General features: G+C 58.7%; 78 protein-coding genes and 1 pseudogene. 29 read left to right on the forward strand and 50 right to left on the reverse strand.

Annotation, left to right across the window (positions count from 1 at the left end; genetic code table 11):
- Nucleotides 1-430 precede the first annotated feature (430 nt).
- Nucleotides 431-820 carry a DUF6124 family protein gene (locus tag ACIPIN_RS14640; protein WP_401119771.1) on the forward strand — a complete coding sequence of 130 codons (390 nt, stop codon included), beginning with the start codon at nt 431-433 and terminating at the stop codon, nt 818-820.
- Between the two features lie 133 nt (nt 821-953).
- On the opposite strand, the gene ACIPIN_RS14645 is transcribed toward ACIPIN_RS14640, so the two are convergent.
- The 26 genes and pseudogenes from ACIPIN_RS14645 to tssA all read right to left on the reverse strand — a co-directional run bounded on the left by ACIPIN_RS14645 (nt 954) and on the right by tssA (nt 32501).
- Nucleotides 954-1499 (reverse strand): hypothetical protein, encoded by a 546-nt coding sequence (locus ACIPIN_RS14645; RefSeq protein ID WP_401119773.1) that lies wholly within the window; start codon nt 1497-1499, stop codon nt 954-956.
- 216 nt (nt 1500-1715) lie between these two features.
- Nucleotides 1716-2321 (reverse strand): hypothetical protein, encoded by a 606-nt coding sequence (locus ACIPIN_RS14650; protein WP_401119774.1) that lies wholly within the window; start codon nt 2319-2321, stop codon nt 1716-1718.
- A 180-nt stretch (nt 2322-2501) separates the two neighbouring features.
- Nucleotides 2502-2924, reverse strand: coding sequence for a hypothetical protein (locus ACIPIN_RS14655; protein ID WP_401119776.1), 423 nt, complete (start codon nt 2922-2924; stop codon nt 2502-2504).
- Nucleotides 2925-3073: 149 nt separating this feature from the next.
- A complete protein-coding gene (locus ACIPIN_RS14660) occupies nt 3074-3850 on the reverse strand; it encodes a hypothetical protein (RefSeq protein ID WP_401119778.1) in 777 nt (258 codons plus the stop codon).
- Between the two features lie 191 nt (nt 3851-4041).
- Complete coding sequence (locus ACIPIN_RS14665) at nt 4042-4815, reverse strand: hypothetical protein (RefSeq protein ID WP_401119779.1); 774 nt, start codon at nt 4813-4815, stop codon at nt 4042-4044.
- Nucleotides 4812-7529, reverse strand: coding sequence for a glycoside hydrolase family 19 protein (locus tag ACIPIN_RS14670; RefSeq protein ID WP_401119781.1), 2718 nt, complete (start codon nt 7527-7529; stop codon nt 4812-4814). The genes ACIPIN_RS14665 and ACIPIN_RS14670 overlap by 4 nt, the downstream gene beginning before the upstream one ends.
- Nucleotides 7530-7582: 53 nt before the next feature.
- Nucleotides 7583-9625, reverse strand: coding sequence for a type VI secretion system tip protein VgrG (locus tag ACIPIN_RS14675; RefSeq protein ID WP_401119782.1), 2043 nt, complete (start codon nt 9623-9625; stop codon nt 7583-7585).
- Nucleotides 9626-9646: 21 nt separating this feature from the next.
- A complete protein-coding gene (locus ACIPIN_RS14680; RefSeq protein WP_401119784.1) occupies nt 9647-10654 on the reverse strand; it encodes a serine/threonine-protein kinase in 1008 nt (335 codons plus the stop codon).
- The gene (locus ACIPIN_RS14685) at nt 10651-11379 is read right to left on the reverse strand and encodes a PP2C family protein-serine/threonine phosphatase (RefSeq protein WP_401119786.1); all 729 of its coding nucleotides are present in this window, start codon (nt 11377-11379) and stop codon (nt 10651-10653) included. The genes ACIPIN_RS14680 and ACIPIN_RS14685 overlap by 4 nt, the downstream gene beginning before the upstream one ends.
- On the reverse strand, nt 11379-14912 hold the full coding sequence (gene tssM, locus ACIPIN_RS14690) for a type VI secretion system membrane subunit TssM (RefSeq protein WP_401119787.1): 3534 nt from the start codon (nt 14910-14912) through the stop codon (nt 11379-11381). The genes ACIPIN_RS14685 and tssM overlap by 1 nt, the downstream gene beginning before the upstream one ends.
- A gap of 14 nt (nt 14913-14926) precedes the next feature.
- Nucleotides 14927-15802, reverse strand: coding sequence for a type IVB secretion system protein IcmH/DotU (gene icmH, locus ACIPIN_RS14695; RefSeq protein WP_401119789.1), 876 nt, complete (start codon nt 15800-15802; stop codon nt 14927-14929).
- 5 nt (nt 15803-15807) lie between these two features.
- Nucleotides 15808-17139 (reverse strand): type VI secretion system baseplate subunit TssK, encoded by a 1332-nt coding sequence (tssK, locus tag ACIPIN_RS14700; protein ID WP_071552761.1) that lies wholly within the window; start codon nt 17137-17139, stop codon nt 15808-15810.
- Between the two features lie 2 nt (nt 17140-17141).
- Nucleotides 17142-17642, reverse strand: coding sequence for a type VI secretion system lipoprotein TssJ (tssJ, locus tag ACIPIN_RS14705; protein WP_401119791.1), 501 nt, complete (start codon nt 17640-17642; stop codon nt 17142-17144).
- Nucleotides 17643-17647: 5 nt separating this feature from the next.
- On the reverse strand, nt 17648-18847 hold the full coding sequence (gene tagH / locus ACIPIN_RS14710) for a type VI secretion system-associated FHA domain protein TagH (protein WP_401119793.1): 1200 nt from the start codon (nt 18845-18847) through the stop codon (nt 17648-17650).
- A gap of 17 nt (nt 18848-18864) precedes the next feature.
- The gene (locus ACIPIN_RS14715; protein WP_008030659.1) at nt 18865-19005 is read right to left on the reverse strand and encodes a hypothetical protein; all 141 of its coding nucleotides are present in this window, start codon (nt 19003-19005) and stop codon (nt 18865-18867) included.
- 252 nt (nt 19006-19257) lie between these two features.
- Nucleotides 19258-20775 (reverse strand): sigma-54 interaction domain-containing protein, encoded by a 1518-nt coding sequence (locus tag ACIPIN_RS14720; protein ID WP_401119795.1) that lies wholly within the window; start codon nt 20773-20775, stop codon nt 19258-19260.
- A 10-nt stretch (nt 20776-20785) separates the two neighbouring features.
- Nucleotides 20786-23440: a type VI secretion system ATPase TssH gene (gene tssH, locus ACIPIN_RS14725; protein ID WP_401119797.1), complete on the reverse strand. Its 2655-nt coding sequence runs from the start codon at nt 23438-23440 to the stop codon at nt 20786-20788.
- Between the two features lie 13 nt (nt 23441-23453).
- Nucleotides 23454-24461: a type VI secretion system baseplate subunit TssG gene (gene tssG, locus ACIPIN_RS14730; RefSeq protein ID WP_401119798.1), complete on the reverse strand. Its 1008-nt coding sequence runs from the start codon at nt 24459-24461 to the stop codon at nt 23454-23456.
- On the reverse strand, nt 24425-26212 hold the full coding sequence (tssF, locus tag ACIPIN_RS14735; protein ID WP_401119799.1) for a type VI secretion system baseplate subunit TssF: 1788 nt from the start codon (nt 26210-26212) through the stop codon (nt 24425-24427). The genes tssG and tssF overlap by 37 nt, the downstream gene beginning before the upstream one ends.
- Before the next feature lie 65 nt (nt 26213-26277).
- Nucleotides 26278-26670 (reverse strand): hypothetical protein, encoded by a 393-nt coding sequence (locus ACIPIN_RS14740; RefSeq protein WP_401119801.1) that lies wholly within the window; start codon nt 26668-26670, stop codon nt 26278-26280.
- Between the two features lie 11 nt (nt 26671-26681).
- A complete protein-coding gene (locus tag ACIPIN_RS14745) occupies nt 26682-27065 on the reverse strand; it encodes a hypothetical protein (RefSeq protein ID WP_401119803.1) in 384 nt (127 codons plus the stop codon).
- 1018 nt (nt 27066-28083) lie between these two features.
- Nucleotides 28084-28473 (reverse strand): annotated as a pseudogene (locus ACIPIN_RS14750) (PAAR domain-containing protein); the annotation flags it as partial.
- A gap of 10 nt (nt 28474-28483) precedes the next feature.
- Complete coding sequence (tssE, locus tag ACIPIN_RS14755; protein ID WP_054594682.1) at nt 28484-28891, reverse strand: type VI secretion system baseplate subunit TssE; 408 nt, start codon at nt 28889-28891, stop codon at nt 28484-28486.
- Between the two features lie 13 nt (nt 28892-28904).
- Complete coding sequence (gene tssC / locus ACIPIN_RS14760; RefSeq protein ID WP_401119805.1) at nt 28905-30380, reverse strand: type VI secretion system contractile sheath large subunit; 1476 nt, start codon at nt 30378-30380, stop codon at nt 28905-28907.
- Nucleotides 30381-30408: 28 nt separating this feature from the next.
- Entirely contained in the window at nt 30409-30912 is a 504-nt protein-coding gene (gene tssB, locus ACIPIN_RS14765; RefSeq protein WP_071552749.1) for a type VI secretion system contractile sheath small subunit, read from the reverse strand.
- Between the two features lie 32 nt (nt 30913-30944).
- Nucleotides 30945-32501 (reverse strand): type VI secretion system protein TssA, encoded by a 1557-nt coding sequence (tssA, locus tag ACIPIN_RS14770; RefSeq protein WP_401119808.1) that lies wholly within the window; start codon nt 32499-32501, stop codon nt 30945-30947.
- A 719-nt stretch (nt 32502-33220) separates the two neighbouring features.
- Here tssA and tssI point away from each other — a divergent pair.
- The 4 genes from tssI to ACIPIN_RS14790 all read left to right on the forward strand — a co-directional run bounded on the left by tssI (nt 33221) and on the right by ACIPIN_RS14790 (nt 38510).
- On the forward strand, nt 33221-36640 hold the full coding sequence (tssI, locus tag ACIPIN_RS14775; protein ID WP_401119810.1) for a type VI secretion system tip protein TssI/VgrG: 3420 nt from the start codon (nt 33221-33223) through the stop codon (nt 36638-36640).
- Nucleotides 36633-37322, forward strand: a complete 690-nt coding sequence (locus ACIPIN_RS14780) for a DUF2931 family protein (RefSeq protein WP_401119812.1) — start codon at nt 36633-36635, stop codon at nt 37320-37322. Before tssI ends, ACIPIN_RS14780 begins: the two co-directional genes overlap by 8 nt.
- A gap of 287 nt (nt 37323-37609) precedes the next feature.
- The gene (locus ACIPIN_RS14785) at nt 37610-37861 is read left to right on the forward strand and encodes a DUF2388 domain-containing protein (protein ID WP_401119813.1); all 252 of its coding nucleotides are present in this window, start codon (nt 37610-37612) and stop codon (nt 37859-37861) included.
- A gap of 133 nt (nt 37862-37994) precedes the next feature.
- On the forward strand, nt 37995-38510 hold the full coding sequence (locus tag ACIPIN_RS14790; RefSeq protein ID WP_401119815.1) for an Hcp family type VI secretion system effector: 516 nt from the start codon (nt 37995-37997) through the stop codon (nt 38508-38510).
- Nucleotides 38511-38741: 231 nt separating this feature from the next.
- Here ACIPIN_RS14790 and ACIPIN_RS14795 read toward each other — a convergent pair whose 3' ends face one another.
- From ACIPIN_RS14795 to ACIPIN_RS14805, 3 genes are all read right to left on the reverse strand, one after another.
- On the reverse strand, nt 38742-39017 hold the full coding sequence (locus ACIPIN_RS14795; RefSeq protein ID WP_003213368.1) for an HU family DNA-binding protein: 276 nt from the start codon (nt 39015-39017) through the stop codon (nt 38742-38744).
- A 188-nt stretch (nt 39018-39205) separates the two neighbouring features.
- Nucleotides 39206-40354, reverse strand: coding sequence for an NAD(P)/FAD-dependent oxidoreductase (locus ACIPIN_RS14800; protein WP_401119817.1), 1149 nt, complete (start codon nt 40352-40354; stop codon nt 39206-39208).
- Nucleotides 40355-40388: 34 nt separating this feature from the next.
- Nucleotides 40389-40559: a rubredoxin gene (locus tag ACIPIN_RS14805; RefSeq protein WP_019694300.1), complete on the reverse strand. Its 171-nt coding sequence runs from the start codon at nt 40557-40559 to the stop codon at nt 40389-40391.
- Between the two features lie 200 nt (nt 40560-40759).
- Here ACIPIN_RS14805 and ACIPIN_RS14810 point away from each other — a divergent pair, with 200 nt between their 5' ends.
- Both ACIPIN_RS14810 and ubiA read left to right on the forward strand, forming a co-directional pair.
- Nucleotides 40760-41323, forward strand: a complete 564-nt coding sequence (locus ACIPIN_RS14810; protein WP_401119819.1) for a chorismate--pyruvate lyase family protein — start codon at nt 40760-40762, stop codon at nt 41321-41323.
- Nucleotides 41323-42213, forward strand: coding sequence for a 4-hydroxybenzoate octaprenyltransferase (gene ubiA / locus ACIPIN_RS14815; RefSeq protein WP_401119821.1), 891 nt, complete (start codon nt 41323-41325; stop codon nt 42211-42213). The genes ACIPIN_RS14810 and ubiA overlap by 1 nt, the downstream gene beginning before the upstream one ends.
- A gap of 82 nt (nt 42214-42295) precedes the next feature.
- On the opposite strand, the gene ACIPIN_RS14820 is transcribed toward ubiA, so the two are convergent.
- Nucleotides 42296-42679 (reverse strand): hypothetical protein, encoded by a 384-nt coding sequence (locus tag ACIPIN_RS14820; protein WP_401119823.1) that lies wholly within the window; start codon nt 42677-42679, stop codon nt 42296-42298.
- A 151-nt stretch (nt 42680-42830) separates the two neighbouring features.
- On the opposite strand from ACIPIN_RS14820, the gene phoB reads away from it, so the two are divergent.
- From phoB to ACIPIN_RS14835, 3 genes are all read left to right on the forward strand, one after another.
- The gene (gene phoB, locus ACIPIN_RS14825) at nt 42831-43520 is read left to right on the forward strand and encodes a phosphate regulon transcriptional regulator PhoB (RefSeq protein ID WP_007896474.1); all 690 of its coding nucleotides are present in this window, start codon (nt 42831-42833) and stop codon (nt 43518-43520) included.
- Nucleotides 43521-43661: 141 nt separating this feature from the next.
- Nucleotides 43662-44948, forward strand: a complete 1287-nt coding sequence (phoR, locus tag ACIPIN_RS14830; protein WP_401119871.1) for a phosphate regulon sensor histidine kinase PhoR — start codon at nt 43662-43664, stop codon at nt 44946-44948.
- A 126-nt stretch (nt 44949-45074) separates the two neighbouring features.
- Complete coding sequence (locus tag ACIPIN_RS14835) at nt 45075-46415, forward strand: hemolysin family protein (protein WP_262113133.1); 1341 nt, start codon at nt 45075-45077, stop codon at nt 46413-46415.
- Nucleotides 46416-46556: 141 nt separating this feature from the next.
- On the opposite strand, the gene ACIPIN_RS14840 is transcribed toward ACIPIN_RS14835, so the two are convergent.
- The 8 genes from ACIPIN_RS14840 to ACIPIN_RS14875 form a co-directional block, all read right to left on the reverse strand.
- A complete protein-coding gene (locus ACIPIN_RS14840; RefSeq protein WP_401119824.1) occupies nt 46557-47453 on the reverse strand; it encodes a peptidoglycan DD-metalloendopeptidase family protein in 897 nt (298 codons plus the stop codon).
- 302 nt (nt 47454-47755) lie between these two features.
- A complete protein-coding gene (locus tag ACIPIN_RS14845) occupies nt 47756-48697 on the reverse strand; it encodes a response regulator (protein WP_401119825.1) in 942 nt (313 codons plus the stop codon).
- 163 nt (nt 48698-48860) lie between these two features.
- On the reverse strand, nt 48861-49622 hold the full coding sequence (phoU, locus tag ACIPIN_RS14850) for a phosphate signaling complex protein PhoU (protein WP_401119827.1): 762 nt from the start codon (nt 49620-49622) through the stop codon (nt 48861-48863).
- Nucleotides 49623-49733: 111 nt separating this feature from the next.
- Nucleotides 49734-50567 carry a phosphate ABC transporter ATP-binding protein PstB gene (pstB, locus tag ACIPIN_RS14855; RefSeq protein ID WP_401119829.1) on the reverse strand — a complete coding sequence of 278 codons (834 nt, stop codon included), beginning with the start codon at nt 50565-50567 and terminating at the stop codon, nt 49734-49736.
- Nucleotides 50568-50738: 171 nt separating this feature from the next.
- The gene (gene pstA, locus ACIPIN_RS14860) at nt 50739-52409 is read right to left on the reverse strand and encodes a phosphate ABC transporter permease PstA (RefSeq protein ID WP_401119831.1); all 1671 of its coding nucleotides are present in this window, start codon (nt 52407-52409) and stop codon (nt 50739-50741) included.
- Between the two features lie 15 nt (nt 52410-52424).
- The gene (locus ACIPIN_RS14865) at nt 52425-54707 is read right to left on the reverse strand and encodes an ABC transporter permease subunit (protein WP_401119832.1); all 2283 of its coding nucleotides are present in this window, start codon (nt 54705-54707) and stop codon (nt 52425-52427) included.
- 225 nt (nt 54708-54932) lie between these two features.
- Entirely contained in the window at nt 54933-55934 is a 1002-nt protein-coding gene (locus ACIPIN_RS14870) for a phosphate ABC transporter substrate-binding protein PstS (RefSeq protein WP_401119833.1), read from the reverse strand.
- A 167-nt stretch (nt 55935-56101) separates the two neighbouring features.
- Complete coding sequence (locus ACIPIN_RS14875) at nt 56102-57400, reverse strand: MFS transporter (protein ID WP_401119835.1); 1299 nt, start codon at nt 57398-57400, stop codon at nt 56102-56104.
- Between the two features lie 505 nt (nt 57401-57905).
- Between ACIPIN_RS14875 and ACIPIN_RS14880 the strand changes: the two genes are divergently transcribed.
- Together ACIPIN_RS14880 and ACIPIN_RS14885 are read left to right on the forward strand one after the other, a co-directional pair.
- Nucleotides 57906-58310 (forward strand): acyl-CoA thioesterase, encoded by a 405-nt coding sequence (locus tag ACIPIN_RS14880; protein WP_003177184.1) that lies wholly within the window; start codon nt 57906-57908, stop codon nt 58308-58310.
- Nucleotides 58311-58366: 56 nt separating this feature from the next.
- On the forward strand, nt 58367-59266 hold the full coding sequence (locus ACIPIN_RS14885) for a D-hexose-6-phosphate mutarotase (RefSeq protein ID WP_401119837.1): 900 nt from the start codon (nt 58367-58369) through the stop codon (nt 59264-59266).
- Nucleotides 59267-59401: 135 nt separating this feature from the next.
- On the opposite strand, the gene ACIPIN_RS14890 is transcribed toward ACIPIN_RS14885, so the two are convergent.
- From ACIPIN_RS14890 to ACIPIN_RS14910, 5 genes are all read right to left on the reverse strand, one after another.
- Nucleotides 59402-59938, reverse strand: a complete 537-nt coding sequence (locus ACIPIN_RS14890) for a DUF3299 domain-containing protein (protein WP_123427514.1) — start codon at nt 59936-59938, stop codon at nt 59402-59404.
- An 88-nt stretch (nt 59939-60026) separates the two neighbouring features.
- Entirely contained in the window at nt 60027-60275 is a 249-nt protein-coding gene (locus ACIPIN_RS14895) for a GlsB/YeaQ/YmgE family stress response membrane protein (protein ID WP_401119839.1), read from the reverse strand.
- Between the two features lie 108 nt (nt 60276-60383).
- Entirely contained in the window at nt 60384-61466 is a 1083-nt protein-coding gene (locus ACIPIN_RS14900) for a 5-(carboxyamino)imidazole ribonucleotide synthase (RefSeq protein WP_401119841.1), read from the reverse strand.
- Nucleotides 61467-61477: 11 nt separating this feature from the next.
- A complete protein-coding gene (gene purE / locus ACIPIN_RS14905; RefSeq protein ID WP_019694319.1) occupies nt 61478-61969 on the reverse strand; it encodes a 5-(carboxyamino)imidazole ribonucleotide mutase in 492 nt (163 codons plus the stop codon).
- 331 nt (nt 61970-62300) lie between these two features.
- Nucleotides 62301-63209, reverse strand: coding sequence for a LysR substrate-binding domain-containing protein (locus tag ACIPIN_RS14910; protein WP_401119843.1), 909 nt, complete (start codon nt 63207-63209; stop codon nt 62301-62303).
- Between the two features lie 180 nt (nt 63210-63389).
- On the opposite strand from ACIPIN_RS14910, the gene ACIPIN_RS14915 reads away from it, so the two are divergent.
- The 7 genes from ACIPIN_RS14915 to ACIPIN_RS14945 all read left to right on the forward strand — a co-directional run bounded on the left by ACIPIN_RS14915 (nt 63390) and on the right by ACIPIN_RS14945 (nt 76144).
- Nucleotides 63390-64814 carry an aspartate ammonia-lyase gene (locus ACIPIN_RS14915; protein WP_401119844.1) on the forward strand — a complete coding sequence of 475 codons (1425 nt, stop codon included), beginning with the start codon at nt 63390-63392 and terminating at the stop codon, nt 64812-64814.
- Nucleotides 64815-65305: 491 nt separating this feature from the next.
- A complete protein-coding gene (locus ACIPIN_RS14920) occupies nt 65306-66757 on the forward strand; it encodes an alanine/glycine:cation symporter family protein (protein ID WP_401119845.1) in 1452 nt (483 codons plus the stop codon).
- Between the two features lie 100 nt (nt 66758-66857).
- Complete coding sequence (locus tag ACIPIN_RS14925) at nt 66858-67862, forward strand: asparaginase (protein WP_401119846.1); 1005 nt, start codon at nt 66858-66860, stop codon at nt 67860-67862.
- A gap of 159 nt (nt 67863-68021) precedes the next feature.
- The gene (locus ACIPIN_RS14930; RefSeq protein ID WP_401119848.1) at nt 68022-69020 is read left to right on the forward strand and encodes an AraC family transcriptional regulator; all 999 of its coding nucleotides are present in this window, start codon (nt 68022-68024) and stop codon (nt 69018-69020) included.
- Between the two features lie 245 nt (nt 69021-69265).
- Nucleotides 69266-70297, forward strand: a complete 1032-nt coding sequence (locus tag ACIPIN_RS14935) for a histone deacetylase family protein (protein WP_401119849.1) — start codon at nt 69266-69268, stop codon at nt 70295-70297.
- Between the two features lie 12 nt (nt 70298-70309).
- Complete coding sequence (locus tag ACIPIN_RS14940; protein WP_401119850.1) at nt 70310-71425, forward strand: polyamine ABC transporter substrate-binding protein; 1116 nt, start codon at nt 70310-70312, stop codon at nt 71423-71425.
- A 138-nt stretch (nt 71426-71563) separates the two neighbouring features.
- Nucleotides 71564-76144 (forward strand): dermonecrotic toxin domain-containing protein, encoded by a 4581-nt coding sequence (locus ACIPIN_RS14945; RefSeq protein ID WP_401119852.1) that lies wholly within the window; start codon nt 71564-71566, stop codon nt 76142-76144.
- Between the two features lie 33 nt (nt 76145-76177).
- Here the strand turns inward: ACIPIN_RS14945 and ACIPIN_RS14950 are convergent, their stop codons facing one another.
- On the reverse strand, nt 76178-77728 hold the full coding sequence (locus ACIPIN_RS14950; protein WP_401119854.1) for a PLP-dependent aminotransferase family protein: 1551 nt from the start codon (nt 77726-77728) through the stop codon (nt 76178-76180).
- Nucleotides 77729-77832: 104 nt separating this feature from the next.
- On the opposite strand from ACIPIN_RS14950, the gene ACIPIN_RS14955 reads away from it, so the two are divergent.
- The 4 genes from ACIPIN_RS14955 (at nt 77833) to ACIPIN_RS14970 (ending at nt 81445) form a co-directional block, all read left to right on the forward strand.
- Nucleotides 77833-78462 carry an FMN-binding negative transcriptional regulator gene (locus ACIPIN_RS14955; protein WP_401119855.1) on the forward strand — a complete coding sequence of 210 codons (630 nt, stop codon included), beginning with the start codon at nt 77833-77835 and terminating at the stop codon, nt 78460-78462.
- Nucleotides 78463-78464: 2 nt separating this feature from the next.
- Nucleotides 78465-78911 (forward strand): GNAT family N-acetyltransferase, encoded by a 447-nt coding sequence (locus ACIPIN_RS14960; RefSeq protein ID WP_401119857.1) that lies wholly within the window; start codon nt 78465-78467, stop codon nt 78909-78911.
- A 17-nt stretch (nt 78912-78928) separates the two neighbouring features.
- Entirely contained in the window at nt 78929-79600 is a 672-nt protein-coding gene (locus ACIPIN_RS14965) for a GNAT family N-acetyltransferase (protein ID WP_401119859.1), read from the forward strand.
- A gap of 342 nt (nt 79601-79942) precedes the next feature.
- Nucleotides 79943-81445 (forward strand): autotransporter domain-containing protein, encoded by a 1503-nt coding sequence (locus tag ACIPIN_RS14970; protein WP_401119860.1) that lies wholly within the window; start codon nt 79943-79945, stop codon nt 81443-81445.
- A 79-nt stretch (nt 81446-81524) separates the two neighbouring features.
- Here ACIPIN_RS14970 and oadA read toward each other — a convergent pair whose 3' ends face one another.
- Nucleotides 81525-83333: a sodium-extruding oxaloacetate decarboxylase subunit alpha gene (gene oadA, locus ACIPIN_RS14975; RefSeq protein ID WP_401119862.1), complete on the reverse strand. Its 1809-nt coding sequence runs from the start codon at nt 83331-83333 to the stop codon at nt 81525-81527.
- 11 nt (nt 83334-83344) lie between these two features.
- Nucleotides 83345-84760 (reverse strand): acetyl-CoA carboxylase biotin carboxylase subunit, encoded by a 1416-nt coding sequence (locus tag ACIPIN_RS14980; RefSeq protein ID WP_020294870.1) that lies wholly within the window; start codon nt 84758-84760, stop codon nt 83345-83347.
- Nucleotides 84761-84949: 189 nt separating this feature from the next.
- Between ACIPIN_RS14980 and ACIPIN_RS14985 the strand changes: the two genes are divergently transcribed.
- Complete coding sequence (locus ACIPIN_RS14985; protein WP_262111324.1) at nt 84950-85912, forward strand: LysR family transcriptional regulator; 963 nt, start codon at nt 84950-84952, stop codon at nt 85910-85912.
- Here the strand turns inward: ACIPIN_RS14985 and ACIPIN_RS14990 are convergent.
- From ACIPIN_RS14990 to ACIPIN_RS15000, 3 genes are all read right to left on the reverse strand, one after another.
- Nucleotides 85854-86063, reverse strand: coding sequence for a PA3496 family putative envelope integrity protein (locus ACIPIN_RS14990; protein ID WP_081013719.1), 210 nt, complete (start codon nt 86061-86063; stop codon nt 85854-85856). The genes ACIPIN_RS14985 and ACIPIN_RS14990 overlap by 59 nt on opposite strands.
- Nucleotides 86064-86245: 182 nt before the next feature.
- On the reverse strand, nt 86246-87112 hold the full coding sequence (gene hexR, locus ACIPIN_RS14995) for a transcriptional regulator HexR (protein WP_123427501.1): 867 nt from the start codon (nt 87110-87112) through the stop codon (nt 86246-86248).
- A 166-nt stretch (nt 87113-87278) separates the two neighbouring features.
- Nucleotides 87279-90149: an EAL domain-containing protein gene (locus tag ACIPIN_RS15000; protein ID WP_401119864.1), complete on the reverse strand. Its 2871-nt coding sequence runs from the start codon at nt 90147-90149 to the stop codon at nt 87279-87281.
- A gap of 259 nt (nt 90150-90408) precedes the next feature.
- Between ACIPIN_RS15000 and uvrD the strand changes: the two genes are divergently transcribed.
- The 4 genes from uvrD (at nt 90409) to ACIPIN_RS15020 (ending at nt 94764) form a co-directional block, all read left to right on the forward strand.
- Nucleotides 90409-92592 carry a DNA helicase II gene (uvrD, locus tag ACIPIN_RS15005; RefSeq protein WP_401119866.1) on the forward strand — a complete coding sequence of 728 codons (2184 nt, stop codon included), beginning with the start codon at nt 90409-90411 and terminating at the stop codon, nt 92590-92592.
- A 137-nt stretch (nt 92593-92729) separates the two neighbouring features.
- Entirely contained in the window at nt 92730-93170 is a 441-nt protein-coding gene (locus ACIPIN_RS15010; protein ID WP_401119867.1) for an EamA family transporter, read from the forward strand.
- A 178-nt stretch (nt 93171-93348) separates the two neighbouring features.
- Nucleotides 93349-94221, forward strand: a complete 873-nt coding sequence (locus ACIPIN_RS15015; protein ID WP_401119869.1) for a Tim44 domain-containing protein — start codon at nt 93349-93351, stop codon at nt 94219-94221.
- 135 nt (nt 94222-94356) lie between these two features.
- Entirely contained in the window at nt 94357-94764 is a 408-nt protein-coding gene (locus ACIPIN_RS15020; RefSeq protein ID WP_019694340.1) for an SMI1/KNR4 family protein, read from the forward strand.
- A gap of 21 nt (nt 94765-94785) precedes the next feature.
- Here the strand turns inward: ACIPIN_RS15020 and ACIPIN_RS15025 are convergent, their stop codons facing one another.
- Nucleotides 94786-96549 carry a cation:proton antiporter gene (locus ACIPIN_RS15025; protein ID WP_401119870.1) on the reverse strand — a complete coding sequence of 588 codons (1764 nt, stop codon included), beginning with the start codon at nt 96547-96549 and terminating at the stop codon, nt 94786-94788.
- Between the two features lie 254 nt (nt 96550-96803).
- Between ACIPIN_RS15025 and ACIPIN_RS15030 the strand changes: the two genes are divergently transcribed.
- Nucleotides 96804-97286, forward strand: coding sequence for an acyl-CoA thioesterase (locus tag ACIPIN_RS15030; RefSeq protein ID WP_071552703.1), 483 nt, complete (start codon nt 96804-96806; stop codon nt 97284-97286).
- Nucleotides 97287-97431 lie beyond the last annotated feature (145 nt).

A 97431-nucleotide genomic window follows, 5' to 3' on the forward strand; every position in this document is an offset into this window, starting at 1 on the left:
GCTTCCAGGTCCCTCCCTCGATGATCAGTCGAGAACTATCGCTCCTGACGGAGCGATAGTCGAGATACAAGGAGCTGCCGAAGGCTGCGATCTTTTGATCTTAAGCCTCCCAATCGCAACCCCCGTCCTCGGACATTTCCTTCAAGTTGTAGCGGTGTTCGGTAACTATCCCGGCCTGCGAGTCAGGGCTAGTCTCACCCTGTCACCAAAAAACGGTGACACGGACGTGCAAGTCCGGTGTGGAGCACAATCGTTTATGGCTATTCATCGAGCGTTTTCTTATGCTCGCGAATCGTTATGGCGGCTGTGTGTCGGAGACCTTCGGGTCTGCCGGATTGCTCCTACCGGTCTTGCACACCTACGCACAGCTGCCACCTCTTTCGACGTGCAAGCGAACGGGTGACAGCTCCTTAAATTGGGAGCAGCACCAATGTTCAAGGCCACACCTAATCCACCAGAAGACCCAGCAACTTCCCCCTACGAATCTCTCGATTCGAAAAAACTCCACGAAGCCGCCGAACGCGCCCTCGACCACCACCTGATCCCACCACGCCACAAAATCCACCTGGCCGACGCCCGCAAAGGCCAACTCTTCATCGTCGCCCCAGACGTCGACACCGACAGCCTCCTGGCCAACGCCTCCGAAGACATCGCCTCCATCAAAGCCATCGCCGGCGACCTCGCCTTCGAAATCGAAGGCTCCCGCCGCAACGTCGCCCTCGCCATCTACCGCATGGCCGAAGGCGCACAACTGCTGATCGACCGCGCACTCGACAACCTCGACACGCCGAATCCAGTGGAGTATCGGGTTAAGGTGTAGCGCCACTTCAGCACGCCTTGCCACTGATGATCGTTCCCACGCTCCGCGTGGGAATTCAGCCCGTGACGCTCTGCGTCACAACTTGAAGCCTGAACACATCATCGCTGCTCACAAAGAATGGAAAGGGGCGAGTTTATTTATCCACAGCCAAATCAGATCCAACCGTACATTGGCCATCTTGAAGGTTCGGGCTCAGGTTTCTATTGCCTGACTGATACCAGTCAGCAAGGGAACGGCTTTCACAAAAACCGTCTTTTTCAGCGTCGTAATAAAGCGCCACCAGATGATCCACCATGGCGTCCCGATTAGGCCAAAAAACCGAAAGCTCATACACAACATCCGGCACCAAAACACCCCTATCGCGCATCAGTTTCGGAGGACCTTTGAACTCACACGGAGCATCAGCAAATACGGGATTCAACAAACCGCGCTCGAAAGTATAAATCGCACAGTTTTTGATCGTATCTTCAAACACTACTGCACCGATGAATCCACCCTTCCAACTCAGAGAACCATCCGGCAACGCATGAATATCGACCGGAAGCATTTGGTTTTCACTGGCAATTAAAGCGACCATATTGGTTGGCGGGCTTTCTTCTACATGCAAAGAGATCGGCTCTGCACAAGCGGTCCCTATATTCAAAGCAAAAAACCATAACGCGAAAAAAATAACTTTCATATTAGCGCCATAAGAAAGATAAGACTTTATCTCATGAAAAATTTGAGGACATCCGAGACAAACCACGATTCTTCTTCAACCAATATCGCGATCTATCCCTAATGCTTTAAAATCCAGTCGGCGATATCTGAAAAAACCGCAGCCCCCTTTACCACGTTTATTTTAGGGTCGCACTAGACCAAACCTATCAATAAAACCACTCTAAAGGTAATATTATTATTTTTGCATCGGCGCACCAGTGCTTGGCTCAATAAACTCGATAGTTTCTAGCATTTTGACTACTTGTTTTAGTGAAGAGCTTTTTAGGTCATTTAAATAGGCAACGTCGCCACCACCACAAAGTGCAGCACCGTCGTGAGGAATGCAAAAGCCAAATCTACGCGTCCGGTTTTCTTCATCACCATTTGTGACATCTTGTGATATCCCTGTCCCCTCCCACCCCTTGCCCTTCAATAGGTAAAACGTATTGTGCATCCCCGAATCGTTGGCTACGTCAGGATCTAAATCCATAACCCAGCCTTTATCCGTCAACTTGCTACCCGAAAACTTAAAAAAGTCTTCGGGCGTTGCTGGATTTACGCACCTAAACGTAATGTTAACGCTTAGCGCTTTCTTAGCTTTCGGGTTAATTAACTTTGAGTAGAAAAATAAATGCGGATCCCCCTCCTTAACAATCTCGTAGGTTCCGCCATAAAAATCAGTCATCGTGAACCCACAAGAATCCAAGGCTGCGCGAACTAGGGATGGAGGTGTATTACTGCCATCAGCCCATGAGATAATCGGAGCCAACATCAGCACTAAAGGCGCCAAACATAATTTCATCACTCTCTCCTCGACTTAAATACTTAAAATATCAAAAGGGATATATTTATTTATGACAGGGTACTATTTAAATAAATCTTTCACCTTTTACACTAAAGCAGTAGAAGCCAAGAATTAGAGCACGATCTTCCTCAACCAAAATTATGACCTACCCTTAGCATTCCAATACTCTCTACATGTTCACCACTTACAACCATTTTCTAAAGAGGAGTTAACATTCGGATTATCCTCAAAAGCATATTGTTTTCCGTTTGCTTTTTTAGTGTACGTCATTGACAAAATACTCCCCCCCTGACTCATCATTTCGTACTGACCTGTTATTTCCCCCTCCGACACCTCTAACCAAGTGCGGGTCGTCTGCTCTGGCGTTTGCGCGTCTAACTCCTCTGAGTTGGCCACCTTAAGAACCAGTGAGATTGGACTTTTCGATTTCGAATATTTAACAAATGCCCCTGACCATTTAGTCAATGGATCGAAGTATGTTCTTAGCTCAAAATTTACCGAGCCTTTATCCGCCAAACTAAAACAAAAAGACTCTGCAACTACTTCGCAGTGACCGGACAGAGGAATCAAGCACATCACTGCCAATAAGAATTTTTTCATTTTGAGCTCTGCCTTATAGCTTCTGGCATTCGAGAGATGCGTTAATAGTATGGAAAAATGGGATTGTTCTATTTATCAATGCAAACCGACACGCCTTTCAAATAAATCCGTCCTCTTTAGCAACTTAACATCACATGCAATATCTAGTATCAGCACCTATCCACATTTTCGCAGAGGACCCAACCACGTATTTCTTTTTTCTTCGCTGTTGTGTAAACAATAGAGACCCATCCGGCTGAGACAGCCTCCTGTTTTACCTTGTCACCCTTTATCAAATACATATCTGTATCACTTGCCATGGACTTCAACGAATATATTGACGTCTTTTTATTAACATTTAGATCAGGTAGGTTACCGCTCGCCCAGCCACGGTAATTTTTAGACGCCAGTTGAGAAACAACAGCATCGCGGGCTTTGAAAGGATAGGTGTAAATCGGCTTATCGTCATTGTCGTCTGGAGAGAGGACGTCAGCACCACTTCCGAAGTAATCCGTTAATTTTTTATCGGAGGTGAATCCCCCCTCGACTTTGTGAAATACCATAACGCTGAAATAGTCGCTTCCGTAACTTATCCCGGTAAAGGCACGAATAGGTGCGCTATGAATGACAAATAGCTCCTTATCACCATTCACTACATTTTCTGTAAAAACGTCTCGCACTTCGCCAGGACCTGCAACATAAGGCAACCGTGAAATGAATTTTGCGATACCGGTAGAGCAATCAAGAAAGCTGACACCAAGCCCCATTTCCGGGTTTGGCTTGCCCTCATCCTCAAGCACTGCGATTGAGCTAAAAACAATCATCCCCCCTTCTACCGCTAACGGTGGATAAGGTGCTTCATTAGGTGCCTCACATGCGAAAGCATAGGAAGCCCCACAAAAAATCACAAAAGCCAAGAAACGCGCAAGGCGCTGAAAAAGAATCACCCCGCCCCCAAAAATCACTATCTATTAACGCGGCAATCGCCTTGATAAACGCATTCCTATTAGCAAGCTAATCCAACCCTGCGATAGCCCCTAGAGACAAGCCACAACTTCTCTTCAATCACAATCGTGGCCTGCCCTTGATGTACTTTCTCCTCAAATAAAAACAGAGAATAATTCCGCCAGATTATCTGCTAACATCCGTCCGTATTGACACATTGGACCCATCCCCGAATCTCTTTCCCTTTTGATGTTTTAAACATAATTTCGATCCACCCCGCCTCCACCGACTCCTGCAAGACAGAATCTCCCTTTATCAAATACATTTTTGTCGTATCAAATAAATTTGCAGAGCTATAAATCGATGTCTTCTTACTAATAGTGAGCTTGACCACTTCCTTATCAGCCCATTTCTTATATGCTACAGAGTTGATTCTCGTAATGATTTCATCAGCGGTCTTATATGGATACCTGTATGCCAATACTGACTCATCGGCATCGGATGCGATATCCCCCCCCACCCCGAAATAATTTGATAGCCGCTCATCCCTTACATAGCCAGATGGCGTATTAGAATAGACGTGAACAGTGTAATAATCACCTAGATATTTTACACCCGTATCTGCTCTAATCTCGACACTATGAATGACAAACAGCTTAGGTTTAGCATCGACTTTATCATCTGCCAAGAAGGCGGCCTTAACATTTCCTGTCGCCGCTAAAAATGGAAGCCCTCCTATACGTTTTTTTACACCATCAGCACAGTTTACAAAGTCAACCTCGATAGCAATATCGTCGGAGTCTTGACCATCTTCACCCGCCAAAGGCGCATTATTAAAAACTACAAACCCTCCGTCTGTTTTAACAGCTGGAAACGCATCACTTTTTGGTGACTCACAAGCCAGAGAATTTATTGCATAAAAGACAAACAGAAACACAAAAAACTTAAACAGCTTAATAGTTTTCATGCCGAACAGGCTCCGTACAGCTCTTCAAAAATATTAGCAATATCTTTCGTAAACTCAACCCTTTCAACGAGCCCCTTTAGGCCAGGGTTAATCACTCTAGTTACCGCCCTGATTTTTTGATCCATTGACAAACCGCTGTCATCTGCAATAGGACCGATGCTATTCGACTTCCAGAACCAAAGTCCGGTCTCAATAATAACTTTCGTATCGCTTTCAACCAACTCTGGGCTTGCATCAATCGCCACACCAATAGCTTGAGCACAAGAGTGGTAATTAGCATAGTGAGTCAGGTGAAGTAGACCCCGTCCTCGGTAATCATTTTGAGGGTATTGAGTACTACCAAAGCTGTGCCTACCATAACCCGGATCATTATCGATCAAATGATCATCAACGTACTGAATTTTCTCTGCTTGAGTTAAGTTCAACCCCAGCCTTGTAAACCCTGAATTGATAGCTGTTGGCGCCATATTATATAGAGAAGTTGGAGTATAACTCTGTCGACTATACCGCAGACTCTCTCGGAACTTCTTAAACCTCCCAGTCTCGTGCTTACCCTGCCCCAATAGATGGATTATCTGAGAGCATGAATTTACCTCGTACTTCGAAAAAATCAGGTTCGCCGCACTGATAAAATCATCTACGAATCCATCAGTAACTGACGGAGCAGAAATCCTTTTCATAAACTCATGTGACAAAGCGATATTTTTCCCGCACTTCTTACACTTGCTAGACCCCAACCTCAGAAAATTGGAAATTAGTCCAACAGGGTGAATATGTTGCACATTAATATCGCCTGATACCCCATTCTGCCCAGCCAATTTATCCCACCAACCCAAACGTTCAATCCGTGCCTTCTCTTCAACCCATCCCTTATGCGGATCCGAGTCGCTATGCCCCATCAGTTCATCCAAGGCATCCCATTTTTCTGACTTGTATTGCCACTCGCTTTCGTAGCGTGAGACCATTTGAGAAATAGGTTGAGAGAACCAAGGCTTACCGAGAGCCTCTGTTATTTCTTCAGGTTTGAGTTTGCTATCACCATTCTTATCGAGGATTTTATACAGCTGTTTCTTCGTAAGACTATCGTCAGCATTTCCGACGTTCGGCAGGTAAGTAGCACGCTCCTCATCATTCAGACTTTCCTGCGCATGAAGAAACGCAGCCAAGTGGTCCACATTGCTGATAGTTTCTTCGATAAAAGTGAAGCCTTCCCACTCAAAGGGCGAATGCCGCGACAGCGTGGTGTCCGGCTCCGCGAACCAGCCGTTGATTTCGTTGCCATCCGCGTCGCCCAGCAGTCCATCTAGACGCCACCAAAACGTGTAGGTGGTTGTTCCGCCCATGACGACAGGCACCTTAATTTTCTTCTCGGCAGGTAACGCTTCCAGCACACTGACAGGAACCAAAAAATCATAGCCGACCTTTTTGTGGGCGTCGGTCACTTTGGGTGGGTTAGTAGCGTTCATGCCTTGCACGTGAGTGATCAACAGGCTGTCTTTGGGAATCTTGAGCAGTGTCTTCTCGGTGGCCGGTAAACTGGAGGCCTTGGACTTGCTCAGCTCAGTAAACGCCTTGACGTCTTCGCAACTGAATACTTCCAAATGCAGCAAATTCTTCGGTGCGGGGTCCGAGTGATTCTGATATTTCCCTACATGACCAATCAGGCTGCCAGCTTTTATAGGAAATGGTCGTTCCAGCAGATGAACCGTATTCTTCTCAGCTGGTTCACTCTTCGTTTCCAGCAAACTTTTCCGAATGTAACCAAGTATCCCGTTGCTAGCGGTCAGAGCGGGAATAGAGCTACCGCTGACGATTTCTATCAGTTTCTGGTATTCAGCGTTTGCCCCGTCATTCCCGATTTTTACTTGGGTCCCAATAGGCAATATGGCCGTTGTGGCGCTTGTCTGGTTAGCACCCGCATGAACGGCAAGGCCTTTTTGAGGTGGGGTCATCTCGTCTTTCGCTGCAACACCTATGACGTAGCTGTTAGGTGTTGGACCATCCGTCATTTCTCCTTTGTAGACCCACCCGGTTCCCGGGGGGAGACTGGCATCCGCAGGAGTGACATTCACCACCTTGAGCCAACCGTGATCCTCTTCACCCGTCTCTACGAGTGTGCCGCGAGGCAACACGGTTAAGACAGTGCCGTAACCAGGATTATTCTTCGGCCCCTGTCGAACCCTCAGTCCTAGAATTTTGTCATTAGCTGATGCCTTGACCTGAGATATGCCACCACTCCAGAACGCGGGCCGATCTAATGCGGGGGTTAAACGATAACCCTCCCAATCCAGCAAATGCATATACAGACTGAAAAAGGTCAAGCTTGGCCCAGGCGTCGCTGCCGCAGCTGGCGCACCAAGGGCGGGTGCTGGCGCAGGAGGCACGGGAACTTCCAAGCGGTGTTTAACCAACACAAAACCTGTTGAAAAGACTGAGTGCGTCGAGCCGAAATCTGATTTGGGATAAACCTCATCAATGCGGTAGGCAACTACCTCACCATCCGCAATACAGCGTACCTCGGCCTTATCTCCTACCAGCCCCGTGGCTTCGTCGAAGTGAACGCCGCCATGCCAAAGGCCGTTGGAGCCCAATGGGTAGTAACCATCCTTGGCCTGCGCCAATGCTTTGTAATACTGCTGCGGATCCTTCGCTTCTGCACCCCCCACTTTGAAGGGGTACGACCATTTCTCTACTTTGCTGGTTGTTTCAGTCATTACCAATTACCTGAATCCTGATCCCTGGTGGCTTGGAGTGCCGTCGGTGTCTGTTAGCCGGAAAAATTGAGCATTCGTTTCGGTTTGCGTTTGATCTGTTCCTCAGGCGCATTCCCCACCGCCTGATCCATCAAACTCCCCGCCTTATCCTTATCCGCAGCCCCCGGCAGCACCGGTGGCTTAATACCAATCCCCGTCCCACTCCCCGCCGAACCACCCGCATTAACCTTCACCACCGGCCCAACCACCGTCACCCCACCCGCATCCAGCTTGATAAAACTCCCACCCCCCTTGATCGTCAGTTCCGAGCCCGCCTCGATGACCATTTTGTCGCCAGCCTTGAGGTGGATTTCTCTTCCGACGCTGGTGAGCTGCGCGGTGCCGAGTTTGATGTGTTGGTTCTGGCCGATGGTCAGGTGGTCGTCCATCCGCGTTTCAACTTTGCGGTCGGCGATGGTGGTGCGGTGTTCTTCGGCTTTGAGTTCGGTGTAGGTGTTTTTTTCCACGGTGTCGTGGCGTTCGTTGCCGACGCGGATTTTCTGGTCGTGTTCGATGTTTTCATCCCAGTCGCGCTGGGCGTGGATGAAGATTTGTTCGGCGCCTTTTTTGTCTTCGATGCGCAGTTCGTTGTAGCCGCCGCCACCGGGGGAGCTGAGGGTTTTGAAGACGGTGCGGGTTTTGTTCGCCGGCAAGGCGTACGGCACCTGGTTTTCCTTGTGGTACAGGCAGCCGGTCACCAGCGGTTGGTCGGGGTCGCCTTCGAGGAAGGTGACGAGCACTTCCATGCCGATGCGCGGGATGGCGATGGCGCCGTAGCGGTCGCCGGCCCAGCTGCTTGATACGCGCAGCCAGCAGCTGGTTTTGTCGTCGGCCAGGCCTTCGCGGTCCCAGTGGAATTGCACCTTCACGCGGCCGTACTGGTCGCAGTGGATTTCTTCGCCTTTGGGGCCGGTGACTTGCGCGGTCTGGCTGCCGAGTACGCGGGGTTTGGTGTGCTTGAGCGCCGGGCGGTAGAACACGTCCCACGGGGTGGCGAGGAAACGGTTGCGGTAGCCCTGGTGGAAGTCGTCCTTGTTGGCGGTGGTGTCGCTGGTCACCGACTCTTCGAGGACTTGCGGTTGTTTGCCTTCGTGGATGACTTCGGTCAGCAGCCAGAGGTCGTTCCACTCGGTGCGCGGGTGGTCGGAGATTTCCAGGAAGTGGCCGCTGACCAGCGTGGTCTGGTCACCATGACCTTCGGCTTGCTGGTAGTCGGCGCGGTGGCGTTCCAGCGCCCGCTGGCTGAGGAACTTGCCGCGTGCGCGCTCGGTGAAGCGGCCTGGGTATTCGTAGTCTTCCAGGTCCGGCTCGTCGCTTTTGCCATCGGGTTTGTAGGCCGACTCCAGTTGCAGACGCGGCTTCTCGAAATCGTAGTCGCGGCGCGTGGTGCGGTTGGTGCGGGTTTCCAGGCGCAGCGTGAAGCCTTTGATCACCGGCTCGTCGGCGACCATGCCGCTGCCCTGCACGTAGGCCGTCGGCTGGCCGAGTTTCGGGAACACGGTCTGGTCATCGCCGAACACCAGTTTGTGGCCCTTGGCATCGTGCTGGAAGTGGTAGTGAATGCCCTCTTCCTCGCACAGCCGCTGGACGAAATGCAGGTCGGTTTCGTCGTACTGCACGCAGTAGTCGCGATCCGGGCACGGCTGGCTCAGCTGGAAGCTGTAGGCGTTACCCTTGATGCCGTGTTCTTCAAGGATCAGCGCGATGATTTTCGGTGCCGACATCTGCTGATAGATTCGCTGGTTGGTGCGGTGGCGCAGGTATTCGAGTTGCGGCACCAAGGACACTTTGTAACGGGTCAGGCGCTTGCCGGCATCGCCTTGGGCGACGCGATAGATCTGCCCGTGAATGCCGCTGCCTTTGGGGTCGAACGCGAGGAATGCCTGCTTGTGCAGCAGCGTCTCGAGGTCCAGATCCGGGTTTTCGCTGACCAGTTCCAGATCAAAACGGAAGGTCTGGCTGATGCCTTCGGTGCCGGTGAACGACAGCACTTGCAGGTCACCCTGAAAGTCCGCAACGGTCAGGCTGAAATGGGTTTCGTTAGAAGGGTTGAACATTGCTTGCTCCCTGTTCGGTAGTCATCCGTTGCGCCGATGCAGCCAGCGTTGCAGCCAGGAGGAAGTGGCGCCTAGGGCGTCACGCAGTTGTGCGGCGGTGATGGTGCGTTGCGCCGCATCGAAAGCCAGCGCCGTTCGTAGCACCGGCCAGCAGTGTTTCGGAAGGTGCTTGGGCGCTTGCAGTTCACGGTCCACGCGTTCGTCACGGGCCTGGGTCGACGGCAAGCGGCGGAACGGGTGTTTACCGCCCGCCAGCTCAAAGATCACGCAGGCCACCGCGAAGAGGTCGGCGCTGGCGGTCAGCGGTGCGCCTTCCAGCAGTTCCGGCGCGGCGTAGCCTGGGGTCCATGCGTTGAAACGGCTGCGGCTCAAGTGTGGCAGGCCGGGCAATACGCCCTCCTCGGCCTGACCGAGGCCGAAGTCGAACAAGCGCACGCCTTCCTCGCTGAGCATCACGTTGCTCGGTTTCAAATCACCGTGCAGCACGCCGCGACCGTGGGCATAGGCCAACGCATCGAGCAGCGGCAGCGCGACGTCACGCAATTCTTGCCACGGCAGGCCCAAGGGCCGTTCGCAGAGCAGTTTGTCCAGGGTCAGCCCGCGCATCAGTTCCATGGTGATGAAGGCGCGCTGGCACTCGGTGTCCACTTCAAAGGTGTGCAAACGCAGCACGTTCAAGTGGCGCAGGCGCCGGGTCAGGGCGAACTCGCTGTAGAGCAAGGCACTGGCGTCCGGCGATTCGGCAAATTCTTCGCTGAGGATTTTCAGCGCTACATAAGGGTCGGGGTCACCGAACTGTTCGTGCAGCAGGTCCCGTGCGCGATACACCGCGCCCATGCCACCGGCACCGAGCAAACGCTCGATGCGGTAACGCCCCGCCAGCACCTCCGGCAACTCGCCAACGCTGGCCCGGGTCGGCGCCACGGCACGCGGCGCTGCATGGGATTTGGCGAAGGCAAAGTAGGTCAGGTTGGCGGCCTCTTCGTCGCTAACCAACAGCTCGTCGAGCACCGGTTTGAGTTCACTCATTGGCGGATCACCACGGCGGTCAGGTTGTCCCGCGCCGAACCGCGCAACGCGCCGTCGAACAACCGCTCCAGCGCCACGTGCGGCGCGGTCAGGCTCAAGGCGTTGCCCAGCGCGTCGCTGCTCAAGCCTTGGTACAAACCGTCGCTGCACAGCAGGAACGCGTCACCGGGATAGACCTCGAGTTCGAGCACGTCCAAGGTCAATTGCTCGCTGGCCCCGACCGCACGGGTCAAGGCACTGGCGGCCGGATGAGCCTTGGCCTGCTCGACGCTCATCTGTTGTTCGTCGATCAGTTGCTGCATCAGCGAATGGTCCTTGGACAGCTGATACAAGCGCTGCCCACGCCACAGGTAACAACGACTATCGCCGGCCCAGATGCAGGCCGCGCGATTGCCCTCCACCAACAACGCCACCACCGTGCTGCCCATGATGCTGTCATGGCGCCCGGCGGTGACGGTCAATTCCTGGCCCAAGCGGCGGTTGAGCCAGTGCAGGCACTGGCGCACGCCTTTGAGCCGCTCGTCGAAGCTGTCTTCGACGGGCAATTCCGCCAGGTTGGCGACGATCAACTGGCTGGCGATGTCGCCACCCTGATGACCGCCCATGCCGTCCGCGACCACCCACAGGCCATGCTCTGGGCTGTCGAGGAAAGCATCTTCGTTGCGCGCCCGAACCTTGCCCGGATCGGTACGCGCCGCGCTGCGCCAGGGGCTGGCAACCAGCATCAGAGCTGCACCGGCATACGGAAGGTGCGCAACACGCCCATGTCGAACGGATTCGGCGTGCGCTGACTCATCAGCAGGTAGTTGGCGCGCAAGCCACCGACGTCAGCCTTGAGCACCAGCACGTCGCGACCGGTCAGGTATTCGGTCTGCATCAAATCGAACAGACGGAACAGCGACCACGGACCGTTGTTTTTCTCGATGCCGATCGGGCGGCCGGCCATTTTTTCGAGGACCAGGCTGGTTCGACCGTCTTCCGCGTCGGTCGGCCATTTGAAGGACACCGGCACGATCGGGCCGTGACGGTATTCCATGGTCTTATCGCCAAAGCGGAACTCGGATCGGCTGACGGCCGGGTCCAAGGTGTACGGCTCCAGTTTGAACTGCACCTGCGGCTCGGCCGGGTTTTCGGCAAAGAAGCTTTGGCGGATCACTTGTGCCGCGGCCATCTGGTCGAGGTAGACCTTGGAGATCGGCAGGCTGTGACCATCGACACTGCGCAGGCGATAGTTGCCCGGATCGCCGCTGACGAAAGGCCGCAGGTAAGTGTCGAAGAAGCGATCCGCGATGCCCTGCGCCTTGAAGAACTCGCGGAAGTCGCTGATGGCGACATCGCTGGTGCTGTGGGCGTTGAACGGGTAACGCTTGTTGATGGCCTTGCCATAGAAGCTGTACAGCTCGCTCTGGTAGCGCTGGTTGAGGTACTGGTAGGAATCGTTGAGCACCAGACGCCAGGTGTCTTCGGCCAGTACGTTGAACCACACGCTGACCGGACGCGGCAAGCGGCCAGAGGCGTTGCGCAAGTTGCTCAGTGCATCGCGCTGGCCGCTCATGCGGGTCTTGGCCATTTCAAACGCGGCCTGGTCCGGGGCACTGGCGCGCGCCAGGCTGGCCAGTTGCAGTTGCAGGTCGTTCAGCGCTTGCAGCGCTGGGGTCAGGTCGGCGGCCGGGCCGTTGTTGTCATCGAGCAAGCGGTGCAGCGGTTCGAAGCGCCGTTGCAGGGATTTCTTCGCAGTGTCCGGCAGGTTCTTGGTGGCCAATGCATCGCCCGCCTTGCCTGCCACGGCTGCGGCGACCTTACCCAACGCGCCGCCCTTCTTGGCGGCCAGTTTTTCAGCCGCATCTGTCACATCTTCGGTGTTGTCGACGGCGGCCGGGAAGCGCGTGTTCTCACGCACTTCCACCAACATCTGCAGGACCGGTGAGTTGGCGGACGTCAGCCCGGCCAGTTGTTCAGCGCCTTCACCGGCGTCGTTGATCGGATGCAACGCCACCTGACCGACCGCTTCGCTCCAAAAGTTGGCGTAGTCGCGGAAATACAGTTGCTCCAGTTCGACCATCAAGCGGCGCAAGTCCATGCCGCTCATGCCCGAGCCTTCGCCCAGCACCCAGTTGTCACGCAGGATGTCGGTGACCAGCGCACTGCCCTGGACCGAGAAATACTGCTGATAACCCTGTTGGGTGTAGAACCCCGGAATCGCGTAGTCGGTGCCGACGAACAGCGCGCCCTGCGGACCGAGGTGTTGGCTGAAGCGGTATTCCGGCAGGTTGCGGGCCTGCTCGCGCAGCATCCGATAGACCACGGTAGCCAGCGATTCGCTGCGCAGGACCTGACGCGCCTGGGCGACCAATGCGTCATTGAGCGGGTAGATAAACGGCTGCTTGAGCAGGCGTTCGAAGTGCCCGTTCAGACCGTTCTGCACTGCCGTGTTGCCGGCGTAACGCACGGACCAGTCCTGCGCCACCCAATCTTGCAACCACGCCGGATCGCGACGGTCCTTCATGTTCAGCATCAGGTAGGCGCGCAGGCTGTTGAGCAGGCGATCGCGGTCCTTCATGTTGTTGCGGATCTGCCCTTCGAGCAGTTGCGCTACGCGTGGCAGCAGCTGGGCTTCAAGTTCACGCTGATACGCGTCCTTGACCACCGGGTTGCTCTCTTGCCCCTGATACAGACCGCCGCGCTCGAACATCGACACGTCGCCTTTCGGCGGGAAAACCTTGGTCGCTTCGTAGCTGGTGTCGAGGGTTTTGAGCACGCCCATCGCGTCATCGCGAGCGGTCAGTGCCGAGCGCTGCTGGCTCCAGGTTTGTGCCAGCGAACGCAGGTGTTCCAGGCGTTCGTAGTTAGCCGAGAAACCCGTTGCCCAGAGCAGACCGAACAGTCCCAGCGCCGCCAATGCACCCACGTACAACGCACGCTGCCCCCAATGGATGCGGCTGCGTTCGCGTTTGTCCAGACCGGCCAGATCGGCCTCGGGGAAAATAACCCGGCTGAGCAAGTGGTGGATGAACCGCGAGCGACCACTGCGCAAGGTCGGCAACACGCCGCTGTTGATGCCCAGGCTGGCGCCGATGCCGGCGGTGCTTTGGTCCATCTGTTGGTTCAGGTGCGGCGCGCTGGTCAGGTAGAAACCGCGCAACTGGCTGACGCGCTGGTAACGGTTACCGGTGAACGCCATGTCAACGAACAGGCACAGACGCTCGCCGATCTGCCCCAGTTGATGAGGGAAGTCGAGGATGCGGCCACGGCGCTGGGTGTCGCGCTCCTGGTGCATGCGCATGATCACCTGACTGTTGAGGCGACGCAGCAGCTCTTCGAACTCTGCACGCAACACCGCCACGTCGGTACCGCTCTGCTCTTTGCGGAAACTGGTACCAAGCACTTGATCGCTTTCTTCGCGGGTCAGCTGATCGAAGAACTCGTCGAAGCCCAGCAACTGATCGGCCTTGCTCAGCACCAGATAAATCGGCAGGTCGACGTGCAGTTTTTGATGCACGTCTTGCAGGCGCGCACGCACCTGACGCGCCAGGGTGTCGAGGTCCTGCTCGCTGCCGCCGAGCAGCAGTTCCACCGGAATGGTCACCAGCACGCCGTTCAACGGACGGTTGCGACGACGTTTGCGCAGCAGGTCGAGCAAGGTGGTCCAGGCGCTACCATCGACATCCACGTCCGGCTGAGTCAGGTAACGCCCGGCGGTGTCGATCAGTACGCCGTGGTCGGCAAAGTACCAGTCGCAATGGCGGGTGCCGATGGTGTCGCGGGTGAGTTTGCGGTCGATTTTGTTGATCGGAAACTCAAGGCCCGAGAAGTCCAGCAGGCTGGTTTTGCCGCTGCCCTGCGGACCGATGAGCAGGTACCACGGCAGATCGTTGCGCCATTGTTCGCTGCGGCCGCGATACAGGCTGGAGGTTTTCAAGGTGCGCAGCGCGTCTTTGAAACGCGTACGCAGCTCTTTTTGTTCCTCGTCGATCAGCTCTTCACGGCGAATACGGTCCTGGCCGTCTTCGGTTTCTTCGACAGCTTTTTTACGCACACCGGCGCGCCAGCTGACGAAGACCATGGTCAGGCCCCAGATCAGGAACAGCACGCTGATGGTCAGCAGGCGCGAGGTCGAGCCTTCCCAGAATTTGTAATCGTTGACGGCCAGCAGCGGTCCGACGAACCACACCAGCAGCGCCACGAACAGCACCAGCAGCAGGGTCCAGACCCAGGTCTTGCGCAGGAACGCGCCGACTCTTTTGAAAAACTTTTTCATCTCACGTCCCTGTTTTACGGCTTCGACTGCGGCTGAACCGCAGCCGGATCAAGCGGCTGATAAGGTTGCAGAACGGTGTCGCGCTGCTCGCCGAGTACCCAGGCGAAACCTGAATACATCACCACCAGGCACACCAGCGTGAACAGCGCCACCATCCACCACGGCACGATGCGCACCAGGCTGCGACGCTTGTCGTTGAGGCCTTCCCAGTGCGGCGACAGTTCACGTGGCACGTCGCCGCGCAGCTGGCGAATCTGCCGGTAGAGCGCATCGCGAATGCCGTCGAGTTCAAGCATGCCGCGCGCCTGCACTCGGTACTTGCCCTCGAAACCGAGCGACAGGCACAGGTACATCAGTTCCAGCATCGGCAGGTGTTTGACCGGGTTCTTCGACAACCGATCCAGCAGCTGGAAGAATTTCTCGCCGCCAAAGGTCTCGTTGTGGAAGCTGCTGAGCAGGCTCATCTGCGACCACTCGCTTTCGTTGCCCCACGGGGTGGTGACCACCGCTTCGTCGACCACGGTGCAGAGCACGTAACGTGCAGCCATGACCTGGCTGCTCTCGGCGCCGTTGTGCAGCGCACGGACTTCGAAGAGTTTCAGCGCAGCGGTGAGCCGCTCGTTGAGCGCGTGCATGTCTTCGCGAGTGTCGCTGTGCTTGAGCCGCACCACTTCCGACAACAGGTCGGACGATGCTGCCACCAGCGAGTTGAGGCTGATGTTGAACGCTTCCGCCGGGCGCAGGCGCGCGGCGTAGATCATCCGTTCTTCCAGTTGCTCGAAACGCGGTGGCGCGGCGAAATCGGTCAGCGGACTCTGTGCTGGGCCATGGCCCTGGCGATCGAGCAGGACGGTTTTGTCGTCCTGGTTGTGATCCATTTCCTTGATCATATCGGTCAGTTCCTGATGGCCCAGAATTTCAGTTCAAGCTCGGCGAATTCGCCGGACACGTGGAACGCGAAGCCGCCGGAGCGCTCCAGTTGTGCCAGGTCTTCGGAACTGAGTTCGAGGATGAAATAGGTTTTGTTCGAGTGGAACGGAATCTGCCGCGGCGCCACTGGCAAGGGTTTGACCTTGATGCCCGGCAGGTGCAGGTTGACCAGCTGACGGATGCGCTCCACCGGGCCGACCTTGAGGTGCGCCGGCAGGCGATGCCGCAGCTCTTCGGAGTCGCAGTTGGCACTGGCCGCCAGCACGAACGACGCCGTGCCCAGCAGTTTGTGGTCGTGCAGCGGCGACACGGTGATCCCGTACTGCCGCGCTTGCAGCACCAGCTCGATGGCATGCTGTTCAAGCACCATCGACAGCACCTGACGAATCGCTTCCATCAATTTGCGAAAGCTCGCGCCCTGGTCGCTGTGCTGATAACGGCTGTCCAGACGCGGGCGTTTGCTGTCGCTGGCAAAGGTCGACAGATCGCCGAGCATCGACAGCAGCGTGCGGTACAACTCTTCCGGGTGAACCTGTTCCAGGCCCAGGTAATGGCGCAGAACCAGTTCGGTGCGGTTGATCAGTTGCAGCATCATGAAATCGCCGACTTCCGCGCCGCCGACCTTGCCATTGGAGCGAATCCGGTCGGCAATGGTGTCGCCCCGATGGCCGAGCATGCTGATGACTTCTTTGAGGCACGACAGCAAGTAGCCGGACGCGTGAGCGTGGATGAAGGTCGGGACGAAGTCCGGGTCGAGGCTGATCACGCCATCGGGCGTGGTGTCGAGGACTTCGCAGATCTTTAGCTTCACGTAGGCCTGATCGCTCTGCTGCTCACCGAGCAACAAGCGGAAGTCCGGGCGTGCGCAGCTGACCTGACTGCTGGAGTCATCGCCGGCGTTGGAGTCGGCCACTTCTGCTTCGTACGCGGTGTAACGCGCCAGCACGTCGGATTGCTCCGGGCGACGGGACTCGATGTGGTTACCGGTGACCAGCGGCAAGGCCAGGTAGATCGGCGTGTTGCCGGTGTTCGGCGGTACGTCCAGGGCCAGCGGCTCGGTGTTGCCGCCGAGTTCGAACAGGCTGCCGTCCGGGAGAATCCCCGAGGCCTGGCTGATGACCAGCTTGCCCATGTTGAGGAACTGCAAGTCGATCTCGAGTCCCAGAAAACCCCAGGTGTAACTACCCAGCAACTGGGTACGGGTTTTCATCTGGTTGTCGTAGTAACGATCGTTGTGCTGGAAGTGCTGCGGGCGCAGCAGCATGCCTTCCTGCCAAATGACTTTGTGCACGTTCATGTTCAGTCATCCGCCTTGGCGAGCTTTTCGTTTTTGTTATGAACGCCGGTCTGATCGAGGATCAGCTCGGCCACGGTCAGATCGGCCGGGGTGACTTGAACCACATAGCGCCATTGGGTTTCACGCAGGTCGCGATACGCCGCGAGCACGCCGACGTAACGGCTGCCACTTTCGACGCTGAGCTTGAAGTCGACAGTTTCACCCGGACGCAGCTCCAGCTCTTCGCTGGCCACCAGGTCCGGTGACAGGGATTCCTTGGCGTGCTCGTACAGGCTGAAGAAGTCAGCGTTTTCGAAGGCTACCGGGTGTTTGAGCTCTATCAATCGCACGACAATCGGCGACGGCCGGCCATTCAGGTCCGGGTTGAGCTGATCGCTGGCGGTCAGCTTGAGGTCGAGCTTGGTGACGGTGGAATACGGCGAAATCGACGAGCAGCCGGCCAGCCACACTATGGCGGTGAACGCTGTCAGCATTTTGATTATTACGGCCTTGCAGCGAGACATGCGCATCATCCTTGGTGTTCGGTGTGAAGGGTGGAAATCAGACGGATCTGCTCTTCGTAGGCCTGGGCGAAGTCCCGCGCCAGCAGACGTTCGCTCCAGTCATCGTCCTGACGCAGCGCCTGGTGATAACGGCCATAGGCTCTCCAGCGGCTGCCCGAAGTGGCGAGCAGCGGCTTGTTGCCGTCGCGCTCGAAACGCAGGGTCAGTTGCTGTGGCGAGAAGTGTTCGAGGGTGCCGCGTACCGCCGCGCGGCTGGCGGTGAGCAAGGCCACCTGATGCGCCTGCAAATCACGGAAAGCCCGCGAGATCGCCTGCCCGGCCGGCAACTGGCCGGGTTTGTCGCCCTGCAACAGAATGCCCAGTGCTTCGCTGGCATCGACGGCAAATTTCAGCGGGTTTTTGCCGGTGCCTTGAACCGTGGTCTGCGCCAGACGCAGTTCGTTTTTCAGCTCTGAACGGGTGCGCAGGCTCTGCTGCAAACCGCCGACGCTTTGCTTGAGCAAGCGCGCTGCGTTGATCGCCAGGGCTTCGCGGCTTTCGTGATCGAGGCCTTTGAGGTCGACGCCCAGCGCATCACCGAAATGCTCCCAGAAGCCTTCGCTTTGACGCTCGACCGCTTTGGGTGCTGGCGCAGGTTCCGGCGCGACAGGCGCGGCCACCAGTTCCGGCACCAGCAGGCTTTCCATGTCAATGCGTGCGTAGTCGGCACGCTGGCGCGGCTCTTGACGCGGCGCATTGAGGGCGCTCAGTTCGTCGATTTCCGAGTAGACCCGTTCCTGCTGATCGAGCGCGTTGAGCGGATCGAGGTCGAGGAACGCATCGTCTGGAATGATGCTGCCGGCCGCTTGCGGACGACCGACTTCCGTATCGAAAGTCGCCGGATCGCGCACCAGCCGCGCACGGATTTCGAAATCCCCCAACACGTAGACGCTGCCGTGTTCGATGCGCTGTGCTTCACCCTTGCGCAGACGCGCACCGCTTTCGCTGGCCTGAATACCGTTGCTGCTGGTATCGGTCAGGAAAAACGTGCCGTCGCGGTAGCTGATCAGCGCGTGATGGTTGGACAGGTGACGCTTGCGGTCCGGAATGATCCAGTCGCAATCCTCGCCCCGCCCGATCACGCCGCCAGCCTGCTTGAAGGTCTTTTGGCACAAATCCGTGGGCACGAACTGCTTGGTGTTCAGCATTTCGAAAACCAGTTCCATGATGTCGCTCCTTGCGGTCACTTGCCGCGATTGACCGCCTGCGGATCACCCAATGGGCGATAGGTGTTGTCGTTGAATTTGTAATTGCCGCTACAGCCGCCGAGGCCGCATAGAACGACGAGGGTCAGCAGGACGGCTTGCCAGTGACGAACAGACATCAGAGGGTCTCCAGGGCTAAACAATGCACAAAGCGCCAACCCTTGAGGGCGGCGCTGATAGATGTGGATGAGGTGAAATCGAGAGGGCCGATCCCCCGTGGCGAGGGAGCTTGCTCCCGCTGGGTTGCGAAGCGACCCCAAAACCATGCGCTGCGGTGTTTCAGTGAAACCGCATCTGCTGTTTTACGACTGCTGCGCAGCCGAGCGGGAGCAAGCTCCCTCGCCACAATCCTTGGGCGGCCGCAAAAAAGGTTAACCATCGAAGTCACCGAGGTTGATATTCAGGCGCCCGAGGCGGTACAGCAGCGTGCGGCGCGGCAGTCCGAGTTCGCGGGCTGCGAGGGTTTGGTTGCCGTCGTTTTTGCGCAGGCAATCGAGTAACAGGCTGCGCTCGACCTGCTCCAGACGCTCACGCAGGTTCAGGCTGCATTCTTGCGGCGCAACGTCGATACGCAGTGAGAAATGTTCGGCCAGCAACTCGCCGCCTTCGCAGAGCAAAACGGCGCGCTCGACCAGGCCTTTGAGCTCACGGACGTTGCCGGGGAAGGCGTAGCTCGACAGGTGATCGAGCGCCGCATCGGACCAACGCACCGCATCGCGTTGCAGGAAGGTGCAGGCCTTGTCGGCAAAGTGCCGGGCCAGATCAAGGATGTCGCCTTCGCGTTGACGCAGGGCCGGCAGCTCAATCGGAAATTGCGCGAGGCGGTAGTACAGGTCTTCGCGGAACTTGCCTTCACTGACCAACACCGCCAGGTCCCGGTGAGTGGCGGCAATGATGCGCACGTCGATTTTGTGGGTGTCGTTGGAGCCCAGCGGACGAATCTCGCCTTCCTGCAATACCCGCAATAGCTTGGCTTGCAGGGACAACGGCATGTCGCCGATTTCGTCCAGCAACAAGGTTCCGCCGTTGGCCGCATCGAACAGCCCGGCGCGGTCACGGTCGGCACCGGTGAAAGCGCCTTTGCGGTAGCCGAACAGTTCGCTTTCCAACAGGTTTTCCGGGAACGCCGCACAGTTCTGCACGATGAACGCCTGGGAACGGCGCGGCCCGCAATCGTGGATGGCCCGCGCCACCACTTCCTTGCCGGTGCCGGTTTCGCCGCGCAACAACACGGTGTACGGGCTGTGCAAAACCTTGCTGATCAGTTGGTAGGTCTGGCGCATCGCCGAGCTCTTGCCGATCAATCCATAACCGCTGGCACTCGGCACGCTGCTGGGCATCGGCGACACATCGCCCACCGGCCGGCGCAGACGTTGCAGCAGGTGCAATTGCCCAAGCACGAACGAACCCAGTTGCCCGAGCGAATCGGCGAAACCCTGCAACTCGACCTGCTCGCGGCTGGCGCACAGCAGCAAGCCAACCACCGCTTTTTGCGGGTTGACCAGTGGCACGCACAGCAGTGACTGCCACGGCACGGCCTGATCCGGCAGGAAACTGGTTTCGTGCAGGCTGCCACTGAGCCCCGTGAGGCTGAGCACGCGGTTCTGGCACAGCGAGAATTGCAGCAGTTGCTCGCCGTTGTAGTCGGCCGGCAGGCTCGCGGTTTCCCGAGGTTGCAGGATGCCCTGCAAACACTCGGCGTTCAGCCCGAGGCTGGTGTGGGTGGCGTCAAGCAAGTACAGCTGACTCAACTCACAACCACTGAGCTCGGCCACCGCCCGCACGAAGTCACCCAGCAACGCCGCACCGTCAGCCGCACACGACAAGCTGGCGAACTTCGCCAGCAAGGCTTCGGCATAGGCCAGCGGTTGCGGCACTCGAGTGAACATCACACCCACCTCAGGCGAACTCGCAGGTCACGCTAGCGTCGCCGTCGAGCGTTGCGTGAACGCGCTTGAGGCTTTCACCGGTGGCCATCGCGTCGAGCAGACGATCCGCCACCAGCGGCAGCACGTGCAGGTCGAGCAAATGGTCGATCAGCCGCGCGCCGCTGTCGCTTTGGGTGCAACGCTCGGCCAGGTGATCGACGAGGTTCTGGCAGTAAGTGAAATCCAGCTGACGACGGTTCAGGCGTTCGCCCAGACGACCCAGTTTGATTTCGATCAGCTCGCGCAGCACCGGTCCACCGACCGGGTAGTACGGCACCACGCGCATACGCGCCAGCAACGCCGGTTTGAAGTGTTTGCTGAGCACCGGGCGAATGGTTTCTTCGAGGACTTCGGCGGTTGGCCGCGCACCGTTCTCGCAGAGTTCGCTGATGCGGTCGCTGCCCAGGTTCGAGGTCATCAGGATCAGCGTGTTGCGGAAGTCGATTTCACGTCCTTCCCCATCGTTGGCCACGCCTTTGTCGAAGATTTGGTAGAACAGGTTGAGCACGTCCGGGTCGGCCTTTTCGACTTCGTCGAGCAGCACCACGGAGTACGGTTTCTGCCGCACGGCTTCGGTGAGCATGCCGCCTTCGCCGTAACCGACGTAGCCCGGCGGCGCGCCGATCAGGCGCGAGACGGTGTGCTTCTCCTGGAACTCGGACATGTTGATGGTGGTGATGAAACGATCACCGCCGTACAGCAAGTCGGCCAGCGCCAGCGCAGTTTCGGTCTTGCCGACGCCGCTCGGGCCGACCAGCAGGAACACGCCCACCGGTGCATCGGGTTTGTTCAGGCCGGCAGCGGTGGCGCGCATCGAACGGTCCAGTGCGTGGACGGCTTGTTCCTGACCGCGAATGCGGGTGCGCAGGTCGGTGGCGAAGCTTGCGACCTTGGCGTTGTGCTCACGGGCCAGTTGCGCCAACGGCACGCCGGTCCAGGCGCTGATCACTTCAGCCACCAGACGCGGGCACACTTCAAAACTCACCAGCCGCTCTTTGACCTGGGCATCGGTCAGGGCGCGGTGGGTTTCGTTCAGCGCGGCTTCCAGGGCTTCGACGCTGTGCGCTTCGTCCACGGTCGCCTCGAGGGTTTCGATCACCGTGCCTTCGGCGTCTTCTTCAACCGTGACGGTCGGCTCGACAGCAGCAGCTTCACGGGCCTTGGCCAGTTGCTGACGCAGCTCCAGCAAGCGCTCGGCCAGCTCCTTTTGTTCGGTCCAGAGGGTTTCCAGGGCGACCCTTTCATCTTCGGCGGCGGCCAGGCGATCTTCCAGAGCGTCCAGCGCTTCATGATCGATCAGCAAGCCGGCTTCGGCATCGCGGCGCAGGGCCTGACGCTGACGCCCGCCTTCGGCCAGTTCACCACGCAGACGCTCGAGGCTTTCCGGCGCGGCGGCGAGGCTGATGCGCACGCGGGCGCACGCGGTGTCGAGCACATCGACAGCTTTGTCCGGCAGCTGCCGGCCAGCCAGGTAACGTGCCGACAACTCCGCCGCCGCGACCACCGCGTCATCACGCAGGTAAATGCCGTGGCTCTTCTCATAAACCTGAGCCAACCCACGCAAAATGGTCACTGCTTCGCTGACTGTCGGTTCGTGCAGTTGCACCGGCTGGAAGCGACGGGCCAGGGCCGGGTCTTTTTCGAAGTATTTTTTGTACTCGGCCCAAGTAGTGGCGGCGATGGTGCGCAATTCACCACGGGCCAGGGCTGGCTTGAGCAGGTTGGCCGCGTCCGAACCACCGGCATTGCCGCCCGCGCCGATCAGGGTGTGGGCTTCGTCGATGAACAGGATGATCGGTTTCGGCGAGGCTTTGACTTCGTCGATCACGCCTTTGAGGCGACGTTCGAACTCACCTTTGACGCTGGCGCCGGCTTGCAGCAGGCCCATGTCCAGCGACAGCAGTTCAACGCCCTTGAGCACTTGCGGCACTTCACCGGCCGCGATGCGCGAGGCCAGGCCTTCAACGATCGCGGTTTTACCGACGCCGGCTTCACCGACCACAATCGGGTTGTTCTTGCGCCGACGCGCGAGGATGTCGACCATCTGCCGGATCGCGCCATCGCGGCACAGCACCGGATCGAGTTTGCCGTCGCGGGCTTGCTGGGTCAGGTTGTGGGTAAAGCGTTGTAGCAGGGACTCGCCCGGTACGGCCGGTTTTCCGGTCGCCGGTTGCTCCTTCTGCGACAGGGCAAAATCTTTCAGGCGATCAATGTTCAGTTTCGCCAGCAATGGCTGGTAACGGCTGCCGGCATAGCGCATCGGGTTACGCAGCAAGGCGAGGATCAACGCGGCCTGTTCGACCTGGCTCTGACCCAATTCGAGGTTGGCCACCAGCAACGCATCTTGCAGCCACTGCACCAGTTCCGGGGCGAACACCGGGTTGCGCGAGGCGCTGTGCTCGACCCGCGATTGCAACGCAGCGCTGAGTTCACCAGCGTCGACTTCAGCGTCTTGCAACGCGCGTGCGAGCAAGCCTTGCGGGCGCTCCAGCAGGCCCAGCAGCAGGTCTTCGACGAGGATTTTGCTGCCGCCACGGGCAACACAGCGTTCGGCCGAACTTTCCAGGTCACGACGGGTTTCGGCGTCCAGCGCCTGGATAAGTTGTTGCAGGTCTACGTTGATCATAGGTCTCACGTCCTTAATGAATTTTGCTACCCAGGGTCACCACGCCGTCCGCGTGTTCGCGGCCCAGCCAACTGGTCCACCCAAGGCGACAGGCGTTCTGCTCACCGATGCGCAGTTCGCGGATTTCTTCCTGGCGCAGGACCAGGCGAATGTCGTAATCGAGCGGGTCACGCAGGGTGAACCGCACCAGCGCGCACAGCGGCTGGTAGCCGAAACCGATCGGCAGGAATTCGTGAAAGCGTTGCCAGTCGAGCTCGCGGATGTGAATCCGGAACTTGCCGCTGCGGTCGCGCACGCTCTCGCCCAGCACCAGGTCTTCACCGAGCGCGCTATTGGCGCGGCCCAAACGATTGCGCTGCTCGTCGAGGATTTCGACGCGGCGCTCGATGCACTGCTCGATGGTCAGTTCGGCATGCTTGAAGTAGTACCGCAGCACGGCTTCGATCAACGCCGCCGAGTGCGCCCGCAAACTCAACAGACCGAGGTACGGCAGCAGGCGTTTCCAGTTCAGTTCCTGGGCCTTGCGGATGTCTTCGCCACCCAGGCCGATCAGCGCAAACAGCTGCGAGGAAAACGGATCGAGGGCGCCGCTCTCGAAGCTGGCGCGGTAGCGGTACTTGCGCCAGATCGGCAGCATCAGTCGCTGCAGACGATGGTGGAACAGGTCGAGGAAATTGCGCGTCGGGTTACCGTCTTCGCTGTCGCCCAGGGCTTGCTCGCCGTAGAACGCCGGCAGCGGCGAACCGGAACCGACCAGGCCGATCAGGTTGAAACGCAGGCGCGCGCGCAGTTGCCCGTGCTCGCGGAAAAACTCCACGCGATCGACGTCGCTGCCAGGGAAACCCAAGCTCGGGTTGGCCTGGAATTCCAGCTGGTCGTACAAGTCCTCTTCGCTCAGGTACGGGTGGGCATCGCGCAGCCGATCGACGACCAGCAGCACGGCCTGAAACAGCGAGTACTCGCGTATTCCTCGGGTCAGCCCGCTTAAAGCAGAGGCTGAAGGCCCATACGTGGTGTCCATTGGTACACCTCTCCCTGTGTGCTTTTTACCCGCAGCTCGTGGTACGAATTGAGACTGGCGTAAAGCGCGAAAAACTCGTTAAGAACCGAAGCGAACACGAACAGGTCGCCTTCGCCGATATAGCCTTCCGGGTCGATGGTCAGCTCGGTGCGCAACCCGCGCAGCGGCAACCCTCGGTGCAGCCGGTCGACGTGCTGATGCTTGATCGACTTGAGCCCGCCCAGCAGGCGTTTGCTGACCTTCTGCGCGTGCTGGTCGTAGTAACGCGGCAGGTCGTAGGTTTCGAGAATCACCTTGAGCGCGTCGACGTTGGCCAGCGACAGGTAGTTGAGCGACATGTTGCTGATCAGCTTCCACAGAAAATCGTGGCTCAGCGGCGGCGCGAAGCTTGAAGTCGCCGGGGTGATGTTGCGGAAACTGAGGAACTCCGGGGTCTCTTCGCAGGCCATGCAGATGTCGCCGAGCTTGAGCCGGCGTGGCAGGTTCTGGTTGGTGCATATCAGCTCGATCGACAGGGTTTCGTGGGCTTCGGTGTGGCGAATGCCGAAGCTCAGATAGGTGTCGAGGCCGTCGTGCAGCAACGAGGTGCGCTGGCGAATGCTGTAATGCGGACGGCTTTGCGGCACGTCGAAACTCGGGTCGTGCTCGAAGGATTCGAACGGCACGTATTCCTGATAACCCAGGCCCCCCGGCTTCCAGCCGGTAACGCCTTCAACCGAAAACACCCCGCAGTTTTCCAGGTCGTATTCGGCCGGCAGCAGCAGGTACTCGTCCTGTTTACCGTCGAGGCGAATCGGCAAGGCGTCGTGCTTGAACAGGTTGACGATGGGCGTGCAGTAGAGCTTCACGTTGTCCAGCGTCGGACGCAGACGCTGGATGCCGCTCTTGCGAATATCGAAACGCAGCTCCAGGCCGTGCATCTGCTTGAGTGTGTCCTCGGGCAGAGACTTGAGCAGGTCCAGGCCATTCAAATCGACGAACAGGAACTTGTCCTGGAAGGCGAAATATTCCTGCAAGTAGCGATAGCCACGGAAGGTGTTCAGCGGATACGGGATCAACGCTTCTTCTTCGGCAAAACCCACCGGCTGCACACGGTCGCCGGGCATTTTGAAGGCCATCGGCGTGCCGTTAGCGCCATTGAGCGGCTTGCCGGCCGAGTCCAGCGGAATCAGCTCGATGCCTTCCAGGTTGCGCAACAGGCTCAGGTAAAGCATCTGGCTGATGTAACGCTCGCCGGCCAGGTGCAGGCGCAGACGACTCAAGTCCAGCTCACCGATATGCCCGTCGCAACTCATCTCCAGACGCAGGCTCAACAGCGAACCGTCACCCTTCACCGAGTACGTCAGCGCGGTCAGATCCAGCGGCAGGACTTCAGTCGGGTAGCAGGTCCGAAACCGGCAACGCACGTCATCGATCGGCACACTCTCGACCGGCGTATCACGCTCCACCTGCAACGCCGGCCCGGAACGCTTCAACGGGTCAAACTGCAAAATGCTGAACGCCGGCAACGGCCGCATGTAGTTCGGCCACAGCAAATGCATCAGCGAATGGCTGAGCTCCGGCAACTCGTCATCGAGCTTCTGCCGCAAACGCCCGGTGAGGAACGCAAAACCTTCCAGCAACCGCTCTACGTCCGGGTCACGCCCGGCCTGCCCCAGGAAAGGCGCCAACGCCGGACTGCGCTCGGCGAAACGACGACCCAACTGGCGAAGTGCGGTGAGTTCGCTTTGGTAGTAGTGGTTAAAAGACACGGGGGGTTACCTGTTTGTCGTTTTCGCAAAAATTTCAGAGTCGGGACATTCAACAAACGCTTACGTCATGGGCAAAAAGATCGGTCATCAATCGTCCATGAACGAACGGCTTTTTCTTCGACTTTTTCGACCCTCGTCAAAGCCGAGCGCAACGTCTGCGCATCGATGGTTTTGGCGGCGCGGGCGGTTTTAATTGACAGGCTGTACTGGTCGCTTATCTGGCCCGACACGTCCTTCCCAGCCGACGTGTAGTTGGCAATGGAGCGGCGTTCGTCCGGGCTTAACGTGAAGCTGCGGGGTTGATCGTCGTAGTTGGAGTCATGGGCCAGGGACAGTTCCAGCGGCACTCCGCAGGTGTTCAGCAAGTACACGTCGTTGCGGTAGACCTGTTGCGCGGCGCAGGCAGTCAATGACACGAAGAACGCAAAAAGACCGGTCCACTTAATCATCGAGTTCATCCTTGGCAGCTTCATGGGCAGATCGACGCATCGTTGATCGTCCACTCACGCTGAGTGCCGTCATTGATTTTTTTTACGCCGTTCAAGCGCTGTCGCAGCTGGGCACCGTCAATCACCTTGGTGCCGGCGGCATCGGTGATGGTCAGCGAATAGTTGCCCGGTATTTGTTCGATCACGTCTTCGCCATAAGAGGCAAAGCTCGCCACCAAGGCGCGCGATCCTGCTTCGGCCTTCACATTGCGCTCCAGTGAATGCAGATTGGAACTGTTGGAAATCTTCATTTCCAGGGGTTGGCCGCAGCGGTTCTCGACGTAAACATGGTTGTTGTAAACCTGTTGTGCCGCGCAGCTAGTCAGGGATGTGAAGAGCAGGATGAAGCCGGCGAACTTAATCATCGAATTCGACCCTGGCCAGCCAGAGCAGGCTTTTGACGTCTTGTTCGGAGGCAGACATGCGGCTTCGCAACTCAGTAGCTGAACTTGTGTAGCTACTGAAGTAATGCATGACATCCACCTCACCCGAGCCAGGAGTTGGATGATTCTCCTTCGGGTTCTGCATCAGTGAGGATGAGTCTTTGTGGGTCCACGAATAGGTAGGAATGAGACCACCGCCATACTCGTTCAGGATCAAGTGCCCAAATTCATGCGCCGACGTTTCCTTGAACTCTTCTTTTGCATAGTTCATTGCGTAGGAAGCACTGATGCCTTGACGAGTGACGAGCTGGTTATAGGCATAGCCGGCGTTGTGATAAACCTTTCTTGCGATGGCGAGACTGGTAGAGCGCCCAAAGTCTGCAGACAACGAGTCAATAAGAGGAAAATTTCCAGCTTTAGGTGTGGCATTAACATCTGCCTTGACCGTTACTTTATAAACACCCTTGCTCGTCGTTATTCCACTCGCAATACCACCGCCGCGCGATCCATTACGCGACCAGTAGAGTTCGATACCTTCCTGGGCCCAACCCAGCAGCGTGCTGAACGGCGTCGCAGCGAGGCCAGGTGTAGAACCACTGCTGCCGCCATCGGAGAAGCTCGGCCGCAACACGACGTCAACGCTCAAGGCGTTGCGGTCGACACGCACATCGACCCACTTCACTTCTTCAGCCGCGCACTTGAGCTTCAGATCAGTGACCTGTTTTTCCCCGCCTTGAGTCACTGTCAGACGAACTTTAAGGTTTGGGCTTTTCAGAATGCGAGTATCGAGAATCCCGGCAGCGTCATAGCCATCCCACTGCCATGGGTGCTTGCCAGTCGGCAGGAATGGGGCTGTATTGGGTTCGGCGTAAATCAGTTTTTCGCCATCCAGTACTTCCAGCTTCACCGAGTCAGCCGCAGCCTTGCGGTTTTCGATGACAAAATCGACTAGCTCACGATTTTTCGACGCGCCCGTTTTGAGCTCATCGAAGTCCGGAACCTCAAGCGGCGTCAGAATCCGATTGCCGCCGGATTTCATATCGAGCTTGTAATCGAGTGCAACAACGGCGGCCAGCGTGGTCGCGACGAGCCCAGAGAACGGCGCCGGCGTATGCGAGTTCCCGATAATCACCGTCGAAGACCCAGCAGTAACCTTATTGCCGTGAGTACCTACGGAGTCGACGGTCGCCGCCGGTTTACCGTTGATCAAAACGGTACTCGCCACCCCTCCGGAAATCGCACTGCCACAGGCCGAGACATCGTCCAGGCGGGCGGCCGCGAGGCCGTCGAAGAACACGTCGCCGGAACCGGTGGCGATCGGGTTGGTGCTGTGGCCGGGGAGCGGGCAAGCGGTAGGGTCACCGACTCGGGCTGCGGGTTTACCGGACATCGTCGTCTCCTTAGTTGACCTTGACTTGACCGCTGCCATCCAGGCGCGCGGCAAAACTGACCTGACGCTTGAAACCTTCAACTTCCAGCAGGCCTTCGATACTGAAGGTCAGCCTGAGTTGATCGTTGTCTCGCGGCAGGGAAACGACACGCACGTTGGTGAGGCGTGGCTCGTAGGCTTCGATGAAGCGTTCGATGGCCAGGCGGGCCTGACTCAGGGAGTCGTGCAGGCTCAGGCGCATGTCGTTGAGATCGGGTAGCCCGTAATCGGACAGCGTTTGCACGCTGCCCGCACGGGTGCTGAGCATCTTGGCCAGATGGGCAGCCACCGACGCCATGGCGGAGACCTCGCGGCTCCAGCCGACGCGTTTATCCGCGTCGCCACCCAGGCGTTCGAAAAGGCTGCCGTATCCAGTCATGAGTTAGCTCCGCTTACTCTTTGTCCAGCTTGCCAACCAGCGACAGGGTGAAATCGGCACCCATGTACTTGAAGTGCGGGCGCACGTTCAGGCTGACGCGGTACCAGCCAGGCTCGCCTTCAACATCGCTGACGATGATCTGGGCAGCACGCAGCGGACGACGACCACGGACTTCGGCGCTCGGGTTTTCCTGGTCGGCGACGTACTGACGGATCCACTTGTTGAGTTCCAGCTCGAGGTCGGTACGTTCTTTCCACGAACCGAGTTGCTCGCGCTGCAGCACTTTCAAGTAGTGAGCCAGGCGGTTGACGATCATCATGTCCGGCAGTTGGGTGCCGAGCTTGTAGTTCAGCTCTGCCGCCTTGCCTTCAGCGCTGATGCCGAAGAACTTCGGCTTCTGCACCGAGCTTGCGGAGAAGAACGCGGCGTTGTCGCTGCCCTTGCGCATGGTCAGGGAGATGAAGCCTTCCTCGGCCAGCTCGTATTCGCGACGGTCGGACACCAGCACTTCGGTCGGAATCTTGGTTTCGATTTCGCCCATGCTTTCGAAGTGGTGCAACGGCAGGTCTTCAACCGCGCCACCGCTTTGTGGGCCGATGATGTTCGGGCACCAGCGGAATTTGGCGAAGCTGTCGGTCAGCTTGGTGCCGAACGCGTAGGCGGTGTTGCCCCACAGGTAGTGCTCGTGGCTGTTGGCGACGGTTTCTTTGTACACAAACGATTTCACCGGGTTTTCTTCCGGATCGTACGGGTTGCGCAGCAGGAAACGCGGCACGGTCAGGCCGATGTAACGGGAGTCTTCGGACTGACGGAAGCTCTGCCATTTGGCGAATTGCGGGCCTTCGAAGTGATCTTTCAGATCCTTCAGGTCCGGCAGGCCGGTGAAGCTTTCCAGGCCGAAGAATTTCGGGCCGGCAGCAGCGATGAACGGCGCGTGGGACATGCACGCAACGCTCGACACGTACTGCATCAGTTTCACGTCTGGCGAGCTTGGCGACATGAAGTAGTTGGCGATGATCGCGCCCACCGGCTGGCCACCGAACTGGCCGTATTCAGCGGTGTAGATGTGCTTGTACAGGCCAGCCTGCATCACTTCCGGCGAATCTTCGAAATCGTCCAGCAGGTCTTGCTTGGAGACGTTGAGGATTTCGATCTTGATGTTTTCGCGGAAGTTGGTGCGGTCGACCAGCAACTGCAGACCACGCCACGCCGACTCCAGCGACTGGAAGTCCGGGTGGTGGAGGATTTCGTCCATCTGACGGCTGAGCTTGGCATCGATCTCGGCGATCATGCGGTCAACCATGGCCTTCTTGACCGGCTCACCGTTGTTCTGCGGCTTGAGCAGTTCTTCGATGAACGCCGACACGCCGCGCTTGGCGATGTCGTAGGCTTCGTCGTCCGGGGTCAGACGGGTTTCGGCGATGATGCTGTCGAGGATGCTGTATTCGCCGTTCTCGCTAGCTTTTTGCTGTGCTGCACTGGTGCTCATAGTGTTGGCTTCCTTGGCTGATGGGGACTCAGGCGTCCTGGGCTGCGGCGTTCAGGCCCAGCTCACCCAGTACGCGACCACGCGATTCGTCGTCGGCGAGAACGCCTTCGATGGCTTTGCGGAAGGCAGGTGCGTTACCCAGCGGGCCTTTGAGGGCCACCAGTGCGTCACGCAGTTCCATCAGTTTTTTCAGCTCAGGCACTTGCTCGACCAGGCTGGCCGGGTTGAAGTCCTTCATCGAATTGACGCGCAATTTCACCGCCAGCTCTTCGGTGTCGCCCTCTTCCTGAAGACGGTTCGGCACGCTCAACGTCAGCTGCAGTTCTTGCTTGGCGAGGACTTCGTCGAAGGTCATCTTGTCGATGCTGATCGGCTTGCGATCTTCAACTTTGCGCTCGTCCGCGCGGTGGGTGTAGTCACCGATTGCCAGTAGTTTCAGCGGCAGTTCAATCTCTTCCTGAGCACCGCCGGTGGCGGGTTTGAAGGTGACGTTGATGCGTTCCTTGGGGGCTACCGAGCCTTCTTTGGCCATGGCTTTTCTCCTTGCGGTTGTGGCCCTGGGGCCTATTCGAGTACCACTTCGAGATCGAGGTGGCACAGCCTGCGATAAATCTCTTCCTTGCGTTCTCGCACTGCGTGGTTCTGCGGCAACAACTCACAGCAGCTATGCAGGAGGTGCAGCACTTCCAGCGCAAGATCAGGCTCCCAGGCGTGCAAGCCTGAGTTCTGTAATTCTGAATCGAGGGTTTCGAGTTGGGTCTTGGCCAGTTCGTATTTCTTGGCCAGGAAGCACAGCCGCGCCAGGCTGAACTGCCAGAAGAACCGCACGCGCCCGCCGTGGGCGGCTTGCAGGCCTTGCTTGAGAATCTGCACGGCGGCCTTGAGGCCGTCCTTGCGCAGCACCGGCAAAACCTCTTCGAGCGCCAGCTCCCAGGCCGGTTGGCTGGTGCTGACTTCGACCTTGCGCGGCGCGCTGGCGGTTTGCAGATGGGGCATCACGTTGGCGCTGATCCAGGCGCGGGTGGCCGGATCAGCGAACGGCGCGCCATCGTGGTAACGCAATTCGACGATGCCTGGCAGGCGCTGAATCAACAACGCGAAGTGAATTTCCACTTCGCGCATGGCCAGGTCGGCGTTCAATCCCTGCAAACATTCCCAGACCAGCCGCTGGCCATCGAACCAAAACGGCGCCTTGGCCAGGCTGGCTTCCAGTTCCACCAGCAGGTCGGCAAATTTCCCCTGGTCGAAACGGTCCTGGTAGATTTTCAGCTTGTCGGCCGGCAGCCCGCGCAGGGCAGTAATCTGCTCGGAATTGCGCTCGGGGACGGCATCGATCGGCAACCACAACAGAGTGCGATTCAAGCGCAGGGCGCGCAGGTCGGTGGCTTTCTGTTTCAGCCACCAGGCGCACAGCGGGCGCGCATTTTCCTGCTGCGCGCGCAGGGCCTTGTGGGCTTCTTTTTCGTTGTCGATCGGCGCGCCGGGGGTGAACAGCTGGGTCGCGGCCTGTTTGACCTGAGCCACCACCGCGCCTACAGCGCCGGGCTCCGGCTGGTTGTCGGCGGCGCGCTGGACCATGTTTTTCAGGCGGCGGGAGATCGGCAGCAGCAGCGGCGCGTCGTCGCCCAGGTGCTCGGTGCAGGCGGCATCGAGGCCTTCCAGGTGCTCGACCAATCGACGGAACAGCGGCAGTTGTTCTTTGATCGCGACGTTTTCGCTCAGCACCTGTTCGAGACGCGGGACCAACCAACTGATGGCAGCGGAGCGGGTGCGGGCCTTGTTCGGGTGAATTTCGGCCCAGTGGTGCTCGCACAGATGGTGCAGCAGGCCGAGACCGGCCAGCAGCCCCTGGAAGGATTCGCGCTGATACAGCGCCCAGGTCAGCCAGGCGCCGACCCGCAAATCCTTGGATTGGGTTCGCAGCAGCGCTTCACTGTTTTCGCGGATTTTCAGCCAGTCGATCTGACCGCTTTCATGCATGGATTGGGCTTTGCCCAACTCGCTTTCCAATGCCTCATATTCGCTCGAAAAGCGAACATCCTCGCCCGCAAAATTCTCTTTGGAAACAGAGCACTTGGCGAGTTCAAGGTAATGAGCAGAAAGTTTGCTTGAATAGGACATCCCTGGCCTTTAATAGTATTACGGTCTGTACGCCTTCCGGAGTTTCGGTGCGTTGGACAGTATCAAGAGCATCGCGAAAGACTCATCCAATTGAGTACCGTGCTCTTTCAAGTGGTGCGCATCCTACTCACGATGGTGGCCACTAGCAAGCATCCAATTAAACAACAAGACGAAGTGTTCTCTGTAGCGTGTAGGTGATCACCCTATATGTGACAGGGGATCCCCTGATGTCAGTTTAATATTTCCGCTTTCGGCCAATCGCCCCGGAACCGTTGAGCCAGAGCGGTCCTGCAAACCTGGCCGTCATCATTGAACATCTGTCCTTTGAGGTTGGCGCAAAGCATGACAAGAATTAAAAATGATAAATGTAGGATCTTTCTGACAAAGTTAATGCCAACAATTTCCAGGTCAGTGACAACAACAGCCAATTAAAAAGTGCCATCAAAATAGTGGCACCTTATATATCAGCAAACTCCTCAAATGTGGCGATATACAGCGAAATTGCATGGAATTGACCACCCAATTGCACTCGACTTGCACCGTCTCTGTCGTTTGCTAACGCAACACTCTGAAACACGGAGCGCTCTGACTGACGTTAGGGACTCCTCCTACATTATTTCGTTTTCTGCCTTGTTAGCGTGCCCTGCAACTTTTGTGTGCGCAGACCAAGGACGGTTTGGATATCGCGCGTTATCTCCTCTCTGCTTAAGGATAAGCGTATGTTCGGGTCGGCCAATACTGCGCAATTTGCGCTGCATATCCCCACTGTTCGCAACGATTTCAAGGTGCTGGCCTTCGATGGCATTGAAACCATCAGCAGCCTGTATGCAATTCGGGTGGAGCTGGTTAGCGAGTACCCTGATTTCGATCTGGAGAGCCTGCTCAGCCAGCCCGCTTTCCTCCAGTTCGGCCTTAACGGCGAAGGAATTCATGGCTATATCGACGGGGTTTCCACGGGTGATGTCGGCAAACGCCTGACCCGTTATCACCTGACCCTGGTGCCGGCGCTGCACTATTTGCAGTTCAGCCACGATCATCGGATTTTCCAGAGCCAGACGGTGCCGAAAATCATCGCTCGGGTACTCAAGGCGCATGGCATCCAGGCTGATGCTTTTACCTTCAACGTCAGAACAAGTCCCGAGCGCGAATACTGCACCCAATATGGGGAAAGTGATTTTGAGTTCGTCCAGCGGCTGTGCGCCGAGGACGGTATCGCGTGGCATCACCAGCATTCCCGCGAAGGCCATGTGCTGGTGTTTACCGATGACCAGACCTTCTTCCCCACGCTGGGCGAAACTCCTTATCAGCAAGACGCCGGCATGGTGGCGGAGCATTCGGTCGTCAGCCAGTTCTCCCTGCGTTTCAGCACCCGTACCAGCACGACCACGCGCCGGGGTTATGACCTGAAGCGGCCGAGCCTGTTGCTGGAAAGCCACTTCACTGCCGAGTTCAGCCCTGAGCTTGAAGACTATCGCTACCCACTGTTCTTCGAGAGCGAAAAGCGCGCTAAACAGCTCGCCCGGCAGGCGCTGGAACGGCACCGAACCGATTACCAATTGGCGGAGGGCGAAAGCGATCAGCCGACTCTGCGCAGCGGCCACTTTTTCAATCTGACCGAACACCCTCGTCAGCAGTGCAACGATTTGTGGTTGTTGCTCAGTGTGACGCACACAGGCAAGCAACCTCAGTCACTGGAGGAAGCAATTACCAGCGACAACAACCCCGATGACGGTTTCACTCAGGGTTATCGCAACACTTTCAGCGCCATTCCGTGGGACGTGTTTTACCGGCCACCGATGCCTGCACAAAGACCGGCTCTGGTCTGCCAGACCGCCCGCGTCACCGGCCCTACCGGCGAAGAGATTTACTGCGATGAATATGGTCGCGTCAAAGTCGAGTTTCACTGGGACCGGGCCGAACGCGACAGCGAAAAAAGCAGTTGCTGGCTGCGGGTTTCATCCAGCTGGGCGGGGGATAATTTCGGCGCGGTGACCATTCCGCGTATCGGCATGGAAGTCCTCGTCACCTACCTCGAAGGCAATCCCGATAATCCGTTGATCACCGGTTGCTTAAGGAACAAAGTCACGCCTGCGCCCTACCCCTTGCCCGAGAACAAAACCAAAACCGTGCTGCGCAGCCACAGCTCCCCCAGCACGGGTGGTTACAACGAACTGTCGATTGAAGATCGCGCAGGGCAAGAGCTGATCTACCTGCGTGCCCAGCGGGATATGGAGCAAAAAGTCAAAAATGACAGTCGGCTGGAAGTGGGTAACGAGCGCCGGGAAATCATCAAGGGCAACAGCATTACGGTGCTGGGGGCTGAAGAACATCGCACGGTCGCGGCGGATCGCAAAGTCCAGCTCAAGGCTAACGACTACTTACAGGTAGCCAGCACCAGCCACACACAAATCGGCGAAACCTTGGTGGTCGAGGCCGGCGAGCAGGTTCATATCAAGGCAGGGGCCAGTCTGGTGCTGGATGCGGGGGCCAGCATTACCTTGAAAGCAGGTGGTCACCACATCGTGATCGACGCTGACGGTATTTTCAGCAGTACCGCGATTGAGGACGGCGGTTCTCCGGTGTCGGGCATGGCCGCACTTGCATTACTGCCGGGGGCGGCGGCCGGCTTGTTGGCATCCGTCGCGCCTGCGCCACCTGAGGACGAAGAGTCAGGCGAACTGGAGGAAGAGGAGGAAGAAGTCGAACTGGAGGGGGTCACCTTGCGGATCGGCGTGTTCTTCGATGGCACCGGCAACAACCGGTCCAACAGTGAAATGGTCGCTGGGTGCTATGCGCGGGATGTGGGTTTGGAGGCGCTGGCTGAGGATATTCGGCAGTTTTGTCAGGCCCATGGGTATGACGGCAAAGGGGGAGCGCCGGATAACAGTTATGGGAATGACAGCAGTAATGTGGCGAAGCTCCATGACCTGTTCAACGATGATAGCGAACGTCAGCTCTCGGCAGATGAGAGCAAAGCGTCAATCAGCGTTTATCTGGAGGGTATCGGCACCAGTAGCGGAGCAGAAGATTCGCTTTACTCACAGATGACCGGTTTGGGCGCGCAGGGTGTATTGGCGCGAGTTGAGCAGAGTCCAGCACGAATTCTCGAAAGGATTGAGCGGTTTGAACTATCAAATCCTGAACGAAAAATTGAGCGCATCGAATTCGACATTTTCGGTTTCAGCCGAGGCGCTGCTGCCGCCCGACATTTCGCGAATGAAGTAGTGAAGGGGGAGCAGAACCCATTGGCCACGCTACTGCCAGCCGACTCATCACTGTTCATCGAGGAGTTTGCCTGGCGCGCCAACATCGATGTGTCCATCAATTTTATCGGCATCTTCGACACCGTTGCCGCCGTCGCGAGCGTTTCCAGTGGCGGCGTCAGCATCCACGACGCCAACAACCCTGGCGTAAACCTGTACCTGGCGCCGGACCTGGCCAAAAAAGTCGTGCATCTGGTGGCACGGGACGAGCGTCGCCACAACTTTTCGCTCAACAGTGCAGGAGTTGCCGATATCGTGTTGCCGGGCGTTCATTCTGACCTTGGCGGCGGTTATCTGCCTCGCGCTACGGAGCACATTCTGCTCAGCAAGCCATTCCGTAGCCAGGAGGATGCTCACGCGTCCCCCATGAGATCCATTGCCTATCGTTGGACCCAAACCGAACTGCATCGCCTTCAGGATCAGCTCAACCTTCATGATCTGTCATTGCAGGTGCAAACCTGGGTGCTGAAGTTTGAACGCAAGGTCAAAGGTGACCACGAAAAGTGGCAGCATGTGTATGCGGCGGTCAGCAGCCAGCAGGAAGTGCGTAATGAACTGGCCTTGATTTACCTGCGCATCATGCGTGAGTGGGGTGCAAGGCACGACGTTCCTTTCCGCTCTATTGACGAAGATGATCAAAAGTATGCGTTACCTGTTGAACTGCAACCGATCGCTCAAAAACTGATGGCTTACGCGCTGGGCGAAACCCGCCGCATGGGTTTGAGTCTGGACGAAGAGGCTTTGCTCGTTGGGCGCTATATCCATCTCTCCGCGAACTGGAACGCCCTCAAAGGCTTCAACAACAGCGATCTGGACATCGTGTTCATCAATCGGCCAGCCGAAAATCATAGGCGAGTGGTACATCCCAATGTTTAAGAACTCACCCGCAGTTAAAGCGAGTGTTGCAATGTTATTGGTGTTGCTCGCGGGGGGATGCGCCACGGGAATTGGTCAGTCACTGCCTTATGACGGTTGGACGCTGGATTTTTTTGGGCCGCCCTATATGGAAGCCTGGATTGAAACGGCAGACGTGGTTGATATCAATGGACGCGTGTTCCGCGGTGCAGGCAGCGGAGGAGTGTCGACCGGCTATCCAACTGCATTCAGCAAAGGGATACCAACGAAGTTTCGCGGCAACCCCAAAGGATGGGCCGAGCATCCGGGCGGGAGTGGTCGACGCGTAACCGGTGCAGGTCTCCCCCGCTTGGTCTACGTACGTTGGCAGTCGCTGGCCGAGCCGCAAACTTATGAGGCGTACATCGAGATCCCAGAGCCGGCTCGAACCACCATGCTCAAGGGTGAAGAGGCTTACTGCGGTGCCGCCGGCAAATGGAAAACCGATTACCGAAAGCTGCTGATCATTGGCCTGGCACCGGGCGGTATCGCCAAAGTGTATTTGGGTGGCCCGTGCCTGAAGTCAACCGAGGTTACCCGCGTAGTAGGCACGATCAATCCCGAAGGCCCCTATGGGGGCACGTCCAATGGAAAACATCGACCCCTTTCAGAGGAATCCAAAGCCTACATCGACCAGTTCGGTATTCCCTATGGCTCCTGGTAATCCATGAACAATCACCAGAAACCACGACCACTGGAATACTCCAATGCCGCCAGTAGACAGGAAGTTCAATCAATGACTGAAGGACATTTCATCCGTTTAGGTGACAAGACCACCTGCGGTGGCGAGGTAAAGGAGGTCGATACATACGTCATGCACAATAAAAATCGGCGTTTGCCTTCGGGTGCTATTGGGTTGCCATGTTCACACTCGTAGCCAGCGCCTCTGTTCGGGCTGAAGGGTGCCTCGGTGTTGGCTGCCTATTAAAGGGTGGCCCCCTTGAATACTCGATGCTGACTGGATTTGGGTTGATCTTTACAACGGTCGGGCCGTTTATTTCGACCTCAGATGCCACTAAAGATGGCCCCTCGAAACACTACACCCAAGCGGTGAAGGACGATGCCGCAGCTTATCTCGCTACCGACGGCGATATCGATGGACCCATGCTTGAATCCGCATGGCGCACGTACTTGGAGCAGCACGCTTATCTTCAGCCAAGCAAGAAAGAGTTTGCCCACATGGTGCTAGCTACCTATGGATGAACAACCAAGCTCCCGGCAATTGAAAGGAATCCAGTTCGGCATTCCCTATGGCTCTTGGTAACAACAACCCCGCTGCACGCACTACGCAATATCGCTTCTCAGGAACCCTTAACTTTTAGCAAGGAGCACCACCATGGCTACACCCGCATACATGTCCGTCACTGGCGAAAAACAAGGCCTGATCACTGCCGGCGCTTTCACCGCCGACTCGGTTGGCAACTCCTACCAGGAAGGTCACGAAGATCAGGTCATGATTCAGCCGTTCAGCCACGACGTGATCATCCCGCGTGACCCGCAGTCCGGCCAACCGACCGGTCAGCGCATGCACAAGCCAGCGGTGATCACCAAGGTCTACGACAAGGCTTCGCCACTGCTGCAGGCGGCGCTGACCTCCGGCGAGCGCATGAGCGAAATCGTTATCCAGTGGTACCGCACCTCGGCGCAAGGCACCCAGGAGCACTACTACACCACCAAACTGGAAGACGCGATCATCGTCGCCATCAACAACAAAATGCATAACTGCCAGGACCCGTCGAACTCGCACTTCACTCACCTGGAAGAAGTGCAGTTCACCTATCGCAAAATCACCTGGACCCACGAAGTATCCGGTACTTCGGGTTCCGATGACTGGCGTACCCCGGTCGCCTGATTCAACCCGACCGTCTCACGCATCGGCCAGCTCTGCTGGTCGATGTTGTTTACGCCACTCCAGAATTTCGCGTGCGTTGACCCGATATCCGGCTGTCGATGAACTCAGCATGAGCGCCCCCCACAATCTGACTCTGCACATTGCTATCAACCATAAAAAATGGGCACCCGATTCAATCGGCGTGCCCATTTTCAATACGACTCTCCCCGCAATTCAGGGAGTTCGCAGCATTTATGGATTAACGCTATCTTTCAACGACTTGCCTGGTTTGAAAGCAACGGTGTTGCTGGCCTTGATTTTCACTGGCTCACCAGTTTGCGGGTTCTTGCCGGTGCGAGCGCCACGGTGACGCTGCAGGAAAGTACCGAAGCCCACCAGGGTGACGCTGTCTTTACGGTGCAGAGCGCCGGTGATTTCTTCGAGGACGGCGTTGAGAACGCGGTTAGCCTGTTCTTTGGTGAGGTCAGCCTTTTCAGCGATTGCTGCGGCGAGTTCTGGTTTACGCATAGTGAAGCCTCTTTGACGGTTTTTTGTTGTTATGTCCGTGCTGTTCTTCCGGAACAGCGCCCAAGGCGCCGCAGGCTCTACTCTGCGGCAGACGGGAGTGAGGATGGCACGCGGTTACTTGCGGCGCCAGTCTCGGGGCGACCTTTGTAGGGGCAAAAGCGGGGTGATTCCGACAGAACGACCGGTATTTACGCCAGAAGCGCCGGAAGTTCCTTGTTTAGAGCCAGTTTATCCATCACCGCAGCCCCGGTAAGCGCGTAACCCAGCAGTTTTCCGCTGGCATCACGGCACAGTGCCTTGATGTCGGCACCCTGCCCTTCGACGGTCCAGATACCTTCAAAACCCCGTGGCGGTGGGGACACCACCAATGGGCAGACCGGTGTTTTCACGGTAATCGGCATCGCGCCGTAGCTGACCGCAGTCGGGTTGCCGGCCAGGGTCTGAGCCAGCGCACGCGCACAGCTCATCAGGGGCATCACGTACAGCAAATTCAGCCCATCGACCTCGGCGCAGTCGCCCAAGGCGTAAATATTGGCGTGGGAGGTCTTCAGGTGACGGTCAACGACCACGCCGCGATTGATCTGCAAACCGGCAGCGGCCGCCAGATCGATGCGCGGGCGCAGGCCAATGGCGGATACCACGACGTCGCAGGGGATCACCTGGCCATCGGACAAATGCCCTTCGAGTCCGTCATCGGTGCGCTGCAAGCTGTTAAGTACCGGACCTAAGTGGAACTGCGCGCCCAGGCTTTCCAGCCCGGCCTGCACCGCAGCAGCCGCCGCCGGGTGAAGCAGCGTCGGCATGACTTGTTCGCACGGCGCGACCAGCTGCACTTCATAACCACCGAGGATCAGGTCGTTGGCGAACTCACAGCCAATCAGGCCGGCACCGAGCAGCAGCACCCGACGCTTACCGGCCGCCGCTGCACGAAAGCGCGCATAGTCTTCGAGGTCGTTGATCGGGAAGATCGCCTCAGGCGCATCGCCCTGCACCGGCACGCGCACGGTTTCCGCGCCCCAGGCGAGGATCAGGTCGCGATAGGACACAGCTTCTTCGCCGATCCACAGGCGTTTGTGGCCAGGGTCGATGCCGCTGATGCGCGTGTGGGTGCGCACTTCAGCTTTGAGCTGTTCGGCCATGGCACCCGGTTCGGCCATGCTCAGGCCATCGGCGTCCTTGTTCTTGCCGAAACCGGTGGAGAGCATCGGCTTGGAGTAAGAGCGTCCGTCATCTGCGGTAATCAGCAGCAGCGGTGTTTCGCCATCGAGTTTGCGAAACTCCCGGGCCAGGTTGTAGCCAGCCAGCCCAGTGCCGACGATCACGACAGGTGCGTTCATTCCTTACTCCTCTTCAATTCATAGAAAACGCTGATCAGGCAGCGATTTCGATCATCTCGAAATCCATTTTGCCGACGCCACAGTCCGGACACAGCCAGTCTTCCGGTACGTCCTGCCACAAGGTCCCGGCGGCGATGCCATCATCAGGCCAGCCGTCGGCTTCGTTGTAGATCAGCCCACAGACCACGCATTGCCACTTCTTCATCACTTGTTTCCTCAGATTCTCAGGCTTTTTCTGGCGCGAACGGTCGATAGGTATAGGCCTGCCGCCCGGCTCAAGGCGTTTTGTACTGATCGGGCGCAACAGATGCAAGCCTGTTCGCTGCCTTACCCCGCCTGATCAGTCAATATCACCGACCGACATGTTAAGCTCGCCGCCTCATTTGCTGCCAATACTGACTCACTGTGCCGCACTCAAAACTCCTCACACCTGCCCCGCTCTGGCTTCCACAAAGCCAGCTGACGCCCCTTCCCGACGCGCAAACCCTCGACTGGCTATTCGATGAAGGCTCGCTCACCCGCCGCCTGACCCGTTTGTCGGATGACGGCTTCAGCGTTACGCCATTATTCGAAGGCTGGCAGCCTTTACGCGCAGACGAATGCGCCGCGCTGGAGTTGCCCGAAAGCAGTGAAGGCTGGGTACGTGAGGTGTATTTGCGCGGTCACGGTGAAGCCTGGGTGTTTGCCCGAAGTGTGGCGGCGCGCAGCTCGTTGCAGGACGGCGGGCTAAATATGGATGAGTTGGGCAGCCGCTCCCTGGGCGAGTTGCTGTTTTGCGATCAGGCGTTCCAGCGCCGCGCCATCGAGGTTTGTCACTATCCCGTCGAGTGGTTGCCGAGTGAGTCTCAGGCACCGGAACTGTGGGGCCGGCGCTCGCGTTTCGATCGGGGGGACCTGAGCGTGCTGGTCGCGGAAATATTCCTGCCAACGCTGTGGCGTGCTGTTTGCTCGAATGCGGAGAACTGCTGATGTACCAAAGCCTGCTCAAATCCCTGAATCGCTTGAACCCACGTGCCTGGGATTTTATTCAGCTGACCCGGATGGACAAGCCCATCGGCATTTATCTGCTGCTGTGGCCGACCTTGTGGGCACTGTGGATTGCCGGCAAGGGTTCGCCGTCACTGGCCAATATCGTTATTTTCGTCCTTGGCGTAGTGCTGACCCGCGCCGGTGGCTGCGTGATCAATGACTGGGCTGATCGCAAAGTCGACGGTCATGTGCAACGTACCGAACAACGACCATTGGTCAGCGGCAAGATCAGTTCGAAAGAAGCGCTGGTGTTCTTCGCACTGCTGATGGGCGTGAGTTTCCTGTTGGTGCTGTGCACTAACGCGGCCACGGTCTGGCTGTCGTTCGGCGGTCTGGCGCTGGCTGCCACTTACCCGTTCATGAAGCGCTACACCTATTACCCGCAAGTGGTGCTGGGCGCGGCGTTCTCCTGGGGCATGCCGATGGCGTTCACCGCCGAAACCGGTGAGCTGCCGGCCATTGCCTGGTTGCTATGGATCGCCAACCTGCTGTGGACCGTGGGTTACGACACCTATTACGCCATGACTGACCGCGACGACGATTTGAAGATTGGCGTGAAGTCCACGGCGATTCTGTTCGGCGATGCCGATCGGGTGATCATTCTCACGCTGCAAGGGCTGGCCCTGGCGTGCTTGCTGCTGGCGGGATCGAAGTTTGAGCTTGGCGGCTGGTTCCACCTGGGGTTGCTGGCAGCGGCCGCGTGCTTTGCCTGGGAGTTTTGGTACACCCGAGACAAGGACCGACTGAAGTGTTTCCAGGCCTTCCTGCATAACCATTGGGCCGGGTTGGCGATTTTCATCGGGATCGTGCTGGATTACGCGCTGCGTTGAATGCTTAAGAAGATCGCAGCCCCCCGCAGGAGCTGCCGAAGGCTGCGATCTTTTAATGCAAACGGCTAGCGATCAGCCAAGGTTACATAGGCTTGGCGACGTGCCAGGCGCCATTCATCATCCCTTCACCGGTCATGTCACCGGCCTTCTTGTCCTGAACGAATTTGTACAGCGGCTTGCCGTAGTAGGCCCATTGCATCTTGCCGTCGTCGCGTTTGATCACCGTCCAGTCACCCTTGGATTTGTCGGCGGCGGCAGCCGCGAGCGGCGGCCAGTTGGCAGCGCACTTGTCATTGCACATGGACTTGCCAGCAGCATCCTTATCAAAGGTATACAAGGTCATGCCCTTGCTATCGACCAGCATGCCACCCTTTTCCATCGCCGGATCAGCGGCGAAGGCCATTGCCGGTAATGCCAGTGCAGCGGCCAACATCAGAGCTTTAAAAGATTGAGCGTAGTGAGTCATAGAAACCTTCCTTTGTGGTTGTCAGGATCCGGACTCTAAGCGTAGTTCAGGATTGCACTGCCCGCCGCACGACTAAAATACTGTCACACGACTGCAATAATTCCGTTATCTAATGCGGCGCAAGACAGTTAAATGACAAGAGGATTAAGGCATGGTTGGCAGGAGTATTCTGATCGTCGACGACGAAGCGCCCATTCGCGAAATGATCGCCGTTGCGTTGGAAATGGCCGGCTATGACTGCCTGGAAGCCGAAAACTCCCAGCAGGCCCACGCTATTATTGTCGACCGCAAACCGGACCTGATCCTGCTCGACTGGATGCTGCCCGGCACTTCAGGCATCGAATTGGCCCGCCGTCTCAAGCGCGATGAGCTGACCGGGGACATCCCGATCATCATGCTCACCGCCAAGGGCGAAGAGGACAACAAGATCCAGGGTCTGGAAGTCGGCGCCGATGACTACATCACCAAGCCGTTTTCCCCACGCGAGCTGGTTGCGCGCCTGAAAGCCGTGCTGCGTCGCGCCGGCCCTACCGACGGCGAAGCGCCGATCGAAGTCGGCGGCCTGCTGCTGGACCCGATCAGCCACCGCGTGACCATCGACGGCAAGCCCGCCGAGATGGGCCCGACCGAATACCGCTTGCTGCAATTTTTCATGACACACCAGGAACGCGCCTACACCCGCGGGCAATTGCTCGATCAGGTCTGGGGCGGCAATGTGTATGTCGAAGAGCGCACCGTCGACGTGCATATCCGTCGTTTGCGTAAAGCTCTCGGCGATGCCTATGAGAATCTGGTACAAACCGTGCGTGGCACTGGTTATCGCTTTTCCACTAAAGCATAAAAGCAGCTGCAAGCCATAAGCGACAAGCGGCAAGACAAAGCAGGACCGCTTTAACTTGAAGCTTGCAGCTTGAAACTTGAAGCTGCTCTTAGGACACATGTTTAAGTGAACCAAAACTGGCATGGCACTCTGATCCGCCACATGCTGTTACTGGTCACCGGCTGTCTGGTGATCGGCCTGATTACAGGCGCATACGGCTGGAGCCTGGCCGCAGGCCTGGGGATCTACCTGGCCTGGACCCTCAAACAATTGCTGCGCCTGCATGAGTGGCTACGCCTGCAAAAACCCGACGAAGGACCACCCGATGGCTACGGCCTGTGGGGTGAAGTGTTCGACAGCATCTACCACCTGCAACGGCGCGATCAGCGCGTGCGCGGACGCCTGCAAGCGGTGATCGACCGGGTTCAGGAGTCCACCGCGGCGTTGAAAGACGCAGTGATCATGCTCGACAGTGACGGAAACCTGGAATGGTGGAACCGCGCCGCCGAAACGCTGCTGGGCCTCAAGACCCCGCAGGACAGCGGTCAGCCGGTAACCAATCTGGTGCGTCATCCGCGCTTCAAGGAATACTTCGAGCAGGACAGCTACGCCGAACCGCTGGAAATCCCCTCGCCGACCAACGACCGGATGCGGATTCAGCTGTACATCACTCGTTACGGCAACAATGAACACCTGATGCTGGTACGCGACGTCACCCGCATTCATCAGCTTGAGCAAATGCGCAAAGACTTCATCGCCAACGTCTCCCACGAACTGCGCACGCCATTGACGGTAATCTGCGGCTACCTGGAAACCCTGCTCGACAACGTCGAAGAAGTGAATCCGCGCTGGAGCCGTGCGTTGCAGCAAATGCAGCAACAAGGCGGGCGCATGCAGACGTTGCTCAATGACTTGCTGCTATTGGCCAAGCTCGAAGCCACCGATTACCCGTCGGACAACCAACCGGTGCCGATCGACAGCCTTCTGCAATCGATCAAGAGCGATGCCCAGGCGCTGTCCGGGCAGCGCAACCAGCGCATTACGCTGGAAGCCGATCCGTCGATTCTGCTCAAGGGCAGTGAAGCAGAGCTTCGCAGTGCCTTCTCGAACCTGGTGTTCAACGCGGTCAAATACACTCCGGACGGCGGCAATATCCGCATCCGTTGGTGGGGTGACGAGCAAGGCGCACACCTCAGCGTGCAGGACTCGGGGATCGGCATCGACAACAAACACCTGCCGCGCCTGACCGAACGTTTCTACCGCGTCGACTCCAGCCGCAACTCCAATACCGGCGGGACCGGGCTGGGCCTGGCCATCGTCAAACACGTTTTGTTACGACATCGTGCGCGAATGGAGATCAGCAGCGTGCTGGGTCACGGCAGCACGTTCACCTGCCATTTCGTGCCGGCACAGGTCACAAGATCGCGGGTCAATTCGCTGACCGACTAGCGCGAGCGTTGACTGAACACTAGGCAATCGCCCTGTCAGCCGCTACATTGGCTGACTTGGGCCTGCCTTTCAGGCTCGGCAATCACCCCTTTCTTCTCGAACATACGGAACCCGCAAAACTCCATCATGGACCCTTCCCCTGGCTTGACCCTCGCTACACTCTTCGCCGATTTCGGCATGATTCTTTTTGCACTGATCCTGGTTTTGCTCAACGGCTTCTTCGTTGCGGCGGAATTTGCCATGGTCAAACTGCGCTCGACCCGGGTCGAGGCTATCGCCTATAAGCATGGCTGGCGCGGGCAGATCCTGCGCACCGTGCACAGCAAACTCGACGCTTACCTGTCGGCCTGCCAATTGGGTATCACCCTCGCCTCCCTGGGCCTTGGCTGGGTCGGTGAGCCGGCGTTCGCGGTCATTCTCGAACCGCTGCTGAGCGCAGTCGGTGTCAGCTCCCCGGAAGTGATCAAAGGCGTGTCGTTCTTTACCGCCTTCTTCATCATTTCCTACCTGCACATCGTGGTCGGCGAGCTGGCGCCCAAATCCTGGGCCATCCGCAAACCCGAGCTGCTGTCGCTGTGGACGGCGGTGCCGCTGTACTTGTTCTACTGGGCGATGTACCCGGCCATTTACCTGCTCAACGCCAGCGCCAACACCATTCTGCGGATCGCCGGCCAAGGCGAACCCGGCCCGCATCACGAGCACCATTACAGCCGTGAAGAACTGAAACTGATCCTGCACTCCAGCCGTGGCCAGGACCCGAGCGACCAAGGTATGCGAGTACTCGCCTCGGCCGTGGAAATGGGCGAGCTGGAAGTGGTTGACTGGGCCAACTCCCGGGAAGACCTGGTGACGCTGGAGTTCAACGCGCCGCTCAAGGAAATCCTCGCGCTGTTCCGTCGTCACAAATTCAGCCGCTACCCGGTGTACGACAGCGACCGCCAGGAGTTCGTCGGCCTGCTGCACATCAAGGACCTGCTGCTGGAACTGGCGGCGCTGGACCATATTCCCGAGTCGTTCAACCTGGCCGAGCTGACGCGTCCACTGGAGCGCGTATCGCGGCACATGCCGTTGTCGCGGTTGCTGGAGCAGTTCCGCAAGGGCGGTTCGCACTTCGCCGTGGTGGAAGAAGCCGATGGCAACATCATCGGTTACCTGACCATGGAAGACGTGCTGGAGGTGCTGGTCGGCGACATCCAGGACGAACACCGCAAGGCTGAGCGCGGAATTCTCGCCTACCAGCCGGGCAAGTTGCTGGTACGTGGCGACACGCCGCTGTTCAAGGTCGAACGCCTGCTGGGCATCGATCTGGACCACGTCGAAGCAGAAACCCTCGCCGGGCTGGTCTACGAAACCCTGAAACGGGTGCCGGAAGAGGAAGAAGTGCTGGAAGTCGAAGGTTTGCGGATCATCATCAAAAAGATGAAAGGTCCGAAAATCATCCTGGCCAAAGTGTTGATGCTCGATTAGTGCCCGACACCTGATCGGCATCGATCCCATCGCGAGCAAGCTCGCTCCCACACTGATTCGGTGTTACTCCGGTTTCCCGGCAAAACACAAATTCCCTGTGGGAGCGAGCTTGCTCGCGATAGCGCCAGCTCGGACAATAAATTATTGTTTGCCGAGCGCAAAGTTCGGCAAGCTGCCCACCGGCTGGTTGAACTGATACGGAATCGACACCAGCCCCAACCCGCTATTGCGTTGCACCACGAAGTGCAGGTGCGGCCCGCTGCTGTTGCCGGTATTACCCGACAGCGACAGCGCACTGCCGACTGCCACCCGCTGACCTTCCCGAACACACACCGAACCGCGCTGAAGGTGCAGGTACACGCCCATGGTCCCGTCATCGTGCAACACCCGCACGAAATTGCCGGACGGATCAGTGCCGCGCCCACTCTGGCTGTTCTCGGTCTTCACCACCACCCCGCCACGGGCGGCGATGATCGGCGTGCCTTCCGGCATGGCGATGTCCATGGCGTAACGGTTCTTGACCCCAAAATGGCTGTATTGGCCATTGGCACCCTGCGTCAGGCGAAACGGCCCGCCACGCCACGGCAGCGGATACCGATAGGCCAGCGTGGTGCCTGAGGGGTCGCCCAGTGAATAGTAGAACGTCGGGGTATAGGCCAGCGGCTTGCCAGGCGAAATCGCCGTGAGCAACGCCAGACGCGTATTGCTGCGCGCTGGCAACACCCGGCGGATCGGTTGTTCCGACACACCACCGACATTCTTCAGCCCACCGAAACTCAGTTCGACCTCTACCGGCGCATACAGGTCATTGCGCACAAACACACTGTGCGTATCCTTTTGCTTCTTGATATCCAGATACACCTGGCGCTCAAGGTGCTCGTCCATCCGGTCGCGGAACACAAATATCCGTGCGCCATGCGATGGGCGATCACTGTAGGAGACCACGCCAGTGGCGCTCGTGGACTTGTAAATAGTGATGGCCACAGCCGAGGTGGAGGCCAGGAAAAGACCACAGAAAAACAGCAATCGCGCGAGCATGGGCAAGGTTCTGTCGAGGAAGGCCTGAAAAACAGCCTAGCAGCCAGAATGGCCTCGCGTGGTCGGCAGGTGTTTCAAATGAGTGTAGGGCTGCGCTCGTAGCAGCTGTCGAGCTTGCGAGGCTGCGTTCGAGGACGAAGTCCTCGCAAATCCTGTGTACGCGGTTGACCTGAAAGAGCCCCCATTGCCTGATTTACGACTGCTTCGCAGCCGAACGCAGCCTCGCAAGCTCGGCAGCTGCTACGAATGTGCGTCGATCACACATTGGCGAACAACGCCGAGCCGTTGTAGGCGCAAGGTGCTTACGCGCCCGGTACGAAATGCTTCTGCGCCGTACCACGGGCGATCAGTCGGGAGATGTAGTCGAGCTTTTGTGCGTCCTGGTCGACGAAGCGGAAGGTCAGTTGCAGCCATTCGCTATCGGGTTTCGGTTCAAAGGCGACGATGGCGTGCAGGTAACCGTTCAGGCGTGCGACTTCAGCGTTGTCACCCTGCTCCAGGTCGAGCACCGCGCTATCCAGCACTTGCGGCAGAGTGTCGGTGCGTTTAACCACCAGCAACGCTTCCTTGATGCTCAAGGCTTTGATTACGCATTGCTGAGTGCCGCTGGGCAGGCGCAGTTGACCTTGGCCACGACCGCCAGCCGGGGCTGCGGCCGGCGCCTTGACCGGTGGACTGTTGAGCAGACCGCGAGAGGGTGCTGCTGCCGGGGCAGGTGCGGCGGCGGCAGGCTTGGCGAACGGATTGACCGGCGCAGCAGGTGCGGTGACGGCAGCCTTGCCGCCCGTGAGCGCGCTGAGGGAGTCGTTGCCGAATGCCGAATTCATCTTGGTGGGCGCGCTGTTCATCAAGGTGTCGAGTTTGCCGACCTTGTTCAGCGCCTGCTTGACCTTGGTCAGCAACTGCTCGTTGGTGAAGGGCTTGCTGACATAGCCAGAAACGCCGGCCTGGATCGCCTGAACCACGTTTTCCTTGTCGCCACGGCTGGTGACCATGACGAACGGCATGCTCTTGAGATTGTCCTGCTCGCGGCACCAGGTCAGCAGTTCGAGGCCAGACATTTCCGGCATTTCCCAGTCGCACAGGACCAGGTCGAATGCTTCGCGCGCCAGAATGGCCTGCGCCTTTTTACCGTTGACCGCGTCTTCGATTCGAATGCCCGGGAAGTAGTTGCGCAGGCACTTCTTCACCAGGTCACGGATGAACGAAGCGTCATCGACCACTAACACACTGACCTTACTCATCAACCACCCCTTTAAAAAATCCCGGCAAGCATAACGCTTTGCTGATGGCACTTTGCCAAAACTCTTCAGTCACGCCGGACTTTTTCGTTCGCGGGTGCTATGAATTCGAAAACCGCAAACAAAAACGCCCGGCCAAAAGGCCGGGCGCTTTACTTGGGCAATATTACTTATCGTCAGCTTTGCCCGGAACATTAGCGCTTTCGGCACTTGTGCCTTCAACTTCTTCCTTCATGCGCTTGAGGCCCATATGACGGACATCGGTGCCGCGCACCAGGTAAATCACCAGCTCGGAAATATTGCGCGCGTGGTCGCCGATCCGCTCCAGCGAACGCAGCACCCAGATGATGCTCAAGACCCGCGTGATAGAGCGCGGGTCTTCCATCATGTAGGTCGCCAGCTCGCGCAGCGCAGTCTTGTATTCACGGTCGATGGTCTTGTCGTACTGGGCCACCGACAATGCCAGGTCAGCGTCGAAGCGAGCGAAGGCGTCCAGCGCGTCGCGAACCATGTTGCGCACCTGGTCGCCGATGTGACGAACTTCGACGTAACCGCGCGGGGCCTCGCCTTCTTCGCACAGCTGGATGGCGCGGCGGGCGATTTTAGTGGCTTCGTCACCGATGCGCTCCAGGTCGATCACCGACTTGGAGATGCTGATGATCAAACGCAAATCGGACGCAGCCGGCTGACGACGGGCCAGAATGCGCAGGCATTCTTCGTCGATGTTGCGTTCCATCTGGTTGATCTGGTCGTCGATCTCGCGCACTTGCTGGGCCAGGCCCGAGTCCGCTTCGATCAGTGCAGTGACCGCGTCATTAACCTGCTTCTCGACCAGCCCGCCCATGGCCAGGAGGTGGCTGCGCACTTCCTCAAGCTCAGCGTTGAACTGCTGGGAGATGTGGTGAGTTAAACCTTCCTTCGAAATCATGATTTGCTCCGCAAAAGCTGTGAGCTGCAAGCTACAAGCTGCAAGCTATTTGTGTCGTAACGCTGAACCGCTCTCACTTGCCGCTTGAAGCTTGCGGCTTGCAGCTGCTTCCTAGCCATACCGACCGGTGATGTAGTCTTCAGTCTGCTTCTTCGCCGGATTGGTGAACAGGGTATCGGTGTCGCCGAATTCCACCAGTTTGCCCATGTACATGAACGCCGTGTAATCGGAAACCCGCGCGGCCTGTTGCATGTTGTGGGTCACGATGACGATGGTGAACTTGGATTTCAGTTCGTAGATCAGCTCTTCGACTTTCAGCGTCGAGATCGGGTCGAGTGCCGAGCACGGCTCATCGAGCAGCAGCACTTCCGGCTCCACCGCGATGGTACGTGCGATGACCAGACGTTGCTGCTGACCACCGGACAAGCCCAGTGCCGACTCGTGCAGACGGTCTTTCACTTCATCCCACAGGGCCGCGCCTTTCAACGCCCATTCGACGGCTTCGTCAAGCACACGCTTTTTGTTGATGCCTTGAATACGCAGACCGTAGACCACGTTTTCATAGATGGTTTTCGGGAACGGGTTCGGCTTCTGGAATACCATGCCGACGCGACGACGCAGTTCGGCCACATCTTCGCCCTTGCGGTAAATGTTGTTGCCGTACAGGTTGATCTCGCCTTCGACACGGCAGCCGTCCACCAGATCGTTCATCCGGTTGAACGTGCGCAGCAGCGTTGACTTGCCGCAGCCGGACGGACCGATGAACGCGGTCACGCGCTGCTTGGGAATGTTCATGCTGACGTCGTACAGCGCTTGTTTGTCGCCGTAGAACAGGCTCAGGCTCGGTACTTCGATGGCCACGGTTTCCTGTGCCAGGTTCAGGCTCTGCTTGTCGCGACCCAGGGCTGACATGTTGATGCCGTGGGTATGTGCTTCGTGCTGCATGGGAAACTCCCTGTGCTAACAAATTTGGTTCGGTTGACCGCAGGCCTGGCCTGCGATTACGCAATTCTTTGTAGGAGCAAGGCTTGCCCGCGATGGGGCCGGTGAGTGTTAACCGGTTCAACGCGGTGATGCCATCGCGAGCAAGCTTTGCTCCTACAGGGTCGATGGTGATTAGCTATCCAAAGCTTTGTATTTCTCGCGCAGGTGGTTACGAATCCACACTGCCGACAGGTTGAGCGTGGCGATCACCAGCACCAGCAGCAGCGCCGTGGCGTACACCAGCGGCCGCGCGGCTTCGACGTTCGGGCTCTGGAAGCCGACGTCATAAATATGGAAGCCCAGGTGCATGATTTTCTGGTCAAGGTGCAGGTACGGGTAGTTGCCGTCTACCGGCAGCGACGGCGCCAGCTTCACCACACCCACCAGCATCAGCGGTGCCACTTCACCAGCAGCGCGAGCCACGGCGAGGATCATCCCGGTCATCATCGCCGGGCTGGCCATTGGCAGCACGATCTTCCACAAGGTTTCAGCCTTGGTCGCGCCGAGGGCCAGCGAACCTTCACGCACGGTGCGAGGAATCCGCGCCAGACCTTCTTCAGTGGCCACGATCACCACCGGCACCGCCAGCAGCGCCAGGGTCAGCGAGGCCCAGAGCAGGCCCGGCGTGCCGAAAGTAGGCGCCGGCAAGGCTTCAGGGAAGAACAACCGGTCAACCGAGCCGCCGAGTACGTAAACGAAGAAACCCAGCCCGAACACGCCGTAAACAATTGCCGGAACACCCGCCAGGTTGTTCACCGCGATGCGGATCAAACGGGTCATCGGCCCCTGGCGTGCATATTCACGCAGGTAGACCGCCGCCAGTACGCCGAACGGGGTAACGATCATCGCCATGATCAGGGTCATCATCACGGTGCCGAAGATCGCCGGGAAGATTCCGCCTTCGGTGTTTGCTTCACGCGGGTCGTCGCTGAGGAACTCCCAGACCTTATTGAAGTAGAAGCCCAGCTTGGTCAGGTAGCTCATGGCGTTCGGCTGGTAGGCATGAACCACTTTGCCGATGCCGATTTCGACTTCTTTGCCGTTGGCATCGCGAGCGGTCAGGCTGTCGCGATTGAACTGCGCGTGCAGGTCGCTCAGGCGAACTTCAACGTCTTGATAACGGGCGTTCAGCTCAGCGCGCTCAGCGTCCATATCGGCTTGCGCAGTCGCGTCGAGCTTGCCTTCAAGTTCCAGCTTGCGGCCGTGCAGGCGAATACGCTCAAGGCCAGAGTTGATCGCACCGATGTCGGTTTTTTCGAGGTTCTTCAGTTGTGCCGCGAGCTTGTTGACGCGGTCCACCCGCGCTTGCAGCTCCGGCCAGGCCGCTTCGCCTTCAGCGATGACCTTGCCGTCCTGTTTGACGTTGAGCAGGTAGCCGTAGAAGTTACCCCACTCGCGACGCTCGATGGTCATCAGCTCCGGTGGATTGCTCTGGTTGGTCAGCCACTCGCCGACGATCCAGGTGAAGTCATTGCCGTTGATGTCACGGTTACCGACCTTGATCAACTCGCGGGTCATGAATTCCGGACCTTGATCCGGCACTGGCAAACCAGCGCTTTTCAGACGCTCACGCGGTACTTCTTCTTTCTGCACCACTTCGCCGATGACGACATGGTTGGCCTGGCCCGGTACGTCGTAACTGGCGTGCATCAGGTCTGCCGGCCAGAAGTGGCCCAGACCGCGCACGGCAATCACCGCCAGCAAACCGATGGTCATGATGACGGCGATGGACACCGCGCCACCGCTGATCCAGACGCCGGGGGCGCCGCTCTTGAACCATCCTTTCAGGGAGTTCTGTTTCACAGACTTCTACCTTTCTTAAAGCGACGAGTATTTCTTGCGCAGACGCTGACGGATCAGCTCCGCGAGGGTGTTCATGATGAAGGTGAACAACAGCAGCACCAGTGCCGAAAGGAACAGCACGCGGTAGTGGCTGCCGCCGACTTCCGACTCGGGCATTTCCACCGCGACGTTGGCAGCCAGAGTGCGCAGGCCTTCGAACAGGTTCATTTCCATGACCGGGGTGTTACCGGTGGCCATCAACACGATCATGGTTTCCCCGACCGCACGGCCCATGCCGATCATCAGTGCCGAGAAAATGCCCGGGCTGGCGGTGAGGATCACCACGCGAGTCATGGTCTGCCATGGCGTAGCACCCAGGGCCAGGGAACCCAGTGTCAGGCCGCGAGGTACGCTGAACACGGCGTCTTCAGCGATCGAGTAGATGTTCGGGATCACTGCAAAACCCATGGCCAGACCGACCACCAGTGCGTTGCGCTGGTCGTAGGTGATGCCCAGGTCGTGGGAGATCCACATACGCATGTCGCCGCCGAAGAACCAGGTCTCCATGTACGGACTCATGTACAGCGAGAGCCAGCCAACGAAGATGATCACCGGGATCAGAATCGCGCTTTCCCAGCCATCCGGCACTTTCAGGCGCAGCGACTCAGGCAGGCGACTGAAGGTGAAACCGGCGATCAGGATGCCGAACGGCACGAGCATCAGCAGGCTGAAAATCCCCGGCAAGTGTCCTTCCACATACGGTGCGAGGAACAGGCCGGCGAAGAAGCCGAGGATCACCGTCGGCATCGCTTCCATCAATTCGATCACCGGTTTGACCTTGCGGCGCATGCCCGGAGCCATGAAGTAAGCGGTGTAGATCGCAGCCGCTACAGCCAGCGGTGCAGCCAGCAACATCGCGTAGAACGCGGCTTTCAGCGTACCGAAAGTCAGCGGCGAGAGACTCAGCTTGGGTTCGAAGTCGGTGTTGGCGGCGGTCGATTGCCAGACGTACTTAGGCTCATCGTAGTTTTCGTACCAGACCTTGCTCCACAACGCGCTCCACGAGACTTCCGGGTGCGGGTTGTCGAGCAGCAGCGGTTGCAGCTTGCCGCCCTGTTCCACGATGACGCGGTTGGCACGCGGCGACAGACCGAAAACGCCCGCACCATTGACTACCTGGTCCACCAGCAACGTGCGGTGGGCGGTGCTGTGGAACACACCGAGCTTGCCGGCAGTGTCGAGGGCGATGAAACCTTTGCGACGCTCTTCGGCGGTGATTTCAATGATCGGCGTAGTGCCCATCTGGAAAGTACGGATCTGTTTCAGGCGTTGCTCGCCATCGGTATCGCGAGCCATGAACCACTGGGCCAGACCACCCTTGGAGTTGCCGATGATCAACGAGATACCGCCCACCAGCTGGGTGCTGGCAGTCACTTGGGATTCGCCGTCTTCAAGCAGCTTGTAGCGACCGTTGAGGCTCTTGTCGCGCAGGCTGAAGACGTCGGCCTGGGCGCGCCCGTTGACCACGTACAGCCACTGCTGACGCGGGTCGACGAAGATGTTCTTCACCGGTTCGGTCATTTGCGGCAGGTCAATGCGCTTCTGCTCGTTGGTGACCTCACCGGTCATCATATTTTCTTCGTGGGTCACTGACAGCACGTGCAGCTGCGAACCGGTGGAACCGGCCAGCAACAGGGTCGATTCGGTCGCATTGAGGCTGACATGCTCCAGGGCACCGCCCTGCTCGTTCAGCGCAATCGGCGTTTCGCCGTACGGGTACTCAATGGCCGGCGAGATGGTTTTCTTGCCTTCCGGATAACTGACTTTATAGGTGTGACGGAATACGAGTGCCTGGCCATTGGACAAGCCCACGACTACCAACGGGTGACCCGGCTGGTCTTCACCAATCGACATCACGCTGGTGCCGGCCGGGATCGGCAGGTCAACGCGGCGCAGTTCTGCGCCTGTGTCGATGTCGAAAAACAGCGCCTGGCCCTTGTCGGAAACCCGCATGGCGACCTGGTTCTGTTCTTCGAGGGAGATCATCAGCGGTTTGCCAGCGTCTTGCATCCAGGCCGGGGTAATCGCGTCCTTGGAGGTCAGGCTGGCGCCCTGGAACAGTGGCGCGACAACGTAGCCAAGGAAGAAGAAGATCAGCGTGATCGCGCCGAGGACGGCGAGGCCGCCAACGAAAACGTACCAGTGGGTCAGGCGATCCTTGAACGCGCGGATGCGGCGCTTGCGTTGTAGCTCAGGCGTATTGAAGTCAATGCGCTTGGGGGGATTGGTAGTCATGGTGGAATTGGCCAGATCAGTCATGCGCACACCCTAGCGATCCTGTATGACAGAAAGATGACAATGCAGTGACGCAGCAAAGCCGCCGCCCGTGTGAACTGGCAGCGGAGCAAAAATTCGAGGTGTGTGTGGGAGCGGGCTTGCTCGCGAAGAGGTCATCACATTCAACATCAATGTTGACTGATCCACCGCTTTCGCGAGCAAGCCCGCTCCCACACTGGAACCCGGGATTACCTCGGGTTCAGGGTGTTACTTTTTTGCGACTTCAGCACCTTCCTGCAGACCCAGGTCAGCCAGTGCCTTGGCGGCAACTTTGGCTGGCAGTGGGATGTAGCCGTCTTTCACTACAACTTCCTGGCCCTGTTTGGACAGAACCAGTTTCACGAACTCGGCTTCCAGCGGGGCCAGAGGCTTGTTCGGGGCTTTGTTGACGTAAACGTAGAGGAAGCGCGACAGCGGGTATTTGCCGTTCAGGGCGTTTTCTTCGCTGTCTTCGATGAACTCGGTGCTGCCTTTCTTCGACAGGGCAACGGTTTTCACGCTAGCAGTTTTGTAGCCGATGCCCGAGTAACCGATACCGTTCAGCGAAGAGCTGATCGATTGCACGACCGAAGCCGAGCCTGGTTGTTCGTTGACGTTTGGCTTGTAGTCGCCTTTGCACAGGGCTTCTTCTTTGAAGTAGCCATAAGTGCCGGATACCGAGTTACGGCCGAACAGTTGAACCGGCTTGTTGGCCAGGTCACCCTTCACGCCCAGGTCGGCCCAGGTTTTGACTTCTTCTTTAGCGCCGCACAGACGAGTCGAGGAGAAGATCGCGTCGACTTGTTCCATGGTCAGGTGCTGGATCGGGTTGTCCTTGTGCACGAACACGGCCAGGGCATCCACGGCAACCGGGATAGCGGTTGGCTTGTAGCCGTACTTCTGCTCGAAGGCAGCCAGTTCGGTGTCCTTCATCTTGCGGCTCATCGGGCCCAGGTTAGAGGTGCCTTCAGTCAACGCAGGTGGCGCAGTGGCGGAGCCAGCGGCCTGAATCTGGATGTTTACATTCGGGTATTCTTTTTTGTAGTTCTCGGCCCACAGGGTCATGAGGTTGGCCAGGGTATCGGAACCGACGCTGGACAGGTTGCCCGACACACCGGTGGCCTTTACGTAAGGCTTAATAGCCGGGTCAACACCAGCAGCGACCGCATTGGCGGTCGCAACGCCAGCAGCGACAAAAGTCATTGCCACCATCAAACGCTTCAGTTTCATGCCTTACTCCTAGCAAATAGGGTGTGTTAAGTCGGGGCCAAGTATCGGCAGGCCGTATGAACACTCTATGGCTGAAATATGACAATTGGATGAATGGCCACCACCCAAAGGGCTCCTGCAACATCCTGTAATCATTCATCGCCGGCAAGCCAGTGATGAGGCCCTGATCAGCGTCCTTGCTTCCACAAGTAAGCGCCCACCAGGATGCCGATGCTGCAGATGATTGCCACATAGTAAGCAGGCCCCATCGGGCTTTCCTTGAGCAACAGGGTGACAACCATCGGGGTCAGGCCACCGAAAATCGCGTAGGCCAGGTTGTAGGAAAACGACAGGCCGCTGAAGCGCACTACGGCCGGGAACGCCTTGACCATCACGAACGGCACCGCGCCGATGGTGCCGACGAACAGGCCGGTCAGCGCGTACAGCGGGAACAGCCAATCCGGGTGATTGAACAGGCTGTGGTAGAAGGTCCAGGAAGTCGCCAGCAGCGCCGCGCTGCCAAACACGAACACCCGGCCAGCGCCGAAGCGATCCGCCAGCGCGCCGGAGGCCACGCAGCCCAGGCTCAGGCACACGATGGCCACGCTATTGGCTTGCAGCGCGGTAGTGGCCGAGAAGTGATAAATGGTTTGCAGCACGGTCGGGGTCATCAGAATGACCACGATGATCCCGGCCGACAGCAGCCAGGTCAGCAGCATCGAAAGGACGATGGCGCCGCGATGGTCACGCAGCACCGCGCGCAGCGGCACTTCTTCGGCCAGCGCCTTGCGCAGTTGCAGCTCGGCGAACACCGGGGTTTCGTGCAGCCAGCGGCGCAGGTAAACCGAGAACAGGCCAAACACACCACCGAGCAGGAACGGGATCCGCCAGGCGTAATCAGCCACTTGTTCAGAGGTGTAGAAGCTGTTGATTGCGGTGGCGACCAGCGAGCCGAGCAGGATGCCGGCAGTCAGGCCGGACGTCAGCGTGCCGCAGGCGTAGCCGATGTGCCGCTGGGGCACGTGTTCGGAAACGAAGACCCAGGCTCCTGGCACTTCACCGCCAATCGCCGCGCCCTGGATCACTCGCATCAGTAGCAACAGGATCGGCGCCCACATGCCGATCTGCGCGTACGTCGGCAGCAAGCCCATGATCAGCGTCGGTACGGCCATCATGAAAATGCTCAGGGTGAACATTTTCTTGCGCCCCAGCAGGTCGCCGAAGTGCGCCATGACGATGCCGCCCAGTGGCCGCGCCAGGTAACCGGCCGCAAAGATGCCGAAGGTCTGCATCAGCCGCAGCCACTCGGGCATGTCCGCCGGGAAAAACAACTTGCCGACCACCGTGGCAAAGAACACGAAAATGATGAAGTCGTAAAACTCCAGCGCACCGCCCAAGGCTGAAAGCGACAGCGTCTTGTAGTCGTTGCGGGTCAAGGGACGTGCGGGTTGCGCGGATGTCGCTATGCTCGATGGCGCTGTGGTCATGGCAAGGGCTTCTCTTATAGGCAGATCTGCAACCCCAACAACGCTGGCAGGGGCTTGGGCAGGTTCGGCACGATAACAAATTGTTCGAAAAAGCACATAGACGTGCGTATTTGACAGTCAAAATGAGAACCGGACGGTCGTCGCGGAGTCTACTGACCGATATACTCGCAACCGTACGACAGCTTCGAAGGGTTGCTGTGCGAAGACGCTGCTGGCTTTACCAGTCGATTTCGCAGAGTTTCCCTTTAGCGCGCCTTACGAGAAACGTGACGAACGTAGTATGTTCGGGCTGAAACGTTTTTCTAGGCTCTAGTGCGCAAAGTCGCCGAGCGAAGGTCAGGCAAGGCAAAAACAGGCGAGGACGCGGAGTTTACGGGTTGTAAATGAGCAGTCAGAGCCTGTTTTTAACGCAGCATGACCGAGCGCAGGCACTTTGCGCGCAGAGCCGCAAGACGGCTATTCACCTGAAGTACTATGAGAGTCACGGGTCAGAGGCACCCCCGGCATGATAGAGCTCGAACAAGAAGATCCTATTCCGCAAGGCGATCTGGCCCTGCAAATCACCGCGCTTCCCCGCGAAACCAACGGTTTTGGCGATATTTTCGGTGGCTGGCTGGTGTCACAGATGGATTTGGCCGGCACGGCGATGGCCAGCAAGGTCGCGGGCGGACGAGTAGCCACCGTGGCAATCGATCGCATGGCATTCCTGGTGCCGGTCGCAGTGGGCGCGCAGTTGTCCTTTTATACCCAGGCGCTGGAAATCGGCCGCAGCTCGATTCAGATGATGGTCGAGGTCTGGAGCGACGATCCGTTGTCCAGCGAATGGCGTAAAGTCACTGAAGCGGTGTTCGTGTTCGTCGCCATCGATGGCAGCGGCCGCACCCGTTCGGTTCCGCCTAGAGCTCGTTAATCCCGGCGGCCGCCTACGGTCCATTGCAGTCATTGATCCTGAACGAGATGTGCACCATGCCTACGCCCAACGTTGAAGCCGTGAAACTGGATGAACTGAATTGCTGGCGCATCCGCCACGGTCAGGCCGAACTGCTGGTGGCCCAGCAAGGCGCGCACATCCTCAGTTATCAACTGGCCGGGCAACCGCCGCTGATCTGGCTCAACGACGAGGCCGTGTTCAAAACCGGTAAAAACATCCGCGCAGGCGTTCCCGTGTGCTGGCCGTGGTTTGGCAATCTGGACCGCAACCCGCCGAGCGTGCAGGCGATGCGCGTCAGCGATCAACCCGCTACCGCCCATGGGCTGGTGCGGGCGATGGACTGGGAGCTGGGCGCTATTGAAGCCGAAGGCGAAAGCCTGAAGGTCGAATTTGTCCTGCCATACCCTGAAGCTGGCCTGCCGGGCTGGCCGCACCAGGTCGATTTGACGCTGAGCATTCGTCTTGATGAGCAATTGCACATCAACCTGACCAGCCACAATCGCGGCGCCGACACAGTGAGCATCAGCCAGGCACTACACAGCTACTTCGCGGTCAGCGATGTACACCATGTGCATGTCGAAGGCCTGAACGGGCTGAGCTACATCGAAACCCTGGATAACTGGAAAACCGTCACCCAGACCGGCGATCTGCGTTTTACCGGGGAAACCGACCGCATCTATCTGAATACGCCGGCGCAATTGAGCATCGTCGATCCTGCCTGGGAACGGCGGATCGAACTGACCAGCAGCGGCTCGCGCTCGGCGGTGATCTGGAACCCATGGATCGCGCGCGCGGCGCAGTTCAGTGACATGGCCGACGATGGCTGGCAGCGCATGCTGTGCATCGAAACGGCGAATGTGATGGATGACGTTGTGACCCTGGCGCCGGGGGCGAGTCATACGCTGGGCGTGAGTATCGCCAGCAAACCGCTTTAAGCAACGCCATAAACCACTGTGGGAGCGGGCTTGCTCGCGAAGGGGCCATAACATTCAACATCATCGTTGACTGTTACACCGCCTTCGCGAGCAAGCCCGCTCCCACATTTGATCAGTGCCAAGCCAGCTGGCGCGTTACAAATCCGACTCTTTGACCACCCGCACTTTCTCCGCATCCAGCGCATAAGCCGCATCGGCCAGGTCGTTGTTGACCTTCTCGATCTTCAGCGTGCCCGTGACCCACAGCGGTGTGTAGATATCGTCCAGCTTCAACCCCTTCGGATAACGCACCAACACCAACTGGTTAGGCGGTGGTGGCGGCACGTGGATGCAGGCGCCCGGATATGGCACCAGGAAGAACAGCGTGCTGCGACCCTTGCCGTCGGTTTCCAGCGGCACGGGATACCCGCCGATGCGGATGTTTTTGTCGTTCATCGACGCCACGGTTTTGGTCGAATACATCACCGCGGGCAAGCCCTTGCTCTGCTTCAGGCCACCCTTGTCGGTAAAGGTGCCGTTGGCTTCGGGCGAGTTGTGGTCGATTTCAGGCATGGCCTCGAGGGCCTTCTGGTCCGACTTGGGCATCAGTTCGAGCCAGTCGGTTTCCGGCAGTTCGCCGGCATGAGCCAGGCCTGAGCCCAGCAATAGGAGAGTCAACAGAAGACGGCGCATGAAGATGCTCGGCAAAAGGGAAGTCAGTAAGTCGTCGAGCATTCTAGCCCTCTCTGCCCGTGCGGCAGAGAGGGCTTTGTCGCTTGAATCAGGTGTTTTTCTTGAACAGACCGTAGATCACCAGCAAGATAATCGCGCCCACCAGTGCCCCGATGAAGCCAGCAGCTTGCCCTGGCTCATAGATATGGAGCGCCTGACCGCCGTAGGTCGCGGCCAGCGAACCACCGATACCCAGCAGAATGGTCATGATCCAGCCCATGCTGTCGTCACCCGGTTTCAGGAAACGGGCCAGCAGGCCAACAATCAAGCCGATGAAGATGGTTCCAATAATGTGCATGGCGCTTCCTCTGAATGAAGGGGCTATATAGCCAAAGCCTAGTCAGGCTTTGGCGTCCTGCCATCAGAGAACGGCGGCGACCGAAGGTTCCGTCGCAGCCAAATGAAACTATTCAGCAATCAGCGCTTCGACCTTGAGGATCTGCCGCTCCAGCGTGGCCTTATCGGCGCAACGCAGGTTGACGTGACCGACCTTGCGGCCGACCTTGAATGCCTTCCCGTAGTGGTGCAGATGGCAATCAGCGATGGCGATGACCTTCTCAACCGGCGGTACCACACCGATGAAGTTGAGCATCGCGCTCTCGCCGATCTTGGCGGTCGAACCCAGCGGCAGGCCGGCAACGGCGCGCAGATGGTTTTCGAACTGGCTGCACTCGGCGCCTTCGGTGGTCCAGTGCCCGGAGTTGTGTACGCGCGGGGCGATTTCGTTGGCCTTGAGGCCGCCGTCGACTTCGAAGAATTCGAACGCCATCACGCCGACATAGTCCAGCTGCTTGAGCACCCGGCTGGAGTAATCCTCGGCCAAAGCTTGCAACGGGTGATCAGTGCTAGCCACGGACAGCTTGAGAATGCCGCTGTCGTGGGTGTTGTGGACCAGCGGGTAGAACTTCGTTTCGCCATCGCGAGCGCGCACGGCGATCAGCGAGACTTCACCGGTGAACGGCACGAAGCCTTCCAGCAAGCAGGCCACGCTACCCAGTTCGGCGAAAGTGCCGACCACATCGGCCGGTGTGCGCAGGACTTTCTGGCCCTTGCCGTCGTAACCCAGGGTACGGGTTTTCAGCACGGCGGGCAGGCCGATGGTGGCTACCGCAGCTTCCAGATCGGTTTGCGACTGGATATCGGCGAAGGCCGGGGTTGGAATTCCCAGGTCCTTGAACATGCTCTTTTCGAACCAGCGATCGCGGGCGATGCGCAGTGCTTCGGCACTCGGGTAAACCGGGACGAATTGCGACAGGAAGGCCACGGTTTCGGCCGGGACGCTTTCGAACTCGAATGTCACCAGATCAACTTCATCGGCCAACTGACGCAGGTGATCCTGATCGCCGTAATCGGCCCGCAGGTGTTCACCCAGCGCGGCTGCGCAGGCATCCGGCGCGGGGTCCAGAAAAGCGAAGTTCATTCCCAGCGGCGTACCTGCCAGGGCCAACATGCGACCCAACTGGCCGCCACCGATTACACCGATCTTCATCGTCAACAACCTCAGGCGATGCGTGGGTCTGGATTGTCCAGGACGCTGTCTGTCTGCTCGGCACGGAAGGTTTTCAGCACCGCGTGGAATTGCGGGTGCTTGGCGCCCAGGATGCTCGCCGAAAGCAGTGCGGCGTTGATCGCGCCCGCCTTGCCGATGGCCAGGGTGGCAACCGGAATGCCCGCTGGCATCTGCACGATCGACAGCAGCGAATCGACGCCCGAGAGCATCGACGACTGCACCGGTACGCCCAGCACCGGCAGGTGGGTCTTGGCCGCACACATGCCTGGCAAATGGGCCGCACCACCGGCACCGGCGATGATCACCTCGATGCCACGGGCCTCGGCCTCTTCGGCATACTGGAACAGCAGGTCCGGGGTGCGGTGGGCAGAGACCACTTTCACCTCGTAAGGGATGCCGAGCTTTTCCAGCATATCGGCGGTGTGGCTAAGGGTGGACCAATCGGACTTGGAGCCCATGATCACGCCAACCAGTGCACTCATCGTCGTGCCTCTTCTCTCTGGGCGCCCGCAGGCGCGTCAAAAAACAACAAGCCACGCAAAATGCGTGGCTTGATTGTACGAATTATGGCCAGTCAAACCGGCCGAAGGCCGCGCAGTATACCTCAATGAAGCAGATAAACAGCCCCCCGTGCGACCATCTGTCATGCAGCTCAAAGTCCCGGTTTTATTGACTCGAAGGTCAGCCAAAACACACCGCAAATCCCCTGTGGGAGCGAGCCTGCTCGCGATGGCGCCAGATCAGTCGACACTTATGCTGAATGTTAGTCCGCTATCGCGAGCAGGCTCGCTCCCACAGGGTTAGTCGATGTGCTCAAGAACCCTGCGCCGCCCCACCTTCCAGCTTGCGCCAGAGCAACCGCACATTCGCCTTGCGCACCAGAGCGCAGCGGTACAAACGAATCTCCAGCGGCACGTGCCATTGCGGGCCGCCGCAGACCACCAGTTCGCCGCGCGCCAACTCGGCACGCACGCTGAGCTGCGGCACCCAGGCGATACCCAGCCCTTCCAGTGCCATGCTTTTCAAGCTGTCGGCCATGGCGGTTTCGTAGATGGTAGTGAAACGCAGCGCACGCTGGCGCAGCAACATGTTCACCGAACGGCCGAGAAACGCACCGGCGCTGTAGGCCAGCAGCGGCACGCTGGCTTCGCCTTCAAGGTCAAACAGCGGTTTGCCGTCGGCATCGGCCGCGCAGACCGGAAGCATCTCGGTGTCGCCCAGATGCAGTGATGGGAAAATCTCCGGGTCCATTTGCATGGCAGCGTCCGGGTCATAGAACGCCAGCATCAGATCGCAGCCGCCTTCGCGCAGGGCGTGCACGGCGTCGCCCACGTTGGTCGCTACCAGCCGCGTGGCGATGTTCAACCCTTCGTTGCGCAGTTGTGCGATCCAGCGTGGAAAGAACCCCAGCGCCAGGGAGTGGGCGGCGGCGACTTGCATCACTTCGCCCTGCCCGCCTTCGAGGTGATGCAAATGTCGCAGCACTTCGCCGAGCTGCTCGACGACCGTGCGTGCCGTCACCAGGAACAACTGCCCCGCCGCCGTCAATTCGATGGGCGTGCGCGAGCGATTGACCAGGGTCAGCCCCAACGCGGCTTCCAGGCTGCGGATCCGCCGGCTGAATGCCGGCTGAGTCACGAAGCGCCGTTCGGCGGCCTGCGAGAAGCTACGGGTGGCGGCCAGGGCACTAAAGTCCTCGAGCCATTTGCTTTCCAGATTCATCACGTCCTCCCGGACACGCACCAATTTAGGTCGCACGCTCGCCGTACACACGGCGTCACACGGTCATTATGCCGAATGTGCATAGGGCAGTGTTTAACAGCATTGGCCCAAAATTCTCCACAAGCCTAGCATTCGCAGCGTTCCGGCACAGACCGGGTCCATATCGAGATGATTTCTATCATGTCCTCCGCTGCATCATTCCGCACCGAAAAAGACCTGCTTGGCGTACTCGAAGTACCGGCTCAAGCGTATTACGGCATCCAGACCCTGCGAGCGGTGAACAACTTCCGTCTCTCCGGCGTTCCGATTTCGCATTACCCGAAGCTGGTTGTCGGTCTGGCCATGGTCAAACAGGCCGCTGCTGACGCCAACCGCGAGCTGGGTCACCTGAGCGAAGTCAAGCACGCTGCCATCAGCGAAGCCTGCGCCCGTCTGATCCGCGGCGATTTCCACGAAGAGTTCGTGGTGGACATGATTCAAGGCGGCGCTGGCACTTCAACCAACATGAATGCCAACGAAGTCATCGCCAACATCGCGCTGGAGGCCATGGGCCACAGCAAGGGCGAATACCAATACCTGCACCCGAACAACGACGTGAACATGGCGCAGTCGACCAACGACGCCTACCCGACGGCCATCCGCCTGGGTCTGCTGTTGGGTCACGACGCCCTGCTTGCCAGCCTCGACAGCCTGATCCAGTCGTTCGCTGCCAAAGGTGAAGAATTCAGCCACGTTCTGAAGATGGGTCGTACCCAACTGCAAGACGCCGTGCCGATGACCCTTGGCCAGGAATTCCGCGCCTTCGCCACCACCCTGAGCGAAGACCTGGCACGCCTGAAAACACTGGCACCGGAACTGCTGACCGAAGTGAACCTGGGCGGCACCGCGATCGGCACCGGCATCAACGCCGACCCGCGTTACCAGCTCCTGGCCGTTCAGCGCCTGGCACTGATCAGCGGTCAACCGCTGGTACCGGCTGCCGACCTGATCGAAGCCACCTCCGACATGGGCGCCTTCGTGCTGTTCTCCGGCATGCTCAAACGCACCGCGGTCAAGCTGTCGAAGATCTGCAACGACCTGCGCCTGTTGTCCAGCGGCCCACGCACCGGCATCAACGAAATCAACCTGCCAGCGCGTCAGCCAGGCAGCTCGATCATGCCAGGCAAGGTCAACCCGGTTATTCCGGAAGCCGTTAACCAGGTGGCGTTCCAGATCATCGGTAACGACCTGGCACTGACCATCGCGGCCGAAGGCGGCCAGCTGCAACTGAACGTGATGGAGCCGCTGATCGCCTTCAAGATCTTCGACTCGATCCGCCTGCTGCAACGCGCCATGGACATGCTGCGCGAGCACTGCATCGTCGGCATCACCGCCAACGAAGCCCGCTGCCGTGAACTGGTCGAGCACTCGATCGGTCTGGTCACCGCGCTGAACCCGTACATCGGCTATGAAAACGCCACCCGCATCGCCCGTATCGCCCTTGAAAGCGGCCGCGGCGTGCTGGAGCTGGTGCGCGAAGAAGGCTTGCTCGACGACGCCATGCTCGCCGACATCCTGCGCCCGGAAAACATGATTGCTCCGCGTCTGGTGCCTCTGAAGGCTTAACCGAACGCCAGTAGTATCGCTCACCAGGTTGAGGGACTAGACACCTCTCACCTTTTGAGGGCTTGGAGATTATTCTCCAGGCCCTTTTTTTTAACTCTTTTGCAGGAAAAAGACTTCTGTGGGAGCGGGCTTGCTCGCGAAGAACGATAACGCGGTGCTCCTGAAAAACCGCGGTGTCCGCTTCGCGAGCAAGCCCGCTCCCACACGAGCCCGACGCCACAAGGTCGGGTGTTTTACAGGACTCGTTTCATCGTTCGCACCACAACCGTGCAGACGGGCGCCGCACTGATAGGTATAGTGCCGCCCCTCTTCGCGTGAGCGGTCGTCGGTAACGAGACCCAAACCCATGCGAAACCCGAACTAATAACAAACCCGCGATATGGAACCGGGACGAACTTCGCCCCACCCGTCGTGCCGTGCGCAGACTGGTGTAACGCGATATGTCGTACCGACCAGCATTTGCCTACACAAAAAACAGCGAGGAATACTCCATGCTCGAAGTCATTAACGACTTCCTCTCAGGGAAAGTACTGATCGTGCTCATTGTCGGGCTCGGTAGCTACTTCACGATCCGCTCGCGTTTCGTTCAGCTGCGTCACTTCTTCCACATGTTCTCGGTCTTCCGCGACAGCCTGCGCAGCAGCGCCGGTCAACTCAGCTCCTTCCAGGCACTGATGCTCAGCCTTGCCGGCCGCGTCGGCGCAGGCAACATCGCCGGTGTCGGCATCGCCGTGACTCTTGGCGGTCCGGGCGCGGTGTTCTGGATGTGGGTGACCGCACTGGTCGGCATGTCCAGCAGCTTCTTCGAATGCTCCCTCGGCCAGCTCTACAAGCGCTGCGACTCCGAAGGCCAGTACCGCGGCGGCCCGTCCTATTACATCCAGCACGGCCTGCAAAAACGCTGGCTGGGGATGATCATGGCGTTCCTGCTGCTGGTCACCTTCGGCTTCGCCTTCAACGGTCTGCAAGCCCATGCCGTGACTCACTCGCTGAACAACGCCTTCGGCCTCGACACCACCTACACCGGCCTCGGTCTGGCGGTATTGCTGGGTCTGGTGTTCGTCGGCGGGATCAAACGCATTGCGGCCATCGCTGACCTGCTGGTGCCGGTCAAGACCCTGGTCTACATCGCCGTGACGCTCTACGTGATCGTGCTGCAATTCGATCACGTACCGGGCATGCTGATGACCATCGTCAAAAGCGCCTTCGGTCTGGACCAGGCCTTCGGCGGCCTGATCGGCAGCGCCATCATCATGGGCGTGAAGCGTGGCGTGTTCGCCAACGAAGCGGGCCTGGGCAGTGCACCGAACGTGGCCGCTGTCGCCTCGGTCGAGCACCCGGTCGCACAAGGCGTGGTTCAGGCGTTCAGCGTGTTCCTCGACACCTTCGTGATCTGCACCTGCACCGCTCTGCTGATTCTGCTGTCGGGTTTCTACACCCCGGGCTTTGAAGGTGACGGCATCGCCCTGACCCAGAACTCCCTGGCGGCAGTTGTCGGCGATTGGGGCCGGATGTTCATCAGCGTCGCGCTGGCGTTGTTCGTGTTCACCTCGATCCTCTACAACTACTACCTGGGCGAGAGCAACCTGCGCTTTTTGATCGGTGAAAACCGCAAGGCGCTGATCGGCTACCGCGCACTTGTGCTGGTGCTGATCTTCTGGGGCGCTATCGAGAACCTCAGCACAGTGTTCGCATTCGCCGACATCACCATGACCATGCTGGCGTTCGTCAACCTGATCGCGCTGTTCCTGCTGTTCAAGGTCGGCATGCGCATCCTGCGTGACTATGATGACCAGCGTGCTGCGGGCATCAAGACGCCAGTGTTCGATTCGAGCAAATTCCCGGATCTGGACCTGGACCTCAAAGCCTGGCCAGCCAACCCGCCAGCCGCGGCTCCCAAGGCCGAGGCCGAGCCACAAGGCGTCACCGCAGCGCAACGCTGATCGGTAAAAAACCGGGCGCATCCCCTGCGCCCGACGTGACACAACGTGCGGTCAGCGTCATGCTCGACCGCACGCTGTCATCGTTTTCGGAGACTCCCACATGATTCCCAACACGTACCCTGCTGCGCAGCACGTCATGGTGCTCTACACCGGTGGCACCATTGGCATGCAAGCCAGCGCCAACGGCCTGGCCCCGGCGTCCGGTTTCGAAGCCCGGATGCGCGACTATCTGCACAGCCAGCCTGAGCTGGTGGTGCCGAACTGGCGCTTTCGCGAGATGACCCCGCTGATCGACAGCGCCAACATGACCCCGGCTTACTGGCAGCGCCTGCGTGACGCGGTCATTGAAGCGGTCGAGGTCGACGGCTGCGACAGCGTGCTGATCCTGCACGGTACCGACACCTTGGCCTACAGCGCTGCGGCCATGAGCTTTCAACTGCTCGGCCTGCACGCGCGAGTGGTGTTCACCGGCTCCATGCTGCCTGCCGGCGTCACCGACAGTGATGCCTGGGAAAACCTCAGCGGTGCGCTGGTCGCCCTCGGCCAAGGCCTGGCGCCGGGTGTTCATCTGTACTTCCACGGCGAGCTGCTGGACCCGACCCGTTGCGCGAAGATTCGCAGCTTCGGTCGGCATCCGTTTGCGCGACTGCAACGCCAGGGTGGCGGCGTGAAAGTGCCTGCTCTGCCGGCTGCGCTTGAGTACCGTCAGAGCAAGCAACTGGCCAAAGTCGGCGTACTGCCACTGTTCCCCGGCATCGGCGCCGAGCAACTCGACGGCATGCTGAATAGCGGCATTCAGGGGCTGGTGCTGGAATGCTTCGGCAGCGGCACCGGGCCGAGTGACAACCCTGAGTTTCTCGCCAGCCTCGCCCGCGCGCAGGATCAGGGGATCGTGGTGGTGGCGATCACCCAGTGCCATGAAGGTGGCGTCGAGCTGGATGTCTACGAGGCCGGCAGCCGCTTGCGTGGCGTGGGTGTGTTGTCCGGTGGCGGAATGACCCGTGAAGCAGCGTTTGGCAAATTGCATGCGCTGCTGGGTTCGGATCTGGATACAGCAGAGGTTCGACGCTTGGTCGAGCTGGACCTGTGCGGAGAGTTGAGCTAACACCACAAAACCTGTGGGAGCGGGCTTGCTCGCGAAAGCGGAGTGTCAGTCACATCAATATTGGATGTGCCACCGTATTCGCGAGCAAGCCCGCTCCCACAGGGTGTCATTGGGCACACAACTTGCTCCCCTTCTGGCACTCCCAAGCTGGAATCACCCATGCTCCACTCCCACCTCACCACCCTCAACGCCGTCTCCCTGGTGCTCAATGCCTTCAAGGCCGATGGGCTTTCAAGCGAAGCGCTGCTGGCTGGCAGCGGCATCAGCGCAGCGGATTTGAGCCGGGCGGACACGCGGATCACCACCAACCAGGAAATGCAGGTCTGCGCCAATGCGGTCGCACTCAAGCGCGATATCGGTCTGGAACTGGGTCGGCGCATGCACGTTTCGTCCTACGGCATGCTCGGTTATGCGCTGCTCACCAGTGCCACCTTCGGTGACGCTTTGCGTCTGGCGATTCGTTATCCGGCGCTGCTGGGAACACTTTTCGAGCTAAGCCTTGAAGACGACGGCGAGCGTATCTGGTTCGTTGCCGCCGATTACCGGGAGAGCCCGGCGCTGGCGGTGTTCAACGCCGAGTTCTGCCTGGTCTCGCTGAAAGTCATCTGCGACGACTTGCTGGGACATCCACTGCCGCTGCTCGGTGCTCGTTTCGAACATTCGGCGCCGGATTATCAGGCCAGCTATGCGACGCACTTTGATTGCCCGCTGCGCTTCGACTGCACCGATAACGCCTTCGCCTTTGACAAACACTGGCTGGACCAACCCTTGCCACTGGCCGACGTCATCACCCATCAGGCCATGGCCGAACGCTGTCGCAAGCAGAACACCGAGTTCACCGGCCGCCAGGCGTGGCTGGGACGGATTCGCCAACTGCTCAGCGCACAATTGAACGCAGCGCCAGGGCTCGAAGGGTTGGCCGAGCAGATGACGTGTTCAGCGCGGACGCTGCGTCGGCACCTCAAGGACTTGGGTTGCAGCTATCAGGAATTGCTCGACGAGTTGCGATTCGAGCAGGCCAAGCAAATGCTCTGTGAGGATCAACTGCCGATCTATCGCATCGCCGAGGCCCTCGGTTTCAGCGAAACCGCCAGTTTCCGCCATGCTTTCGTGCGCTGGAGTGGCGTGGCGCCGAGCCAGTTCAGGCCACACGGATAACCCCTTGTGGGAGCGAGCTTGCTCGCGATGCTTTTGGCGCACTTGAGAACGCCATCGCGAGCAAGCTCGCTCCCACAGGTTCCGCGTTGCGCGCCCTGAACAGGGCACATTCGCGCCTTTAAGGGGCGAATTTCGGTCAAAGCTTTTGGCCATATCTATCCCCTTTTGGCCTTTCCTGCCGTTCTCTGAAACCGTGCGTGCCGCAAGACTGTGTTCAACCGAATCAGCCTGCGGAGAACAAGAAAATGCTGACGATCTACTCGGACGATCACCACCTGCACCACGGACGCTGCGAATTGATGGACGGGCAACTGATGCCCTGCTTCGAAATGCCCTCGCGGGCCGACCACGTTCTGGCGCGTGTTCAATCCCGTAGCCTGGGCCCGGTGGAAGCGCCGCAGGACTTCGGTCTTGGGCCGATCCGGCGCATTCACAGCGACGACTACCTGACGTTCTTCAAAGGTGCATGGCAGCGCTGGACCGAGTTCGAACGCGACGGCGATTTGCTCCCGTATACCTGGCCGGCACGCACCCTGCGCACGGTCATACCGAAAAGTCTGCATGGCCAACTCGGCTACTACAGCTTCGACGGCGGCGCACCGATCACCGCCGGCACCTGGCAAGCGGCGTATAGCGCGGCGCAAGTTGCGCTGACCGCCCAGGCCGCTATCCAACGCGGCGCCCGCAGTGCGTTTGCTCTGTGCCGTCCACCGGGACATCACGCCGCCAGCGACTTGATGGGCGGATATTGCTACCTCAACAACGCTGCCATCGCCGCCCAGGCCTTCCTCGATCAGGGTCACCAGAAAGTCGCGATCCTCGACGTCGACTATCACCACGGCAACGGCACCCAATCGATTTTCTATGAGCGCAGCGACGTGCTGTTCGCCTCGATCCACGGCCACCCGGAAGCCGAGTTTCCGTTCTTCCTCGGTTACGAAGACGAACGCGGCGAAGGTGCAGGTGTTGGTTTCAACTTCAACTATCCGTTGCCCGCCGGTTCTGGTTGGGACACCTGGAGCGCGGCGCTGGAGCAGGCCTGCAAAGAGATCGAACGCTACGGCGCCGACATCGTGGTCGTGTCTCTGGGCGTCGACACCTTCAAGGACGACCCGATCTCCCAGTTCAAGCTCGACAGCCCGGATTACCTGACGATGGGCGAGCGCATCGGCGCCCTTGGCAAGCCGACCCTGTTCGTGATGGAAGGCGGCTACGCGGTGGAAGAAATCGGCATCAATGCCGTGAACGTTCTCGAAGGTTTCAAAAGCGCCCAATGAGGAATTAGAACAATGAATCAATTCAAGCGTTTTATCGCGCCGACACTCTTCACCACAGTGCTGTGCACCACGGTACTCAGCAGCGCCGTACACGCTGAAGAGCGCACCTTGCGGGTGTACAACTGGTTCGACTACATCACCCCCAAGGCTCTGGAAGATTTCAAAGCCCAGAACACCCAGACCAAACTGGTCTACGACATTTTCGACACCAACGAGGCGCTGGAAGCCAAACTGCTCACCGGTAACTCCGGTTACGACGTGGTGGTGCCGTCCAACGTGTTCCTCGCCAAGCAGATCGAAGCCGGAGTTTTCCAGCCGCTGGACCGCAGCAAACTACCGAACTGGAACCACCTCGATCCCAAGCTGATGAAGCTGATCGAGGCCAACGATCCGGGCAACAAGTTCGCCGTGCCCTACATGTACGGCACCATCCTGATCGGCTTCAACCCGGACAAGGTCAAGGCCGCGCTGGGCACCAACGCACCGGTGGACAGCTGGGACCTGATCTTCAAGGAAGAGAACATCAGCAAGCTCAAGCAGTGCGGTGTGGCCCTGCTCGACTCGCCATCGGAGATCCTGCCGCTGGCCCTGCAACACCTGGGCCTGGACCCCAACAGCAAAAAGCCTGCGGACTACGACAAGGCTGAAGCGTTGCTGATGAAGATTCGTCCGTACATCACCTACTTCCACTCCTCCAAGTACATGGCCGACATCGCCAACGGTGACATCTGTGTGGCCGTCGGTTACTCCGGCAGCTTTTCCCAGGCCGCCAACCGCGCCAAGGAAGCCAAGAATGGGGTGATCGTCGACATGCGGCTGCCGAAAGAGGGCGCGCCGATCTGGTTCGACATGCTCGCGATCCCGAAAGGAGCAAAAGACCCGGAAGACGCCTACACCTTCATGAACTACCTGTTGCAACCGAAAGTCATCGCGCCGGTCAGCGACTTTGTCGGTTATCCGAACCCGAACAAGGACGCCACGGAAATGGTCGACCCGGCGATCCGCAACAACCCGAACCTGTACCCGACCGAAGCGGCGATGAGCACGCTTTACACCTTGCAACCGCTGCCGCGTGAAGCGGAACGGGCGCGGACCCGGGCCTGGACCAAGATCAAGTCCGGGACCTGAACACCCCATCGTTTACGCGCCATTGAAGACCCGCCCCGCGCGGGTCTTTTTTTACCTGACAATATTTAAGTACCGCCAGCCCCCTCGTGCGACCCACTACTTTCCGAGCCTCTACCCCGGTCAAAAAGGAAAATGACCATGACACAAGTATCCACAACCACTCCCCCAAGCAACGCAACGCTGTTGCTGGACAGAAGTAATCTGGCCAGCCTGGCCAGTCAGGGTCCCACGCTCGACTACGTCAGCTCGCAGGTGCTGCGCGAAGCACTGAAACAGCTTTATCCACAGCTCGATATCGACCCCGACCAAACACTGATCGTCACTCCAAGATGGCGCATGGAGGATGGAACCTTGAGTGCCGACTCGCCATACGTGGAGACATTGACCCGTGCGCTGGTGCATCTGAGCTGGAGCGCGGGCGTCGCGAACTTCATCGAAGGTGAGCACTTCCTGACGACCGATCTCCTTACCAGGTCTCCCATTCATCTCGCGGTCAGTGTCGAAGACATTGCCCAACTGCTGAACGATCACGTCCCCCTGCTATCCGTCGAGTTTCAACAGTACGAACTGGCTTTCTGGAATGAGACGGTCAACGGTCAACCCCGCTGGCATGGGCTCTGCGAGACGCTGAGAAACGCGTTTAATGTCCAACTGGCAAAGGGCTGGAACGCCGATCAATGCGCCGTGGCCCGTGCGGTGTACACCTATCCGGACAAAACCGAACGGGCATTGAAAAACACTGAAATCCCCGGCATCAAAGCCTGCCTGATCGACGTGGACAACAGCGAAACCACCAACACCGCCCACCTCATGCTGGGAGGTGCGATTGCCCTGACGGCAACTTACAAACAGCGCGAACAGATCATGCTGTATACGATAAAAGGCGGCTACGAGGCCTTCGATTCTCTGGAGCAACTGGGCGCTTCGCTGCCCGCACGGATCGACATGGACCTGGCAGGTCGCACACTCAAGTGGCGACTGGTCGAGCCAGCAGGCAACATTTTCGATCACATGGCCTGGGCGCTGATCGCCTCCCAAATGGACGCCATCAACGCACTCATCCCCTCGGCCCCGGCCTCCGGGACCGGAACAACCCCTGGCTTGCGCACGGCAGTCACCCCGGCAGAACATTTCAGCACCGCCGACAAGAACCGCATCGAGCAGCTTGAGGCGGCCATACCCGATTGGTTATCAAACGCCTCGGCCAGTCACCAGCAAGACTACAGCCACAGCCTCTCCCGTCTGGGAAACCTGCGAAACGCCTCAGGCCTGAACGATATCCCGCTGATCGGTGCGTACGCGCAGACCAAAATGCGTGAAGCCATCGTCACGGACAAAGCCAGCGAAGGGGCCGCGCAGCTGCCGCTTGATGACCTGCAAATAACGGTCACCAACAGCTTCACCGCCGGCGGGTTCACCTTGCCCAACCCGCATGACAGGCATCTCGAAAGCCTGGGTGATTTCGCCCTGCAAAATACCGCGCCCTACCTGGCAGAACTGCATTTCAAAAACAACGATCCCGTCCCCCAATGGTTGACTGTTGATTACCTGATTGCCATGGCCTCCCAGGTCAATATCGGCAAGATCTACCCGCAGTTGCTCAGGAACAAACTGATCGATGATCCGGCACAAGCCAGGCTCCAGAAACAGCGCTACGTCAATCAACTGCCCGACCTGCTACGGCTCAAGGCACTGGAGTGCAAGCTTCAACAGGAAGGCGGAGTCGATGAAACGGGCTATCGCTACATCTGCGAGTTAATGGACGTCGCACTCGGAAAACCGCGACAAGGCACTCTCGATACCGTGATTCGCCCCCTCACGTTCATGCCCCGGCATCGCCTGCTGTCTGGCGGTGACACCGTCACAAACATGTTCATTATTGGCCCGCGGAATAAGCCAGGCGGTCCCTGCCTGCTTTACCGGCCATTGCTTGAGCAACCTCTGTTGCAGTTTGCCTCAGAGGCAAACCTGGTTTACACCCTGCATCAACCGGGCGAGCTGCGCGACTCCATACTGGCGTGGCTTGCGACCCCGGCGCTGAGCTTCGAATATGCGCAATACGTCTTTCCCGTGGGCCTGCCTTCGCCATGGCTGGCGGCTCAGTCCGGTATCGATACGCTACTCACTCTGGACCTGGCTGGCCCCATCGATCTGGGAGCCGAAGAGATCGTCGGCGACCTATTGGCAGCCCTGTTTCACAGCAACGCCAGCACCATGATCGAGCAGGCGGATCGGCAGTCACTGTCCAATGGCGAAAGACGCTGGGCACTCTTGAAGGACAGTGCCTGGGCGATCTTCAACGTTGCCTCAACCTTCTTGAGCGGGCCCGTGGGGACCGCCGTCTGGGTGTGGCAAAGCATCAGCGAGATCCAGCAAGCGCTCGATGCTCATGAACAAGGCGACACGCTGGTCGAGTGGAGTTCATTGGGTGATGTGCTGGTGACACTCGCGATTGTGCTGACTCACCGCACTTACGAACAGCGTCATAGCGAGTGGACTGGGTATTCGCGCAAGAAACCAGCATGGGAACTGCCGCCGTCGCCAGCACCGCGTCCATCACCCGAGCCTGTACCTGCGACGATTTCCATGGACCCCTTGGTATTTGAACTGCCCGCAAGCCATGCCTCTTCACTGGAGATCGGCGTATCGGCCCCTCGTCGCTCAGGCCCGACACTGGACGCCTTTCTGGACACGCTCAAAGTCTCTGCGCCGGATTTAAACAGCGCCGGGCTGAAAACGCTGAATGAAAAACCACCCCATCTGTATCAGCTCAACGATACGCACTACGCACAGGTCGGCGAGCGCTGGTTCCAGGTCAATATCGATGGTGACGAGGAAGTACAGCTCTTCAATCCAAAAGAACCCATGCGCCCGGGCCCACTGCTGGCTAATGACCAGCACGGCAAGTGGTATGTGGATACGCGGCTGCGGCTGCGCGGTGGTGGCCCCAAAAACCGTTTGAAAGCCTTTAAACAAGCAAAGGAGAACCGCAAACACGAACTCAGTACTCGGTTAGAGGCATTCAAGGGTCAGGAGAAAACCCACCAGGAAGCACTCGATCGCCTCCAGAACGCCATGGTTCAGGCTACCGACGAGAACCTCGAAACAGCGTCCAGGCTCTACACCGACAAGCTCGATGAACGGACCAAAAGCTATGGAGAAGCCCTCGAACAGCTACGCGAATGGCGTTCGCTGGGCGGTGAAACCGGTTACGCCTACGACCTGTTGCGCCTCACCACTGAGCAGGAAAAATTCCTGTCACTCTGGTTCACGGTGAAGAAAAACCAATACGCTCGGCTCACGCAAAAACTGGTGGCGCAAGCTCCCTTCAACAGTGCTGAACCAGTGCGCGGGAACCTGACCGATATCCAGCAGGCAACCGCACTGGGCAACGCCATCATCGAACGGCTTGAGCTGTCAAAAGCAACCCTGACAGGCCTCAAGGTACTGGGCCGCGCAGGGCTCACCGAGACCCAAAGCATCGCCAGGCTCCTGCCAAAACTCACCCAACTGGACTTCAAGGCCAACGAAATCGGCATGTCCTACGAACTGTGCGTTCAAGAACGAACTGACGAGGCCATGCCACAGGCTCGGGCGGCAATCGCCGATATTGTGGTCGATGCCACCGGCGCCAGCCATGAAGTCGCGCAAATGATGAAACAGTTGAGCGACACCGAACCTACCGAGGAGCGCATAGAAAAACTGTCCAGGCTGGCCGATATCTATGCCGATGCCCATCAGCGTATCCAGGACCTGCCAACCCGATACCCCGGGATGGTCCGGCAAACGCCTCTCGACCACCTTCAAGCGCTGATCGCCGAGTTTCAGGCGCTGACACTGACCCAGCTCGACGGCTTGCTTCCCGAAGCCGAAGAGACTTTCCTCAAGGAACCTCCTCAACCTGTTGTTGCAGGACCGTCGCGGCCCAAGGTCAAAGTCACCAAGACCCGTCCACGCGTCGTGGAAACTGAACAACCCCAAACACCCGAGCAGGTGAAAGAGAAGGACGCGTTCCAAAAGCTCGCCCCCAAAAGCGCTCAGCCAGCCAGACCCGCCCTGGATGATATCGATACCATCGCTGCCGCCCTGAACCTCAATCTGGACGTATACGATTTCATCAGACGCACTAACCAGGATGCCGAACGCGCGAACCGAATCCCCGCCGATGTGCAGGATCTGTTCGATCAGCAGGCGCTCAAACTGGAAGAGTCTGCAACAAACCTCGACAGGGCCATGAGCAACATCAGAAGTGCCGGTAAACAACCTCCTCCCATCTCCGGCCAGAGCCAGGAAATGCGTGAAGCTGCCATCGGGCTCCGCAAGGAGGGCATCCGCACCCGCACAAAAATGCTCAAGAAGCGCAAACCCAGGCAGGAGTACTTTCAATGGTTGCACGAGAACCGACAGATCAAAATCGTCCGCAACGAGCAAGGCAGGATCAGAACCAAAGGGCGCAAGGACTACTTTCAGGAGTACCGGATTCTCGACACCACCGACAATGACCAGGAACTATGGGTTGCGCATTTCCACTACGAAACACTTGAGAGCAACACCACTCAACCCACCGCAGCCCACCTGAAAGTATCTGACAAATACCTGGCGACACTGGAGCCCGAACTTCGGCAACAGCTGGCCACACTTCAACCGATTGACTACGTACTGCGTCGAATCACCAGTGCGTCCACCCAATCACTGTTCCTGACACTCGAGCCCCAGTGACCCGTAAAAGGGCTGTTCTGCCGACCAGCCTTTTTACCGACGCCAGGCACTGCGCAAACGCGCAAGCGCTGATTCGATGGCCGCTTCCGGCACCGCCGCAAAACCCAGCACCAACCCCGCTCGCTGATCCACCGGAGTGCTCGAATCCGGCAACCAGTAACTGCTCAGGCCATTGATCTCGACATCGACACTCGCCGCCGCTTCGACCAATTCGCGCTCACGGGCCTGAGTATCGACCGCCACCGTCAAGTGCAGCCCTGCCGCGACACTCGGCAGGCTGCCAACGCCGGGGATATCCACAGGCCAACCGGCCAGCAAGGTGTTGCGCCGACTCAAGGCCGCGCGCCGCATACGGCGGATATGCCGCTGAAAGTGCCCGGCAGCCATGAATTCGGCCATCACTGCCTGAGTGCTCACCTCTGAATGGCGCACGTCCACCGCACGGCGCTGAGCGAATGCCTCCACCAGGCCCATCGGCAGCACCAGATAACCCAGCCGCAATGCCGGAAACGCGACTTTGCCGAAGGTGCCGACGTAAAGCACCCGGCCCTGCCGATCCAGCGCCGCCAAGGGCGCCAGCGGTGCGCCGCTGTAGCGATACTCGCCGTCGTAGTCGTCCTCGATGATCCAGCCGTCAGTGCGCTCGGCCCAGGCAAGCAATTCCAGACGCCGGGCCAGGCTCATGATCACTCCGGTCGGATACTGATGAGACGGCGTGACATAAGCCAATCGGCAGTCGCTCAAATCAGCCAGTTCGGCGCAGTTGATACCGTCGCTGTCCACCGAGACCCCATGCAAACGCGCTCCGGCCACGGCGAAGGCATGTCCGGCCGCGCGATAGCCGGGGTTTTCCACAGCCACCCTATCGCCAGGCTCTACCAGCAGCTGTGCACAAAGGCTAATCCCCTGCTGCGCGCCACTGGTGATCACAATTTGCTCAGCGCTGCACTGCATGCCGCGCGAGCTGCGCAAATAGGCCGCGATCAATCCGCGCAAACGCTCGTCACCTTCGGGCGCGCCGTAACACAGTTGCTGTAAATCCGGCTTACGCCAGAAAGCCGCGTTCAGCTTGGCCCAGATCTCGAACGGGAACAGGTCAAAAGCCGGCACACCCACCCGAAAAGCCCTTGGTGGACCACTTGGCGGCTTGGGCAAATGGTGCTTCTCGACCCGCTCCAGAGCACCGCTGTGGATAACTTTGCTGGATGTAACCACAGGTAAATCCAGCCAATTTGTGGATAACCCTGTGGGTAAGCCTGTTGGTAACCCTGTGGATACTTTTGTGGATAGTTTTTTCGCGGGCAACGCAGTTTGCGGCAATTGCGCCACGTACGTGCCGTCACCCACCCGCCCCTCGATGAAACCTTCGGCGTAGAGTTGGTCGTAGGCACGGACCACGCTATTGCGCGAAATCGACAACGCCGCGGCCAGATCGCGGCTGGCTGGCAAGCGTGTGCCACTCACCAGCCGACCGTCGAGCACGCGCATGCGTAATGCCTGATAGAGCTGGCGACTCAAGCCCTGACGGCGATCGAGTTCGATACCCGCCGGGTTGAACGACAGGGACAGTGGCAGGTTGTTCATGGCAATGGAGCCTTGTTAATGGACCTACGAAATTGGCTGTTAATGGCTCTTACAACAGACCAATAGCCTGCCTAGGATACAGGCATTCGCCAAGGAAAATTTCCATGTATACCCCCAGCGCATTTGCCATCGAAGACCTTCCCTCACTGCATCAGCAGATCCTCGACACACGTCTGGCCATATTGGTCACGCACGGCGAGCAAGGCTTGCAGGCCAGCCATTTACCGCTGCTGCTAAGCCCGGAACAAGGCCCTAACGGCACCCTTTACGGCCACTTGGCCCGAGCCAATCCACAATGGCAGGAACTGGAAGCCGGGGCCGAGGCGCTGGTGATTTTTGCCGGGGCCGATGCTTACGTCAGCCCATCGTTTTATCCAAGCAAAGCCGAGCACGGCAAAGTCGTACCGACCTGGAACTACGTGGCTGTGCACGCCTATGGCAGCGCTGAGGTGTTCAGCGACGCCCATCGTTTGCGCAATCTGGTCAGTGCGCTGACCGATCGCCATGAACGCGGCCGCGCCAAGCCATGGAAAGTCGACGATGCGCCGGCCCATTACATCGATGGCATGCTCAAGGCCATCGTCGGCTTCGCCCTGCCCATCCAGCGCCTGGAAGGCAAGCGCAAGCTCAGCCAGAACCGCAGTACCGCAGACATCGCCGGCGTGCGTGAAGGACTGACTGCCAGTCCCGATCTGCGCGACCAGACCCTCGCCCACTTGATACCCAAGGAATGACCATGAGCCTGATCGAGATTCGCCGTGTCACCGCCAACGACCACGCCGCTTGGCAACCGCTATGGCAAGCCTACCTGCGTTTCTACGACACCGAGTTGCCGGACACTGTTTATCAGAGCACCTGGCAACGCTTGCTCGATCCGGAGGAGCCGACCCACGCGGCCCTCGCCTGGGTCGACGGCAAGGCCGTGGGTCTGGTGCACTTCATCTACCACCGCTCCAACTGGAGCATCGAAAACGCCTGCTACCTGCAAGACTTGCTGGTGGCGCCTGAGCAACGCGGCACCGGCATCGGTCGATTGCTGATCGAATTCGTCTACGCCACCGCCAAGGCAGACGGATGCTGCCGGGTTCACTGGTTGACTCACGAAACCAACGCCACAGCGATCCAGCTCTACGAGCGCATTGCCGAGCGCCCGGGTTTCATCCAGTTTCGCAAAACCTTTTAAGGTTCAAGGAGAGCAACATGACGAGTTCACTCGCGGACTGGAAAGGCGTTCCGGCGCCCTCGGTTCAACTGATCGAAGGGCGCTTCATTCGCCTGGAAAAACTCGACCCGGCGCGCCACGCCGATGGCTTGTTCAAAGCCCTGCAAGGTCCGGGTGCCGACCCAAAGCTGTGGGACTACCTGCCTTACGGCCCGTTCCCGGAGCGCAGCGCGTTCAACGATTGGCTGAACAACCATGCGGCGAACAGCGATCCCTACTTTTTCACCGTGATCGACCGCGCCAACGGTGAGGTGCAAGGCATCCTCAGCCTGATGTCAATCGTACCGACTCAGGGCCGAATCGAAATCGGCCACGTCACCTTCGGTGCATCGATGCAGCGCTCACCGAAAAGTACCGAAGCCGTTTACTTGCTGGCCAAAGAATCGTTCGCCATGGGCTACCGTCGCCTGGAATGGAAGTGCAACAACGGCAACGCCCGCTCCAAATACGCCGCCGAACGCCTGGGCTTCAGCTTCGAAGGCGTGTTCCGCCAGCACATGGTGGTCAAGGGCCAGAACCGCGACACCGCGTGGTATTCGATTCTGGATTCGGAATGGCCGGCGATTGGGGCGGGGTTTGAGAAGTGGTTGAGCGAGGAAAACCAGACGGACTCGGGGCAGGTGAAAACACTGGTTGAGTGCCGGGGATAACAGCCCCTGACAGCAAAAGATCGCAGCCTTCGGCAGCTCCTACAGAGAAATGCGTACACCCTGCAGGAGCTGCCGAAGGCTGCGATCTTTTGACTTTTACGATACAGCAGAGGCGGAACGACCTTTTGAAACTGGGTTCCGAGCTTTCGCAAATCGACACATCCGAGAACGGCGTAAGGAAAAACGTCAGCGAATGGAGGCCTATGATCATATGGCCTCGTGGGCAAATCCTTTTCTACAACCGAAGCTCCAGAGCCTTGCAACAGCGCCGGAAATACCCGGCATCGGGACATGCCCCCGCCCTTTTAGAGTTCGACCTCCCCAAGGAAGAGGTCGCATTCAATGCTCATTCTGCACACGCATCGCCCACACCATTTGGCCCTGGCAATCACCCTCGCCTTCGGCGGCATCGACATGTCCCATGCTCAGCAAACAGAGTCTGCAGTTACCGAGGTGAAGCCCCGCCCGGCTAGGGCCAAAAAACCTGCGAACCCCAAACCCAACGCCCAGAACTCCGCTGTGCAGCCTATACCTGACGTCCTCACCATCACAGCGGTGGAGTCGAACACCGCCGATATCAGGCAACCGGCTCACGTTAATGATCCGCTGCTCGTCGATACGATGTATGACGCAAAAGAGCCCACAGAAAATGTAGGCTTGAGCGCTGCGCTGACGCCTGTACTCCCGGCAGAGGTGGCTACAAACGCCCGCGATGTGTCGCTGGAAAGCGCAGCCACCACCGACAATGCCCGCCAGGTCGCCAACGGCCTCGAATCCGATAAAACTGGCACAACACAAACACCGAAAGCCGATGCGAACAATGCCGCCATCAATGCCCTGCTCACCAGCAACACCGAGACTGCCGCCATAGCGCTGGAGCAACTGGCCGGCGGCAGCAACGCCAACCTCGCCAATGCCACCTTGAGCAGCGTCAGACCGGTGAGCACCAGCATGCTTTCGACCATGCGCGAGCTGGGCAACGATGCAAGCCTGCAAGATCGCTCGGCAACCGGTCACGATACCAACGCCAGGGTCTGGATTCAGGCTCTGGGCAACTCCGCAACCCTCGATGACAAACTGGACGACAGCGCATTGCGGCAACGCACTCACGGTGTTCTGGTGGGTGCAGACTGGTCCCTCGACAGTGAATGGCGCGTCGGCGTACTCGGTGGCAAATCACAAACACGCCTGGACGGGGCACTGCTCGACGGCGATCTCGACAGCTGGCACCTCGGCGCCTATGCGTTGCGTCAAAGCGGCCCGTTGGCATTGCGGCTGGGTGCGACCTACAGCGGTCATGACGGAACCACCAAACGCAACATTGCTTTCAATCGTTACAGCGACAGACTCAAAGGCAGCTACAACGCCAGCAGCCAGCAGGTTTTCGCCGAACTCGGTTACGACCTGGGCCGCGGCGCCCTGCAGGTCGAGCCTTTCGCAAGCTTGGGACATGAACGTTATCAACGCGACAGCTACCGGGAAAAAGGTGGGGCTGCGGCATTGAAGGTTGATGAACAAACCCAGAGCAACTTCAACAGCACCTTTGGCCTGCGCCTGGCACACCGCAGTGCACTGGATAACGGCATGAGCCTGACCCCGCGCATGAGCGCTGGCTGGAAGCACACCTACGGCGATGTCAGCAGCCATGTACGTCAGACTTTTTTGGCGGGTAGCGAGACGTTCTACGTCGAAGGCATTGCACTGGATCGCAACAGCCTGACACTGGAAGCAGGGTTGGATCTGAGGGTCTCGAAACAGCACTCTCTGAGCGTTGCCTACAACGGTGGGATGAGCGGCAACAGCCACGAAAACGGCGTGATGGGTCAGTGGCGGATGAGTTTCTGAAACACTGACAACCGCAAACAAAAAAAAAGGGGAGCACATGCCCCCCCGAGGTAAAAGCGTTGCAGTCGAGGCTGTTAAATCAGCCTTCGATCTCGATCAGGATTTCGCCCGGGTTGACCCGGTCGCCCTTGGCCACGTGGATGGCGGTGACTTTGCCGGCGATGGCCGATTGAACTTCGGTTTCCATCTTCATCGCTTCTGTGATCAGCACCGCCTGGCCGGCTTTCACGGTGTCGCCTTCCTTGACCAGCACATCGACGATGTTGCCTGGCATGGTGGTGCTGACGTGGCCCGGTGCGCTGGCTTGCTTGCGCTTGCTGCTACCACCGCTGACGAATTCGTTGAGCGGCTCGAACACCACTTCTTCCGGCATGCCGTCGATGGACAGGTAGAAGTGACGCTTGCCTTCAGCCTTGACGCCCACACCGGTGATGTCGACGCGGTAGGTTTCACCGTGAACGTCGATGACGAACTCGGTCGGTACACCTTCGCCACCCGCCGAGGTCACGCCGCCGGCTTCTGGAATCGGCAACAGCACTTCCGGAGTCAGGGTGCCGGCTTCGCGTTCTTCAAGGAACTTGCGGCCGATGTCCGGGAACATCGCATAGGTCAGCACGTCTTCTTCAGACTTGGCCAAGGCACCGATTTCACCGCGCAGCTTGGTCATTTCCGGCTTGATCAAATCCGCCGGACGAACATCAATGACTTCTTCGCTGCCGATCGCCTGACGGCGCAGTTTCTCGTTAACAACACCCGGTGCTTTGCCATAGCCGCCTTGCAGGTAAAGCTTCACTTCGTTGGTGATGGTTTTGTAGCGCTCACCGGCCAACACGTTGAAGAACGCCTGAGTACCGACGATCTGCGAAGTCGGGGTCACCAGCGGCGGGAAACCAAGGTCTTCGCGAACCCGTGGGATTTCGGCCAGCACTTCGCTCATGCGGTTCAGAGCGCCCTGCTCTTTCAACTGGTTGGCGAGATTGGAAATCATCCCGCCCGGCACCTGGTTGACTTGCACGCGGGTGTCGACGGCGGTGAATTCACTTTCAAACTGGTGGTACTTCTTGCGCACGGCGTAGAAGTACAAACCGATTTCCTGCAGCAGCTCCAGGCTCAGGCCGGTGTCGAACTCGCTGCCTTTAAGGGCGGCGACCATCGACTCGGTGCCTGGGTGGCTGGTGCCCCAGGCGAAGCTGGAGATCGCGGTGTCGATATGGTCGGCACCATTTTCGATGGCCTTGAGTTGGCACATCGCGGCCAGGCCAGCGGTATCGTGAGAGTGGACGAACACCGGCAGCGACTGCTCGGTTTTCAGAGCCTTGACCAATTCGCCAGTGGCGTACGGGGTCAGCAGGCCGGCCATGTCCTTGATCGCCACAGAGTCGCAACCCATGGCTTCCATTTGCTTGGCTTGCGCCACGAAAGCCTCAATGGTGTGCACCGGGCTCGTGGTGTAGGCGATGGTGCCTTGGGCGTGTTTGCCGGCGGCTTTCACGGCTTCGATGGCCACCCGCAGGTTACGCACGTCATTCATCGCATCGAAGATACGGAATACATCGATGCCATTCACCGCAGCCTTGGCGACGAAAGCTTTGACCACGTCGTCGCTGTAGTGGCGATAGCCCAACAGGTTCTGGCCACGCAGGAGCATTTGCAAACGGGTGTTAGGCAGCGCCGCGCGCAGTTTGCGCAGACGCTCCCACGGGTCTTCTTTGAGGAAGCGTACGCAGGCGTCGAAGGTCGCGCCGCCCCAGACTTCCAGCGACCAGTAGCCGACTTTGTCGAGCTTGTCGCAGATCGGCAGCATGTCGTCGGTGCGCATGCGGGTCGCGAGCAGCGATTGGTGGGCGTCGCGCAGGATCGTGTCGGTTACATGAATTTTCTTGGACATTGGAATATTCCTCACAGGCCTGCGTGGGCGGCGATGGCGGCGGCGATGGCCAGGGCCAGCTCTTCGGGTTTGCGCTTGATCGAGTAGTTGGTCAGCTCAGGGTGGCTTTCAACGAAGCTGGTGTTGAACTGGCCGCTACGGAATTCCGGGTTACGCAGAATTTCCTGGTAATAGGCGGCGGTGGTCTTGACCCCTTGCAGACGCATGTCGTCGAGGGCGCGCAAGCCACGGTCCATCGCTTCTTCCCAGGTCAACGCCCAGACCACCAGTTTCAGGCACATGGAATCGTAGAACGGTGGGATGGTGTAACCGGTATAGATCGCTGTGTCGGTACGTACCCCGGGGCCGCCGGGTGCGTAGTAACGGGTGATCTTGCCGAAGCTCGGCAGAAAGTTGTTTTTCGGGTCTTCGGCGTTGATCCGGAATTGCAGCGCGAAACCGCGGTGCTGGATGTCTTCCTGTTTCACCGACAGAGGCAAGCCGGACGCAATGCGGATCTGCTCACGGACGATGTCGATGCCGGTGATTTCTTCGGTGATGGTGTGTTCCACCTGCACCCGGGTGTTCATCTCCATGAAGTACACCTCGCCCTCGGCGAGCAGGAACTCCACGGTACCGGCATTCTCGTAACCCACCGCCTTGGCCGCACGCACCGACAGGTCACCGATGTAGGCGCGTTGCTCAGGGGTCAGTTGCGGGCTCGGGGCGATCTCGATCAGCTTCTGGTTACGCCGCTGGATCGAGCAATCACGCTCGAACAGGTGCACCACGTTGCCGAAGCTGTCGCCCAGGATCTGCGCTTCGATGTGCTTGGGATTGACGATGCATTTTTCCAGGAAGACTTCCGCCGAACCAAAGGCCTTGGTTGCTTCGGAAATCACTCGCGGGAAGGCTTGTTCCAATTCTTCGCGACTGTTGCAGCGACGAATACCGCGACCGCCACCACCGGAAGTGGCCTTGAGCATCACCGGGTACCCGATGCGATCGCCTTCAGTCAGCGCTTCGGCGATGTCGGCGACGTTGCCTTCAGTGCCGGGCGTTACTGGCACGCCAGCCTTGATCATGCTGCGGCGGGCTTCGGTCTTGTCGCCCATGCGGCGAATGACTTCCGCCGACGGGCCAATGAATTTGATTCCGCGTTCGGCGCAGATATCGGCCAGCTCGGCATTTTCCGAAAGAAAGCCATAACCTGGGTGCAACGCGTCGCAACCGGTTTCCACCGCCAGGTTCACCAGCTTGCGCGGGTTCAGGTAACCGGCCAGTGGCTCGGCACCAATGCTGTGGGCTTCATCGGCACGTTTGACATGCAACGCATGGCGATCGGCGTCGGAATAGATCGCGACCGAACGAATGCCCATCTCGGCGCAGGCACGTACGATTCGTACGGCAATCTCACCACGGTTGGCAATCAGGATCTTTTTTATCACTTGGAGGTTCCCTTGAGCCGGTTGCTACCCACGACCTTGGACTGGGTCGGCGCGTGACTAAATGTTTCAAGCCAGTCGCGTAGTCACACTAGCCCTCTCAAGGGATTAACAAAAATCAATAATTATTGGGTCAGGCATAAGCAAAGACTTATAGTTGAACGACCAGCCGCCGACCAGAGTCTCTAGATAATGCGTAAGTCCTTGATGCGTATGACATTACGCCAGCTTCAGATCTTCAATGAAGTCTGTGATTTGCGTTCCTACAGCCGAGCAGCCGACGAAATGTCGCTCACACAACCGGCCGTTAGCCTACAGATTCGTCAGCTTGAGGAGCTGATTGGCCAACCTTTGTTCGATTACGTCGGCAAAAAGCTCTACATGACCGAAGCAGCTGAAGCGTTACAGCGCGCCAGTCGGGATATTTTCGGGCGCCTGGAAAACCTCGATATGCAACTCTCGGACATGCAGGGCTCGTTGCAAGGTCAGCTGAAACTGGCAGTGGAATCCAGCGCCAAGTACTTCGTACCGCACTTGTTTGCCGCCTTCAAGCGTCAGCACCCGGAAGTGAACCTTCAATTGACCGTGGTCAACCGTGGACAAGTAATCCGGCGCCTGTCCGACAACCGCGACGATCTGGTGATCATGTCCATGGTGCCGCAGGACATGGGTCTGGAGTTTTTGCCGTTCCTCAACAACCCGATCGTCGCCGTGGCGCCACCGGATCATCCGCTGTGCCACATGGGGCCGTTGCGCTTGCAGGATCTTGAGCCCTACACATTGCTGCTGCGCGAACCCGGCTCAGGGACACGACTGGCGTGCGAGGAGTATTTCAAAGAGAAGCGCGTGCACTTCAACCAGACCCAGGAAGTCTCGTCAGCCGAAGCCCAGCGTGAATGCGTGGTGGCGGGTCTGGGCCTGGCCTTGTTGACGCGCCACGCCCTGAACCTGGAGTTGGCGACCGGCGGACTCAAAGAGCTGCCGGTCGAAGAGCTGCCGTTGTACCGCAGCTGGTGCCTGGTGCAGGCCAAAGCCAAACGCCTGTCACCGGTAGCGCATGCGTTCCTGGGGTTTATCCGCAGTGAACGGGTGCAGATCAGCGCGCTGGTTGAGCGTTTCGACGCGAAGCTGCCGGTGTTGCCTGCCAGTAGTTGAGTTCCAGATCCGGATATTCACCGATTTCGGCCAGAAGCTGGCGGTGCTCGCATCGATCTTCAATCGCGCGGCGAAACGCCATGCGACGCTGGTCTTCTTGTTGACGGCGGGTTTTGACAGCGCTGTTGCGTTCTTCGTAGTGCTGGGCCATTTCGAGTCTCCCAAGGCGAGTACGGGAGTTTCAAGATAGGTGCTGGGGATGACGGTTTGGCGGCGCGGGGATTACAGGGATGTGAAAGTTGTCAGTTAAAAAAATCGCAGCCTTCGGCAGCTCCTACGTGGGGAATGTGTACACCCGTAGGAGCTGCCGAAGGCTGCGATCTTTTGCCGCTATCAATCGTCCAGCGCTTTCACCGACTTGGGCGACAGACGCAGGCTGCGGAGGCTGCGTTTGACGCTCTTGAGGTGATTGACCAGGCTTGGCCCGCGCGCCATGGCCACGCCCATGGCCAATACGTCGATCACCACCAGGTGAGCGATACGCGAAGTCAGCGGCGTATAGATTTCGGTGTCTTCATGCACGTCGATCGCCAGGTTGACGGTCGACAATTCCGCCAGTGGGGTCTGGCTCGGGCACAGGGTGATCAGCGAGGCACCGCTTTCACGCACCAGATTGGCGGTGATCAACAGATCCTTGGAGCGGCCGGACTGGGAAATGCAGATCGCCACGTCTGTGGGCTTCAGCGTGACCGCCGACATTGCCTGCATGTGCGGATCGGAATAGGCCGCTGCGGTCAGCAGTAAACGGAAGAATTTATGCTGGGCATCCGCCGCCACGGCGCCGGACGCACCAAAACCATAGAACTCGACGCGCTGAGCCTGAGACATGAGCGTCACAGCCTTCTGCAACTCCACCGGATCGAGTTTCTCGCGAACCTCCATCAGGGTGTGCAGAGTGGTGTCGAAAATTTTCAGGCTGTAGTCGGCGACCGAATCGTCTTCGTGAATTGCGAACTGCCCGAAGCTCGCCCCTGCTGCCAGGCTTTGCGCCAGCTTCAGCTTCAAGTCCTGAAACCCCGAACAACCAATGGCGCGGCAGAAACGCACGATGGTCGGCTCGCTGATGCCCACACTGTGGGCAAGATCGGCCATGGAACTGTGCATCACAGCCGCTGGGTCAAGCAGCACGTGATCGGCAACCTTGAGCTCCGATTTGCGTAACAGGTGGCGCGACTGAGCGATGTGTTGCAACAGGTTCAAAGGGCAGGACTCATTGTTATTGGCTGACGCCGGGGATGTAGCAAGCTTGTAGTTATACTACAAGAATTCGCTTTTTGCCTGTTCAATGCGTAACTCCATGCCCCCATTTCACGCCACACGCGGTCCATGTAGCCCTTGCAACGCGTATGACAGCCTTCGGTAGCGGCTACGCAAGTGGGTTATCGGCACGCAGTAGTTCAGCCACGGCAAACGCTTCCACTGGCCGGCTGATCAGGTAACCCTGCACCTCATCGCACAACTCGGCCTTGAGGAATTCAAGCTGCTCCGGACGTTCCACACCTTCTGCCACCACTTTGAGCGAAAGCCCATGCGCCATGGCGATGATTGCCCGAGTAATCGCCTCGTCTTCACCACCCTCGCCCAGCCCACGGATAAACGCCTGATCGATTTTCACATAGTCCACAGGGATGCGTTTGAGGTAGCTCAGCGATGAATACCCCGTGCCAAAGTCGTCGATCGCCAGTTTCACGCCGAGGTCGCGCAACTGCTGGAAGGTCGCGATGATGTGTTCGACGCTGTCCAGCAACTGACTTTCAGTCAGTTCCAGTTCGAGGTTGTGCGGCGCCAGGCCAGTTTCCTCAAGCACTTGGCGCACCAGGCTGACCAGCTTGCCCTGACGCAACTGGTGGACCGACAGATTGACCGAAACCCGAATCGGCTCCAGCCCCTGACGCTGCCACTCGCACGCTTGCCAACAGGCCTGGCGCAAGACGAATTCGCCAATCGGCCCGATCAACCCGGTTTCTTCCGCCAGACCAATAAAGTCTCCCGGTGGTACCCGGCCCATGGTCGGATGATCCCAGCGCACCAGTGCTTCAGCGGCGTTCAACCGGCCAGTGGTTAGGCAGAGTTTCGGTTGGTAAAACACCTTCAACTGCTTTTCTTCGATGGCCTTGCGCAGTTGGTTCTCCAGCTGCAAGCGCTCAAGGGTGCTGGCCTGCAAGCTGTCGGTGTAGAACTGGAAATTGTTCCCGCCCAGATGTTTGGCGTGCTGCATAGCCATGTTCGACTGGCTGACCAGCGCGGAAATTTCCCGCGCGTTGTCTGGCAACATGCTGATGCCCATCGACGCACTGACCACCAGCTCATGGCCTTCAACAGTCAGCGGCAAGCGCAGCTTGGTCGACAAGCGGGTGGCGACCCGCGCCAGGCTCGACAGGTTGCCGTAAGCGTCGAACAGCACCGCGAACTCATCGCCGGACAAGCGCGCAATGGTGTCCGCCTCTGGCAACGCGTTGACCAGGCGCCGAGCCATTTTCTGCAACATCTGATCGGCGATTTCATGGCCGAGGCTGTCGTTGAGCAATTTGAAACGGTCCAGATTGATGTGCAGCAGCGCCAGACTTCGGCCGCCCTGGCGTACCCGTTGATGGGCTTCATGCAGGCGCTCGCGGAACAATGAGCGGTTGGCCAGCCCGGTCAGTTCGTCGTAATGGGTCAGGTAGCGCATGCGCTCCTCGGATTCGCGCCTGGCTGATAGATCGGCGAAGAAGCCCACAATATGGCTGACATTACCTCGGATATCGCGCACTACATTCAGTTGCAGCCATTGCGGATAGAGCTCGCCGTTTTTGCGCGCCTCCACTAACTCGCCCTGCCAACTGCCATGTTGCTCCAGCGCCTGATGGATCGCCGAGTAGTGCCGTCGCGCGTCACGACTGCACGGCAACTCGACCACATTGCGCCCCAGCAAATCTTCAATCTGATACCCGGTGACCCGGCTGAACGCCTGATTGACCGCAATCAAGGCGTAATTCGGGTCGAAAATCACAATGCCTTCGCTGGCCGCTTCAAACACCGTCGCCGCCAGTTGCCGCTGTTCTTCAAGCCCTTTGCTGACGCTGATGTCACGCCGGGTGCCGACCATCCGGATCACCCGCCCGTTGGCACCCCGCTCCACCGCCCGCCCGCGGTCTTCGATCCAGACCCAATGGCCATCGCCGTGGCGCACCCGGTATTCGATCTGATAATCCTCGGTGCGGCCCTTCAAATGCTCGACCAGCGCCCGCCTGAGCGGCGGCAAGTCCTGCGGGTGCAGGCGCGGCTTCAAATGGCTGAGCATTGCCGTGACGAATTCCGGCTCAATGCCGAACAGCTCCTTGAGTTGGGTGTGATGCACTTCATCGGTTTGCAGGTTCCAGTCCCACAGCCCCAGCTCACTGGCCTTCAATGCCAGCGCCAGCCGTGCTTCGCTCTTACTCAAGGCCTGATTGGCGACATCCAGTTCGCGGCTACGCTGGGCTACCCGGCTTTCGAGCCCGACCTGGGCTTCACGCAGTTCTTCTTCGGCATGGCGTCGCTGTTCGATTTCCCGCGCCAACTCCTGATTAAGCTGCTCGCTGCGACTTTGCGCCTGCTGCAAGTGCTCGATCAGCGCCTGATTCTGGAATCGCCGCATCAACTCGCGCTGGATCAGCCGGTTGACCTGCCACGCGACCACACTCAGAGAACCCAGCAGAATCAGCCCAAGCCAGCCCCAACCCTGCTGTTGTTCATCGCCGCCCCAGAATAAATAGCCGATCGCCGGTAATAAGCACGGCAAGGTAAAGGACAGGAAGGCCGGCAAGCTCACCGCGTAGGCGACGCTGGCCGAGAGGGTCGCCGCACCGATCAGGCCGAACACCCAGGCTTGTTGCAGGAAGCTGTCGGTGGGCACCAGAGCAATGCCGGCACCGGCCAGGGTCAGGCCGCTGATGGCCGAACCCAGCAGAAACATTCGGCGCCAGATCGGCTGCGCCTGACGACTGGGCATCGCCGAGTCGAAGGCTGCGACCTGAATCACCCGCAACGCCACCAGCGACAGCAACCAGATCAGCCAGATGCTCACCAGGAAGTAGCGCTGCGGGCTCCAGAGCAACCCGGCGCAGACCAGACCATTGATCAACATGAACAGTGTGGGCAGCAACGACCCCTGATACAGCAGACGCGTGCGCTCGACCGCCATCTCCATGGCGTACTGTTTGCGGATAACCCGAGGTTCCACAAGGGGGCCCGACAGGCTGGAGCTGAGGGTCATAGGCAATATTCTTGTTCTTATAGGTGAGCGTGATGAGCCCGAAACGTCGACGGAGCATACACAAGCAATGGCCCGGACCACACTGCTCCAGATCATAAAAACATCAAAACAAATGACCCGCGATAACCGCTCAAAACCGCAGAAGCGCGACCCATCAAGGCTTGCAACGGATGACTGACCGGTCGTCTCCTGCGTTTCTTTCATCGGTTAATGCAAAGCTCGGTTTGCCCGGTGTGGCGCAGCACCCTAGAATGCCCCGATGCGCGATGATCTCTCCCTTCTGCTGAACTCTCTCAACGATGCCCAACGTCAGGCCGTAGCTGCCTCCGTGGGCCGTCAGTTGGTCCTGGCCGGTGCTGGTTCCGGTAAAACCCGTGTGCTGGTGCACCGTATAGCCTGGTTGATCCAGGTCGAGAACGCCTCGCCACACTCGATCCTGTCGGTGACCTTCACCAACAAGGCCGCTGCCGAGATGCGCCATCGCATCGAGCAACTGATGGGTATCAACCCGGCCGGCATGTGGGTCGGCACCTTCCACGGCCTGGCGCACCGCTTGCTGCGGGCGCATTGGCAGGAAGCCGGCCTGAGTCAGACCTTCCAGATCCTCGACAGTGATGACCAGCAGCGTCTGGTCAAGCGAGTGATCCGTGAGCTGGGCCTCGACGAACAGCGCTGGCCAGCCCGTCAGGCCCAGTGGTTCATCAATGGGCAGAAAGACGAAGGTCTGCGTCCGCAACATATTCAAGCCAGTGGCGATCTGTTCCTGGCCACCATGCGCAGCATTTATGAAGCCTATGAGGCCGCGTGCCTGCGCGCTGGCGTCATCGACTTCTCCGAACTGCTGCTGCGCGCCCTCGACCTTTGGCGCGACCACCCGGGCTTGCTGGCGCATTATCAGAAGCGTTTCCGCCACGTGCTGGTGGACGAATTCCAGGATACCAACGCCGTGCAGTACGCCTGGTTGCGACTGCTGGCCAAGGGCGGCGACAGCCTGATGGTGGTCGGCGACGACGACCAGTCGATCTACGGCTGGCGCGGCGCGAAAATCGAGAACATTCACCAGTATTCGGCCGATTTCCCGGACGCGGAAGTCATTCGACTGGAACAAAACTACCGCTCCACCGCCGGTATCCTCAAGGCCGCCAACGCCTTGATCGCCAACAACACCGGGCGCTTGGGCAAAGAGCTGTGGACCGACGGCGGCGAAGGCGAAGCGATCAACCTGTACGCCGCGTTCAACGAACATGACGAAGCACGCTACGTGGTGGAAACCATCGAAAGTGCGCTGAAAACCGGCATGGCCCGCAGCGATATCGCGATTTTGTACCGCTCCAACGCCCAATCGCGGGTTTTGGAAGAAGCGTTACTGCGTGAGCGCATCCCGTACCGCATCTATGGCGGCCAGCGCTTCTTCGAACGGGCTGAAATCAAGAACGCCATGGCCTACCTGCGTTTGCTCGAAGGTCGCGGCAACGATGCGGCACTGGAGCGGGTAATCAACGTTCCGGCCCGTGGCATCGGCGAAAAAACCGTCGAAGCGATCCGCGACCACGCCCGTCATAGCGATGTGTCGATGTGGGAAGCCATGCGTCAGCTGGTGGCCAATAAGGGCCTCACCGGTCGCGCAGCCGGCGCTCTGGGTGCGTTCATCGAGCTGATCGAGCACCTGGCGACCAAAACCGCCGAAATGCCGCTGCACCTGATGACTCAGACGGTTATCGAGCAGTCCGGCCTGATTGCCTATCACGAAGCGGAAAAAGGCGAGAAAGGCCAGGCACGGGTAGAAAACCTTGAAGAATTGGTCAGCGCGGCGCGCAACTTCGAAAGCGCCGAAGAAGACGAAGACCTGTCGCCGCTGGCCGCGTTCCTCGGCCATGCCTCGCTGGAGGCCGGTGACACTCAGGCCGACGAGCACGAAGACAGCATTCAGTTGATGACCTTGCACAGCGCCAAAGGCCTGGAATTCCCTTACGTGTTCCTGGTGGGCATGGAAGAAGGTCTGTTCCCGCACAAGATGAGCCTGGAAGAGCCCGGCCGCCTTGAAGAAGAACGCCGCCTGGCCTACGTCGGCATCACCCGGGCCATGCAAAACCTGGTGATGACCTACGCCGAAACCCGACGCCTGTACGGCAGCGAGACCTACAACAAGGTTTCACGCTTCGTACGCGAAGTGCCTAAAGGCCTGATCCAGGAAGTGCGACTGTCCAACAGCGTCAGCCGTCCGTTCGGTGGCGGCCAGAAGCAAAGTTCGAGCAGCATGTTCGCCGGCACGGAAATCCCGGAAACCGCGTTCAGCCTTGGTCAGCAAGTGCAACACGCGGTCTTCGGCGAAGGGGTGATCCTCAACTTCGAAGGCGCCGGCGCGCAGGCCCGGGTGCAAGTGAACTTCAGCGAAGGCAGCAAGTGGCTGATGCTTGGCTACGCCAAGCTGGAAGCCATCTAACGGCCTCAGAGAGGGGCTTTATGTGGGAGCGGGCTTGCTCGCGAAGAACGATAACGCGGTGTCTCAGATAAACCGCGGTGCTGCCTTCGCGAGCAAGCCCGCTCCCACAGGTTGATCTGATAGAAGGCGTAATACACATGGGCTCAGGCTTCTTTTCCTCCTGGACATTCTGGGCTTTGTTGTCGGCGGCTTTCGCTGCGCTGACCGCGATTTTCGCCAAGGTCGGCATCGAAAACGTCAATTCCGACTTCGCCACGCTGCTACGCACGATCGTGGTATTGGTCAGCCTGGCCTTGATTTTGTACGCAACGGGCCAATATCAGTCATTAGGATTGATATCCGCCAAGAGCTACCTGTTCCTGCTGCTGTCTGGCCTGGCAACCGGTGCCTCGTGGATTTGCTACTTCCGTGCGCTGAAACTCGGGCCAGCCTCGTTGGTAGCACCCGTCGACAAACTCAGTGTGGTGCTGGTGGCCGTGCTGGGCGTAGTGTTGTTAGGTGAGCGGCTCGACTTGCGCCAATGGGGCGGAATCGGTCTGATCACGGCGGGCGTGGTGATGCTGGCATTGCGACGTTAAGCAGCGTTCCTGCTGAACCAATCCATTTGTCCTACAGACAAAAGTACACACGCCTCCTTGTACCGACTGAGCTGAACGCAGCCTGTCAGGCAAAAGCCCGAAACACTCTGCCGCTAGCCAGTGTCACTTCACCTGTGCAACATGGCGCGCGTGCCATCCACAAATGGGAATTCCCTTTATGAAACGTTTTCTTAGCATCGCCCTGGCGTTGTGCATCGGCCTGACGATGAGCCTCGACGCCAACGCCAAGCGCTTCGGTGGCGGCAAAAGCGCAGGCGCCGCGCCGACCCACCAGACCAGCCAAATGGCTCCGTCCTCTCCTGGCATGGGTTCTGCTGCCGCGACCGCCGGTGCTGCGGGTGCCGCAGGCGCTGCCGCCAAAGCCGGTGGTGCTTCGCGCTGGCTCGGCCCTCTGGCCGGTATCGCTGCCGGCGGCCTGCTGGCCTCCATGTTCATGGGCGGCGGCTTCCATGGCATGCAGATTTTCGACATTCTGATCATGGCGGTCATCGCATTCGTGATCTTCCGCTTCATCGCCGCTCGTCGCCGCAAGCAACAAGAGCACATGGCCCCTGCGGGCGCGCCAATGCAGCGTGAAGTGTTCGAACAGAAGCCGGCCATGGGTTCGATCTTCGGCGGTTCGGCAGCGCCTGCTGCCGCTCGTCCAGTGATCAACGCTCCGGCCTGGTTCAACGAAGAGCGCTTCATTGAAGCCGCGCGTAGCCACTTCCAGTCCCTGCAACAGCACTGGGACGCCAACGAAATGGACAAGATCGCCGAGTTCGTGACCCCGCAAATGCTGGAGTTCCTCAAGCGCGAACGTGCCGATCTGGGTGACGGCTTCCAATCCACCTACATCGACAACCTCACCGTTCAACTGGACGGCGTGGATGATCGCGCAGACAAGACCATCGCCACCCTGACCTTCAACGGCGTGTCGAAAAACTCGCGTTTCGACCAGGGCGAAGTGTTCAGCGAAAGCTGGAACATGGAACGTCCGCAGGGCGAGAACCAGCCTTGGCTGGTGGCCGGTATCCGTCAGAACGGCTAATACTGCCCTCGTTTCGCATGTTGTAATAAAACCCCGGCCTAGTCCGGGGTTTTCTATTTCGCGGTTGCATCTATAGCGAGCTACTGTATAAACCGCCCCAACTAAACCGCGCCATTGAGCAAGAGGATCCCGGACGTGGAAGAAATCATCGAACAACTGCGAGAAGCCAACGAACCGGTACCGGTGCCCTTGGAGCTGCCTGACGAAGACCTACTGGTGGAAATCGAAGAACAACTGTTCATCGATATCCCGTTTGTCTTCAGAGAATTCCTGCTGACCGTCAGCGACGTCGTTTACGGCAGCCTGGAGCCGGTGACCGTCACCGATCCGCAATCGCACACCTACCTGCCGGACGTTGCCGCCAATGCCTGGGATGCTGGCGTTGATCGCAGCATGATTCCTATCTGCCAGGATGGTGACAACTACTACCTGGTCGAAGAAGACGGCACCGTGGTGCTGTGGCTGGCCGAGGAAGAGCTACTGGCCGAAGAAACCTGGGAGTCGGTGTGGCACTGGGCGCGGGACGTCTGGCTGGAAAGCTGATCTGCCCGACGCCCCGCTGGGTCAATGCCCGGGCGAATCCTTGTGGTTGTCCAGGGTTTCCAGCAGGGCGACCTGCATCCGCGTGTGCACGCGGATGAACCAGCGCCAGAGCAGGGCCGCCACCGCGGCGGTTACAACGGCGATCAGCATCAGCAACTTGTTGGTCGGCAAGATACTGGCCGACAAGGCTGCCAGCAGCAGGAAAATCACCAGCAGCGAGAGGATCGGGATCACTTCGGCGATCACTCGACGCACTCGCTGCGTGTGGCGGCCGGCCATTTCCGGCTTCACGCCCATTTCCGCCAGCAGCATCGAGAGCGCCTTCAGCTTGCGGTAGGCGGCAATCAGGAACAGTAGCGACAGCAACAATGCCCCGCCCCAGATCAACGCCTTCTGCCAGCTCGGATCATTGATCCAGGCGTGCAGGTAACCGGAAATCCGCTCGGCAAAAAAGCTGCCCGAGAAGAAGATCGCCACCACCAGCGCCAAATTGACCCCAACCTGCAGCAAGATCCGCCGAATCATCGACGCCAGCAGCGCACCCTCGCCCTGCGGCTGAATGCTGCGCAGCCATTCTCCATACATCCCCAGCACACGACCCAAGCGCTGTGGGATTACCGCAGCCAGCTTCAGCGATAGCGGATCAGCGGCACGGATCAGGTACGGCGTCAGCAAAGTGGTGATGGCCGAAACGGCTACCGCCACCGGATAGAGGAAATCGCTGGTGACCTGCAAGGTCATGCCCAGCGCTGCAATGATGAAAGAGAATTCGCCAATCTGCGACAGGCCCATGCCGACCCGTAGTGAGGTGCGTCCGTCATTGCCGGCGATAAACGCCCCAAGGCCACAGGAGAGCATCTTGCCGAGCACCACCGCGACGGTGATCACCACAATCGGCCAGGCGTACTGAAGAAGAATCTGCGGATCGATCATCAGGCCGATCGCAACAAAGAAGATGGCGCTGAACATGTCGCGAACCGGCTCGATCAGGCGTTCAATTTTCACCAGCTGCCGAGATTCGGCCATGATTGCGCCGATCAGAAACGCCCCGAGCACCATGCTGTACTCAAGCTTTACCACCAGCAGGCAAAAGCCAAAACACAGGCCAAGCACGGTAATCAGCAACATTTCATTGCTTTCGAACTTCGCCACATAGGCCAGCAAACGCGGTACCAACAGGATGCCAACCACTAGCGCGACGACCATGAACAGCGAGAGTTTGCCGACAGTGGAAAACACTTCGCCGGAGCTCACGGTGCCGCTGACGGCGATACTCGAAAGCAAGGCGATGATGCCAATGCCGAGGATGTCTTCGACGATCAAGACGCCAAAGATCAGCTGGGCAAAGCGCTGGTTCTTCATCTTCAGGTCGTTGAGGGCTTTGACGATAATTGTGGTTGAGGAAATTGCCAGGATCGCGCCGAGGAACAGCGAATCCATGGTGCTCCAGTCAAACCAGCGGCCGATTTCGTAGCCGATCCAGATCATCAGCACGATTTCCAGGAACGCCGCAATGAACGCCGTGGCACCGACCTTGAACAGCTTGCGCAGGCTGAACTCCAGGCCCAGACAGAACATCAGGAAAATCACCCCGAGCTCGGCGAGGGTCTTGATGGTTTGCTCATCGTGGATCAACCCGAACGGCGGGGTGTGCGGGCCGATGATGAAACCGGCAACGATATAGCCCAGCACGACCGGCTGTTTGAGTCGATGAAAAAGAATGGTCACCACACCTGCAACCAGCATGATCACTGCCAGATCCTGAATAAAACTGATGGCATGCATGGCGAGGGCTCCTGGGGGGATGTGCTGATGTCGTTGGGCGATTACCAGATCGGATGAAAGGGCCCTTGAAGGGGGCTTTTGAAGGGTAACACCGCGACTTCGGGCAGAAAGGCGGTGCAATATATGGAAACAGATCGATCCGGGCGTGACGGCCGTCGCTGGTTCGGCGTCCCGTTAAGGATGGTTTTGAAAAACTGACCAAGCGCCCGCAGAGGTGCTCCCGAAATCCCTGCCTAGAATCGTGAGTAGTTGCTATGGAACCCGGAAACGCCCAGCTGTCGATGACGGTACTGATGACCCCCGACATGGCCAACTTCTCTGGCAATGTCCACGGCGGCACCCTGCTCAAATACCTCGACGAAGTCGCCTACGCCTGCGCCAGCCGTTATGCCGGGCGCTACGTGGTAACCCTGTCGGTGGATCAGGTGATCTTTCGCGAACCGATCCATGTCGGTGAGCTGGTGACCTTTCTGGCTTCGGTCAACTACACCGGCAACACCTCGATGGAGGTGGGCATCAAGGTGGTGACCGAGAACATCCGCGAGCGCTCGGTGCGTCACACCAATAGCTGCTTCTTCACCATGGTCGCGGTCGACGATCAGCGTAAGCCGGCGGCTGTCCCACCGCTGCAACCGCAGAACAGCGAAGATAAACGCCGATTCGCCCAGGCCAAGCAGCGCCGGCAGATTCGTCAGGAGCTGGATCAGCGTTATCGCGAAATCAAGGCTGACGCTTAAAACACAAGATCGCAGCCTGCGGCAACTCCTACAGGGATACGTATTCCTATGTAGGAGCTGCCGTGTTGTGGTCGAATATTTTTGGACCATGATGTAGGAGCGTCGATTTAAGGAAGCATCATGGGATATCGGGTTGTTACGTCTG

This window comes from Pseudomonas sp. NPDC087697 (assembly GCF_044743155.1).
Taxonomy (GTDB): Bacteria; Pseudomonadota; Gammaproteobacteria; order Pseudomonadales; family Pseudomonadaceae; genus Aquipseudomonas.

Bases quoted from the DNA above. Each gene is read 5' to 3' on its own strand.
- ACIPIN_RS14640 (WP_401119771.1), top strand. From the start codon at position 431: ATGTTCAAGGCCACACCTAATCCACCAGAAGACCCAGCAACTTCCCCC.
- ACIPIN_RS14645 (WP_401119773.1), bottom strand. From the start codon at position 1,499: ATGAAAGTTATTTTTTTCGCGTTATGGTTTTTTGCTTTGAATATAGGG.
- ACIPIN_RS14650 (WP_401119774.1), bottom strand. From the start codon at position 2,321: ATGAAATTATGTTTGGCGCCTTTAGTGCTGATGTTGGCTCCGATTATC.
- ACIPIN_RS14655 (WP_401119776.1), bottom strand. From the start codon at position 2,924: ATGAAAAAATTCTTATTGGCAGTGATGTGCTTGATTCCTCTGTCCGGT.
- ACIPIN_RS14665 (WP_401119779.1), bottom strand. From the start codon at position 4,815: ATGAAAACTATTAAGCTGTTTAAGTTTTTTGTGTTTCTGTTTGTCTTT.
- ACIPIN_RS14670 (WP_401119781.1), bottom strand. From the start codon at position 7,529: ATGACTGAAACAACCAGCAAAGTAGAGAAATGGTCGTACCCCTTCAAA.
- ACIPIN_RS14675 (WP_401119782.1), bottom strand. From the start codon at position 9,625: ATGTTCAACCCTTCTAACGAAACCCATTTCAGCCTGACCGTTGCGGAC.
- ACIPIN_RS14680 (WP_401119784.1), bottom strand. From the start codon at position 10,654: ATGAGTGAACTCAAACCGGTGCTCGACGAGCTGTTGGTTAGCGACGAA.
- ACIPIN_RS14685 (WP_401119786.1), bottom strand. From the start codon at position 11,379: ATGCTGGTTGCCAGCCCCTGGCGCAGCGCGGCGCGTACCGATCCGGGC.
- tssM (WP_401119787.1), bottom strand. From the start codon at position 14,912: ATGAAAAAGTTTTTCAAAAGAGTCGGCGCGTTCCTGCGCAAGACCTGG.
- icmH (WP_401119789.1), bottom strand. From the start codon at position 15,802: ATGATCAAGGAAATGGATCACAACCAGGACGACAAAACCGTCCTGCTC.
- tssK (WP_071552761.1), bottom strand. From the start codon at position 17,139: ATGAACGTGCACAAAGTCATTTGGCAGGAAGGCATGCTGCTGCGCCCG.
- tssJ (WP_401119791.1), bottom strand. From the start codon at position 17,642: ATGTCTCGCTGCAAGGCCGTAATAATCAAAATGCTGACAGCGTTCACC.
- tagH (WP_401119793.1), bottom strand. From the start codon at position 18,847: ATGGAACTGGTTTTCGAAATGCTGAACACCAAGCAGTTCGTGCCCACG.
- ACIPIN_RS14715 (WP_008030659.1), bottom strand. From the start codon at position 19,005: ATGTCTGTTCGTCACTGGCAAGCCGTCCTGCTGACCCTCGTCGTTCTA.
- ACIPIN_RS14720 (WP_401119795.1), bottom strand. From the start codon at position 20,775: ATGTTCACTCGAGTGCCGCAACCGCTGGCCTATGCCGAAGCCTTGCTG.
- tssH (WP_401119797.1), bottom strand. From the start codon at position 23,440: ATGATCAACGTAGACCTGCAACAACTTATCCAGGCGCTGGACGCCGAA.
- tssG (WP_401119798.1), bottom strand. From the start codon at position 24,461: ATGGACACCACGTATGGGCCTTCAGCCTCTGCTTTAAGCGGGCTGACC.
- ACIPIN_RS14740 (WP_401119801.1), bottom strand. From the start codon at position 26,670: ATGAACTCGATGATTAAGTGGACCGGTCTTTTTGCGTTCTTCGTGTCA.
- ACIPIN_RS14745 (WP_401119803.1), bottom strand. From the start codon at position 27,065: ATGATTAAGTTCGCCGGCTTCATCCTGCTCTTCACATCCCTGACTAGC.
- tssE (WP_054594682.1), bottom strand. From the start codon at position 28,891: ATGACTGGATACGGCAGCCTTTTCGAACGCCTGGGTGGCGACGCGGAT.
- tssC (WP_401119805.1), bottom strand. From the start codon at position 30,380: ATGAGCACCAGTGCAGCACAGCAAAAAGCTAGCGAGAACGGCGAATAC.
- tssB (WP_071552749.1), bottom strand. From the start codon at position 30,912: ATGGCCAAAGAAGGCTCGGTAGCCCCCAAGGAACGCATCAACGTCACC.
- tssA (WP_401119808.1), bottom strand. From the start codon at position 32,501: ATGTCCTATTCAAGCAAACTTTCTGCTCATTACCTTGAACTCGCCAAG.
- tssI (WP_401119810.1), top strand. From the start codon at position 33,221: ATGTTCGGGTCGGCCAATACTGCGCAATTTGCGCTGCATATCCCCACT.
- ACIPIN_RS14780 (WP_401119812.1), top strand. From the start codon at position 36,633: ATGTTTAAGAACTCACCCGCAGTTAAAGCGAGTGTTGCAATGTTATTG.
- ACIPIN_RS14785 (WP_401119813.1), top strand. From the start codon at position 37,610: ATGCTGACTGGATTTGGGTTGATCTTTACAACGGTCGGGCCGTTTATT.
- ACIPIN_RS14790 (WP_401119815.1), top strand. From the start codon at position 37,995: ATGGCTACACCCGCATACATGTCCGTCACTGGCGAAAAACAAGGCCTG.
- ACIPIN_RS14795 (WP_003213368.1), bottom strand. From the start codon at position 39,017: ATGCGTAAACCAGAACTCGCCGCAGCAATCGCTGAAAAGGCTGACCTC.
- ACIPIN_RS14800 (WP_401119817.1), bottom strand. From the start codon at position 40,354: ATGAACGCACCTGTCGTGATCGTCGGCACTGGGCTGGCTGGCTACAAC.
- ACIPIN_RS14805 (WP_019694300.1), bottom strand. From the start codon at position 40,559: ATGAAGAAGTGGCAATGCGTGGTCTGTGGGCTGATCTACAACGAAGCC.
- ubiA (WP_401119821.1), top strand. From the start codon at position 41,323: ATGTACCAAAGCCTGCTCAAATCCCTGAATCGCTTGAACCCACGTGCC.
- ACIPIN_RS14820 (WP_401119823.1), bottom strand. From the start codon at position 42,679: ATGACTCACTACGCTCAATCTTTTAAAGCTCTGATGTTGGCCGCTGCA.
- phoB (WP_007896474.1), top strand. From the start codon at position 42,831: ATGGTTGGCAGGAGTATTCTGATCGTCGACGACGAAGCGCCCATTCGC.
- phoR (WP_401119871.1), top strand. From the start codon at position 43,662: ATGCTGTTACTGGTCACCGGCTGTCTGGTGATCGGCCTGATTACAGGC.
- ACIPIN_RS14835 (WP_262113133.1), top strand. From the start codon at position 45,075: ATGGACCCTTCCCCTGGCTTGACCCTCGCTACACTCTTCGCCGATTTC.
- ACIPIN_RS14840 (WP_401119824.1), bottom strand. From the start codon at position 47,453: ATGCTCGCGCGATTGCTGTTTTTCTGTGGTCTTTTCCTGGCCTCCACC.
- ACIPIN_RS14845 (WP_401119825.1), bottom strand. From the start codon at position 48,697: ATGAGTAAGGTCAGTGTGTTAGTGGTCGATGACGCTTCGTTCATCCGT.
- phoU (WP_401119827.1), bottom strand. From the start codon at position 49,622: ATGATTTCGAAGGAAGGTTTAACTCACCACATCTCCCAGCAGTTCAAC.
- pstB (WP_401119829.1), bottom strand. From the start codon at position 50,567: ATGCAGCACGAAGCACATACCCACGGCATCAACATGTCAGCCCTGGGT.
- ACIPIN_RS14865 (WP_401119832.1), bottom strand. From the start codon at position 54,707: ATGACTGATCTGGCCAATTCCACCATGACTACCAATCCCCCCAAGCGC.
- ACIPIN_RS14870 (WP_401119833.1), bottom strand. From the start codon at position 55,934: ATGAAACTGAAGCGTTTGATGGTGGCAATGACTTTTGTCGCTGCTGGC.
- ACIPIN_RS14875 (WP_401119835.1), bottom strand. From the start codon at position 57,400: ATGACCACAGCGCCATCGAGCATAGCGACATCCGCGCAACCCGCACGT.
- ACIPIN_RS14880 (WP_003177184.1), top strand. From the start codon at position 57,906: ATGATAGAGCTCGAACAAGAAGATCCTATTCCGCAAGGCGATCTGGCC.
- ACIPIN_RS14885 (WP_401119837.1), top strand. From the start codon at position 58,367: ATGCCTACGCCCAACGTTGAAGCCGTGAAACTGGATGAACTGAATTGC.
- ACIPIN_RS14890 (WP_123427514.1), bottom strand. From the start codon at position 59,938: ATGCGCCGTCTTCTGTTGACTCTCCTATTGCTGGGCTCAGGCCTGGCT.
- ACIPIN_RS14895 (WP_401119839.1), bottom strand. From the start codon at position 60,275: ATGCACATTATTGGAACCATCTTCATCGGCTTGATTGTTGGCCTGCTG.
- ACIPIN_RS14900 (WP_401119841.1), bottom strand. From the start codon at position 61,466: ATGAAGATCGGTGTAATCGGTGGCGGCCAGTTGGGTCGCATGTTGGCC.
- purE (WP_019694319.1), bottom strand. From the start codon at position 61,969: ATGAGTGCACTGGTTGGCGTGATCATGGGCTCCAAGTCCGATTGGTCC.
- ACIPIN_RS14910 (WP_401119843.1), bottom strand. From the start codon at position 63,209: ATGAATCTGGAAAGCAAATGGCTCGAGGACTTTAGTGCCCTGGCCGCC.
- ACIPIN_RS14915 (WP_401119844.1), top strand. From the start codon at position 63,390: ATGTCCTCCGCTGCATCATTCCGCACCGAAAAAGACCTGCTTGGCGTA.
- ACIPIN_RS14920 (WP_401119845.1), top strand. From the start codon at position 65,306: ATGCTCGAAGTCATTAACGACTTCCTCTCAGGGAAAGTACTGATCGTG.
- ACIPIN_RS14925 (WP_401119846.1), top strand. From the start codon at position 66,858: ATGATTCCCAACACGTACCCTGCTGCGCAGCACGTCATGGTGCTCTAC.
- ACIPIN_RS14930 (WP_401119848.1), top strand. From the start codon at position 68,022: ATGCTCCACTCCCACCTCACCACCCTCAACGCCGTCTCCCTGGTGCTC.
- ACIPIN_RS14935 (WP_401119849.1), top strand. From the start codon at position 69,266: ATGCTGACGATCTACTCGGACGATCACCACCTGCACCACGGACGCTGC.
- ACIPIN_RS14940 (WP_401119850.1), top strand. From the start codon at position 70,310: ATGAATCAATTCAAGCGTTTTATCGCGCCGACACTCTTCACCACAGTG.
- ACIPIN_RS14945 (WP_401119852.1), top strand. From the start codon at position 71,564: ATGACACAAGTATCCACAACCACTCCCCCAAGCAACGCAACGCTGTTG.
- ACIPIN_RS14950 (WP_401119854.1), bottom strand. From the start codon at position 77,728: ATGAACAACCTGCCACTGTCCCTGTCGTTCAACCCGGCGGGTATCGAA.
- ACIPIN_RS14955 (WP_401119855.1), top strand. From the start codon at position 77,833: ATGTATACCCCCAGCGCATTTGCCATCGAAGACCTTCCCTCACTGCAT.
- ACIPIN_RS14960 (WP_401119857.1), top strand. From the start codon at position 78,465: ATGAGCCTGATCGAGATTCGCCGTGTCACCGCCAACGACCACGCCGCT.
- ACIPIN_RS14965 (WP_401119859.1), top strand. From the start codon at position 78,929: ATGACGAGTTCACTCGCGGACTGGAAAGGCGTTCCGGCGCCCTCGGTT.
- ACIPIN_RS14970 (WP_401119860.1), top strand. From the start codon at position 79,943: ATGCTCATTCTGCACACGCATCGCCCACACCATTTGGCCCTGGCAATC.
- oadA (WP_401119862.1), bottom strand. From the start codon at position 83,333: ATGTCCAAGAAAATTCATGTAACCGACACGATCCTGCGCGACGCCCAC.
- ACIPIN_RS14985 (WP_262111324.1), top strand. From the start codon at position 84,950: ATGCGTAAGTCCTTGATGCGTATGACATTACGCCAGCTTCAGATCTTC.
- ACIPIN_RS14990 (WP_081013719.1), bottom strand. From the start codon at position 86,063: ATGGCCCAGCACTACGAAGAACGCAACAGCGCTGTCAAAACCCGCCGT.
- ACIPIN_RS15000 (WP_401119864.1), bottom strand. From the start codon at position 90,149: ATGACCCTCAGCTCCAGCCTGTCGGGCCCCCTTGTGGAACCTCGGGTT.
- uvrD (WP_401119866.1), top strand. From the start codon at position 90,409: ATGCGCGATGATCTCTCCCTTCTGCTGAACTCTCTCAACGATGCCCAA.
- ACIPIN_RS15010 (WP_401119867.1), top strand. From the start codon at position 92,730: ATGGGCTCAGGCTTCTTTTCCTCCTGGACATTCTGGGCTTTGTTGTCG.
- ACIPIN_RS15015 (WP_401119869.1), top strand. From the start codon at position 93,349: ATGAAACGTTTTCTTAGCATCGCCCTGGCGTTGTGCATCGGCCTGACG.
- ACIPIN_RS15025 (WP_401119870.1), bottom strand. From the start codon at position 96,549: ATGCATGCCATCAGTTTTATTCAGGATCTGGCAGTGATCATGCTGGTT.
- ACIPIN_RS15030 (WP_071552703.1), top strand. From the start codon at position 96,804: ATGGAACCCGGAAACGCCCAGCTGTCGATGACGGTACTGATGACCCCC.